Origin of the sequence: Faecalibacterium sp. An58 (assembly GCF_002161515.1) — a bacterium.
Lineage (GTDB): Bacteria > Bacillota > Clostridia > Oscillospirales > Ruminococcaceae > Faecalibacterium > Faecalibacterium avium.
On record NZ_NFHX01000003.1, the window covers coordinates 1 to 114,409 of the forward strand.

Annotated in this window: 102 protein-coding genes, 7 tRNA genes and 1 riboswitch (1 of these 110 cut by a window edge); of the genes, 56 read left to right on the forward strand and 53 right to left on the reverse strand. The window is 63.3% G+C overall.

Going from position 1 to position 114,409, the window contains the following annotated elements; translation table 11 throughout:
• The first annotated feature begins 81 nt into the window (after nt 1-81).
• Complete coding sequence (locus B5G12_RS03640) at nt 82-1,710, forward strand: recombinase family protein (RefSeq protein ID WP_087323886.1); 1,629 nt, start codon at nt 82-84, stop codon at nt 1,708-1,710.
• 40 nt (nt 1,711-1,750) lie between these two features.
• On the opposite strand, the gene B5G12_RS03645 is transcribed toward B5G12_RS03640, so the two are convergent.
• From B5G12_RS03645 to B5G12_RS03660, 4 genes are all read right to left on the reverse strand, one after another.
• A tRNA-Ala gene (locus B5G12_RS03645) sits at nt 1,751-1,826 on the reverse strand.
• Between the two features lie 286 nt (nt 1,827-2,112).
• Nucleotides 2,113-2,685, reverse strand: coding sequence for an energy-coupled thiamine transporter ThiT (thiT, locus tag B5G12_RS03650; RefSeq protein ID WP_087323888.1), 573 nt, complete (start codon nt 2,683-2,685; stop codon nt 2,113-2,115).
• Nucleotides 2,686-2,767: 82 nt separating this feature from the next.
• A riboswitch (TPP riboswitch) is annotated at nt 2,768-2,869 on the reverse strand.
• Nucleotides 2,870-2,963: 94 nt separating this feature from the next.
• Nucleotides 2,964-4,052 carry a sugar kinase gene (locus tag B5G12_RS03655; protein WP_087323890.1) on the reverse strand — a complete coding sequence of 363 codons (1,089 nt, stop codon included), beginning with the start codon at nt 4,050-4,052 and terminating at the stop codon, nt 2,964-2,966.
• 216 nt (nt 4,053-4,268) lie between these two features.
• Nucleotides 4,269-5,183: a radical SAM protein gene (locus B5G12_RS03660; RefSeq protein WP_087323892.1), complete on the reverse strand. Its 915-nt coding sequence runs from the start codon at nt 5,181-5,183 to the stop codon at nt 4,269-4,271.
• A gap of 126 nt (nt 5,184-5,309) precedes the next feature.
• Between B5G12_RS03660 and B5G12_RS03665 the strand changes: the two genes are divergently transcribed.
• The 9 genes from B5G12_RS03665 to B5G12_RS03705 all read left to right on the forward strand — a co-directional run bounded on the left by B5G12_RS03665 (nt 5,310) and on the right by B5G12_RS03705 (nt 17,651).
• Nucleotides 5,310-7,316 carry a fructose-1,6-bisphosphatase gene (locus B5G12_RS03665; protein WP_087323894.1) on the forward strand — a complete coding sequence of 669 codons (2,007 nt, stop codon included), beginning with the start codon at nt 5,310-5,312 and terminating at the stop codon, nt 7,314-7,316.
• Between the two features lie 282 nt (nt 7,317-7,598).
• Nucleotides 7,599-8,885, forward strand: coding sequence for a UDP-N-acetylglucosamine 1-carboxyvinyltransferase (gene murA / locus B5G12_RS03670; protein ID WP_164474867.1), 1,287 nt, complete (start codon nt 7,599-7,601; stop codon nt 8,883-8,885).
• A gap of 78 nt (nt 8,886-8,963) precedes the next feature.
• Nucleotides 8,964-9,761, forward strand: a complete 798-nt coding sequence (locus B5G12_RS03675; RefSeq protein WP_087230879.1) for an MBL fold metallo-hydrolase — start codon at nt 8,964-8,966, stop codon at nt 9,759-9,761.
• A 376-nt stretch (nt 9,762-10,137) separates the two neighbouring features.
• Nucleotides 10,138-12,798: an alanine--tRNA ligase gene (gene alaS / locus B5G12_RS03680; RefSeq protein ID WP_087323896.1), complete on the forward strand. Its 2,661-nt coding sequence runs from the start codon at nt 10,138-10,140 to the stop codon at nt 12,796-12,798.
• A 70-nt stretch (nt 12,799-12,868) separates the two neighbouring features.
• On the forward strand, nt 12,869-13,210 hold the full coding sequence (locus B5G12_RS03685; RefSeq protein WP_087323898.1) for a histidine triad nucleotide-binding protein: 342 nt from the start codon (nt 12,869-12,871) through the stop codon (nt 13,208-13,210).
• A gap of 33 nt (nt 13,211-13,243) precedes the next feature.
• On the forward strand, nt 13,244-13,783 hold the full coding sequence (locus B5G12_RS03690; RefSeq protein ID WP_087230867.1) for a phosphoribosyltransferase family protein: 540 nt from the start codon (nt 13,244-13,246) through the stop codon (nt 13,781-13,783).
• 76 nt (nt 13,784-13,859) lie between these two features.
• Nucleotides 13,860-15,989: a ComEC/Rec2 family competence protein gene (locus B5G12_RS03695; protein WP_087323901.1), complete on the forward strand. Its 2,130-nt coding sequence runs from the start codon at nt 13,860-13,862 to the stop codon at nt 15,987-15,989.
• A gap of 25 nt (nt 15,990-16,014) precedes the next feature.
• Nucleotides 16,015-17,040 carry a DNA polymerase III subunit delta gene (gene holA, locus B5G12_RS03700; protein ID WP_087323903.1) on the forward strand — a complete coding sequence of 342 codons (1,026 nt, stop codon included), beginning with the start codon at nt 16,015-16,017 and terminating at the stop codon, nt 17,038-17,040.
• Entirely contained in the window at nt 17,037-17,651 is a 615-nt protein-coding gene (locus B5G12_RS03705) for a ribonuclease M5 (RefSeq protein WP_143406944.1), read from the forward strand. The genes holA and B5G12_RS03705 overlap by 4 nt, the downstream gene beginning before the upstream one ends.
• A gap of 76 nt (nt 17,652-17,727) precedes the next feature.
• Here the strand turns inward: B5G12_RS03705 and B5G12_RS03710 are convergent, their stop codons facing one another.
• Complete coding sequence (locus B5G12_RS03710; protein ID WP_087230858.1) at nt 17,728-18,105, reverse strand: PH domain-containing protein; 378 nt, start codon at nt 18,103-18,105, stop codon at nt 17,728-17,730.
• Nucleotides 18,106-18,127: 22 nt separating this feature from the next.
• The gene (locus tag B5G12_RS03715; protein WP_087323905.1) at nt 18,128-18,607 is read right to left on the reverse strand and encodes an HAD domain-containing protein; all 480 of its coding nucleotides are present in this window, start codon (nt 18,605-18,607) and stop codon (nt 18,128-18,130) included.
• A gap of 58 nt (nt 18,608-18,665) precedes the next feature.
• Here B5G12_RS03715 and B5G12_RS03720 point away from each other — a divergent pair.
• A tRNA-Pro gene (locus tag B5G12_RS03720) sits at nt 18,666-18,741 on the forward strand.
• A gap of 69 nt (nt 18,742-18,810) precedes the next feature.
• Here the strand turns inward: B5G12_RS03720 and B5G12_RS03725 are convergent.
• On the reverse strand, nt 18,811-19,515 hold the full coding sequence (locus B5G12_RS03725) for a transglycosylase domain-containing protein (RefSeq protein ID WP_087323907.1): 705 nt from the start codon (nt 19,513-19,515) through the stop codon (nt 18,811-18,813).
• 182 nt (nt 19,516-19,697) lie between these two features.
• Between B5G12_RS03725 and B5G12_RS03730 the strand changes: the two genes are divergently transcribed.
• Nucleotides 19,698-20,405: a response regulator transcription factor gene (locus B5G12_RS03730; protein ID WP_087230850.1), complete on the forward strand. Its 708-nt coding sequence runs from the start codon at nt 19,698-19,700 to the stop codon at nt 20,403-20,405.
• Complete coding sequence (locus tag B5G12_RS03735; protein WP_087323909.1) at nt 20,402-21,766, forward strand: sensor histidine kinase; 1,365 nt, start codon at nt 20,402-20,404, stop codon at nt 21,764-21,766. The genes B5G12_RS03730 and B5G12_RS03735 overlap by 4 nt, the downstream gene beginning before the upstream one ends.
• Nucleotides 21,767-21,821: 55 nt before the next feature.
• On the opposite strand, the gene B5G12_RS03740 is transcribed toward B5G12_RS03735, so the two are convergent.
• Both B5G12_RS03740 and B5G12_RS03745 read right to left on the reverse strand, forming a co-directional pair.
• On the reverse strand, nt 21,822-23,666 hold the full coding sequence (locus B5G12_RS03740) for an ABC transporter ATP-binding protein (protein WP_087323911.1): 1,845 nt from the start codon (nt 23,664-23,666) through the stop codon (nt 21,822-21,824).
• Nucleotides 23,641-25,395 (reverse strand): ABC transporter ATP-binding protein, encoded by a 1,755-nt coding sequence (locus B5G12_RS03745; RefSeq protein ID WP_087323913.1) that lies wholly within the window; start codon nt 25,393-25,395, stop codon nt 23,641-23,643. The genes B5G12_RS03740 and B5G12_RS03745 overlap by 26 nt, the downstream gene beginning before the upstream one ends.
• Before the next feature lie 283 nt (nt 25,396-25,678).
• On the opposite strand from B5G12_RS03745, the gene B5G12_RS03750 reads away from it, so the two are divergent.
• The 4 genes from B5G12_RS03750 (at nt 25,679) to B5G12_RS03765 (ending at nt 29,518) form a co-directional block, all read left to right on the forward strand.
• Entirely contained in the window at nt 25,679-26,641 is a 963-nt protein-coding gene (locus B5G12_RS03750) for a C40 family peptidase (protein ID WP_242955916.1), read from the forward strand.
• 164 nt (nt 26,642-26,805) lie between these two features.
• A complete protein-coding gene (locus B5G12_RS03755) occupies nt 26,806-27,795 on the forward strand; it encodes a dipeptidase (RefSeq protein WP_087323915.1) in 990 nt (329 codons plus the stop codon).
• A gap of 34 nt (nt 27,796-27,829) precedes the next feature.
• On the forward strand, nt 27,830-28,711 hold the full coding sequence (locus B5G12_RS03760; RefSeq protein WP_087230835.1) for a serine hydrolase: 882 nt from the start codon (nt 27,830-27,832) through the stop codon (nt 28,709-28,711).
• 21 nt (nt 28,712-28,732) lie between these two features.
• Nucleotides 28,733-29,518 (forward strand): sulfite exporter TauE/SafE family protein, encoded by a 786-nt coding sequence (locus tag B5G12_RS03765; protein WP_242955917.1) that lies wholly within the window; start codon nt 28,733-28,735, stop codon nt 29,516-29,518.
• A 56-nt stretch (nt 29,519-29,574) separates the two neighbouring features.
• On the opposite strand, the gene B5G12_RS03770 is transcribed toward B5G12_RS03765, so the two are convergent.
• Nucleotides 29,575-30,429, reverse strand: coding sequence for a DegV family protein (locus B5G12_RS03770; protein ID WP_087323919.1), 855 nt, complete (start codon nt 30,427-30,429; stop codon nt 29,575-29,577).
• 178 nt (nt 30,430-30,607) lie between these two features.
• Between B5G12_RS03770 and B5G12_RS03775 the strand changes: the two genes are divergently transcribed.
• From B5G12_RS03775 to B5G12_RS03790, 4 genes are all read left to right on the forward strand, one after another.
• The gene (locus tag B5G12_RS03775) at nt 30,608-31,105 is read left to right on the forward strand and encodes a nucleoside deaminase (protein WP_087323921.1); all 498 of its coding nucleotides are present in this window, start codon (nt 30,608-30,610) and stop codon (nt 31,103-31,105) included.
• A 204-nt stretch (nt 31,106-31,309) separates the two neighbouring features.
• Nucleotides 31,310-32,218: an elongation factor P 5-aminopentanone reductase gene (gene ymfI, locus B5G12_RS03780; protein WP_242955918.1), complete on the forward strand. Its 909-nt coding sequence runs from the start codon at nt 31,310-31,312 to the stop codon at nt 32,216-32,218.
• A 45-nt stretch (nt 32,219-32,263) separates the two neighbouring features.
• Nucleotides 32,264-33,658, forward strand: coding sequence for a sigma-70 family RNA polymerase sigma factor (locus B5G12_RS03785; RefSeq protein WP_087323923.1), 1,395 nt, complete (start codon nt 32,264-32,266; stop codon nt 33,656-33,658).
• Nucleotides 33,659-33,736: 78 nt separating this feature from the next.
• Nucleotides 33,737-33,807 (forward strand) — tRNA-Gln (locus B5G12_RS03790).
• Between the two features lie 221 nt (nt 33,808-34,028).
• Here the strand turns inward: B5G12_RS03790 and ilvD are convergent.
• The 4 genes from ilvD to ilvB form a co-directional block, all read right to left on the reverse strand.
• Complete coding sequence (gene ilvD, locus B5G12_RS03795) at nt 34,029-35,687, reverse strand: dihydroxy-acid dehydratase (RefSeq protein WP_087323925.1); 1,659 nt, start codon at nt 35,685-35,687, stop codon at nt 34,029-34,031.
• A 151-nt stretch (nt 35,688-35,838) separates the two neighbouring features.
• Nucleotides 35,839-36,858, reverse strand: a complete 1,020-nt coding sequence (ilvC, locus tag B5G12_RS03800; RefSeq protein WP_087230816.1) for a ketol-acid reductoisomerase — start codon at nt 36,856-36,858, stop codon at nt 35,839-35,841.
• A gap of 92 nt (nt 36,859-36,950) precedes the next feature.
• Complete coding sequence (ilvN, locus tag B5G12_RS03805; protein WP_087323927.1) at nt 36,951-37,526, reverse strand: acetolactate synthase small subunit; 576 nt, start codon at nt 37,524-37,526, stop codon at nt 36,951-36,953.
• A gap of 13 nt (nt 37,527-37,539) precedes the next feature.
• Entirely contained in the window at nt 37,540-39,204 is a 1,665-nt protein-coding gene (gene ilvB / locus B5G12_RS03810; protein WP_087323929.1) for a biosynthetic-type acetolactate synthase large subunit, read from the reverse strand.
• Nucleotides 39,205-39,772: 568 nt separating this feature from the next.
• On the opposite strand from ilvB, the gene B5G12_RS03815 reads away from it, so the two are divergent.
• The 6 genes from B5G12_RS03815 to B5G12_RS03840 all read left to right on the forward strand — a co-directional run bounded on the left by B5G12_RS03815 (nt 39,773) and on the right by B5G12_RS03840 (nt 47,616).
• A complete protein-coding gene (locus B5G12_RS03815; protein ID WP_087323931.1) occupies nt 39,773-40,990 on the forward strand; it encodes an ATP-binding protein in 1,218 nt (405 codons plus the stop codon).
• Nucleotides 40,991-41,350: 360 nt separating this feature from the next.
• A complete protein-coding gene (locus tag B5G12_RS03820) occupies nt 41,351-41,797 on the forward strand; it encodes a MarR family winged helix-turn-helix transcriptional regulator (RefSeq protein ID WP_158099675.1) in 447 nt (148 codons plus the stop codon).
• 66 nt (nt 41,798-41,863) lie between these two features.
• Nucleotides 41,864-43,642, forward strand: a complete 1,779-nt coding sequence (locus B5G12_RS03825; protein ID WP_522731425.1) for an ABC transporter ATP-binding protein — start codon at nt 41,864-41,866, stop codon at nt 43,640-43,642.
• On the forward strand, nt 43,632-45,548 hold the full coding sequence (locus tag B5G12_RS03830) for an ABC transporter ATP-binding protein (RefSeq protein WP_087323936.1): 1,917 nt from the start codon (nt 43,632-43,634) through the stop codon (nt 45,546-45,548). Before B5G12_RS03825 ends, B5G12_RS03830 begins: the two co-directional genes overlap by 11 nt.
• Before the next feature lie 303 nt (nt 45,549-45,851).
• Nucleotides 45,852-47,357, forward strand: coding sequence for a leucine-rich repeat domain-containing protein (locus B5G12_RS03835; protein WP_087323938.1), 1,506 nt, complete (start codon nt 45,852-45,854; stop codon nt 47,355-47,357).
• A gap of 13 nt (nt 47,358-47,370) precedes the next feature.
• Nucleotides 47,371-47,616, forward strand: a complete 246-nt coding sequence (locus B5G12_RS03840; protein ID WP_087323940.1) for a hypothetical protein — start codon at nt 47,371-47,373, stop codon at nt 47,614-47,616.
• A gap of 49 nt (nt 47,617-47,665) precedes the next feature.
• On the opposite strand, the gene B5G12_RS03845 is transcribed toward B5G12_RS03840, so the two are convergent.
• The 9 genes from B5G12_RS03845 to aroF all read right to left on the reverse strand — a co-directional run bounded on the left by B5G12_RS03845 (nt 47,666) and on the right by aroF (nt 55,439).
• Nucleotides 47,666-48,511 (reverse strand): DMT family transporter, encoded by an 846-nt coding sequence (locus tag B5G12_RS03845; RefSeq protein ID WP_158098341.1) that lies wholly within the window; start codon nt 48,509-48,511, stop codon nt 47,666-47,668.
• Nucleotides 48,508-49,149, reverse strand: a complete 642-nt coding sequence (locus tag B5G12_RS03850) for a CatA-like O-acetyltransferase, family 2 (protein WP_087323944.1) — start codon at nt 49,147-49,149, stop codon at nt 48,508-48,510. Before B5G12_RS03850 ends, B5G12_RS03845 begins: the two co-directional genes overlap by 4 nt.
• An 11-nt stretch (nt 49,150-49,160) precedes the next feature.
• Nucleotides 49,161-49,967 (reverse strand): alpha/beta fold hydrolase, encoded by an 807-nt coding sequence (locus B5G12_RS03855; RefSeq protein ID WP_087323946.1) that lies wholly within the window; start codon nt 49,965-49,967, stop codon nt 49,161-49,163.
• Between the two features lie 187 nt (nt 49,968-50,154).
• Nucleotides 50,155-50,709 (reverse strand): hypothetical protein, encoded by a 555-nt coding sequence (locus B5G12_RS03860; RefSeq protein WP_087323948.1) that lies wholly within the window; start codon nt 50,707-50,709, stop codon nt 50,155-50,157.
• Complete coding sequence (locus B5G12_RS03865) at nt 50,706-51,785, reverse strand: sensor histidine kinase (RefSeq protein WP_087323950.1); 1,080 nt, start codon at nt 51,783-51,785, stop codon at nt 50,706-50,708. The genes B5G12_RS03860 and B5G12_RS03865 overlap by 4 nt, the downstream gene beginning before the upstream one ends.
• Nucleotides 51,782-52,453 carry a response regulator transcription factor gene (locus tag B5G12_RS03870; RefSeq protein ID WP_087323952.1) on the reverse strand — a complete coding sequence of 224 codons (672 nt, stop codon included), beginning with the start codon at nt 52,451-52,453 and terminating at the stop codon, nt 51,782-51,784. Before B5G12_RS03870 ends, B5G12_RS03865 begins: the two co-directional genes overlap by 4 nt.
• 154 nt (nt 52,454-52,607) lie before the next feature.
• Complete coding sequence (locus B5G12_RS03875; protein ID WP_087323954.1) at nt 52,608-53,708, reverse strand: FAD:protein FMN transferase; 1,101 nt, start codon at nt 53,706-53,708, stop codon at nt 52,608-52,610.
• A complete protein-coding gene (locus tag B5G12_RS03880) occupies nt 53,705-54,109 on the reverse strand; it encodes a DUF3783 domain-containing protein (protein WP_087230780.1) in 405 nt (134 codons plus the stop codon). The genes B5G12_RS03875 and B5G12_RS03880 overlap by 4 nt, the downstream gene beginning before the upstream one ends.
• Nucleotides 54,110-54,425: 316 nt before the next feature.
• A complete protein-coding gene (gene aroF / locus B5G12_RS03885; protein ID WP_087230777.1) occupies nt 54,426-55,439 on the reverse strand; it encodes a 3-deoxy-7-phosphoheptulonate synthase in 1,014 nt (337 codons plus the stop codon).
• Between the two features lie 205 nt (nt 55,440-55,644).
• Here aroF and ybaK point away from each other — a divergent pair, with 205 nt between their 5' ends.
• From ybaK to B5G12_RS04005, 25 genes are all read left to right on the forward strand, one after another.
• Entirely contained in the window at nt 55,645-56,130 is a 486-nt protein-coding gene (gene ybaK, locus B5G12_RS03890; protein WP_087230774.1) for a Cys-tRNA(Pro) deacylase, read from the forward strand.
• A 277-nt stretch (nt 56,131-56,407) separates the two neighbouring features.
• On the forward strand, nt 56,408-56,539 hold the full coding sequence (locus B5G12_RS15070; RefSeq protein WP_275532637.1) for a hypothetical protein: 132 nt from the start codon (nt 56,408-56,410) through the stop codon (nt 56,537-56,539).
• A gap of 89 nt (nt 56,540-56,628) precedes the next feature.
• Entirely contained in the window at nt 56,629-57,129 is a 501-nt protein-coding gene (gene purE, locus B5G12_RS03895; protein WP_087323956.1) for a 5-(carboxyamino)imidazole ribonucleotide mutase, read from the forward strand.
• Nucleotides 57,130-57,164: 35 nt separating this feature from the next.
• A complete protein-coding gene (purF, locus tag B5G12_RS03900; protein WP_087230768.1) occupies nt 57,165-58,637 on the forward strand; it encodes an amidophosphoribosyltransferase in 1,473 nt (490 codons plus the stop codon).
• A 3-nt stretch (nt 58,638-58,640) separates the two neighbouring features.
• The gene (purM, locus tag B5G12_RS03905) at nt 58,641-59,687 is read left to right on the forward strand and encodes a phosphoribosylformylglycinamidine cyclo-ligase (RefSeq protein ID WP_087230765.1); all 1,047 of its coding nucleotides are present in this window, start codon (nt 58,641-58,643) and stop codon (nt 59,685-59,687) included.
• Nucleotides 59,681-60,277: a phosphoribosylglycinamide formyltransferase gene (gene purN / locus B5G12_RS03910; protein WP_087323957.1), complete on the forward strand. Its 597-nt coding sequence runs from the start codon at nt 59,681-59,683 to the stop codon at nt 60,275-60,277. The genes purM and purN overlap by 7 nt, the downstream gene beginning before the upstream one ends.
• A 19-nt stretch (nt 60,278-60,296) precedes the next feature.
• Nucleotides 60,297-61,070 (forward strand): IMP cyclohydrolase, encoded by a 774-nt coding sequence (locus B5G12_RS03915; RefSeq protein WP_087323959.1) that lies wholly within the window; start codon nt 60,297-60,299, stop codon nt 61,068-61,070.
• Nucleotides 61,071-61,119: 49 nt separating this feature from the next.
• Nucleotides 61,120-62,301: a phosphoribosylaminoimidazolecarboxamide formyltransferase gene (locus B5G12_RS03920; protein ID WP_087324086.1), complete on the forward strand. Its 1,182-nt coding sequence runs from the start codon at nt 61,120-61,122 to the stop codon at nt 62,299-62,301.
• Between the two features lie 21 nt (nt 62,302-62,322).
• On the forward strand, nt 62,323-63,618 hold the full coding sequence (gene purD, locus B5G12_RS03925; protein WP_087323961.1) for a phosphoribosylamine--glycine ligase: 1,296 nt from the start codon (nt 62,323-62,325) through the stop codon (nt 63,616-63,618).
• A gap of 70 nt (nt 63,619-63,688) precedes the next feature.
• Complete coding sequence (locus B5G12_RS03930; protein WP_087323963.1) at nt 63,689-67,381, forward strand: phosphoribosylformylglycinamidine synthase; 3,693 nt, start codon at nt 63,689-63,691, stop codon at nt 67,379-67,381.
• A 27-nt stretch (nt 67,382-67,408) separates the two neighbouring features.
• Nucleotides 67,409-68,854, forward strand: coding sequence for an adenylosuccinate lyase (gene purB / locus B5G12_RS03935; RefSeq protein ID WP_087323966.1), 1,446 nt, complete (start codon nt 67,409-67,411; stop codon nt 68,852-68,854).
• Nucleotides 68,855-69,164: 310 nt separating this feature from the next.
• Nucleotides 69,165-69,374 carry a helix-turn-helix domain-containing protein gene (locus B5G12_RS03940; RefSeq protein WP_087230740.1) on the forward strand — a complete coding sequence of 70 codons (210 nt, stop codon included), beginning with the start codon at nt 69,165-69,167 and terminating at the stop codon, nt 69,372-69,374.
• 57 nt (nt 69,375-69,431) lie between these two features.
• On the forward strand, nt 69,432-70,136 hold the full coding sequence (locus tag B5G12_RS03945; RefSeq protein ID WP_087230737.1) for a pseudouridine synthase: 705 nt from the start codon (nt 69,432-69,434) through the stop codon (nt 70,134-70,136).
• A gap of 264 nt (nt 70,137-70,400) precedes the next feature.
• On the forward strand, nt 70,401-71,486 hold the full coding sequence (locus B5G12_RS03950; protein WP_087230734.1) for a PucR family transcriptional regulator: 1,086 nt from the start codon (nt 70,401-70,403) through the stop codon (nt 71,484-71,486).
• 137 nt (nt 71,487-71,623) lie between these two features.
• Nucleotides 71,624-72,316, forward strand: coding sequence for a cell division ATP-binding protein FtsE (gene ftsE, locus B5G12_RS03955; RefSeq protein ID WP_087230731.1), 693 nt, complete (start codon nt 71,624-71,626; stop codon nt 72,314-72,316).
• Nucleotides 72,313-73,218, forward strand: a complete 906-nt coding sequence (locus B5G12_RS03960; protein WP_087230729.1) for a cell division protein FtsX — start codon at nt 72,313-72,315, stop codon at nt 73,216-73,218. The genes ftsE and B5G12_RS03960 overlap by 4 nt, the downstream gene beginning before the upstream one ends.
• A gap of 31 nt (nt 73,219-73,249) precedes the next feature.
• On the forward strand, nt 73,250-74,515 hold the full coding sequence (locus tag B5G12_RS03965; protein WP_242955919.1) for a M23 family metallopeptidase: 1,266 nt from the start codon (nt 73,250-73,252) through the stop codon (nt 74,513-74,515).
• Nucleotides 74,516-74,672: 157 nt separating this feature from the next.
• A complete protein-coding gene (locus B5G12_RS03970) occupies nt 74,673-76,046 on the forward strand; it encodes a S41 family peptidase (RefSeq protein WP_087323968.1) in 1,374 nt (457 codons plus the stop codon).
• 83 nt (nt 76,047-76,129) lie between these two features.
• Nucleotides 76,130-76,987 carry a 16S rRNA (adenine(1518)-N(6)/adenine(1519)-N(6))-dimethyltransferase RsmA gene (gene rsmA, locus B5G12_RS03975; protein WP_087323970.1) on the forward strand — a complete coding sequence of 286 codons (858 nt, stop codon included), beginning with the start codon at nt 76,130-76,132 and terminating at the stop codon, nt 76,985-76,987.
• Nucleotides 76,988-77,041: 54 nt separating this feature from the next.
• Nucleotides 77,042-77,116, forward strand: a tRNA-Thr gene (locus B5G12_RS03980).
• A 178-nt stretch (nt 77,117-77,294) separates the two neighbouring features.
• Complete coding sequence (locus tag B5G12_RS03985; RefSeq protein ID WP_087323972.1) at nt 77,295-78,701, forward strand: S41 family peptidase; 1,407 nt, start codon at nt 77,295-77,297, stop codon at nt 78,699-78,701.
• A gap of 16 nt (nt 78,702-78,717) precedes the next feature.
• The gene (locus B5G12_RS03990) at nt 78,718-79,860 is read left to right on the forward strand and encodes a Gfo/Idh/MocA family protein (RefSeq protein ID WP_087323974.1); all 1,143 of its coding nucleotides are present in this window, start codon (nt 78,718-78,720) and stop codon (nt 79,858-79,860) included.
• A 581-nt stretch (nt 79,861-80,441) separates the two neighbouring features.
• Nucleotides 80,442-80,930: an RNA polymerase sigma factor gene (locus B5G12_RS03995; protein ID WP_087323976.1), complete on the forward strand. Its 489-nt coding sequence runs from the start codon at nt 80,442-80,444 to the stop codon at nt 80,928-80,930.
• Entirely contained in the window at nt 80,917-81,969 is a 1,053-nt protein-coding gene (locus tag B5G12_RS04000) for a DUF4349 domain-containing protein (protein ID WP_087230711.1), read from the forward strand. The genes B5G12_RS03995 and B5G12_RS04000 overlap by 14 nt, the downstream gene beginning before the upstream one ends.
• Before the next feature lie 127 nt (nt 81,970-82,096).
• Nucleotides 82,097-82,173: transfer RNA gene (locus tag B5G12_RS04005), tRNA-Met, on the forward strand.
• A gap of 110 nt (nt 82,174-82,283) precedes the next feature.
• Here the strand turns inward: B5G12_RS04005 and B5G12_RS04010 are convergent.
• From B5G12_RS04010 to B5G12_RS04065, 12 genes are all read right to left on the reverse strand, one after another.
• Nucleotides 82,284-82,799 (reverse strand): transporter, encoded by a 516-nt coding sequence (locus B5G12_RS04010; protein WP_144064092.1) that lies wholly within the window; start codon nt 82,797-82,799, stop codon nt 82,284-82,286.
• A gap of 158 nt (nt 82,800-82,957) precedes the next feature.
• Nucleotides 82,958-83,644 (reverse strand): PAQR family membrane homeostasis protein TrhA, encoded by a 687-nt coding sequence (trhA, locus tag B5G12_RS04015; protein ID WP_087323978.1) that lies wholly within the window; start codon nt 83,642-83,644, stop codon nt 82,958-82,960.
• Between the two features lie 254 nt (nt 83,645-83,898).
• Nucleotides 83,899-85,560, reverse strand: a complete 1,662-nt coding sequence (locus B5G12_RS04020; protein ID WP_204245655.1) for a formate--tetrahydrofolate ligase — start codon at nt 85,558-85,560, stop codon at nt 83,899-83,901.
• A 284-nt stretch (nt 85,561-85,844) separates the two neighbouring features.
• A complete protein-coding gene (locus B5G12_RS04025; RefSeq protein ID WP_087323982.1) occupies nt 85,845-86,822 on the reverse strand; it encodes a PstS family phosphate ABC transporter substrate-binding protein in 978 nt (325 codons plus the stop codon).
• A 19-nt stretch (nt 86,823-86,841) separates the two neighbouring features.
• Entirely contained in the window at nt 86,842-88,380 is a 1,539-nt protein-coding gene (locus B5G12_RS04030; protein ID WP_087323984.1) for a DUF5046 domain-containing protein, read from the reverse strand.
• Nucleotides 88,381-88,507: 127 nt separating this feature from the next.
• Complete coding sequence (gene atpC, locus B5G12_RS04035; RefSeq protein ID WP_087323986.1) at nt 88,508-88,936, reverse strand: ATP synthase F1 subunit epsilon; 429 nt, start codon at nt 88,934-88,936, stop codon at nt 88,508-88,510.
• Complete coding sequence (atpD, locus tag B5G12_RS04040; RefSeq protein WP_087230693.1) at nt 88,936-90,339, reverse strand: F0F1 ATP synthase subunit beta; 1,404 nt, start codon at nt 90,337-90,339, stop codon at nt 88,936-88,938. The genes atpC and atpD overlap by 1 nt, the downstream gene beginning before the upstream one ends.
• Before the next feature lie 5 nt (nt 90,340-90,344).
• Nucleotides 90,345-91,259: an ATP synthase F1 subunit gamma gene (gene atpG / locus B5G12_RS04045; protein ID WP_087323988.1), complete on the reverse strand. Its 915-nt coding sequence runs from the start codon at nt 91,257-91,259 to the stop codon at nt 90,345-90,347.
• 3 nt (nt 91,260-91,262) lie between these two features.
• Nucleotides 91,263-93,026, reverse strand: a complete 1,764-nt coding sequence (gene atpA, locus B5G12_RS04050) for a F0F1 ATP synthase subunit alpha (RefSeq protein WP_087323990.1) — start codon at nt 93,024-93,026, stop codon at nt 91,263-91,265.
• Nucleotides 93,004-93,513: a F0F1 ATP synthase subunit B gene (locus tag B5G12_RS04055; protein ID WP_087230684.1), complete on the reverse strand. Its 510-nt coding sequence runs from the start codon at nt 93,511-93,513 to the stop codon at nt 93,004-93,006. Before B5G12_RS04055 ends, atpA begins: the two co-directional genes overlap by 23 nt.
• Nucleotides 93,514-93,529: 16 nt before the next feature.
• A complete protein-coding gene (gene atpE, locus B5G12_RS15205) occupies nt 93,530-93,907 on the reverse strand; it encodes an ATP synthase F0 subunit C (RefSeq protein ID WP_342394999.1) in 378 nt (125 codons plus the stop codon).
• Nucleotides 93,908-93,941: 34 nt separating this feature from the next.
• The gene (locus tag B5G12_RS04065; RefSeq protein WP_087230681.1) at nt 93,942-94,781 is read right to left on the reverse strand and encodes a F0F1 ATP synthase subunit A; all 840 of its coding nucleotides are present in this window, start codon (nt 94,779-94,781) and stop codon (nt 93,942-93,944) included.
• A 166-nt stretch (nt 94,782-94,947) separates the two neighbouring features.
• On the opposite strand from B5G12_RS04065, the gene B5G12_RS04070 reads away from it, so the two are divergent.
• Nucleotides 94,948-95,838, forward strand: a complete 891-nt coding sequence (locus B5G12_RS04070) for a LysR family transcriptional regulator (protein WP_087323992.1) — start codon at nt 94,948-94,950, stop codon at nt 95,836-95,838.
• Between the two features lie 52 nt (nt 95,839-95,890).
• Here B5G12_RS04070 and B5G12_RS04075 read toward each other — a convergent pair whose 3' ends face one another.
• The 4 genes from B5G12_RS04075 to pepT all read right to left on the reverse strand — a co-directional run bounded on the left by B5G12_RS04075 (nt 95,891) and on the right by pepT (nt 99,430).
• Nucleotides 95,891-96,322: an aspartate carbamoyltransferase regulatory subunit gene (locus B5G12_RS04075; protein ID WP_087230675.1), complete on the reverse strand. Its 432-nt coding sequence runs from the start codon at nt 96,320-96,322 to the stop codon at nt 95,891-95,893.
• A 2-nt stretch (nt 96,323-96,324) separates the two neighbouring features.
• Nucleotides 96,325-97,266 carry an aspartate carbamoyltransferase gene (gene pyrB / locus B5G12_RS04080; RefSeq protein ID WP_087230672.1) on the reverse strand — a complete coding sequence of 314 codons (942 nt, stop codon included), beginning with the start codon at nt 97,264-97,266 and terminating at the stop codon, nt 96,325-96,327.
• 14 nt (nt 97,267-97,280) lie between these two features.
• Nucleotides 97,281-98,036, reverse strand: coding sequence for a GntR family transcriptional regulator (locus B5G12_RS04085; RefSeq protein ID WP_087230667.1), 756 nt, complete (start codon nt 98,034-98,036; stop codon nt 97,281-97,283).
• A gap of 170 nt (nt 98,037-98,206) precedes the next feature.
• A complete protein-coding gene (pepT, locus tag B5G12_RS04090) occupies nt 98,207-99,430 on the reverse strand; it encodes a peptidase T (RefSeq protein WP_087323993.1) in 1,224 nt (407 codons plus the stop codon).
• Nucleotides 99,431-99,634: 204 nt separating this feature from the next.
• On the opposite strand from pepT, the gene B5G12_RS04095 reads away from it, so the two are divergent.
• On the forward strand, nt 99,635-100,624 hold the full coding sequence (locus B5G12_RS04095) for a D-isomer specific 2-hydroxyacid dehydrogenase family protein (protein WP_242955921.1): 990 nt from the start codon (nt 99,635-99,637) through the stop codon (nt 100,622-100,624).
• A gap of 109 nt (nt 100,625-100,733) precedes the next feature.
• Here B5G12_RS04095 and B5G12_RS04100 read toward each other — a convergent pair whose 3' ends face one another.
• Both B5G12_RS04100 and B5G12_RS04105 read right to left on the reverse strand, forming a co-directional pair.
• Nucleotides 100,734-101,396, reverse strand: coding sequence for a metallophosphoesterase family protein (locus tag B5G12_RS04100; protein ID WP_087323996.1), 663 nt, complete (start codon nt 101,394-101,396; stop codon nt 100,734-100,736).
• Between the two features lie 72 nt (nt 101,397-101,468).
• On the reverse strand, nt 101,469-103,445 hold the full coding sequence (locus B5G12_RS04105) for a BMP family ABC transporter substrate-binding protein (RefSeq protein WP_242955922.1): 1,977 nt from the start codon (nt 103,443-103,445) through the stop codon (nt 101,469-101,471).
• 223 nt (nt 103,446-103,668) lie between these two features.
• On the opposite strand from B5G12_RS04105, the gene B5G12_RS04110 reads away from it, so the two are divergent.
• Nucleotides 103,669-104,232: a DUF1643 domain-containing protein gene (locus B5G12_RS04110; RefSeq protein ID WP_087323998.1), complete on the forward strand. Its 564-nt coding sequence runs from the start codon at nt 103,669-103,671 to the stop codon at nt 104,230-104,232.
• A gap of 12 nt (nt 104,233-104,244) precedes the next feature.
• On the forward strand, nt 104,245-104,772 hold the full coding sequence (locus B5G12_RS04115; protein WP_242955923.1) for a phosphatase PAP2 family protein: 528 nt from the start codon (nt 104,245-104,247) through the stop codon (nt 104,770-104,772).
• A 70-nt stretch (nt 104,773-104,842) separates the two neighbouring features.
• On the opposite strand, the gene B5G12_RS04120 is transcribed toward B5G12_RS04115, so the two are convergent.
• The 12 genes from B5G12_RS04120 to B5G12_RS04175 all read right to left on the reverse strand — a co-directional run.
• Nucleotides 104,843-105,232 (reverse strand): metal-dependent transcriptional regulator, encoded by a 390-nt coding sequence (locus tag B5G12_RS04120; RefSeq protein WP_087230651.1) that lies wholly within the window; start codon nt 105,230-105,232, stop codon nt 104,843-104,845.
• A gap of 88 nt (nt 105,233-105,320) precedes the next feature.
• Nucleotides 105,321-105,503 (reverse strand): FeoB-associated Cys-rich membrane protein, encoded by a 183-nt coding sequence (locus B5G12_RS04125; protein WP_242955924.1) that lies wholly within the window; start codon nt 105,501-105,503, stop codon nt 105,321-105,323.
• Nucleotides 105,504-105,597: 94 nt separating this feature from the next.
• On the reverse strand, nt 105,598-107,781 hold the full coding sequence (feoB, locus tag B5G12_RS04130) for a ferrous iron transport protein B (RefSeq protein ID WP_087324000.1): 2,184 nt from the start codon (nt 107,779-107,781) through the stop codon (nt 105,598-105,600).
• Between the two features lie 33 nt (nt 107,782-107,814).
• Nucleotides 107,815-108,036: a FeoA family protein gene (locus B5G12_RS04135; protein ID WP_087230643.1), complete on the reverse strand. Its 222-nt coding sequence runs from the start codon at nt 108,034-108,036 to the stop codon at nt 107,815-107,817.
• 86 nt (nt 108,037-108,122) lie between these two features.
• Nucleotides 108,123-108,335 (reverse strand): FeoA family protein, encoded by a 213-nt coding sequence (locus B5G12_RS04140; protein WP_087230641.1) that lies wholly within the window; start codon nt 108,333-108,335, stop codon nt 108,123-108,125.
• Nucleotides 108,336-108,589: 254 nt separating this feature from the next.
• Complete coding sequence (locus tag B5G12_RS04145; protein WP_087324002.1) at nt 108,590-109,174, reverse strand: DUF3793 family protein; 585 nt, start codon at nt 109,172-109,174, stop codon at nt 108,590-108,592.
• Between the two features lie 262 nt (nt 109,175-109,436).
• Nucleotides 109,437-109,513: transfer RNA gene (locus B5G12_RS04150), tRNA-His, on the reverse strand.
• 8 nt (nt 109,514-109,521) lie between these two features.
• A tRNA-Arg gene (locus tag B5G12_RS04155) sits at nt 109,522-109,595 on the reverse strand.
• Nucleotides 109,596-109,840: 245 nt separating this feature from the next.
• Nucleotides 109,841-110,938: an SGNH/GDSL hydrolase family protein gene (locus B5G12_RS04160; protein WP_158099676.1), complete on the reverse strand. Its 1,098-nt coding sequence runs from the start codon at nt 110,936-110,938 to the stop codon at nt 109,841-109,843.
• Nucleotides 110,939-111,172: 234 nt separating this feature from the next.
• A complete protein-coding gene (locus B5G12_RS04165) occupies nt 111,173-112,903 on the reverse strand; it encodes a class I adenylate-forming enzyme family protein (RefSeq protein ID WP_087324006.1) in 1,731 nt (576 codons plus the stop codon).
• 301 nt (nt 112,904-113,204) lie between these two features.
• Complete coding sequence (locus B5G12_RS04170; RefSeq protein WP_087230629.1) at nt 113,205-114,140, reverse strand: ATP-binding cassette domain-containing protein; 936 nt, start codon at nt 114,138-114,140, stop codon at nt 113,205-113,207.
• A gap of 3 nt (nt 114,141-114,143) precedes the next feature.
• On the reverse strand, nt 114,144-114,409 hold the 3' portion of the coding sequence (locus B5G12_RS04175; protein ID WP_087324008.1) for an ABC transporter ATP-binding protein. It continues 781 nt past the right edge of the window; only the last 266 of its 1,047 coding nucleotides appear in the window; its start codon lies beyond the right edge, outside the window — the gene reads right to left on this strand; its stop codon occupies nt 114,144-114,146.

Here is a 114,409-nt window from a genome sequence, read left to right on the forward strand (position 1 = left end):
CCGCGCACCTTGAGATTTGAATAGACAGCGTTGAGAATTGTGCTTTCTCTACCTGCTGGATTCTGGAAAGGATGAACGGATATGAAAAACCGAGTTTGCACATTGTATCGCGTTTCCACTGACAAACAGGTGGACCACAACGACAAGAACCAGGCCGACATCCCCATGCAGCGGAAAGCCTGCCACGCCTTCTGTGACAAAATGGGCTGGACCATTGTCCATGAGGAGCAGGAGGAAGGCGTTTCCGGGCATAAGATCCGGGCAGAAAACCGGGACAAATTGCAAATTATCAAGGGGCTGGCCAGACAGAAAAAGTTCGACATCCTGCTGGTGTTCATGTTCGACCGCATCGGGCGCATCGCCGACGAGACCCCCTTTGTGGTGGAATGGTTCGTCAAGCAGGGCATCGAAGTGTGGAGCACCCAGGAAGGGCAGCAGCGTTTTGACAGTCACACCGACAAGCTCACCAACTACATCCGTTTCTGGCAGGCCGATGGGGAGAGCGAAAAGACTTCCATCCGCACCAGGACCGCTCTGGGACAGCTCGTTGAGGCGGGCGGGTTCAAGGGCGGGCTTGCCCCCTATGGCTATGATCTGGTCAAAAGCGGGCGCTTCAACAAGCGCAAACACGAGCTTTACGACTTGGTGGTCAATGAGAGCGAGGCCGCCGTGGTGCGGACCATCTTTGAAAAGTACGTCCACGAGGGCTACGGCGCGCAGCGGATCGCCACTTACCTGAACCGGCAGGGCTACCGAGCCAGAACAGGGAAGATGTGGCACCACGCCACCATCCGCGGCATCGTCTGCAATCTGACCTATACGGGCGTCCTGCGGTGCGGCGAGAGCCGCTCCCAGGAACTGCCCCATCTGCAGATCATTGAACCGGAGCTGTTCGAGGCGGCCCAGCGCATCCGCGCCGCCCGTGCTGGCAGCGCCGTGCAGGAACGCCATGTCCCCATGAACACAAGGGGAAAGTCCCTTCTGTCTGGGAACGTGTACTGTGGCCACTGCGGCGCACGGCTGGCCCTGACCACCAACGGGAAGTCGTATCCCTGCAAGGAAGACCCACACCGGGTGGTCAAGCGGGTGCGGTACATCTGCTATGGCAAGACCCGCAAGCAGACCGACTGCAACGGTCAGACCGGTTATACCGCTCACATCCTGGACGGCATTATCGACAAGCTGGTGCGCCGCATCTTTGAGCGGATGAAGGCTATCCCCAAGAGCGACATCGTCAATCTTCGCTATCAGGAAAAGATGGAGGAACGGAAATGCCTGCTCCAGAGCGTCCGGGCTGACTATACAAAAGCAGCCCATGAACTGGATATGTTGAAAGTAGAGGTGATCAAAGCCCTGCGCGGAGAGAGTTCCTTCCCCAAAAATCTGCTGGGCGCAATGGTGACAGAGGCTGAAACCAAGTGCCGGGAACTGCAGGAGAGCATGGAGGCGGCACAGACTGCCTACGATGAAGGAAAAAACGTACTGGCCAGCCTGAACGCTCAATACGACGAGATCATCTCGTGGTCGGAGCTGTACGACACCGCCAGCATCGAGGCGAAAAAGATGATCGTCAGCTCTCTCATCCGCAGGGTAGACGTTTACCGCGGCTACAAGCTGCACATCGAATTTACCATCGACTTTGAGCAGTTCTGCCGGGGCCTGGATTTTGAAGCGGTTGCAGAGCAAACAAAAAGACCTGCCTTGCAATAAGGCAGGTCGTATATCTAAGAATACCCAGGGCACCTGATTTTGGTGGAGATAAGCGGGATCGAACCGCTGACCTCTTGAATGCCATTCAAGCGCTCTCCCAGCTGAGCTATACCCCCATGTTAGGGTGCTCTGGGTATTTCTTATTCGATTGTAAAGCGTGTTGCTCACCTGAGCAACATTTTGGAAAGTGAAGAACCCGAGGGGTATGTAACCATTTCAACCGGGCTCCCAGCTGAGCTATACCCCCAGATGTTCCGTTTTGTGGGCCGCCGCGGTGGTGTTTGACCGGCGACGTCAGTTATTATAGCAAAGGGCGGGGAGAATGTCAAGCCTGTTTTTGACTTTTTCTGCAAAAAAGCCGCCGGGCGTTGAAGCCTGGCGGCAATGCGTTGTTTTCTGCGCTCAGCCTTTGCGCTCCTGCGGCGCGAACAGCTGGGGCGCGGCCTTGTAGATCAGCAGGGCGCCTGCCATGGTCAGCAGGGTCTCAGGGAGCATGTAGCTGGCGTTGTAGCCCAGGCTGTAAGTCCAGGCGGCCAGGCCCTCGTTCAGGTTGCCCCACACCAGCACGCCGGACAAGAAGCTGCAGATGAACCGCAAAAAGCCCACCGCAAAGGTTCCCACCGCGATACCAACGGCGCGGTTCCTGAAGGGGCGGGCAAACAGATCGGCCAGGCCCAGCGCCATAAAAGCCAGCACATAGTCCAGCAGCACCTCGCCCAGGAAATACAGGAAGCTGGGCACCGGCGGTGCATAGAAGCCCAGCAGCATCTGCAGCAGGCTGTTTACAAAGCCGGTGAACAGGCCCCACTTGGCTCCATGCCGGAAGGACACCAGCACGAAGGGCAGCATGCTCAGGAAGGTGACGCTGCCGCCGTTGGGCAGTTCATAGATCTTGAAGTTGGACAGTACGGTGCCCGCTGCGATCATCAGGGCGCATTCCACAAGGATGCGGGTCTTGGAGTAAGTTTTGGTCATGGGAAAGATCCCTCCTCAAAAATAGTACACAAAAACAAAATGCGCCCGCTGGCATTCAGCAGGCGCACGGGGTGTTCACAAAACGGACGTTCCGCAAACTTACCTACGCCGGCATTACCCGGATCAGGTTAAAGGGTGCTCCGCCTGTGCGGATCTCAGCCTTTCGGCGCCCCTGTTTTCATGTCCGTCTTTCAGTATAAGCGCAGCAGGGCAAATGTCAAGACTTTTGGGATACAAAAAGCCCCCGGCTACCAGCCGGGGGCGGGATAAGTACGAGGTCAGCGCTTGATGTCGTAGTTCATGTTCATCAGGTTGCGGATGGTCCCCACATCGTCGGTGATGTTGGCGTCGCCATGGATGGTGTGCTTGATGGCGCTGCTGGCCACCGCAAAGTTGATGATGTCCATGGCCTTGTAGTGGTGCAGCATGGCGTAGATCAGGCCGCTGGCGAAGGCGTCGCCGCCGCCCACCCGGTCCAGGATGTTGAAGGTGAACAGCTTGCTCTCAAAGGTATGGCCGTCCAGCCACATGAAAGCCTTCAGGCTGTTCTCGCTGCCGCTGTGGGCGTAGCGCACATGGCGGGCGATGCACTTGATGTTGGGATAGCGCTCAATGAAACGCTGGAAGATCTCGTCCTGCTGCTCGTAGCTGGGCTGGAGGGGTACGCCGTCCTTCCAGTCGCCCTTGCTGTGATCGTTCTCGTCCTTCCACAGATGGTAGGGCTCGATGCCCAGCAGTACGTCCACATAGGGCAGGCACTCGGTGCAGAAGTCCCGGGCGTCCTCCCAGCTCCACAGGCTGCTGCGGAAGTTGCCGTCAAAGCTGACGGTCAGGCCCTTCTGTTTGGCCACTTTCAGCAGGTCCATGGTCAGGGTACGGCAGTTGGGGGCCAGGGCCGGGGTGATGCCGCTCAGATGCAGCCAGTCAAAGCCGTCCAGCAAAGCATCCAGGTCCACCCGGGAAAAATCGTACTCGGTGATGGCGCTGTGCTTGCGGTCATAGGTGACCTTGGAGGCCCGGATGCCGTAGCCCGTCTCCAGATAATAGGTGCCCAGACGGTGGGTGGGCACATCCTCGGGGGTGGCCAGGATCATGGGAGTGCAGTGCACGTCGTTGGAGCGCAGCATACGCACGGCGCTCTTGCCCAGGCTGTTGTTGGGCACTACGCTGAAAAAGGTGCTGTCCACCCCGAGGTTGGCCAGAGCCAGGGCGATGTTGGCTTCGCTGCCGCCATAGCTGGCCTCAAAGCTGGAGGTCATACGGATCTTTTCGTAGTTGGGCGGGGTCAGCCGCAGCATGATCTCGCCGCAGGTGATGAACTTGGGGGCGGTGGTATCTTTGCTCAGCAGGGGGTTATAGTGTTCCATAAGGTTCCTCCTTCAGTTTCCCATGGGAGTGGATGCAGCCAAACTGCCGCATTGTAATTGTTGTATCCATTATATTTCTTTTTGGAACGGATTTCAAGCAGTCTTGCTGAAACAAAGGAGAAAAATATACCAAATTTTCGTCAAATTTGCTGTGCATCTGGATGAAAACGCGCACTTCCGGCGCAGCTGCGCGGGTTTGGAGAGAGGGGCAGAAGTTCACACGCCGGTCAGATCGAAGGCGGGGGTATATTCTTCCCGGGCGCTGCTTTTCTGCTGCATAAAGCCGCTGGTCAGGCCCTTGTCCACCGCATCGTTGACCACCCGGCGGTATTCGTAGGTGGTGATCCGCCGGCCGATGCCGTGTTCTGCCGCCTTGTAAAAGGGGGTGTACTGGCTCATGATGCTGGGCACCAGGCACCCGGGGTCGGCGTCGTTCCAGGCGGCCATCTGGTCCAGCACCCGGAAGCTGTCGTCGATGTGGCCGGGCAGGGCCAGATGCCGCAGGATCACCCCGCGGCGCAGCATCCCGTCGGGGCCGTAGACCGGGCGGCCCGTCTGGGCCATCATGGCCTCGATGGCCTGCTTTGCCACCGCAAAGTAGTCGGGGGCGGCGCTCATCTCAGCCGAGAGGGCGGGAGAGACGTATTTCAGGTCGGCCAGCCAGATGTCGATGAAGCCCTGCCAGCGCCGGATGCTGTCCGGCGTCTCGTAGCCGCCGGTGTTGCAGACGATGGGCAGGTCCAGCCCGGCGTCCCGGGCCAGGGTCAGGGCGGCGATGATCCAGGGCTGCCACTGCCCCGGGGTAACCAGATTGATGTTGTGGGCCCCCTGGGCCTGCAGGTCCAGAAAGATCTGGGCCAGCCGCTCCACCGTGACCTCCTTGCCAAAACACTGGGCGCTGATGGGGTAGTTCTGGCAGTAGCAGCACTGGAGGGCACACCCCGAGAAAAAGACGGTGCCGCTGCCCCGGGTGCCGCTGATGCAGGGCTCTTCCCAGAAATGCAGGGCGGCCCGGGCCACCTTGAGGGCGCCCCCCGCGCCGCAATAGCCGGTGCGCCCGGCGGCCCGGTCAGCGCCGCAGCGCCGGGGGCAGAGGGAGCAGCGGCTGGGGATGACGAATGATGTAGACATATTGCATAAAGTCCCTTCCAAAAGATTTACCGGTGTGTTTCGCAAACAGTATACCATTTTTTGCCCCCGCCGTGTTATACTGATACAGAAAAAACTTGTATACCGCTGCACAGGGAGGGACAAGCGATGCAGACTGAACACGAGGAGATCCGCCGCAACCTGAAATATCTGCGGCTGCTGGCCCGGGATTACCCGTCCCAGGCGGCTGCGGCCAGCGAGATCATCAGCACCCAGGCCCTGCTCAAGCTGCCCAAGGGCACCGAACATTTCATGAGCGACCTGCATGGGGAGAACGAAGCCTTTGTCCACATCCTCAACTCGGCTTCGGGGGTGATCCGGGAGAAGGTGGACCAGGTGCTGGGCCAGGGAGTGCCCCCCGAGACCCGGGCCGAGCTGGCCACCCTGATCTACTACCCGGCCGAAAAGCTGCCTCAGCTCAAGGCAAAACAGCCCACCGAGGCCGCGCTGGAGGACTGGTACAGCCAGACGCTGTTCCGCCTCATCGACATCTGCCGGCTGGTGTCCTCCAAGCACACCCGCAACTATGTGCGCTCCTGCCTGCCGTCCAGCTGCGGCTACATTCTGGACGAGCTGCTCCACGCCCACTTCGAGGACCACGACAAGGACCTCTACTATGGCCAGATCGTGGGCAGTATCATTGAGAACGGGCGGGCCGAGCGGTTCATCACCCGGCTGTGTGAACTGATCAAGCGGCTGGCGGTGGATAAGCTGCACATCGTGGGGGACCTGTTCGACCGGGGGCCCCGCCCCGACATCATTCTGGACCTGCTGCTGCGCCATCACAGCGTGGACATCCAGTGGGGCAACCACGATGTGGTGTGGATGGGCGCGGCGGCCGGCAGCCCCATCTGCTGCGCCACCGTTCTCAAGACCACCCTTGCTTACCACAACCACGGCATGATCGAGGACAGCTATGGCATCAATCTGCGGCATTTGCAGCGGATGGCCGACCAGTATTACGGCCGGGACGATCTGACCATCTGGATGCCCCACACCGACGCCGCCCGCGGCCCCTACACCGAGGGGATGCTCTACCGCTGCGCCGTCATGCACAAGGCCATTTCCATCATCCTGTTCAAGTTGGAGTGCGCGGTCATCGACCGCAACCCCGATTTCCAGATGCAGGGGCGGGACTTCCTGCGCCGGATCCACTGGGACAGGGGGACGGTGGACATCGGCGGCCGGGAGTACCCGCTGCGGGACACCAGTTTCCCCACGGTGGACCCCGCCGACCCCGCCGCCCTGAACGAGGACGAGCAGATGGTGGTGGAGCGGCTGGTGGCCTCCTTCCGGCAGAGCGCCCGGCTCCAGCAGCACGTCCGGTTCCTCTACGCCAAGGGCAGCGTCTACCACATCGAAAACGGCAACCTGCTCTATCACGGGGCGGTGCCCATGACCGCGGCGGGAGACTTTGCCGCCGAGCGGTTTGAAGGGCGGCTGTATGCGGGCCGTGCCCTGATGGATTACTGCGACCAGCGGGCGCGGCTGGGCTATTATGCCCCCGAGGACAGCCCGGCCCGGCGCAGCGGCCAGGACTTTTTGTGGTATCTGTGGTGCGGCAAGCTGTCCCCACTGTTTGGGCGCAGCGCCATGACCACCTTTGAGCGGCTGTATGTGGCCGACCCCGCCGCCCACGTGGAGGTGAAGGACCCCTACTATACCTGGTACAACGAGGAGTCGGTCTGCCGGCGCATCCTGGCGGAGTTCGGGCTGCCGGGCTCCTGCCATATCATCAACGGCCATGTGCCGGTCCAGGAGAAAAACGGTGAGAGCCCCATCAAGGGGGGCGGACGGCTGATCGTCATCGACGGCGGGTTCTGCCGGGCCTACCACGACAAGACTGGCATCGCGGGATATACCCTGACCTACTCCAGCCGGGATATGTCCCTGCGCACCCATCAGCCCTTTATCAGCGCAGAAAAGGCCATCACCGAGAATATCGACATCGTTTCGCGGGAAAATATCCTGGAGCAGGAAAACCGCCGGGTCCTGGTGGAGGACGTGGATGAAGGGGAGGTCCTGCGGGAAAAAGTGCACGACCTCAAGCAGCTGGTGGCCGCCTACCAGCTGGGCTGGATCAAGGAGACCGCCATCGAGGACCGGGTGTGGTGAGCCGCAGCGGCCGGGGCGGTGTTGTACATTCTGTGAAAAAGGGAGAAAAAAGCAGAATGAATATGGAGAATCTGGGCAAAACAGAAAATAAGGGCAAACCCACGGCCTGAAACTTTGCTTTTTTCGGAGAGTTGTGTATAATAAGGTGAGCCGCAATGGGGCGGCCTCTGTTTGCCGTCCCCAAAATGCGCCTGCCTGTGTGCAAAAACTGCGGGGCGGGCCGGAGGGAAAGCGGCGTGGGACGTTTATGCAATCTGCGGACCCATGAAGGAGATCATTACTTTGGAGAAGTTTGTTATTACAGGCGGCAAGCCTTTGCAGGGCGAAGTCACCATATCGGGCGCCAAAAATGCGGCAGTGGGCATCCTGCCTGCCACCATCCTGGCCGGCGGCGTCTGTGTGATCGAGAATCTGCCCAATATCAGCGACGTGTCGGTGAGTCTGAACATCCTCAGCGCTCTGGGCGCTCAGGTGCGCATGCTGCGCAAGAACACCTATGAGATCGACACCACCCATCTGATGGGTACCAATGTGCCGGACGATCTGTCCCGCCAGATGCGGGCCAGCTATTACTTTTTGGGGGCGCTGCTGTCCCGCTTCGGCAAGGCCCAGGTGGCCATGCCCGGCGGATGCAACCTGGGTCCCCGTCCCATCGACCAGCACCTCAAGGCGTTCAGCGCCCTGGGCGCCCAGGACAGCGTGGATTACGGCATGATCACGGTCCGGGCCAGGGAGAAACTGCGGGGCGCCCGCATCTTCTTTGACAAGGTCAGCGTGGGCGCCACCATGAACGCCATGCTCTCCGCCGTCATGGCCGAGGGCCAGACCGTGCTGGAGAACTGCGCCAAGGAACCCCATGTGGTGGACCTGGCCAACTTCCTGAATATGTGCGGCGCCGATGTGCGGGGCGCAGGCACCGACGTCATCAAGGTGCGGGGGGTCACTCAGATGCATGGGTGCACCTACAGCATCATCCCCGACCAGATCGAGGCCGGCAGCTATATGGTGGCCGCCGTGGCCACCGGCGGGGACGTGCTGATCAAGAACGTCACCCCCAAACACCTGGAGCCCATCACCGCCAAGCTGCGCCGCTGCGGCGCCGAGGTGGAGGAGTTTGACGACTCGGTGCACGTCTGCCGCACCGGGCCCATCCTGCCCACCAAGATCAACACCATGCCCCACCCGGGCTTCCCCACCGATATGCAGCCCCTGATGGGGGTGCTCCTGAGCGTGGCCAAGGGGACCAGCACCATCACCGAGGGCATCTGGGACAACCGTTTCCGCTATGTGGACGAGCTGCGCAAGATGGGGGCCAACATCCAGGTGGACGGCCAGGTGGCGGTCATCGAAGGGGTGGACCACCTGATCCCCGCGCCCCTGCGGGCCAGTGACCTGCGGGCCGGCGCGGCCATGGTGGTGGCGGCCCTGATGGCCGACGGCACCAGCGAGATCGAGGAGATCAGCCACATCGAGCGGGGTTACGAGAACATCGTGGAGAAGCTCCAGGGCCTGGGGGCCGATATCCGCAAGGTGGAGCGGGTGCCCGCCGCGCTGGAGCAGGCGCTCTGATCGGATCGATGTACGACAGCGGGAGCTGCATCCCAGGGGTGCGGCTCCTTTCCTGTGGGGCGGGGAGGGCCCCTTTGGATGGCAGAATTTATCTCGCTTTATTCCGGATCGTCGGGCAACTGCAGCGTGGTGCGCTGCAAGGATGCCTATCTGCTGGTGGATATGGGCAAAGGGGTGCGGGTGACCACCGGGGCCCTGCGGGAGCTGGGTCTGGACGCCGCCGGCTGCGGGGGCATCCTGGTCACCCATGAGCACAGCGACCACATCAAGGGCCTGGCGACCTTCCTCAAGCGGCATCCTTTGCCGGTGTATGGGGCCGAGGCTACCCTGCAGGCGCTGGAGGCCTCGGGGACCGTCCCGGCGGCCTGCCCTCTGCGGGTGATGGACGAAAAAGCCGGGGAGGAGACCGATGTAGCCGGGTTTGGCGTGCGTGCCTTTGCCACCAGCCACGATGTGCCCTGCGTGGGCTACCGCATCTGTACCCCCGACGGCAAAGTGATGACCATTGCCACCGACCTGGGTACCCTGACCCAGCCGGTGCACCAGGCCCTGGCCGGGTGCGACCTGGTGGCGCTGGAGAGCAACTACGATCCCTATATGCTGCGCAACGGGCCGTATCCGTATTATCTGCGGGCCCGCATCGAGAGCCCCCGGGGCCACCTCTCCAACGACGAGTGCAGCGAGAAGCTGCTGGAGCTGGTGCAGGGCGGGTGTGAGAAATTTGCCCTGTGCCACCTGTCCCAGGAGAACAACACGCCGGCCCTGGCGCTGCAAACCGTCTTTACCACCCTGGGGGCGGGGAGCGTGGTGCCCGGCAAAGACTGTGTGGTGCAGGCCCAGCGCCGCAGCGAGATCAGCCCCGCGCTGGAATTTTGAGCGAAACGGTTGACAAAAGCCGCGTACATGCTATAATTTAATCGGTGCGGCCCGGCGGGCCGCAGCCGGAATCAAAAAAGGTTACTTGGCTATGACAGGGCCAGGGGTGCGGCGCAGCCGCGCAGAGAGAGGGCTTTCCAGCTGCAAGGCCCTCCGGTCTGACCACACCCCATGCCACCCTCGAGCTCCCGGTGAGATAAGCCGGGCGCGGCGCAGCGTTATTGCGGCAAAAAGAGGCGGCAGGGCCACAGCCCGCCGCAAATTGGGTGGTACCACGGAGCAGTTACACGGCAGCCTTCGTCCCTGGTCGGGGCGGGGGCTGTTTTTGTTTCCGCTCCGCTGCCGTGTCATATCTAGAACAAGGAGAGAATCGTATATGCAATGGACCGGTTTGAATGAACTGCGTGAGAAGTACCTCAGCTTTTTTGAGGGCAAGGGCCACCTGCGCCTGGGCAGCTTCCCCCTGGTGCCCAAGGATGACCCCAGCCTGCTTTTGATCAACAGCGGCATGGCCCCCATGAAGAAATGGTTCCTGGGCCAGGAGGAGCCGCCCCGCCACCGGGTGACCACCTGCCAGAAGTGCATCCGCACCCCCGACATCGAGCGGGTGGGCATCACCGCCCGCCATGGCACCTTCTTTGAGATGCTGGGCAACTTCTCGTTCCAGGACTACTTCAAGGATGAGGTGATCCCCTGGGCCTGGGAGTTTTTGACCAGCGACGAGTGGATGGCCATTCCCAAGGACAAGCTGTATATCTCGGTCTACCTGGACGACGACGAGGCCTATGACATCTGGACCCAGAAGGTGGGCATCGCCCCCGACCACATGGTGCGGATGGGCAAGGAGGACAACTTCTGGGAGCACGGCTCCGGTCCCTGCGGCCCCTGCTCCGAGATCTACTTCGACCGCGGCCCCGAGTACGGCTGCGGCAAGCCCACCTGCGGCCCCGGCTGCGACTGCGACCGCTATATGGAGATCTGGAACCTGGTGTTCAGCCAGTTCGATTCGGACGGCAAGGGCCACTATGAGCGTCTGCCCAAGCCCAACATCGACACCGGCATGGGCCTGGAGCGTCTGGCCTGCGTGATGCAGGGGGTGGGCAACCTGTTTGAGGTGGACACCGTCCAGAGCGTGCTGCACCATGTGGAGCACATTGCCGGCAAGACCTATAAGCAGAACGAAAAGACCGACGTGTCCATCCGCGTCATCACCGACCATATCCGCAGCTGCACCTTTATGGTGTCGGACGGCATCCTGCCCTCCAATGAGGGACGGGGCTATGTGCTGCGCCGTCTGCTGCGCCGGGCCGCCCGCCATGGCCGCCTGCTGGGCATCCAGGGCCCCTTCCTGGTGGACCTGGTGGAGACGGTGATCCAGTCCAGTGAGAGCGCCTATCCCGAGCTGCGGGAGCACGCCGCCTACATCAAGAAGGTGGTGGGCACCGAGGAGGCCAACTTTGCCCGCACCATCGATGCCGGCATGAACATCCTCACCGGCCTGATCGACGCCATGGAAAAGGCCCATCAGCACATCCTCAGCGGCCTGGACGCTTTCAAGCTGAACGATACCTTCGGCTTCCCCCTGGACCTGACCCGGGAGATCGCCGCCGAGCAGGGCATCCAGGTGGACGAGGACGGCTTCCACGCCGAGATGACCAAGCAGAAAGAGCGCGCCCGCGCCGAGCGCCTCAAGAAGAATATTTCGGGCTGGAGCGCCGACCTGTTCGGTGAGCTGACCGCAGCCCCTACCGTCTTTACCGGCTACGACACCCTGACCGATACCGGCGTGGTGGTGGCCCTGTCCGATGAGGAGACCCTCACCGACGGCATTTCCACCGATGACCAGGCCAAGGAAGGGGTGCTGGTGGTGCTGGACAAGACCCCCTTCTACGCCGAGATGGGCGGCCAGGTGGCCGACCACGGCGTGCTGTCCGGCGACAACTGCGCGCTGCGGGTGCTGGATGTGAAAAAGACTCCCAAGGGGTACTTCGTCCACACCTGCGTGCTGGAGAACGGCTATGTGCGGGTGGGCGACACCCTGACCGCTCAGGTGGACAAGGAATACCGCTGGGCCATTGCCCGCAACCACACCGCCACCCACCTGATGCAGGCTGCCCTGCGGGAGGTGCTGGGCGACCATGTGCACCAGGCCGGTTCCTATCAGGACGCCCATGTCACCCGGTTCGACTTTACCCACTTCAGCGCAGTGACCCCCGAGGAGCTGGCCCGGGTGGAAAAGATCGTCAACGATAAGATCTACGACTCCATGCAGGTGGATGTCCGCAGCATGGCTCTGGACGAGGCCAAGAAGATGGGCGCCATGGCCCTGTTTGGCGAGAAGTACGGCGAGATCGTCCGGGTGGTGGACGTCTGCGGCTGGTCCACCGAGTTCTGCGGCGGCACCCATGTGCAGAATACCGCCCAGATCGGCGGCTTCAAGATCATCAGCGAGTCCTCGGTGGCGGCAGGCATCCGCCGCATCGAGGCCGTCACCGGCAAAAACCTGCTGATGCGCGCCAACGCGAATGAGATGGTGCTGCGCAGCACCGCCGCCGCCCTCAAGGCCAACAACGTGGCCGACGTGGTGGCCCGCGCCGAGGCCGTGATGGCGGAGAACAAGGCCATGCACCGGGAACTGGACAACATGAAGGCCCAGGTGGCCGCCTCCAGGGTGCAGAGCCTGTTCGAGGCTGCCGAGGAAGTGGGCGGCGTCAAGATCGTCACCGCCTACTTTGCAGGCACCACCGGCGACACCCTGCGCGGGATGTGCGACACCCTGCGCGAAAAGGCCGTCAAGCCGGTGGTGGCCGTGCTGGTGGGCAGCGACGGCGCCAAGATCTCGATGGCGGTGGCTGTCAACAAGCTGGCGCAGGAGAAGGGTCTCAAGGCGGGCAGCCTGGTCAAGGAGCTGTCTGCCATCGCCGGGGGCAAGGGCGGCGGCAAGCCTGATTTTGCCATGGCTGGCCTGAAGGACCCCAACAAGATCGACGAGGCCCTCCACGCCGCCGCAGGCGTTGTGGCCCAGCAGATGAACTGATGGCCCGACCGCGGCCTGCCGGGCCGCGCTGACCGATAAAAAGAACCATACGAAAGGAGCTGTCCCATCTATGGAAGATTGCCTGTTCTGTAAGATCGCCGCGGGGGAAGTGCCCTCCAACAAGCTGTACGAGGACGACCAGCTGCTGGCCTTTTACGACATCGACCCCCAGGCGCCGGTGCACTTTCTGGTCATCCCCAAAAAGCACATCCCGTCGGCTGCTGCCCTGACCGAGGAGGACGGGGCCCTGCTGGGCCACATCTTCGCCACCATCGCCCGGCTGTGCGACAGCCTGGGCTGCGATGGGGGCTACCGCATCGTGTCCAATGTGGGGGAGGATGCAGGCCAGAGCGTCAAGCACCTGCATTTCCACGTCATGGCAAAACGCCAGATGGGCTGGCCTGCGGGCTGAGCGCGCAGGCTGCAACAAGTAAGGAGAGATATCATGGCAGAAACCTATACCCTGAAGGTCGCGGGCCTGACCCGTGAGCTGACCATCTGCAAGGTGAACGACCACATGGACATTGCGGCTTTCATCATGCTGGGGGACACCGAGCTGACGGTGGCCGCCGCTGCGGAGCTGCTGAAAAAGTGCCCCGAATTTGATATCCTGCTCACCGCCGAGGCCAAGGGCATCCCCCTGGCCCACGAGATGAGCCGGCAGAGCGGCAAGCCCTATGTCTGTGCCCGCAAGAATGTCAAATTGTATATGAAGGACCCGGTGGTGGTGGAGGATCAGTCCATCACCACGGCCGGCAAGCAGAAGCTGGTCATCGACCGCAAAGAGTTGGATGAGATGAACGGCAAGCGGGTGCTGGTGGTGGACGACGTGATCTCCACCGGCGGCAGCCTGAAAGCCCTGGATGCGCTGGCCGAGCAGACCCACTGCGAGATCGTGGGCCAGGCCGCCGTTCTGGCGGAAGGGGACGCAGCCAAGCGCCAGGACATCATCTTCCTGGAGCCGCTGCCCCTGTTCTTCCACTGATGGGGTCAGGCGGCCGGTCTGCGCCCTGTTCCTGGGAGCGCTGGGGGCGCAGCTGACAGCTGCCTTTGAGCCGCAGGTGGTTTGGCCGCTTGCGGCTCTTTTTGCCATCTTTTGCGCCGCGCTGCTGGCTTTGGGCCGCCAGGCCCGGGGCTATGGCCTGTGGCTTCTGGCCGGGGCGGTGCTGGGGGCGGCGTTCAGCTGGCAGACAGCGGCCCGCTTTGCGGTGTGGACCGAACGGTACGACGGAGAATTGGTGGACCTGACCGCCTGCGTGGAGGATCTGCGCCCCGGCTACACCCAGGATACGGTGCGGGCCAGGCTGCGGGTACAGACGGCAAACGGCGAGGCGGCGGATTTCTGCTGCTGGTGCGACGATCTGCCCTTGTGCCAGGCCGGGGACCGGATCACGGGGCGGTTTTTGCTGGAGGCGCCGTCCATGGACAGCCGGGCGGACCGCTATGCCGATGGGGCGGCGTTCGACGCCTACTACAAGCGGCGGTTCGAGACGGCCGGCCCGGCGCCCGGATTCCGGGCCTGGTCGGCGCGGCTGCAGACCCGCCTCAGCGACGCCCTCTGCCGGGAGCTGGAGGGGGACGAGGCCGGAGCCCTGGCGGCCATGATCGTAGGGGACCGCACCCGCATCAGCCAGGAGCTGAACGATGACTACCGGGCGGCAGGCCTGAGCCATGTGCTGGTGGTCAGCGGAATGCACGTCACCCTGCTGTGCGGCTTTTTGAAGCCGGGTCTGCTGGAGAAGCGCCGCTGGCTGGACCGGGGCCAGAAGCTGGCCATCTTCCTGCCGGGACGGAGCGGCTCCCGCGTCTACCGCCGCCTGGGTCTGTGTCTGGCCCGGGAGGAGCAGGCGGCGCCCCGGCCCGCGGTGGGCGGCTGGCACGCCGGGATCCTGTGGCGGCAGCGGCTGGCGGCCCTGTGGCCGGTATGTCTGGCCGTGCTGCTGTGCGGGATCACCGGGTTTACGCCGTCGGTGCTGCGTGCGGTGGCGGCGGTGGTCATCGGCGCGCTGGGCGTATGGCTGCTGGCCCCCTCCGACCCGCTGACCAGCCTGGCTGCGGCCGGGCTGGTCATGAGCGCTTTCAACAGCTATGCGGTGTGCGATGTGGGCTTTCAGCTGTCCTTTGCGGCGGTGGCGGGCACCCTGGCCGGGGCCGCCCTGGCCAGGGATATCCTGCCGCCCCAAGATCCCCTGCCGTATGGGAACGGGGCTGCGGCCTTTCTGGGACGGCTGGGACGGAGCTTCTGGGAGGCGGGGTGCATCTCGGTGTGCGCGTCGGCAGCCACCTTCCCGGTGCTGGTGCTGCGGGGCCTCAGTGCAAGCCCCTATGCCCTGGTGTCGGGGGTGCTGATCCTGTGGCTGGTGGAGCCGCTGATGGTGCTGGGCATCGCGGCGGCTTTGCTGGGCCTGTGGGCCGGGCTGCAGCCCCTGTACCACCTGTGCGCTTGGGGCGCCGGGGTCCTGGTGCGCATCCTGAACGGCTGGGCCCGGATGGCAGCTGCCTGGCCCCGGGCCGAGCTCTCCTTTGATACCCACTATGCGGCGGTGGTCTGCCTGGTGCTGATGGGATTGTGCCTGCTGGCCCGCCGCTGGAAGATAAGGCCTGTCCACTGTCTGTACGCCGTGGTGCTGGTAGGGGCTGTAAGTCTGAGCGCCAGCTCCTGGCTGAGCCAGGGCGTGGTGGAGGTGGTCGCGGTGGGCAGCGGGCCTTCGGCGGTTCTGGTACAGGACGGCCGGGCGGTGGTGCTCTATCAGGGCGGACAGGCCGCCGTGGAGCAGGCCCTGGAGCGCCGGGGGATCCGTCAGGCCGACTGGCTGGTGGACCTGCGCACCCAGCCGGGCTACCGCGACCGCCCCGACGCGGCCCGCACCGTCACGGTGCAGGGGCTGGGCGAGAGCTGGGAGCTGAGAGATTACCGCATTGCCTGCGGGGACATCCAGGTGGAGATGGTCCATCTGAAGACAGGCAACGCCGCCCGGGTGACGGTGGGCCCCTGGCAGATCGGCGCGGCCACCCAGGGGGTCTGGCTTGGCCGGCCCCAGCCGGTGGACTGGCTGCTGGCAGGACGGACGGAAAGCGCCGCCTTTGAGGCACAGGGCGTGCTGGCTGCTTCTGCCTATGACTGGATGGAGCAGCCGCCTGCCCGCATCCTGCGGCTGCGTCCGGAGGGCGGCGCAAAGGCGATCCCATGATACACACAGACAGGAGGCGAAGCGGATGCCCACAGAGAGCAAACTGGCGGACTTGGCCCGGCAGGGCTGTCCGGTGTTCTATTTTTATTCCAGCGAGGGATATCTGGTGCGCCAGGCGGTGCGCCTGGCCTGCCGGGTGCTGGCCGACGGGGAGGAAGTGACGGTGCTGGACGGAGCCGCCCCCCAGGTGGAACAGCTGATCATGGCGGCGGGGACCATTTCCTTTTTTGGGACCCGGCGGGTGGTATGCCTGCCGGAACTGGATCCCGGGGCCTACGGCGAAAAAGATCTGGAAGCCTTTATGGATACGGTGGCCAGCCTGGAAAACGCTGTGCTGGTGCTGGGCAGCGTCTTTGAGGCCGACCGCACCGGCAAGCCCAAGCCGGGCAAACGGGCCCAGCGCCTGGTGGCCCAGTGCAAAAAACTGGGCTATGCGGAGGAGATGGCCCGTCCCGGGCCCACCGAGCTGCGCCAGATGGCGGCCGAACGGGCCCAGGCCCAGGGCGCCCAGCTGACAGGGCCCGCCCTGACCGCTCTGCTGGAGCGCTGCGGCGAGGACCCCTATCTGCTGGAGAACGAGGTGGACAAGCTGGCGGCCCTGTCGGGCTACCAGACCATCACCCCGGCCATGGTGGCGGAGGCGGGGGTGGTCAGCCTGGAGGCGGACGTCTTTGAGATGGTGCGGATGGTCACCGGCAAAAATGCGGCCGCCGCCTGCAAAAAGCTGCATATCCTGCTGCGGCTGGGCCAGGAGCCCATCGCCATCACCGCGGCCATGATCGGCAGCTATGTGGATCTGTACCGGGTCAAACTGGGGCAGCAGAACAAAAAGAATTACAGCGCCGTGTTCAAGGACTTTGGCTACAAGGGCAGCGACTACCGTCTGAAAAAGTCGGCCCAGACGGCAGCGGGCTACACCCTGCCCCAGCTGAAAGCCTGCCTTCAGGTGCTGCTGGAACTGGACCAGGCCCTCAAGAGCCAGCCGGTCAGTCCGCAGGTGCTGCTGGAGACGGCCCTGTGCCGCCTGGCCCTGGCGGGAGGCAGCCAGTGAGCGGCCGGCTGCACACCAGCCGGGTGCTGGTGGTGGAGGGCAAATACGACGCGGCCCGCCTGGCCCGTCTGACCGACGCCATGATCCTTCTGACCGGGGGGTTTGCCATCTTCTCGGATAAAAAGCGCCAGAGGCTGCTCAAAGAGCTGGCCAGAAAAAACGGCCTGATCCTTTTGACCGACTCGGACCGGGCGGGGTTCCAGATCCGCACCTACATCACCAATCTGGTGGGCGCGAAATATGTGGCCCAGGCCTATATCCCGGCCATGCCCGGCAAGGAGCGCCGCAAGGCTGCCCCTGGCAAGGAGGGCCTGCTGGGGGTGGAAGGGGTGCCCGACGAGGTGGTGCTGTGCAGCCTGCGCCAGGCGCTGGGCCCCGAAGGGGAGGACGGCCAGGAGGCCCCCGCCCCCCAGGGCCGGGCGATCACCTACGGGGATCTGTACGACTGGGGGCTGTCGGGCACGGCAGGAGCCGTCCAGCGGAAATACCGCCTGCTGGAGGCCCTGGGCCTGCCGCCCCGCCTGTCCAAAAAAGAGATGCTGGAGGTGTTCAACCGCCTGTACACCTTCGAACAGCTGGACGGCCTGCTGGCCCAGCTGGAACTGCTGTAAGACAAAAACGAAAGCCAGGGACGACCTCAGAAGGGGCCTGTCCCTGGCTGTTTGTGTAGCGTAGTCCCGGATGCGCTCAGGCTTCCAGTCCCGTCTCGATGGCCTGACAGAGGGCTGCCAGATCGCTGCCTGCCAGCAGCTCGAAACGGACCGTGCCCAACCCGGAATACCACAGCTGCAGCTCGGCGTCCAGATCACCGATGCCGGCGGTCTCGATGGCAAAGGCCTGCACCCGCTTGTAAGGCAGGATGGTGTAGGCTTTTTTCATCCCGGTGACGCCCTGGATGTTGATGGCGATGACACGCCGGTCGGTGAAGATCACCCCGTCCCGTACGCTCTGGAATTCCTGGATGATCTGCTCGCCGGGGCAGAGCAGGGGGCTCACCAGACGCGCCAGCTTGGAATCACTGACCGGGCGCAGCTTGAGGAAAGACGGATTTTCAAAGTCGATCATGGTTGATACCTCCTTGGATGGATCAAAAATTTTGTCCCAGCAGGGCCAGAGCCTGGCGGCAGTCCCGGCGGCGCAGCCCATAACGGCTGTCCACCAGCACCAGATGCGGCCGCAGCTGAGGCGCAGCGGTAAACTCGTCGGCCCGGTCGTCCAGGATGGCATAGGGCCCGGCAGGGGCATCCGCCAGCCAGGCGGCGATCTCCTCGCCTTTGGACAGGCCCAGCACAGGAGCCATCCCGTCCAGCGGCGCGCCGTGGGCGGCCAGGATAGAAGAAAGATTTTGCAGGATGCGGCGGACCAGAGGATCCTCGCTGTCAAAGCCGTACCGCCAGGAAGAGGACAGCACCACCCGCGCCCCGGCGCGCCGTACCAGCCTGCCCAGCCGGTGCAGGGCAAGGGGGTCCAGGGACGGACGGTCTATGGGACGGCGCAGCAGCCAGTCCAGCCGGGTGCTGCGCGGGGTGCACAACACCCCGTCGATATCGAGAAAAAGCACGGGCATAAATGCCGCCTCCCAGTTGACGAAACAGGTCAAACGCGTTATACTAAGAAGGATGTTCCGGGGTGTTGCGCAGTTGGTAGCGCGCCTGCTTTGGGAGCAGGAGGCCGCGAGTTCGAGTCTCGCCACTCCGACCAGGAACCGCTGCCGGTGAGGCCCGAGGGGCCGGCCGGCAGTTTTTTGATGTGCGGGGACAGAGATCTGCACTACGAAGGGACGATGGCGTCCGCCTGGGCCTGGGTGAGATAGCCGTTGCGGACCATCTGCCGCAGTACGTACTGCTGGCGCTGGGCGGCCAGGTCGGGCCGGGCGGTGAGCGAGTACACCGAAGGAGCGTTGGGAATGCCCGCCAGAAGTGTGGACTGATAGGGGGTCAGGGCGGCGGGCGGCTGGCCGAAATACCCCTGTGCGGCATCGTGGATGCCATAGTATCCGTCCCCGAAATAGATGGTGTTGACATACAGTTCCAGGATGTCGTCCTTGGAATAGCTGTCCTCCAGTGCGAAGGCCATAAAGACCTCCGCCGCCTTGCGGACGAACTGTTTTTCCTGGGTGAAAAACAGGTTTTTGGCCACCTGCTGGGTGATGGTGCTGCCTCCCTGGTCCAGGGTGCCGGTGGAGAGGTCATGCACCGCAGCCCGCACGATGGCGATGGGGTCGATGCCCGCGTGCTGATAGAATCGGCGGTCCTCCACGGCCACCACCGCGTCCAGATACAGCTGGGGCAGCTGATCCAGGGGGGTATAGCCCGGCTGGGCCCGGATGCCGGCCACCCGGTCCTGCAGGCTCTGCTGGGCCAGGGCCGCCCGGTACATCCGGTAGCCTCCGGCGCCCACCAGGCAGCACACGGCCACCGCCGCGGCCAGTACGAGCAGCAGCAGCCGGGTGAACAGTTTGCGGATGATCCTCATGGCGGTACCTCACAGGAAAATCAGGATGGACACAGCCTGCGTCGGGCTGTGTTTTTTCTATCTTAACACGACGCCGGCCTTCTGTCGAGGGGGGACAGATTAAGTTTTGCTTGAGAATGCCCCGGCGGGCTGTGCCTTGGGCGGCGGCTGTGGTACAATAGGGCAAAAGGGGAGGTGCCCATATGAACAAAGATAAGACCATCCTGATCGTGGATGACGAGGCCGAGCTGCGCCAGATGGTGCAGGGGATCTTTGCCCGGGCGGGCTATGGTCAGGTGCTGACGGCGGGTACAGGGGCCGAAGCCCTGGCACTGTGCCGCCAGGCCATGCCGGACCTGGTGATCCTGGATGTGATGCTGCCCGATATCGATGGCTTTGCGGTACTGCGCGCCCTGCGGCAGGACAGCCGGGTGCCGGTTTTGATGCTGACCGCCCGGGGCGAGGCCGAGGACAAATTCGCGGGCTTTGAGGCGGGAGCGGACGATTACCTGGCCAAGCCCTTCCTTCCGCGGGAACTGCTGTTCCGCGCCCAGGCCATCCTGCGGCGCACCTGCCCGGACACCGGGGGCCGGGTGCAGCTGGCGGCGGCCAGCGTGGATCTGGGCACCGCCACCGCCCGCCGGGGCCAGGACAGCTATCCCCTCACCGCCAAGGAACTGCTGCTGTTCCGCAAGCTGTACGAGAATGCCGGCCGCATCGTCACCACCGGGGCCCTGTGCGAAGCCGTGTGCGGGCCGGTATGGCAGGGCTATGAGAGCACCCTGGCCACCCATATCCGCCACCTGCGGGAAAAGATCGAGTCGAACCCCTCCAGGCCGGTGTCCATTGTGACGGTGAAGGGGCTGGGCTACCGGCTGGATCTGCCCGACCCCAAGGGGACGGCGCGATGAACGGGGTGGAGCGGTTTTTCCGCCGGTATGTGTTTTCCACGCTGGGGCTGCTGGCACTGCTGTTCGCGGCCAATGTGGCGGTGCTGGCGGGGCTTTTGCTGGTGGGGGAGATGACCGTGCCCACCGCCTTTTCCATCTCCGCTTTCTGCGACAACCTGACCGGGAGCGGCGGGGACTGGAAGGTGAATGTGGTGGGCCAGCAGATGCTGGATGAGCGGGAGGCCTGGGCCATGGTGCTGGACCCTGTCGGCCAGGTGGCCTGGAAATACCGGCTGCCCCAGGAGCTGGACCACCCCTATACCGCAGGGGATATCGCCCGCTTCAGCCGGTCGTATCTGGAGGACTGGCCGGTGACGGTATGGGCCCAGGAGGACGGCAGCCTGGTGGTGGTGGGCAGTCCCAAAGGGTCGATGGTCAAATACTATGTCTCGCTGGACCGGGATTATATGGACCTGCTGACCGTGCTGGCCAGCGCCATCTTTTACACAAACCTTCTGCTGGTGGTGGGACTGTTCATCCGCAGCACCCGCCGGGTGGAAAAGGCCATGGGGCCCATCCTGAACGCCATCCGGGGCCTGGCCGACGGCAAGCCCCAGACCCTGAAGGAAGTGGGGGAGCTGGCCGAGATCAGCGCCAGCCTGAACCGCGCCGCATCCTACATCGCCCAGAAGGACAACACCCGCGCCGAGTGGATCCGGGGGATCTCCCACGACATCCGGACCCCGCTGTCGGTGATCCTGGGGTATGCCAGCCAGCTGGAGGAGGACCCGGCCCTGCCCGAAGCGGCCCGCAGCCAGGCCGGTGTGATCCGCCGCCAGGGCGAAAAACTGACCAGTCTGGTGGCCGACCTGAATCTGACCACCAAGCTGGAATACGCCCTGCGGCCGGTGGAGCGCAAGCCCCTGGACCCGGTGGAGCTGGCCCGCCAGGCGGTGAGCGAAGTGCTGAACAGCGGCCTGCCCGACCGCTATGTCCTGGAATTTGCCGAGACGGACCCGGACTGCCGGATGACGGTGGCGGGGGACGGGGCCCTGCTGGAACGGATGCTGTTCAATCTGGTGCGCAACTGCATCGACCACAACCCCGAGGGCTGCCGCATCGCCGTGTCGGTGACGCCGGACGCGGGGGGCGGCTGCTGCTTCACCGTAACGGACGACGGGGTGGGGGTCAGCCCCCAGCGGCTGGCCAGCCTGAACCGGGGCGCGCCGGTGGCCAGCACCCAGGCGGCAGTCCCCGGCGGGGCGGAGCATGGGCTGGGCCTGCGGATCGTGCGCCAGATCGTCCAGGCCCACAGGGCCAGGCTGCACTTCGCCCAGACCCAGCCCCACGGCCTGACCGTGACGGTGCACCTGCCCGCGTGAAAAAAACAGACAAAAAGACCCTGCCTGGGTGTACAGGCAGGGTCTTTTGCATCTTTCAGCTCAGCTCGAACATACCGTTGTAGAGCTGATAGTATTCGCCCTTCTGGGCCAGCAAGTCGTCGTGGTCGCCGCGCTCCACGATCCGGCCGTGCTCCAGCACCATGATGGCGTTGGCGTTGCGGACGGTGGACAGACGGTGGGCGATGACGAACACGGTGCGGCCCTCCATCAGCCGGTCCATCCCTTTTTCGATCAGGGACTCGGTGCGGGTGTCGATGGAGCTGGTGGCTTCATCCAGGATCAGCACCGGCGGATCGGCCACGGCCGCCCGGGCAATGGCCAAAAGCTGCCGCTGCCCCTGGGAGAGGCTTGCGCCGTCTGAGGTGATGCGGGTGTCGTAGCCCTGGGGCAGGCGGCGGATGAAGCTGTCGGCGTTGGCGATTTTGGCGGCGGCGACGATCTCCTCCCGGGTGGCGTCCAGCTTGCCGAAGCGGATGTTGTCGGCAATGGTACCGGTGAACAGATGGGTGTCCTGCAGCACGATGCCCAGGGAGCGGCGGAGGGAATCCTTTTGGATGTCCCGCACATCGATGCCGTCGTAGGTGACGCTTCCCGCGTCGATGTCGTAAAAGCGGTTGATCAGGTTGGTGATGGTGGTCTTGCCGGCGCCGGTGGAGCCCACAAAGGCGATCTTCTGACCAGGCTTGGCATACAGGCTGATGTGCTGCAAAATGGGGTGGCCGGGCTGATAGCTGAAGGTCACGTCATGGAACCGCACATCCCCCCGCAGGGGCACCAGCTGCCCGTCCGGCTTCTGCCAGGCCCAGCGTCCGGTCTTGTGGGCGCAGGCGGTCAGGACGCCGTCCTTTTCCTCCGCGTTCACCAGGCGGATCTTACCGTCGTCCGTCTCGGAGGGCAGGTGCATGGCCTCAAAGATGCGCTCGGCGCCGGCCATGGCAGCCAGCAGGAAGTTGCTCTGCTGGGTGAACTGGTTGATGGGCATGGCCGCCTGCCGCACAAAGACCAGGTAACTGGACAGGCTGCCGATATCGGTCATGCCGGCCAGGGCCATCAGGCCCCCCACCACCGCCACGATGGCGTAGTTGATATAGGAGATGCTGACCACGGCGGGCACCATGGTGGCGGCATAGCTCTGGGCGCCGGTGCCTGCTTTGCGCAGCGCCTCGTTCCGCACTTCGAACTGGCGCAGGTTCTCGGGCTCGTGGTTGAAGACCTTGATCACCTTTTGGCCGCTGACCATCTCCTCGATGTAGCCGTTCACGTCCCCCAGCGCCTTCTGCTGGGTGGTGTAGTAGGCGGTGCTGCGCCTGGCGCTGTAACGGATGTAGAGGAACATGGCCGCATAGCCCACCACCACGATGAGGGACAGGCGCCAGTTGAGCACGAACAGCAGCACCAGGGTGCCGGTCATCTGGATGAAGCTCTGGATGGTCATGGCAAAGCTGTTGTTCAGCGCGTCGGCCACCGTGTCCACATCGTTGGTGAAATAGCTCATGATATCGCCGTGGAGCTGGGTGTCAAAAAAACGCAGCGGCAGGGACTGGATGTGGGCGAACAGGTCCCGGCGGATGTCGTACAGCACCTTCTGGGCCGCGTAGACCATGGTCTGGGTGTAGCCGAAGGCGGCCAGGGCCCCGATGCCGCAGATGACGGCGGTGGCCATGACCCCCCGGGCCAGGGCGTCCACGTCCCCGGCGCCCACGCTGTTGACCACCGGGCGGATCATATAGGTGCCCAGCAGGTTGCCCAGCGCGCTGACGGTGACCAGCACCGCCACCGCCAGGAAGAGGAATTTATGCCGCCCCATATAGGACAGCAGGGTCTTGAGGGTGGCCCAAAAATCCTTGGGCTTTTTACCGGTGATCTGCCGTGCCGGCATCGGGGCTGCCTCCTTTCATCTGCGAGTGATAGATCTCCTGGTAGATGGGGTCGCCGGCCAGCAGCTGCTGGTGGGTGCCCACCGCATGGATGCGCCCGTCCTCCAGCACCACGATCTTGTCGGTGGCCATCACCGAGGTGACCCGCTGTGCAATGATGATCTTGGTGACCCCCTCCAGGGCGCCGAGGGCCTTGCGGATCTTCGCCTCGGTGGCGGTGTCCACCGCGCTGACCGAATCGTCGAAGATCAGGACCCTGGGCTTTTTCAGCAGGGTGCGGGCGATGCACAGGCGCTGCTTCTGCCCGCCCGAGACATTGACGCCTCCCTGGCCGAGGTCGGCGTCCAGGCCGCCCGGCATCCGCTGCACGAACTCATCGGCGCAGGCCGCCCGGCAGGCATCCCACAGGGCGTCGTCGCCGGCGCCGGGGTCGCCCCAGAGAAGGTTGTCCCGCACCGTGCCCGAGAACAGGACGTTCTTTTGCAGCACGATCCCCACGGCGTCCCGCAGGGCCGTCAGGTCGTAGTCCCGCACGTCCCGGCCGCCCACCAGCACCCGGCCTTCGGTGGCATCGTACAGCCGGGGGATCAGCTGGACCAGGGTGGATTTGGCGCTGCCGGTGCCGCCCAGGATGCCCACGGTCTGCCCCGGGGCAATGTCCAGGTCGATGTCCGCCAGGGCGTATTCCGCCGCGTCGGGATGGTATTTGAAGGAGACGTGCTCGAACCGGACCCCGCCGTCGGGGATGTCGGTGACGGGGTGTTTGGGGCTGGTCAGCTCGACCGGCTCGTCCAGCACCTGCGCCACCCGGCGGGCGCTGGCCAGCGAGCGGGTCATCAGCAGAAAGACGTTGGAGATCATCATCAGGGAGTTCATCACCTGCAGCACATAGCTGAGGAAGCTGGTCAGCCGGCCCACCGTCAGGCTGCCGTGCAGGATCATGTTCCCCCCGAACCAGAGGATCAGCACCATGGCGGCGTACATGGTCAGCTGGAAGGCGGGCAGGTTGAGCACCGCGGTGCGGAAGGTGGAAAGGCTGGTGTCCATCAGCTCGGTGTTGACCTGGCGGAACTTCTCCTCCTCATACTCCCCCCGCACGAAGGCTTTGACAGCCCGGATGGCGGTGAGGCACTCCTGCACCACGTTGTTCAGATGGTCCATCGACTGCTGCAGCCGGGTGTACATGGGGGCGATGCGCCGCACCACAAAGAACAGCACCACCCCCAGCACCGGCCCGCAGACAAAGAACACCACCGCCAGCCGGGGGCTCATCATAAAGGACAGGACGATGCCCAGCACCAGCATGGAAGGGCCCCGCACCAGAGGGCGGAAGCCGCCGTTGATGGCGTTCTGCAGCACGGTGACGTCGGTGGTCATCCGGGTGATGAGGGAAGAAGTCTCAAAGTGGTCCAGGTTGCCAAAGGCGTACTGCTGCACCTTGGCGTACTCGGCCCCGCGGATCCGTGCGCCGAACCCGTAGGAGGCCCGGGCGGCATACCGCGCATACAAAAGCCCGGTGACCAGGGCTAGGAGCGCGCACAGGGACATTTCCACTCCGATGCGCAGGATGCAGCCCACGTCCCCCCGGGCCACGCCCTGGTCGATGATGTCGCTCATCAGCACCGGGATCACCAGCTCAAAGCTGGTCTCGATCACCACCAGCAGCATCCCCAGGGCCATGTCCCGGCGGTAGGGACCCATATAGCCAAACAGACGTTTCAAATCGTTCATAGCATACCTTCTTCCCGCGTATTCGCCCGGCAGACCGGGCTTGGTCCCTTTATTATAGCGCGGCGGTAGGGTTTGTCAATATCCGGCCGCGCCGCCGGTCACCGCCGCAGATCGGCGTTCCAGTCGAAGATGATGCCGGTGGCGGCTTTATACCATTGTACCAGATGGGACGGCAGGATTCCAGCACCCGCGATTTTTTGTCGAATGACCGGGGGTGTCTTATTGCAATTTTCGGTATGGAATGCTACAATGAAGGCCTGAACAAAGAAAGGGGGCTATCCTTGTGCAATATGCTGTGTTTGACCGCCCGGCGGTGACCATTTACGACCTGCCCCAGCCCACCATGCCGGGGCAGGACGGCCAGACCGTCTCGGCCATCGGGGACCAGGGCCTCTACGGCCAGAGCTGTCAGGTGCTGGAGGACGCGGGGGAGATGGTGCGGGTGCGCACCTTCTATGGGTATCCGGGCTATGCGGCCCGGGACAGCCTGCGCTTTTTGACCCGGGAGCAGATGCAGGCCTATCTGGCGGCCCCCGCCGTGATGGCGGCCCGCACCGCCGACCTGCTCAGCTGTCCCCAGGTGGCGGGCATCCCACTGCTGACAGTGGAGCGGGGCGCCCGGCTGCGGCTGGCCCCCTGTGCCGAAAAGCCCGACGGCTGGACCCGGGTGCTTCTGGCCGACGGCCGCGCCGCCTGGGTGTGGGACAGGTCTTTGGAGCCTCTGTGCTGGGAGGAGGACGCGGTCTTTACCCAGCGGGAGGGCCTGCCCTTTGACGATGCCCTGGCCCAGGCTCTGGGCGTGGAGCCGGGGCAGCTGGTGCGCCGCGCTCTGGACCGGTGGCACGGGGGAGACCCCGGGGCTTTCCGCCGGGCGCTGTGCGAGACGGCCCGAAAGTACCTGGGAGCGCAGTACCGCTGGGGCGGCCGGGCCGGCAGCGGCCTGGACTGTTCGGGCCTGGTCAGCAGCGTCTATATGCAGAACGGGGTGCTGATCTACCGCAACGCCCAGATCAAGCCGGGCTGGCCCATGCGCTCCATCCCACGGGAAAAGATGCGCCCGGGGGACGCCCTTTATTTCCCGGGGCATATCGCCCTGTACCTGGGGGAAGGGCTGTACATCCATTCCACCGGGGCGGCGGCCAGCGGCGGCGTGGTGTACAACAGCCTGGACCCGGCCAGCGGCATCTACCGCGCCGACCTGGACCAGAAGCTGACCGCCGTGGGCACGGTACTAGGGTGTATCTGAAAACGCCCCCACGCTGTTCTATTCTGCCAAAAAGCTCCATCTGCCGCGTTGCATTCCATGGAGAAGCGCAGCGCTCATGCGCCTTGCAGCTGGCGCTTTTTGGCGAATCTCTCAGCATGTTTGACTTCTCGGATGCACCCTGGAGGACGGAAAGGAAGAACGGTATGAAAGTTTGGGATCTGCACTGCGACACCCTCAGCGAGTTGCGCCATGCCCGGCAGGCGGGCCGGCCCCTCAGCTTTGCCCGCAATGGACTGCACATCGACCTGGCCAAGCTGGAGGCGGGGGACTATATGCTGCAATGCTTTGCGGCTTTTGTGAATCTGGGGGCAGAGGATGACCCCCTGGTGACCGCCCTGGAGGAGATCGACATCTTCAAGGAGTTGATGGCGGCCTACCCGGACCGCATCGCGCCGGTGTACACCGCCGCCGACATCCGCCGCAACGCCGACGCCGGCAGGATCAGCGCCATGCTGACGGTGGAGGAGGGGGGCTGCTGCAAGGGCAGCCTGGGGGTGCTGCGCCGCCTGTACGAACTGGGGGTGCGCATGATGACCCTCACTTGGAACTACGACAACCAGCTGGCAGCCTCCAATGTCAAGGAGAAGGGCCCCTTCCTGTGGCCCTGTCCCCCGGACAACCTGCATGGCCTGACCGGGACGGGCCTGGCTTTTCTGGCAGAGATGGAGCGGCTGCACATGATCGTGGATGTCAGCCACCTGTCGGACAAGGGATTCTGGGACGTCGTGCAGCACAGCACCCGCCCCTTTGCGGCCAGTCACTCCAATTGCCGCGCCCTGGCTCCCCACTGCCGCAACCTCACCGACGAGATGATCCGGGCCATGGCCCGGCGGGGCTGCATCGCGGGGCTGAACTACTGCACCGCCTTCCTGGACGACCAGCCCGACCCGGCTGCCTGCCGCAGCACGGCGGCCCTGATCGCAAAGCACGCGGCCCACTTCCGACAGGTGGGCGGAGCGGAGATGATCGCCCTGGGCAGCGATTTTGACGGCATCGGCGGCCCTTTGGAGATGGACGACTGCTCCAAACTGCCCGTGCTGGCGGATGCGCTGCGGGCAGAGGGCTTCTCGGAGGACCAGGTGGAGGGGATCTTCTGGCGCAACGCCCGGCGATTCTTTGAGGAAAACCTATGATACACGCAGGACAAAAACGAGGTATAACAACAATATGGATAAAAATATGACCCTGGAAAAGCGGATCGCCGCCGAACTGTACTCATACCGCGGGCAGATGAGCGTCTACCTGGACGACCTGCGGGGGCACACGGTGGAGATCGGGGCGGACGAGCCCTTTGAAACGGCATCCACCATCAAGGCCTACATCCTGGCGGCCCTGTATCTGCAGGCCAGCCGGGGCCAGGCCAGCCTGGAGGACCGGATCACCTACCAGCCCCAGCACTTTGTGGATGGCTCGGGGATGCTGCGGGCCCTGGGGGTGGGGGCGGCCCTCAAGGTGAAGGATGCCGCCACCCTGATGATCATTTGCTCGGACAACATCGCCACCAATATGATCATCGATTACCTGGGCCTGGACCAGATCAACCGCTGCATCCGGGAGCTGGGCTTTGCGCACACCGTGCTGCACAACACCCTCCACTTTGACCGGTACAGCCAGCTGGGCACCACCACGCCCCGGGATTACGGCAGCCTGTTCGCGCAGGTGGCCCGGGGCAGCCTGGTCAGTCCCCAGGCCAGCCGGGAGATGCTGACCATTTTCCGGGCCCAGCACTACAACACCATGCTGACGGCCGATTTCCCGCCCTACTACCTGGACTGCGAGGAGACCGGCGACCCGGAACTGATCTGGGTGGCCAGCAAGAGCGGCAGCATGAACGCCTGCCGCAACGACGGCGGCATCGTACACACCCCCTATGGGGAATACGTCATCGTGCTGATGAACAAGAACTTTGAGGACATCATCGAGTACAACGCCCATCCGGCCATGGTGTATGGGGCCAGGGTCAGCCGTATGGTGCTGGACCAGGTGCTGGCCTGTGAGGGCAGCCTGTGGCTGACCGGTCCGTCGGATGGAGCGGAGCGCCGGTTTTGAAATACAACGCAGAGGGAGATTATGATGGGTGATATTACGGTAAGCAGCCCGATGCTGCTCTTTTTGATCTGTATGACCGGTTTTGCCGGGGTGGTGGACTCGGCGGCGGGAGGCGGCGGACTGATCAGCCTGCCGGCCTACCTGTTTGCGGGGCTGCCGGTGCACTATACCTATGGGACCAACAAATTCAGCGCCGCCTGCGGCACCACCTTTGCCACGGCCAAATTTTTCCGGGGCGGCGCGGTGGACCTGCAGGTGGGCCTGCTGGCGGCGGCGGGCAGCTTTGTAGGCAGCGCCGCGGGCAGTCATCTGGCCGTGTGGCTCAGCGACGGCGTGCTGCGCCTGATGATGCTGTGCATCCTGCCGGTGGCGGCGGTGGTCATCCTGACCCAGTGGAAGCGCCCCGACCGCGACTGCGGCGACTGCCCGCTGACCCGGGCCAGGATAGCCCAGGCCCTGGCCATCGGCGTGGGCATCGGATGCTACGACGGTCTGTTTGGCCCGGGCACCGGCACCTTTGCCATCATTGCGTTCAGCACCCTTATGGGGTACGATATGCGCCGGGCCAGCGGCAACGCCAAACTTCTCAACCTGGCCAGCAACTATGCCAGCCTGGTGACCTATCTGGCCTCGGGCCTGGTGGTGTTCCACATCGCCATCCCCTGCGCCATCAGCGGCATCGTGGGCAACCTGATCGGCAGCCGTCTGGCTCTGCGGGGCGGCGCCAAGGTGATCCGCCCCATGATGCTGGTGGTGCTGGTGCTGCTGCTGGGCCGCCTGACCGCCCAGGCTGCGGGCCTGGCCTGAATCCAATCAAAAAGGCCAGTCGTAGCAAGTACGGCTGGCCCTGTGTTTTATCGTGGTTACAACGTGAGATCCGGGTCGAAGAAGGACACCGCAAAGGCCCCCGGCCCCGCGTGGGTGCCGATGACGCAGCCGATCTGGCCCAGATGGGGCTGGGGCAGATGCAGGTTGTGGGTCAGATAGGTCTGGATGGGCTCCACCTCCCGGGGGTTCTCGGTGTAGAAGGCGGCCGTCTCGAACCGGGGATTGACCCCACCCATCCCCTCTACCTTTTTAAAGAGGGCCACATAGGCTCCGGGCAGGCCCCGGGCGCTGCCGATCAGCTTGACCTTGCCTTCCGCCACGGCGATCAGAGGTTTGACCCCCAGCATCCCGCCGGCAAAGGCCACGCCCGCCGGCAGGCGGCCGCCTTTGCGCAGGTAGTTCAGGTCGTCGATGACGGCGGCCAGATGGACGTGCTTTTTGGCCTGCTCGATGGCAGCCACGATCTGGGCGGCCGGTTTGCCCTCGTCCCGCAGACGGACGGCCAGCCGCACCAGCAAAGCCTGGGCCAGGGTGGCGGTGGTGCTGTCGATCACGAATACGTTGTCACAGCCGGCCATCTCGGCCCCGAGCCGGGCCGACTGACAGGTGCCGGACAGCTTCTCGGAGATCAGGATGGCCACCACCTGGTCCCCCTCGGCGGCCGCCTGGGCAAAGGCGTGCTCAAACAGGGCCGGGCTGGGCTGGCTGGTGGTGGGCAGCTTCTTGCAGCGGCTCAAGGCCTGGTAGTATTCGTCGGGGGTCATGTCGATGCTGTCCCGGATGACAGACCCGTCCTCAAAGGTGACGTTCAGGGGAATGACAATGATGCCCAGCTTCTCCGCCTCGGCGGGTGTGAAGTCGGCTGCGGAATCGGTCAGGATGCGTACCATACGTTTCTTTTACCTCCCTAACGGGCAGGGGATGCCCGGCCCTCTCTCTCCCTGCGCCGCAACAGGTGCAGGCTGTGTATAGTATACCGGCCATCCGCCGGAAAGTCAATTCTTTGAACAAAATGGTCATGCCGCGTTTTGCGGCGCATATGCGAACATTTTAAAAGGAGGACCCTGCATGACAGATCATGAGCTGATGGGCGCGGCCCTGGCCGAGGCGGAGAAGGCCGCCGCCCTGGGAGAAGTGCCGGTGGGTGCGGTGGTGGCCCGCCGGGGCGAGATCGTAGCCGCTGCCCACAACACGCGGGAGACCGAGCGCAACGCGGTCCACCATGCCGAGCTGCTGGCCATCGACCGGGCCTGCAAGGCTTTGGGGGGCTGGCGGCTGTGGGAATGCGAGCTGTTCGTCACCCTGGAGCCCTGTCCCATGTGCGCGGGCGCCATTCTCAACAGCCGCATCCGGCGGGTGGTATACGGCGCCGCCGACCCCAAAGCCGGGTGCTGCGGTTCGGTGACCGACCTGTTTGCCCTGCCTTTCAACCACCATCCGGCGGTGGAAGGAGGGCTGCGGGCAGAGGAGGCTTCGGCTTTGCTGGCAGAGTTCTTTGTGCGCCTGCGGGCCCAGCGCGGCACGCGGAAAAAATGGCGCCCCAAAGATCCCGAGACAAAAGAATGACAATTTTTTTACACCCTCTTTCTTTTTTCGCGCCGATGGTGTATAATATACGATGGTATTTTGCCGAATGTTCCCGCTTTTATGCTCAAAAATGCCGCAGGGCCGGCGATTCCGGCGGATGCAGTTCAGGCGGCGCGGCAGCGGGCACAGGGGCAGGCCCTGTGAAGCATCGGCAGCCGATTTATCAAGCAGGAGAAAAAGCCCATGCGCGAAGATGATTTTGAGCTGACTTTTGATCTGGACCCCCCCGCGGAGGACCATGAGCCTTCCGCTGCGGCCTCTGCAGATCCGGCCCCTGCCGCAGAGGCGCCCAAGACAGAGCCGGCAGCAGAGCCTGTGCCCCAGGTCCGCCCGGAACAGGCGCCGTCTGCTGCGGCAGCCCGGCACACGCCGGGCCGGGGCGTGCTGGTATCGGGCGGGGACCGGGGCATCGGCGCCGCTGCGGCCCGCGCCTTTTATCAGGCGGGGTATCGGGTGGCGGTGCTCTACCACACCAACGCCCAGGCGGCGGCGGACCTGGAGGCAAGCCTGCCCGGCTGTGTCGCGCTGCAATGCGATGTGGCCAGCCGCCCTGCCTGTGAGGCGGCCTTTGCCGCGGCGGAGGCGATGCTGGGCCATGTGGACATCCTGGTCTGCAATGCCGGCATTGCCCAGCAAAAGCTGTTCACCGACATCACCCCGGAGGAATGGCAGCATATGCTGGACGTCAACCTGACCGGCGCGTTCCATCTGTGCCAGCTGGCCCTGCCCGGCATGATCCGCCGCAAATGGGGACGGATCCTGACGGTGAGCAGTATGTGGGGCCAGACCGGCGGCAGCTGCGAGGTGCACTATTCCGCCGCCAAGGCTGGCCTGATCGGCCTGACCAAGGCCCTGGCGCGGGAAGAAGGCCCCAGCGGCATCACCGTCAACTGCGTGGCCCCCGGGGTCATCGACACCGATATGATGGCCGCCTTTACCCCGGCAGACCGTCAGGCATTGGCGGAGGAGACCCCGGTGGGGCGTCTGGGCAGCCCCCAGGAGGTGGCCCGGGCCCTGCTTTTCCTGGCAGGGGAAGAAGCCGGGTACATCACGGGGCAGGTGTTTGGGGTGAACGGCGGTCTGGTGATATGATCCGCCGTCCCCCGCTGGCCTGTTGAGGAAAAAGGAGAGATTATTATGGGCATGACCTTAAAAGAGATGCTGCGCAAGGGCGCAAGCGATGGCACCGTCAACGCCGACGAAGTGCGCGCACTGGCCCAGGAGTGCGGTCTGGATACCGAAAGCCTGTACACCATTCTGGAAGAACGGGGCATCAAGATCCAGGAGAACGAGGCCGCGCTGGATGTGGACAGCATCCTGGCCGAGGTGGAGAGCGCCGAGAACAGCGCCAACGAGACCGACTACGATGAACCGGAGGACGACCACATCGAGGAGAACCCTGCCGATCTGAAGGCCGCCATGGATGAGCTGCTGGACGACCCCGTCAAGAATTACCTGAAGCAGATCGGCCAGATCCCCCTGCTGTCGGCGGAGCAGGAGGTGGAGCTGAGCCGCCGCATCCACGCGGGCGCCGAGGCGGCCCGCATCCTGCAGGCCGACCGCCGCAAGTACAACCGCCCCGATTACATCAAAAAGAATACCGCCCGCTTCTCCTTTGAGGAGGACGAAAATTCCCCCGACTATGAGGAGCCGGAGGATGCAGAGGACACGGAGGACCGCCGGGACAAGGAAAGCCCCGAGGATGCCGCTGAGGACGCCGCCGAGGAAAAGGAAGCCATGGAGGCTGTGGAGGACGGCCCTCTGAGCGATGAAAAGCGGGAGGAGCTGCTGAAGGCCCGGCAGGACGGTCTGAACGCCCGCCGCAGCCTCAGTGAGGCCAACCTGCGCCTGGTCGTGTCCATCGCCAAAAAACATGTGGGCCACAATCTGGCTTTCCTGGACCTCATTCAGGAGGGGAACATCGGCCTGATCAAGGCGGCCGAAAAGTTCGACTGCGCCCGCGGTTTCCGCTTTTCCACCTATGCCACCTGGTGGATCCGGCAGGCCATCACCCGCGCCATCGCGGACCAGGCCCGCACCATCCGCATCCCGGTCCATATGGTGGAGACCATCAACCGGATGCGCCAGGCCACCAGCCAGCTGGTCTACCAGAACGGCCATGAGCCCACCGCCGAGGAACTGGCCAAGGCCATGGATATGACGGTGGAGCGGGTGCGGGAGATCCAGCGGATGGCCCAGGAGCCCGCCAGCCTGGAAAGCCCTGTGGGCGAGGAAGAAGATTCCTCTCTGGGAGACTTTGTGGCCGACGAGAACGCCGAGGCCCCCGGCAAGGCCGCAGACCGCGCCATGGTGGCCCAGCAGATCAACCTGGCCCTCAAGAGCCTGACCCCCCGGGAAGAAAAGGTGATCCGGCTGCGCTTCGGCCTGGACGACGGCCGTCCCCGCACCCTGGAAGAAGTGGGCCGGGACTTTGGCGTCACCCGCGAGCGTGTACGCCAGATCGAGGCCAAGGCCATCCGCAAGCTGCACAGCCGCAAATGCCTGACCTTGCTCAACGGCTTGATCGAGTAATGGTTGCATCCGGCAGCCGTTTGTGGTATACTGAATGACGATGCACGGCGTGTCCGCCCGGGCCCGCCGTGCTTGCAATGCGCCATCGCCAAGCGGTAAGGCAGGGGACTTTGACTCCCCCATCGCAGGTTCGACTCCTGCTGGCGCAACTTGATAAGACCCCGCATGGATGCTTGAAAAACCAAGTGTCCATGCGGGGTTTTTGTTTTTGCGGCCTGTTTGCAGGCGATTCGAAAAAGTCCGCAAAAACGCCCCTGTGTCACACCGTCAAGGTGCAGCACAGGGGCGTTTGTTGGATCTCTTGCTTTGGTCTGCGCGGCCCGTTTGGGGTCGAACGGATCTCCGGGCAGCGGATGGATCTTGCGCCGGCTTACTTCAGCACTGCGCCGAAATTGGCGCTGGTGACCATGCGGGCATAGCGGCTCAGCCAGCCCGACTGGACGTTGGGCTGGGGCGCTGTATAGCGCTCCTTGCGGGCGGCCAGCTCCTCCTCCGACACTTCCAGTGTGATCTTGGCGTTGGGGATGTCGATGGTGATGGTGTCGCCCTCCTCGATCAGGCCGATGGGGCCGCCGGCGGCAGCCTCAGGGCTGACATGGCCGATGGCGGCGCCGCGGCTCGCGCCCGAGAAACGCCCGTCGGTGATCAGGGCCACGGTGGTGTCCAGCTTCATGCCGGCCAGGGCCGAGGTGGGGTTGAGCATCTCCCGCATCCCGGGGCCGCCGCGGGGGCCTTCGTACCGGATGACCACCACGTCCCCGGGCACGATCTTGCCGGCGTAGATGGCGGTGATGGCCTCCTCCTCGCTGTTGAATACACGGGCCGGGCCGCTGTGGGTCTGCATCTCGGGCGCCACGGCGCTGCGCTTGACCACACAGCCGTCGGGGGCGATGTTGCCCCACAGGATCTGCAGGCCGCCGGTCGGGCTGTAAGGATCGTCGATGGGCCGGATGGCCTTCTCGTCCAGGATGTGGGCGCCGGCGATGTTCTCACCCAGGGTCTTGCCGGTGACGGTGGGGACGTCCAGATCCAGCAGGCCCTTCTTGGCCAGCTCGGCCTGTACCGCCGGGATGCCGCCTGCCGCGTACAGATCCGGCATATGGGTGGGGCCGGCGGGAGCCAGGTGGCAGAGGTTGGGGGTGCGGGCCGAGATCTCGTTGAACATGGCCAGGTCGATGGGGACGCCCGCCTCATGGGCGATGGCCAGCAGGTGCAGCACCGTGTTGGTGGAGCAGCCCAGGGCCATATCGCAGGTCAGTGCGTTGCGCAGGGAGCGCTCGTTGATGATCTGGCGTGCAGTGACCCCCTTGCGAACCAGGTCCATCACGGCCATGCCCGCGTGCTTGGCCAGCTGCAGCCGCTTGGAGTAGACGGCGGGGATGGTGCCGTTGCCGGGCAGGGCGATGCCCACCGCCTCGCACAGGCAGTTCATGCTGTTGGCGGTGTACATGCCCGAGCAGCTGCCGCAGCTGGGGCAGCAGTTGCAGGTGCAGTCCTCCAGCTGGGCGTCGGTGATCATCCCGGCCTTGTAGGCGCCTACCGCCTCGAACATCTTGCTCAGGCTGACTTCCTCGCCGCCATAGGTGCCGGCCAGCATGGGCCCGCCCGAACATACCACGGCGGGTACATCCAGCCGGCAGGCCGCCATCACCATGCCGGGCACGATCTTGTCGCAGTTGGGCACCAGCACCAGGCCGTCCAGCTGGTGGGCCTGGCACATGGTCTCGACGCTGTCGCAGATCAGTTCCCGGCTGGGCAGGCTGTATTTCATGCCCACATGGCCCATGGCGATGCCGTCGCACACCCCGATGGCGGGCATCAGGATGGGGGTGCCCCCCGCCATCTGGACCCCGGCCTTGACCGCGTCGGCGATCTTGTCCAGGTTCATATGGCCGGGCACGATCTCGCTGTAAGCCGAGATGACGCCGATCAGGGGACGGTCCAGTTCCTCGGGGGTGTAGCCCAGGGCATAGAACAGGCTGCGGTTGGGGGCGCGCTCCGAGCCCTTTTTCACATTGTCGCTTCTCATGGGGGTGGTCTCCTTCCTTGGACATACAAAACCGGCCCCGGCACAGGGGTGCTCCGAACCGTTTCCGGCGCCTGGCCGCCGCCTGCATCCGGGCAGGGGCGCGCAGAGCGGGGATTCAGATGCACCCCGGGCCGCCGGGGCCGGCGTGTGGTTATTTCTTCAGCCAGCTCATCATGCTGCGCAGCTCAGCGCCCACCTTCTCGATGGGGTGCTCGGCCTGCATCCGGCGCTGTGCCAGGAAGTGGACCTTGCGGCCGCCCTTGTCGCTCATCTCGGTGAGGAACTCGGAAGCAAAGGTGCCGTCCTGGATCTCGGACAGGATCTTCTTCATCTCCTTGCGGGTCTCCTCGGTGATCAGCCGCTTGCCGGTGCGGTAGTCGCCGTACTCGGCGGTGTTGGAGATGGAGTAGCGCATCTTGGAGAAGCCGCCCTCGTTGATCAGGTCAACGATCAGCTTCATCTCATGGCAGGTCTCAAAGTAGGCCATCTCGGGGGCGTAGCCGGCCTCCACCAGGGTGTCGAAGCCGGCGTGGATCAGCTCGCAGACGCCGCCGCACAGCACGGCCTGCTCGCCGAACAGGTCGGTCTCGGTCTCCTCGCGGAAGGTGGTCTCCAGGATGCCGGCGCGGCCCGCACCGATGCCGGAAGCGTAAGCCAGGGCGATCTCCTTGGCCTTGCCGGTGTAGTCCTGCTCCACGCAGATCAGGCTGGGGCAGCCCTCACCCTCGGTGTACAGACGGCGGACGATGTGGCCGGGGCCCTTGGGGGCGATCATGATGACGTCCACATTCTTGGGGGCGGTGATGGTCTTGAAGTGGATGTTGAAGCCGTGTGCAAAAGCCAGGGCCTTGCCCTCGGTCATATAGGGGGCCACCTGCTTGTTGTAGATGTCGGCGCACAGCTCATCGGGCACCAGCATCATCACCACGTCGCCGGCCTGGGCGGCCTGCTCCACTTCCATCACCTTGAAGTTGGGATGGGAAGCGGCGAACTCCTCGGCCTTGACCCAGTGGCTCGAACCCTTGCGCAGGCCCACCACCACGTTCACGCCGCTCTCGGCCAGGTTCTCCGAATGGGCATGGCCCTGGCTGCCAAAGCCGATGACGGCCACCGTCTTGCCGTCCAGGATGCCCAGGTTGCAGTCGCTGTCGTAATACTTCTTGATCGCCATAATCGTTCTCCTTTTGCTGTTTTCCGTTTCAGAACAGATGAAATCCAGTCAAATTCTATCTCCGGTCCCCTCGCGAGGAGCGAAAAAACACGTTATTTGGGGCAGCTGCCCACCACGCCCGGCAGGGGGAACTGGGTGGCCCGCACCTCCTGCGGCGGCTTTTGCATGTGCTGATGCATCCCGCCCCGCTCCAGGGCGGTGACGCCGGTGCGGCACTGCTCCAGGATGGTATAGCCTTCGAACATACGCAGGAAGGCATCGATCTTCTCGGGCTTGCCGGTCAGCTCAAAGATCATGCTGTCAGGGGACAGATCGATGATCTTTGCCTTGTAGATGCTGGCGATCTCCCGCAGCTCGGCCCGGTTGGCCACGGTGGCCGCCACTTTCAGCAGCAGCAGCTCCCGCTGCAGGGCCTTCTTCTCGTCCAGCACAAAGACCTGGCGGGTCACTTCCAGCCGCTCGGTCTGCAAAAGCAGCTGGTCCAGCCGCCGCTCATCGCTGTAAACGGTGATGGTGATGCGGCTGACGGTGGGATCGTTGGTGGCCGACACGGTCAGGCTCTCGATGTTGAAGCCCCGGCGGCAGAAAAGGCTGGACACCCGGGCCAGGACGCCGGTCTGGTTGTCCACCAGCAGGCTGACCACCTGACGCTGTTCCGTACGTTCCATGCTGGTTACCTCCTTATTCCATCATGATGTCGTTGATATCCCCGCCGCCCGGGATCATGGGCAGGACCTTCTCGTCCTTGCCGATCATGCACTCGATCCAGGTGGGGCCGTCGTTCTGCAAAGCCTGGGCAAAAGCCTGCTGGAACTGGGCCAGGTTCTCGCAATGGTAGCCCTTGAGGCCAAAGCCCTCGGCCAGCTTGACAAAGTTGGTCTTGCGGTGGGGGTCGGTCTGGGAATAGCGGCTGCCGTAGAAAGCGGTCTGCCACTGGCGCACCATGCCCAGGACCTGGTTGTTGAAGATGACCGTGATGATGGGCAGGTTGTAGCTGACGGCGGTGCAGGCTTCGTTCAGGTTCATGTGGAACGAGCCGTCGCCGGTGAGCATCACCACCCGCTGGTCCCGCCCGAGGGCCATCTGTGCGCCGATGGCGGCGCCGTAGCCAAAGCCCATGGTGCCAAGGCCGCCGCTGGTGATAAAGCCCCGGCTCCTGGCGTGGTGCAGGTACTGGGCCGCCCACATCTGATGCTGGCCCACGTCGGTGACGTAGACGGTGTCGGGGCCGCACTGGCTGCAGATCTCCCCGATCACCTGGTGGGGCATCAGGCGGCTGGCGTCGGATACGGGATGGTAGTCGTGGGACTGCCAGTTCTGGATCTGGGCCATCCACTCGGGATGCTGGGCCGGCTCGATCATAGGCAGCATGGCCTGCAGGATGTAGGTCGCGTCGCCTACCACCGACAGATCCACCTCCACGTTTTTGTTGACCTCGCTGGGGTCGATGTCGATCTGGATGATGGTGGCCTTTTGGGCAAAAGTGCTGGGCTTGAGGGCCACCCGGTCCGAAAAGCGGGTGCCGATGGCCACCACCACGTCCGCCTCGCTGACGGCCCGGTTGGCGGTGTAGCAGCCGTGCATCCCAATCATGCCGATGTTCAGCGGGTCGCCGTAGGGCACCACGCCCGCGCCCATCAGAGTGTAGGTGGCGGGGATGCCCGCCTTGTGGATCAGGTCCCGCAGGGGCTGGCAGCTGGCCGCGCTGCGCACGCCGCCTCCAAAATAGACCAGGGGGCGCTGGGCGCCGTTGATGATCTCGGCCGCCCAGGACACTTCCTGCTCGTCAAAGGTGGTGACGGTGCGGATGGGCTCGGGCTGCCGGTGGGTGAACTCGCACTTGTTGGAGGTGACATCCTTGGGAATATCCACCAGGACCGGGCCCTTGCGCCCGCTCTGGGCGATCCGGAAGGCCGCACGCATGGTGTCGGCCAGGTCCTCCACCCGGCGGACGGTGAAATTGTGCTTGGTGATGGGCATGGTGATGCCCTCGATATACGCTTCCTGGAAGCTGTCCCGGCCCAGCAGGTCGGTGGATACGTTGCCGGTAAAGGCCACCATGGGCACGCTGTCCATATAAGCGGTGGCGATGCCGGTGACAAGGTTGGTGGCGCCCGGGCCGCTGGTGGCCAGCACCACGCCGGTGCGGCCGGTGGCGCGGGCGTAGCCGTCCGCTGCGTGGGACGCGCCCTGCTCATGGGCCGTCAGCACATGCTGGATCCGGTCGGCGTTCTTGTACAGCTCATCGTACAAGTTGAGGACCGCGCCGCCAGGGTAGCCAAAAATGGTGTCAACGCCCTGCTCACAGAGGACTTCGACAAAAATCTGAGAACCGTTCAGCAGCATTGTTCATCTCTCCTGTTTCCCTATACTTACTCCTGCGGACCGAAGCAGGCGGGCTCCGGCAATAAAGAAAAGCCCTCGCCCCCCGTCTGTTGACCAAGAGACAAAGACCTTGCAAAAAGCTCTCTGCGGTACCACTCTCGTTGACGCGGCTTTGGCCGCGCCCTCTCACGGGCCATGCAGCTGGTGCCTGGCCCCGCACGCTAACGGGTGCATCCGGCGCTGCTTACCGGGCGATGCCTTTGGGCAGCGCTGCTCCGGGAGGACTTTGCGCCCGGCCCGCCCGCCGCCTTGCATCCACCGGCGGCTCTCTGGAGAGCGGGGACCTGTGCGCTACTTGTTCCCATCTGCGCAGTTGATTCTCTGTATTGAACTTTACTATACTAAAAAAACAGGGGGTTGTCAATCGATATATTTTTCGCCTCGCTTCACCCAAAAGATGAAAAAAATTCACTTTTTGACCCTCTGCGCCCCCTTGCCCCTTGCACGCGGAGGGCCCGCGCACTATACTAAAATAGTATGGGCGGCTGGATCGCCCGTCGAATCTACCGGAAATGAGGGGGATCTTTCCATGAAGATACAACAGATCTGTGCGCGTCTGGCGGGGCTGGCGGTGTTCCGCAGCCTGCTGGAGGACCCTGTGGTGGCGGCCTACGGCCGTCTGGCCAAAGCGCTGGCCCAGGGGGCCGGCCTGCAGGCGGTCTGCCAGGCGGCAGGGGAGATGGAAGCGCTGCTGTTTGCGCAGGACACCGACGACCTGAGCGAGTACATCCTGGCCGCCGTGCTGGAGTGTGAGAATATCTGCGCCCGGCAGGCGGCCCGGGGCGCCCTGGCCCCCGGGCTGAAGAAAGCCCTGGAAGGGGAGCTGGACTTTTTGGAGCAGCTGTCCGCTTTGAGCCTGGACGGCCTGCTGGAGGCCGCCGGCCTGGAGGACAGCCGGCGGGAGGAGCTGGCCTTCCTGCCCCGGTGGGAGGCCCATCCCACCGGCCTGGCCGCCGCGTACACCGACCGCCTGGGCCAGATGGGCCGGCGGGGCTATGGGATGTTTGCCCGCCACCATGTCTTTATGCTGGGCGACGAGGGCAAGCTGGCGCCGGTGCGCCACCCCGACCCCCAGCGCCTGGAGGATCTGCCCGGCTACGAGCGGGAACGGGAGAAGATCATCGCCAACACCAAGGCCCTGCTGGCCGGGCTGCCCGCCAACAATGTACTCTTGTATGGGGACGCGGGCACCGGCAAGTCCAGCGCGGTGAAGGCCATCGCCAACGAGTACGCCTCCCAGGGGCTGCGGCTGGTGGAAGTGAAAAAGAACCAGCTGTACCTGCTGCCCGACCTGATGGACAAGCTGGCGGCCAACCCCCTCAAGTTCATCCTGTTCATCGACGACCTGAGCTTTGCTTCCAACGACGACAACTTTGCCGCCCTCAAGGCGATCCTGGAGGGGAGCGCGGGGGGCCGTGCGGCTAACCTCGCGGTGTATGCCACCTCCAACCGGCGGCATCTGGTCAAGGAGACCCTGTCCGACCGCACCGGCGATGACCTGCACGAAGCGGATACCCGCCAGGAACTGCTGAGCCTGTCGGCCCGGTTTGGGCTGATCGTCACCTTCCAGCGCCCGGACAAGGCCCTTTACAGCCAGATCCTGCTGCAGCTGGCCAAACAGTACCAGATCCCCATGCCCTCCGATCTGCTGATCACCCGGGGCGAGGCCTTCGCCATCCGGGCCGGGGGACGCAGCCCCCGGGCCGCCCGCCAGTTCATCGAGCAGTGCCGGGCCGGCATGGTCTGATCGTTTGCCGCGGCTTTGCGTTTGGGACCGGTTCCGACTGTACGCATCGGACGTACAGCCGGGACTTTTTTTGACCCCGGGCCACGGCTCCCGGCCGTGCGGAGGAAACGGGGAACGATTGCACAAGTTTGAACGTTTTTGTTTGTACAATAAGGCGAAAAAACGCACGAAGGATGGATTTGTCACTTTGCACAATTTTTAACGTTCACTTTTATGCAATAAATTGGACAAGAAACTGTGCAAGAAATGTGAAAAATAGGGCTTTCCGCCTTGACAATTCAAGGGAAAACCTGTAATCTATTGTTCGTACACGAACAAAAACGCCGGGCCATGCCTGGCGCGCAAGGGGGGTGGGATAGGTTGGAAAAGGATTGCGGCGCATGGATCAATCTGTTGTCCCGCAAGGTAAAACGCCGTCTGAACGCCACTTTGCAGGGGGTGGACATCACCTTCATCCAGAGCCAGGTGATCTTCTACATCCTGAACCACTGGCAGGAGGCGCCGGTTTTCCAGCGTGACATCGAACAGGTTTTCAGTCTGAGCCGTTCCACCGCCACCGGCATTCTGCAGCAGCTGGAAGAAAAGGGGCTGCTGCGGCGGGAGAGCGTGGAGAGCGACGCGCGGCTGAAAAGCCTTGTGCCCACCGACCGGGCCGCCCAGCTGGATGCGGAGGTGCGGGCCTGCCTGCGCCAGACCGAGGAGGTGCTGACCCGGGGATTGTCCGGCGGGCAGGTACAGCTGTTCAAGGAGACGCTGGCCGCCATGGCGCAGAACCTGGATGACGCCGAAGCGGAAAACGCCCGCTGACGGCGCCCTCTGCGCCCCCAACAAGTTCGCGCAAGAACAAACATTGTAAGGAGGAATACACGAGGAATGAATCATATCGTCAAGACCTTGTCCCACAGCATCCGTGAGTACAAGAAGACCTCGATCCTGACCCCTCTGCTGGTGACGGTGGAAGTGGTGATGGAATGTGCGATCCCCTTTGTGATCGCCAATCTGGTCAACCAGATGCAGGCCGGCTGTACGATGGACGTCATCGTGCGGTATGGCATCCAGCTGCTGGCAATGGCGATCATCTCGCTGGTGTTCGGCGCTGCCGCCGGCGCCACCTGTGCCAATGCATCGGCCGGCTTTGCCCGCAACCTGCGCAAGGATATGTTCTACCATATCCAGGATTATTCGTTTGAGAACATCGACAAGTTCTCGGTCTCCAGCCTGGTCACCCGTCTGACCACCGACATCAGCAACGTCCAGCTGGCCTACATGATGATCATCCGCGTGGCGGTGCGCTGCCCCCTGATGCTGGTCTTTTCCTTTGTCATGGGCTTTGTGATGGGCGGCCGTCTGGCCATGATCTTCCTGGTCACCATCCCGCTGCTGCTGATCGGCCTGCTGCTGGTCATCCGTGCGGCCACCCCTTTGTTCCGGCAGGTGTTCCGCAAGTACGACGCCCTGAACGATTCGGTGCAGGAGAACGTCCAGGCCATGCGGGTGGTCAAGAGCTACGTCCGTGAGGACTACGAGAAAAAGAAGTTTGCCGCCGCCGCCGAGAACGTCCAGCGGGACTTCACCAAGGCCGAGCGGATCATGGCCCTGAACGGCCCCATGATGCAGTTCTGCATCTACACCGGCATGGTGTTCGTCATGTCCTATGGCTCCTACACCGTCATCACCACCCAGGGCCTGGCTTTGAACGTGGGCCAGATGTCCTCCATGCTGACCTACAGCTTCCAGATCCTGATGAGCCTGATGATGCTGAGCATGGTCTTTACCATGATCACCATGTCCCAGGAGTCTGCCGAGCGTATCGTCCAGGTGCTGACCGAGGAGAGCACCCTCACCAGCCCCGCCGATGCTCTGACCGAGGTCAAGGACGGCTCGGTGGATTTCGACCACGTCAGCTTCAAGTATTCCAAGACCGCCGAGCGCAGCGCCCTGTCGGACATCGACCTGCACATCCAGTCGGGCGAGGTCATCGGCATCCTGGGCGGCACCGGTTCGTCCAAGTCCAGTCTGGTGCAGCTGATCCCCCGCCTGTACGACGCCACCGAAGGCAGCGTCAAGGTGGGCGGCGTGGATGTGCGCCGGTACGATCTGGAGACCCTGCGCAACCAGGTGGCGGTGGTGCTGCAAAAGAACGTCCTGTTCTCGGGCACCATCAAGGACAACCTGCGCTGGGGCAACCCCGGCGCCACCGACGAGCAGATGCTGGAAGCCTGCCGCCTGGCCCAGGCCGACGAGTTCATCCAGCAGTTCCCCGACAAGTATGACACCTGGATCGAGCAGGGCGGCACCAACGTCTCGGGCGGCCAGAAACAGCGCCTGTGCATTGCCCGCGCCCTGCTGAAGAAGCCCAAGATCCTGATCCTGGACGACTCCACCAGCGCCGTGGACACCCGCACCGACGCCTTGATCCGCAAGGGCTTCCGGGAGTTCATCCCCGAGACCACCAAGATCATCATTGCCCAGCGTGTGTCCAGCGTGCAGGACGCCGACCGCATCATTATGATGGAGGGCGGCCGCATCGTGGACGTGGGCAACCATCAGGAGCTGATGGAGAGGAACCAGGTCTACCGCGACCTGTACACCACCCAGAACCGCTCCAGCATCGGCCAGACCCAGAACGGAGGTGACAAGGATGCCGAATAACACCACCAGCACCCAGCGGGGCCGGCGCGCTCCCAAGGGGGTCATGCCCCGGCTGATCCGCACCATCTTTTCCTTCTATCCGGTGCTTCTGCCCATCACCATCTGCTGCATCCTGGTCAACGCCATCGTCAGCTCGATGCCGTCGGTCTTTATGCAGAACGTGATCTCCATCGTGGAGGAAGTATACCGCGCAGGGGACTGGGCCAGCGTGTCCGGGCGCATTTTCCGCCTGGTGATCATCCTGGTCACCCTGTACGTCATCAGCCTGGCGGCCGGCGCGGCCTTCAACCAGATGATGGCCATCATCACCCAGGGCACCCTGGCCAAGCTGCGGGAGAAGATGTTCGCCCATATGCAGGATCTGCCCATCCGCTACTTCGACACCCACAACCACGGCGATATCATGAGCTTCTACACCAATGATATCGACACCCTGCGCCAGCTCATCAGCCAGAGCCTGCCCCAGCTGATGATCTCCGCCATCACCCTGCTGAGCGTCTTCTGCATCATGATCTATTACAGCATCTGGCTGGCGCTGGCGGTGCTGTGCGGCGTCATCGTCATGTTCTTTACGGCGCGGTACGTCAGCAGCCACTCCTCCAGCTACTTCCTGCAGCAGCAGGTCACCCTGGCCAAGGCAGAGGGATTCATGGAGGAAATGATGACCGGCCAGAAGGTCATCAAGGTGTTCTGCCACGAGGAAGGCGCCAAGGCCGATTTCGACAAGGTGAACGACGCCCTGTTCGAGAACAGCGAAAAAGCCAACCGCTACGCCAACATCCTGATGCCCCTGCTGGGCAACATGGGCAACGTCACCTATGTTCTGGTGGCCCTGGTGGGCGGCAGCCTGCTGCTGAACGGCGCGCCCAACCTGAGCCTGTCCGGCATGGCCCTGAACATCAGCATCGTGGTGCCCTTCCTGAACATGACCAAGCAGTTTGCGGGCGCCATCGGCCAGGTGTCCAACCAGGTTAACATGGTGGTCATGGGCCTGGCCGGCGCCCACCGCATCTTTGCCCTGCTGGATGAGGAGCCCGAGGTGGACGAGGGGTACGTCACCCTGGTCAACGCCCGCGAGAAAGAGGACGGCACGCTGGAGGAATACCCCGAGCGCACCAACGTCTGGGCCTGGAAGCACCCCCACCACGACGGCACCATCACCTACACCCGCCTGCGGGGCGATGTGCGGTTCTATGACGTGGATTTCGGCTATGTGCCCGAAAAGACCGTCCTGCACGACATCTCCCTGTATGCAAAGCCGGGCCAGAAGGTGGCCTTCGTTGGCTCCACCGGCGCCGGCAAGACCACCATCACCAACCTGATCAACCGTTTCTACGACATCCAAGACGGCAAGATCCGCTACGACGGCATCAACATCCGCAAGATCAAGAAGGCGGATCTGCGCCATTCGCTGGGCATCGTGCTGCAGGATACCAACCTGTTCACCGGCACCGTCATGGAGAACATCCGCTACGGCAACCTGGAAGCCCATGACGAGGAGTGCATCGCTGCGGCCCGTCTGGCCGGCGCCGATGATTTCATCCGCCGCCTGCCCGACGGCTACAACACCATGCTGACCGGCAACGGCGCCAACCTCAGCCAGGGCCAGCGGCAGCTGCTGGCCATCGCCCGCGCCGCCGTGGCCGACCCCCCGGTGATGATCATGGATGAGGCCACCAGCTCCATCGACACCCATACCGAGGCCATCGTGCAGCGCGGCATGGACGCCCTGATGACCGGCCGCACCACCTTTGTCATCGCCCACCGTCTGTCCACCGTCCAGAACGCGGATGCCATCATGGTGCTGGACCATGGCCGCATCATCGAGCGCGGCACCCACGATCAGCTGATCGCCCAGCACGGCACCTACTATCAGCTGTACACCGGCGCACTGGAACTGGATTGATCCGCCCGCTGGGCATCGGATACACCTTCAAATCTTTCAAAAAGCCCGCCGCACAACTGTGCGGCGGGCTTTTTGCGCCTGTCTGTCCGGAAATGTACCCGGTGCAAAAGCAAACAGACCGGTTTGGAAAAGTATACCTTTCCAAACCGGTCTGAGCGTCCATTCTTTGTGAAAAATTATATCACAAAATCGTACCTCCCGCAATCGAAAACCTGCTGCACACCATCCAAAAATACCAGTCCGGAATTGTATACCCTTCCAAACCTCCGGCTGAAATTCGAATTTGAATATGGAGGTAAACGTATGAACGTCAAAAAATGTGCGGCCCTGCTGCTTTCAGCTGTTTTTGCGGTGCTGGCGCTGGCGGGCTGCGGCAGGGACGATTATTCCACGCTGGCGGCCAAAACTGTTAATGAAGCTCAAGGCCAGCAAGTATCAGTTTATTTTGATACTGACCAGAAATTCACCGATGCTCTATGGGATGCGCTGGAGGAAAAAATACAGGTTTCTGATGTACAGCAGGCTATGGCGCAAAACAGCAGTATACAGGAACTGCTAAAAAGCCGCTATTCTCTGACTGTATATGCAGCCAACGGTAAACTGAAACCGGAGGATGCGGCAAACCAAATTGCGCAGGAAATCCTTAAAATCCTCTCTGGAAAACAGAAGGACGGTTTCATCAGCATGGTCAAAGCGGACAACAACTATTACTATGTTGCTGTGCTGACCTATCGCACCGGTGGTTCCAATAGTGGAAGCAACAATAACACTGAAGACAATGAAAAACCTACGATTCCTGAAGAACCCGATTCAAAGCCTGAAGAACCCCAATGGGTTACATGGAATGCTCAAACTGGTACTCTTACATTTAAAGCTGGAGCAGCTAAAGCTATAGGTAATACGACATTGTATACCAGCGAATTTTACACTAATAAAGTTAAAAACGCGCTAATTGAATATGGAGATCTCGAAGAAGGTGCGCCATTTTCCTATTCTGATGTCATACATTTGATTACTGAAGAAGGCTGCGGATTTAAAACAATAGCTGATAATAATAATTTTAAGGATAACACAAAATTAAAAACCATCGAATTAAATGACATTCGGACCATAAATAGTTCTGCCTTTGAAGGTTGTACTAGCTTGTGTATAGAATTGAACCGAACCACTCTTCCAGATGTTCAGTTGATAGGGTATAATGCGTTTAAAAATACTGGCATTACAGCTATTGATCTCCCTAATTTTAACCCTCAACCGAATCATAGTCGAGATTATGCATTTTCAAATTGCAAGTCGTTGGTCAGTGTTAATTTGCCTGACGCCACTTCAATCGGAATAAGCGTATTTGAAGGCTGCACATCTCTAAAAAATGTCACATTGCCTGAAGTGACAGAAATTGATCCGGATGCATTTAAAAATACTGCTATCGAAAAAATTGCATTACCGTCAGCTACGGTGTTAAATGGCAGCGTATTTGAGAACTGTACGAAATTAACATCTGTGGAGTTGCCAAAAATAGAACATATTAACAACAATTATTGCTTTGATAATTGCACTAATTTAACACATCTTAGGTTAGGTGATACATTGCAAACAATAGATTACGCTTTTATTTTCGGCAGCAGATACCCATCAGATCTACACATATATTATGGAAATTCTAATGAGGCATTTGGAACCGCTGTTCAAAATGGAGACGTGGAGATCAAAGGAGATAAAGTAGAAAATCCCCGATTTCATTTTTATTTTGAAGAATCCCTCGGAAGAGAAGCCAACTATTTACCTTATAGTGCATGGCCTGTCAATTGAGCTGCGTTCATTTATGAATCAATACTTATCGTTACTGGACTACCTGGCCCTGCGGGCAGGCTGCACATACTTGAGCGACCTGCACCGGCCGGGGCCGGGCCAGCGGGCACGGCTGCGCCGGGCGCTGGCTGAACTTGCGCCCGACTGCGCGCCCCAGCGGGAATGGGATGACGCGGTGGCCTACCTCACCGGCGGGCCGACCGCGCCCAGCCCTGAAGCTGCCCAAGCCGCCCTGCTGGACTGGCTGGCCCAGCCATAAAAGAAAACGCCCCCGGCTCTCCTGCAAAGAGGGCCGGGGGCGCTGTTTGTTACCCTGCGGGCTGGCGCTTTTTCAGGATGTTGTACCCCACCACGCCGCAGATGACGATGGCGGCCCCCGCCAGGGCAAAGGGGCCGACCCGCTCGCCATAAAAGGCGGCCACCAGCAGGGGATTGAGCACCGGCTCGATGCCGGATACCAGGCTGGCCGTCACCGGCGGGGTGGTGCGCAGGCCGATGGTCAGCAGGATATAGGCCACCGCCACCTGGAACACCCCCAGCACCACCAGGCTGACCAGGGCCGTCTGGGTGAACTGCGTTTCCTGCAGCAGGAAGGGCAGGCCGGTCACCGCCGACAGTACATCCCCCCAGAATACCGCCGAGATGGCGTCGGCATCGGGGAAGTCGTTGAGCAGGAACACCCCACCATAGGCCGCCCCCGAGAGGATGGCCAGCAGGTTGCCCAGAGCGCCTCCCGCCTCCAGGCTGTCCACAAAAAAGAACAGCACCCCGCCAAAGACCACGGCGCAGGCGGCGAGGTCCAGTTTTTGGGGCTTTTTGTGCCAGAACAGCGCCGAAAACACGATCACAAAGATGGGCGCGGTGAACTGCAATACGATGGTGTTGGCGGCGGTGGTCAGCTTGTTGGCCACCGAATACAGGGCGTTGGTGCCAAAGATGCACAGCGACCCCAGCAGGATCCAGCGGTTGAACCGGGGCGGGTGCCGTATGACCGCCAGATACCCCCCGATGACCACCAGGGCGATGGCGGTTCGGCCCCCGTTGATGGCCATGCCGTTCCAGGGGATCACCTTGATGCACAGCCCGCCGATGCTGTACAGCAGAGCGGCCAGAAAAACGCACAGGGTGCCGGTGCGGGCGTTGGGCTTGTTCATAGGGCGGGGCCTCCTTTCCGGCCGGGGTGGAGCATGGCCCATTGCAGGCGGCTGAGAAACTGCGCAGCCTGCTGGCCATCCATCTGGACATGATGAAACTGGAACGAGATGGGCAGCTTTGCCCCCAGCAGCCCCCGGCGGCACTTTCCCCACAGTAAAAACGGGTTGTTGTACATCCCTGCGTAGATATTGACGGCGCTGTCCAGCGCAAACCCGGGCAGCGCGGAGGTGCCGATGACCATGTAGTCCTTCCCCAAAGCGTAGTCCCGGCCGGTGTCCCGCACCCGGCGCGTCAGGGTCAGATAGTCCCGGTTGAACCGGGCCAGGTTCCCGGAAAAGGGGACGTCGCAGGTAGCGATCCCCCCGGCCCGGGTGGCCACCACCACATTGACCGCCAGCTTGTCATAGCGCAGCAGCTTGCCGTCCACCGGCAGCAGGTAGAATTCCGGGGTCTGGCTGGCGGCCTGACCGATGCACCAGCACAGCAGCATATTGAACTTGAAGCCCCGCCGGGCCAGACGGAGCAGCCTGCCCGCATCGAAGGTGCCCGTCAGGGTGACCATGGGCATGGGCGCGCCCATCCACGCCGCAAAGGCGGCGGCCCGGCTGGTCCGGCCGGGATCGATCTCTTGTGCCATCGTTTCTCCTTTCACAGCCTGCGTACAAAGGCGTCGATTTGCTGATTGACAAAGGCGGGGTTGTCGGTGTTGGAGTTATGGCCCGCATGGGGGACCCACACCAGAGGCAGGCCGGTGGTTTTGGCCCAGGCCCGGTTGTACCGCCGCGTGCTGGCGGCCTGGTCGCGGCTGCCGCAGAGCAGCAGCGCCGGGCAGTCGATGGGGTAGGGCAGGTCCGAGGCGATGGCGTCTGCCAGCATCCGGAAGCCGTGCCCGGCCAGGGCGGCGTACTCGCTGTGGGTATAGCCGTCCATCATATGGCGCATCAGGGCCTGGCCGTAAATGCTCCGGGCGCAGCCGCTGGCCCCCGCCTGGCGCAGCGCCTGCCAGGGGTACAGGCGGTAGACCGGTTCGCACCGGCGCAGCATCCAGAGCTCGGCGGCCGTGGTATACCGCCGCCCCAGCGGGGCCGAGTCGATGGAGATGAACCCCGCCGCCTGCCCCGGAAACTGCTGCAAAAAGCTCTGGGCCACATACCCGCCCATGGACTGTCCCACCAGGCAGAACCAGCTCACCCCTTCCTGCTCCAAAATGGCGTGCAGCCACCGGGCTTTGTCGGCCAGACCGAAAGTGAGGGCAAAGGGCCGGGATGCCCCATGGCCGGGCGGGTCCCAGGCCAGCAACCGCCACCGCCCCCGGAACGCTTCGATCTGCCGGTCGAACAGTCGGTGGTCGGCGGTCAGACCGGGCAACAGTACCAGGGTCATGGGGCCCGGCGCACAGGCATCGGTCCAGTAATGGATGGAGCCCTGGGTGGTGTGATGGATCTTTTCCTGCATAGCGCTGCCCTCCCGCACGTTTTGCCTGATTATAGCAGGTTTTGCCGGTGTCTGCAAGGCCGCAGGGTTGCGGCCGGGAGCGGTTAATGGTTCGATGCAAGGATACAAGGGGGAGATTTGGGTTTTGCTTGGGCCGTGTTAGAAAAATATAAAAACGCCGCAGAAAACTGCGGCGCCGGGGGCAGGGTCAGTACAGCAGGCGGCTGCCCTTTTCGCATACTTCGTGGATCTCGTCGTATTTCTGCTCCATCAGGGGGGCGATGCGGGCGCTCTCCCGGCGCAGGACGGCCTGGTAGAGGAAATAGGGCCCGATCCAGCCTGCAAAGCCGGGGATGGCCAGCAGGATGCACAGCCAGACGATGGGCGGCTGCGCCACGGCGGCAAAGGTGGAACCCGCCATAAAGGCGGTGCCTGCCAGGGCCAGGCCCCAGGCAGCTGCGGCGGGCCGGCTGCGGCGGGCTTTTTCCAGCGAGGCCAGTTCCCCGATGCAGCTGTCAAAATGGCGCTGCAGGCGGGTCAATTCGGGGCGGTTGGCAATGGTGCGCTCCCGCCGGAACGCCAGGGTGACCCAGGGCTGCCGCTGGCGGCCTTTGGCAGAAAAGCTGCTGGCCATCGCCGGCGCGGGCTTGTTGGGGTCGGGCTGCCAGCCAAAACAGGGGTAGCTGTCCATGCACAGGGAGGCATGGGATTCGGGAACGGTGATCTCGCGGTACTCATAGCCGGTGTAGGAAGTTTGATTCATAAGGCTGTGTCCTCGCTTTGCATAGCAGATGTACCCAGAGGCAGCTGCACCGTGAAGGCCGAGCCGCGCCCCTCGGAGCTGTCCACGGTGATCCGGCCGCCGGTCCGTTCCAGCACCCGGCGGACCAGCGCCAGCCCAAGGCCGTTGCCCGCAGAGGCATGGGATGGGTCCGCCTGGTAGAATTTGTCAAAGATGTGTTTTTGCGCCTGGGGGGAAATGCCGCAGCCGGTGTCGGCCACCGTCACGACGGCCCAGCCGTCCCGGCAGGACTGGGTCAGGGTCACCCGGCCGCCCGGCGGGGTGAACTTGAATGCGTTGGACAAGAGGTTGTTCCACACCAGTTCCAGCAGGCTGGCGTCGGCCTGGATGACCGTGCGGTCCTCCAGACTGGCGTCGAACTCGATCTGCTTTTCCTCCCAGACCGGTTCAAAGGCCAGGGCGCAGTCGCTCAGCTGGCGGCACAGGTCATAGGGGACCGGCTGGGGCTTCAGCTGCTGGCTTTCCAGCTTGTTCAGCTTGAGGATGTTGGTGACCAGCGCCGACAGCCGCCGGGTGCTGCCGAGGATGGCCGCCGTGCAGGCGCGCTGCTCTTTGGGGGAGAGGCCGGGCTGCTCCAGCAGCTGGGCGTAGTTCTGGATGGCAGCCAGGGGCGTCTTGAATTCGTGGGAGACGTTGGCGATGAAATCGGTGCGCATGGTCTCCAGGCTGCCCAGTTCGGCCACCATCTGGTTGAAATCCAGGATCATACGGTCCAGGTAATCGTACCGGTCGGCGGTATGAATGGGAGGGATATAGACCGAGAAATCCCCCTGCGCCACCTGCCCGGCGGCCCGGGCCAGCTCCTTCATGGGGCGGTCGTAGGTCTGGATCATCTTTTTGCGGGTGAAAAAGGTCAGGCCGGCTGCCACCGCTGCCCAGTAGAGGATGGGCAGGCTGATCTGGACAAGATCGTTCCAGTCCTCCTCGTTGGCGAGGGTGACCAGCCCGGTGTGGACCCCCGACATCAAAAACAGGACCACAAGGTAGAGGAAGAACAGGGACAAGGGGAAAAGGGAATCCATCCGGCTGCGTTTCATAGGATCACCGCCTTATAGCCCAGGCCCCGCACCGTCTTGATCTCAAAGCTGCCGCAGCAGGCGAATTTGTCCCGCAGTTTGACGATGTAGACATCCACAGCCCGCAGGCCGGTGTCGCTCTCCACGCCCCAGAACTCGTCCATCAGCTGGGAGCGGGAAAAGGCGTGGTTGGGGTAACTGAGCAGCTTGTAAAGAATGTTGAACTCCCGGGTGGTCACGGGGATCTCCCGGCCGTCTACGGCGGCGGTCAGGGCGTCGGCGTCCAGCACCAGGCTGCCCACCGTCAGCCGGCGGCTGGCCTCGATGCGGGCCCGCCGCAGCAGCGCGCGCACCCGCATCAGCAGCTCGCTCAGGTCCACCGGTTTGACCATATAGTCGTCGATGCCGATGTCGAACCCCTTCTGCTTGGAGGACAGATCATCCCGGGCCGAGATGAACAGGATGGGGATGGTCTTGTTCAGGGTGCGCACCGTTTTGGCAAAGTGGAAGCCGTCGGTGCCCGGCATCATGATGTCGGAGATGATCAGGTCATACAGCTGGCTGTACATGGCGTCGTAGGCGGCCTGGGCGCTCAGGCAGCCCTTGGCCTGGTAGCCGCTGTTGTTCAGATAGGTGCAGACCGCCTGGGTCAGCTTGGGGTCATCGTCTACAACAAGGATATGGATCATGGCAAAAGCCCTCCTGGCTGGCGTGGTTTTGCCCCTACCATACCACAGGATTGTTTGGGTTTTGTTAAGATGGGGCCAAAAGGGGATAAAAAGCGAAAACAGCCCCTGCTCTCTCGCACGGAGAAAGCCGGGGGCTGCGGGATACCGGGTATCGTTATTCCGTTTCGATCTGGTACTGGGCAAAGCCGCTGGAGGTGACCACCTGGCCGTCCTTGGTACACCAGAGGGCCTCTACCCCGTCCAGGCTCTCGATCAGGGCCATGCCTTCTTCCAGGGGCATACAAAAGACGCCGGTGGACAGGCAGTCGGCCAGGCCCGAGTCGGAGCAGAGGATGGTGACGGCGGTGAAATAGTCGGCGGGCCAGAGGGTGTCGGGGTCGATGATGTGGTGGTAGCGCACCCCGTCCACCGTGTAGTAGCGCTGGTAGTCGCCGCTGGTCACCACCGCCCGGTCATCCGAGTCCACCACCGCGATCAGGGAAGTCTGGCTGTTGTAGATCAGCTGGTCGCTCCAGGGGCTGGCGATGCCGCTCTCCCAGGGCTGGCCCTTGGGCTTGGAGCCGATGGAGCGCAGGTTGCCGCCCACGCTCACCGACGCGCTGATCAGGCCCCGGGCCTGGGCCGCCCGGCAGACCTGCTCCACCGCATAGCCTTTGCCCACGCTGCCCACGTCCAGCCGCATCTCGGGGTCGGCCAGATAGACGGTGCCGGCCTCGTGGTCGATGACGATGTCGTTGATGTCGCAGTGCTGGGCGGCGGCCTCCAGCTCGGCCTGGGTGGGCAGGGCGTTGTCCTCGTCGGAGGGGTCGGCTTCGGCGGCCTCCCGGTAATCGTGCCAGATGGCCAGCACGCTGCCCATGGCGATGTTCAGCTTGCCGCCGGTGGTGTCGTACAGCCGGATGGCTTCATCCAGCATATCGATGATCCGCTGGTCCACCTTGACCGGGGCCACACCCGCGTTGTCGTTGATGGTCTTGATGTTGTTGATGCCGTCGTAGTCGTTGTAGATGTCATAGAGCTGGTGGTAGGCGACCAGGTCCTGATGGAGGGCGTCCATCTGCTCGTCGAACTCGGCCTGGGAATCGCAGTAGGCGATCACCTGAGTCATGGTGTCAAAGACATCGAAATAGTAGGCGGTAAAGCGCTGGGCGTTGTCGCTGACGGTGGTTTTGGGCTGGCTGGAGCAGCCGGCCAGCAGGCCCAGGCACAGCCCCAGGCAGGCCAGGGCGGCCAGCAGTCGTTTGGCTCGTCTCATCCCCGGCTCACCTGGCCTTTCTCTGCGGCCAGCTGGCCCAGCAGGTCGGCAAAAACCCACTGGCGGTTGGCGGGGGTGACCAGCGCCCGCAGGGGGATCTGGGCCTTGGCGTTGTCCAGCAGATCCAGCAGGGTGGCGGCATCCCTGGGGCGGAAGTTGGCCAGAACGATGGCGGGCGGGTAGGCGCCGGGGGCCAGGCTGAGGGTGCGGGCTGCGGCCAGGGGCACTTCACCCAGCAGCTGGGCCACGGTCTGGCCTGCGCTGGCGGGCGGCACCAGCTGCACCTTCATCCCGAAGGCGTCCGCCATCCCGTCCAGGATGCCCCGGTCGCCGGGAGCAAGGTTCCAGGCCAGGACCATGGGCACGCCGGCGTTCTGGTTGCGGGCAATATGAGCTTTCATGGGATATACCTCTTTCATGGTGTGTGTAAATCGTTCAGAGTATACCACAAACCGTCCGGAAAGAAAACAGCGCAGCCACAAAAAAGCCCCGTCCAGCCGACATGTGCGGATGGACGGGGCACATACAGGGAAATTTGGCGCTGAGAGTGTGCGAGCCGCTTTGCGGCGAGTGCGCGGTTCAGCGCTAAATTTTGTCCCCAGGGGGATACCAGGGGGAAGGAATTTCTGCCGCGCGGCTGCGCGCAGAAATGGGTTCCCCCTGGAGCGTGTCGTTTTTCGACACGCTAAAGCCCCGGCGGGGCCGGGGCAGGGAGGATCAATTCCACATTTTGCCGAAAAATTCCACTTCACGCTTCAAAAAGTCCGTCAGCTCGTCAAACTGGTCGGGGGTCAGGCTCTGGGCGCCGTCGCACTTGGCTTTGGCGGGGTCGTTGTGCACCTCGATCATCAGGCCGTCAGCCCCCGCCGCGACGGCGGCCTTGGCCAGCTGGGGCACCATCCAGGCCTGGCCGCAGGCATGGCTGGGGTCCACGACCACCGGCAGATGGGTCATCTTGTGCAGCATCACCACAGCGGCCAGGTCCAGGGTGTTGCGCATACTGGTCTCAAAAGTCCGGATGCCGCGCTCGCAGAGGATCACATTCTCATTGCCCTCCGCCATGATGTATTCGGCGCTCATCACCAGCTCCTCCAGAGTGTTGGCCAGCCCCCGCTTGAGCAGCACCGGCTTTTTCTGGCGGCCCACCGCTTTCAGCAGCTCAAAGTTCTGCATATTGCGGGCGCCGATCTGGATCAGGTCCACGTTTTCAAACAGGGGCAGGTGTTCGGTATTCATGATCTCGGTGACGATGGGGCTGCCGGTGGCCCGGCGGGCCAGCTTGAGCAGGTCCAGCCCTTCGCTGCGCATCCCCTGGAACGAGTAGGGGGAGGTGCGGGGCTTGAAGGCGCCGCCCCGCAGCAGGCTGGCCCCGGCGGCTTTGACCCGCTGGGCACAGTAGGTGATCTGCTCCTCGCTCTCGATGCTGCACGGCCCGGCGATCATCGCAAAATGCCCCCCGCCGATCTTGACCCCCTGCACGTCCACCACCGTGTCGTCGGGGTGGAATTTGCGGTTGGCCTTTTTGTAGGGCTCGGATACCCGGCGCACCGTCTCCACGACGGGGTTGGCCAGCACCCAGCTTTCGGCAATGGCTTTGGTGTCCCCGATCAGGCCCAGGATATGGGTGTCCCGGCCTTTGGAATCGTTGATCTCGAAGCCCATGCCCATGAGTTCGTGGCAGAATTCGCGCACCTGCGCTTCGGGTGCGTCCTGTTTGAGAATGATGATCATAGCGGCTCTCCCTTTCCGCCCCGGAGCGGCGTCCGGCGGCGCCTCTGCTTTGCTTCAGTGTAATGAATCGGTGGGACTACTATAACACTTCAGGAGCGTGAAGTCAAGGGGCAAAGAAAAATTTTTGCCGCAGGGCCCCTGCGGGTGTTCTTTGGGCGGAATTTGTGGTATTATAAATATATATAGGAGAGAAGGAGAGATCAGGATGGCAAAAGAAGCCAAGACCAACGCCATGCGGATGCTGGAAAAGGAGAAGGTGGCCTACACCGCCCGGGAATACCCCCATGAGGAGGGGGTGGCGGTGGACGGGGCCACCGTGGCCCGCAGCCTGGGGCTGGACCCGGCCTGTGTGTTCAAGACCCTGGTGACCCAGGGGGCCAGCCGCGGCTATTTTGTGTTCGTCATCCCGGTGGAAGCCGAGCTGGATCTGAAAGCCGCCGCCCGCAGTGTGGGGGAAAAGAGCGTAGCCATGATCCATGTGGCCGACATCAACAAGGTGACGGGCTATGTACGGGGCGGGTGCAGCCCGGTGGGGATGAAGAAGCAGTATCCCACCGTATTTGACCAGAGCGCTTTGCAGCAGGAGAAGATCTATGTCTCGGCAGGGCGGATCGGGCTGCAGGTATGCTGCGCGCCGGCCGACCTGATCCGGGCGGCTAAAGCCGGCACCGCCCCCCTGACCCGCCAGTGAGGCCGGCTTTATTGACGGCAGTTTGTGGAAAAAACGCGGCGCGTGGCGCAAAAGGCCGAAAGGCGGGGAAAGTCGTACTACCACGGGGATATGTGGGGAAAATTGCACAAAACTTTCCCGGCGGGCTTTGGGCAGGTAAAACACAAGGGAGAATTTGTGTAAAATCTCTTTGCAAAGCCGGTTTTTTGCCGTACACTGTAAACGTGAGCGGGGTGCTGTGCGCCCTGCGGGAAAAGAAGAAGGCAGGCGCCCCAGGGCGCCCGGAGGCGGACGGAGCATGGGCTTTGACAACAAGAGCTTGGCTGGGACGCAGCTGCCGGATGGACGGCTGGTTTGTCTCAATGGTTTCGGCTGGCGGCTGTCGTTTGCTTCCGCCGGGCTTTGCCGTACCGTCATGTTTGCAGAATAAGGCCGTGGTGTAGCCGCATCACAGCCTTTTTTGTTTTGCCGGGGCTTCGGCCCGCTTTTCACAGGATTTAGGATGGAGGACAAAAGAGTATGATTCGTAAAGTTGCCGTTATCATGGGTTCGGACAGTGACTGGCCGGTGGTCAAGGGGGCCTGCGCCCAGCTGAAGGATCTGGGCATCCCCTTTGAGGCCCATATCCTTTCGGCCCACCGCACCCCGGCCCAGGCTGCCGCCTTTGCCAAGGGGGCCAAAGAGGCGGGCTTTGGTGTGATCCTGTGCGCCGCCGGCATGGCGGCCCACCTGGCCGGGGCCTTTGCGGCCAATACCACCCTGCCGGTGATCGGCATCCCCATGAAGGGGGGCGCCATGGACGGCCTGGACGCTCTGCTTGCCACCGTCCAGATGCCCAGCGGCATCCCGGTGGCCACCGTGGCTTTGAACGGCGCCAAGAACGCCGCCTGGCTGGCCGCCCAGATCCTGGCTCTGTCCGACAAGCAGCTGGCCGCGCGGCTGGAGGCTGAGCGGGTCAAGATGGGCGATGAGATCGCCGCCAAGGAAGCCAGGCTCCAGCAGGAGATCGCCGCTCTGTAAAAGGAAAAGCTACACAGCACAACGAAGGAGATAGAATGTCTGATTTTGCCTATCCGCTCCATGAGGAATGCGGCGTTTTTGGAATTTACGACAAGGCCGGCACCGAGGACGTGGCGGTGGCGGTGTACGCGGCGCTGTATGCGCTGCAGCACCGGGGCCAGGAGAGCTGCGGCATGGCCGTCAACGAGGACGGCGTCATCACCGGCCACCGGGACCTGGGCCTGGTCAACGAGGTGTTCACCTCCCAGGTGATGGCCAGCCTCCGCAAGCCCGAGGCCCATATGGCCACCGGCCATGTGCGCTACGCCACTGCCGGCAGCCGGGTGCGGGCCAATGCCCAGCCCATGATCGTCCGCCACGGCCGGGGCACCATGGCCCTGTGCCACAACGGCAACCTGACCAACGCGGTGCAGCTGCGCAACGCCCTGGAGAACGACGGCGCCATCTTCCATGGGTCCTCGGACACCGAGGTGATCTGCTATCTGCTCACCCGCAACCGCCTCAAGCACGGCAGCATCGAGCAGGCGGTGGCCGCCACCATGGATTCCCTGGAGGGGGCTTACAGCCTGGTCATCATGTCCTCCACCAAGCTGATCGCCGTGCGGGACCCCCGGGGCTACCGGCCTCTGTGCATCGGCACCCTGCCGGGGGGCGGCTATGTGTTTGCCAGCGAGAGCTGCGCTCTGGATGCGGTGGGGGCCACCCTGCTGCGGGACGTGGAGCCGGGCGAGATCGTCGTGGCCGACGCCCGGGGCCTGCGCAGCATCCGGGACCGCTGCAACAGCAAGCCCAGCCAGATGTGTGTGTTTGAGTATATCTACTTTGCCCGGCCCGACAGCATCATCGAGGGCTGCTCGGTGCACGAGGCGCGGATGCAGGCGGGCCGCTTCCTGGCCCAGGAGCACCCGGTGGAAGCGGATGTGGTGATCGGCGTGCCCGACTCGGGCCTGGATGCGGCCATCGGCTATGCCGAGGCCAGCGGCATCCCCTACGGCATCGGCTTTGTCAAAAACAAGTATATCGGCCGCACCTTCATCCAGGGCAGCCAGAAGCAGCGCGAAAACAGCGTGCGCATCAAGCTGAACGCCATTGCCAGCACCGTCCGTGACAAGCGCGTGGTGCTGATCGATGATTCCATCGTCCGGGGCACCACCTCGGCCCGCATCATCAAGCTGCTGCGGGACGCCGGGGCCAAAGAGGTCCATTTCCGGGTGTCCGCCCCGCCCTTCAAGTATCCCTGCTATTTCGGCACCGATATCCCCGACCAGAAACTGCTGGTGGCCACCGGCCGCACGGTGGAACAGATCAACGAGATCATCGGCGCCGACACTTTGGGGTATCTGTCGGAGGAACATGTGGTGCAGCTGGCGCCCAAGGCGGGCTGCGGCTTCTGCACCGCCTGCTTCACCGGCCGGTACGCCGTCAAGCCCGAGGTGGTGCTCTCCACCGACATCCACGACCGTCCCCTGCGCCAGCGGCCCAAGGGGGAGAAAAAGTTAGGAGAATGAACCATGGAAAAGAGCTATTCGGAAAGCTATAAGGCAGCCGGTGTGGACATCACCGCGGGCTACCGCTCGGTGGAGCTGATGAAGCAGTATGTCAGCCGCACCATGAACCAGCACTGCATCGGCGGCCTGGGCGGCTTTGGCGGCCTGTTCGAGCTGGACTGCACCGGCATCGACCACCCGGTGCTGATCTCGGGCACCGACGGCGTGGGCACCAAGCTGCGCATCGCCATGCTGCTGGACAAGCACGACACGGTGGGCATCGACTGCGTGGCCATGTGCGTCAACGACGTCATCTGCGCCGGCGCCAAGCCCCTGGTTTTTCTGGACTACATCGCCTGCGGCAAGAACGTGCCCGAAAAGATCGCTGACCTGGTCAAGGGCGTGGCCGAGGGCTGCGTCCAGGCGGGCGCTGCCCTGGTGGGCGGCGAGACGGCCGAGATGCCCGGCTTTTATCCCGAGGACGAGTACGACCTGGCGGGCTTCACCGTGGGCGTGGTGGATAAGAGCAAGATCCTGGACAACAATACCATGCAGCCGGGGGATGTGATCCTGGCGCTGCCCTCCTCGGGCGTGCACTCCAACGGCTTCTCCCTGGTGCGCAAGGTGTTCGACCTGGAGGGCCACCCCGAGGTGCTGCAGGAAAAGCCCGCCGAACTGGAGGGCCGCACCCTGGGCGAGGCCCTGCTGGCCCCCACAAAGATCTATGTCAAGCCGGTGCTGGCCCTGCTGGAGCAGGTGCAGGTGAGAGGCATCTCCCACATCACCGGCGGCGGCTTCTATGAGAATATCCCCCGCAGCCTGAAGAAGGGCTGCTGCGCCCGCATCGCCAGGAGCGACGTGCGTACCCCGGCCCTGTTCGGCCTGCTGCAGAAAGCGGGGAACATCCCCGAGCGGGATATGTTCAATACCTTCAACATGGGCGTGGGCATGGTGCTGACCGTTCCCGCCGCACAGGCGGACAAGGCCCTGGAGATCCTGCACGCCAACGGTGAGCCGGGCGCTTACCGTCTGGGCGTCATCGCAGAGGGCGAGGGGGTCGAACTGTGCTGAAGATCGCGGTGCTGGTCTCGGGCGGCGGGACCAACTTGCAGGCTTTGCTGGACAGCGAGGCCCGGGGGGAGAACCCCCATGGCAAGATCACCCTGGTGGTGGCCTCCAAGCCGGGGGTCTACGCCCTGGAACGGGCGGCCAAGGCCGGGGTGGAAAGCTGCGTAGTCAGCCGCAAGGACTACGCTTCCCCGGACTCGTTCGACGAGGCCCTGCTGGAGGTGCTCCGGGGCCACGGCATCGACCTGGTGGTGCTGGCCGGCTTTTTGTCGGTGCTGGGCCCCAGGGTGGTGCAGGCCTATCCCCGCCGTATCCTGAACGTTCACCCGGCGCTCATCCCTGCCTTCTGCGGGCCGGGGATGTATGGGCTGCGGCCTCATCAGGCCGCCTTGGCCCGGGGCTGCAAGGTGACCGGCGCCACCGTCCACTTTGTCAACGAGGAGTGCGACGGCGGGCCCATCCTGCTGCAAAAGGCCGTGGATATCCTGCCCGGCGACACCCCCGAGACGCTGCAGAAGCGGGTGATGGAGCAGGCCGAGTGGAAGCTGCTGCCCAAAGCCGTGGCCATGGTGTGCAGCGGCGAGATCGTCTGATGACAGGAGGAAAACTGCTATGGAAAAGATCGACCTGAACGCTTACCTGGCCGGCAACGAGTATCCCGGCCGGGGCATTGCGGTGGCCAAGGCCCCCGACGGGCGCCAGATGTTCATCGGCTACTTCATCATGGGGCGCAGCGCCAACAGCCGCAACCGGGTCTTTGACCCCCTGCCCGAGCGGGGCGGCATCTGCACGATGGCTGCCGACCCGGCCAAGCTGGAGGACCCCAGCCTCATCATTTACAACCCCGTGCTGACTTTGGGTACCACCCACATCGTCACCAACGGCGACCAGACCGATACCATCTACGACGGGCTGTGCCGCGGGCTGAGCTTTGCGGACGCCCTGCGCACCCGCACCTTTGAGCCGGACGGCCCCAACTGGACCCCCCGCATCTCGGCGGTGGTGTACGCGGACGGCAGCTACCAGATGAGCATCCTCAAGTCGGCCGACGGCAACGGGGACAGCGTCCAGCGCTATTTCTTCGATTATCCCCAGCCGGTGGCAGGGGAGGGGCACTTCATCAGCACCTACAAGTGCAACGGCGACCCCATCCCCAGCTTTGAAGGGGAGCCTCTGCGCTTTGCCTGCCCCCGCACGGTGGGGGATTTCGCCCGGGGCCTGTGGAGCAGCCTGAACGAGGACAACAAAGTCAGCCTGTTCGCCCGCGTGATCGACCTGGAGAGCGGCGAGAGCGGGGACATGATCTACAACAAGTACGACGCCGTGGACAGTTCGCTGGACGACCCCGAGGAGCCGCCCCTGCTGCCCGAGGAGATGGAAGGATGACCCAGGGGCCATGCCCCTGGTTGGAATGAAGATTTGGGAGGAAAACGCCATGAATGAACTTGCCCTGAAATACGGCTGCAACCCCAACCAGAAGCCCAGCCGCATCTATATGGAGAACGGCGAGGACCTGCCCGTCACCGTGCTGAACGGCCGTCCGGGCTATATCAACTTTTTGGACGCCCTCAACTCGATTCAGCTGGTGTTCGAGCTGAAGAAGGCCCTGGGCATGCCGGCGGCTGCCTCGTTCAAGCACGTTTCCCCGGCGGGCGCGGCCATCGGCCTGCCCCTGACCGATGTGGAGTGCCGGATGTACCATGTGGACCCCGCCATGGAGCTGTCTGCCCTGGCCTGCGCCTATGCCCGGGCCCGGGGCGCCGACCGGATGTCCTCCTTTGGGGACTGGATCGCCCTCAGCGACGTGTGCGACGTGCCCACCGCCCGCCTGATCCAGCACGAGGTGTCGGACGGCATCATCGCCCCCGGCTATGAGCCGGAGGCCCTGGCCATCCTGGCCGGCAAGAAGAAGGGCAACTACAACGTGGTGGCCATCGACCCCGCCTACCGCCCCAACCCCATCGAGCACAAGCAGGTCTACGGCATCACCTTTGAGCAGGGCCGCAACGAGCTGGAGATCAACGCCGACACCATGCTGAACAACTTCGTCACCGAGAACAAGACGGTGACCGAGGAGCAGAAGCGGGATCTGATCATCAGCCTGATCACCCTCAAATACACCCAGTCCAACAGCGTGTGCTATGTTTCAAGCGGCCAGACCATCGGCGTGGGCGCCGGCCAGCAGAGCCGCATCCACTGCACCCGCCTGGCGGGCCAGAAGGCGGACAACTGGCAGCTGCGCCATATGGACAAGGTGCTCGACCTGCCCTTCCGGGAGGACGTCTCCAAGCCCAACCGCGACAACGCCATCGACGTCTACATCGGGGACACCCCCGAGGATGTGATCGGGGATGATGTGTGGGCCGAGACCTTTACCCGCCAGCCCGAACCCCTGACCGCCGAGGAGAAGAAAGAGTACCTCAGCCATGTCACCGGGGTGTGCCTGGGTTCGGACGCTTTCTTCCCCTTTGGGGACAACATCGAGCGGGCCCGCCGCAGCGGCGTCACCGCCATCGTGCAGCCCGGCGGCTCCATCCGTGACCAGCAGGTGATCGACACCTGCAACAAGTACGGCATCGCCATGGCGTTCTGCGGTGTGCGGCTGTTCCATCACTGATCCGGGAAAGGGGAAACTGCAATGAAGATTCTGGTTGTGGGCGGCGGCGGCCGCGAACACGCCATCATCCGGGCCCTGAAAAAGAGCCCCGCCTGCGGGGAGATCTGGTGCGCGCCCGGCAACGGCGGCATCGGCTACGACGCCAAATGCAAGGACATCAAGGCCACCGACGTGGAGGCCATGGTGGCTTTTGCAAAGCAGGAAGCCTTCGACTATGTGGTGGTGGCCCAGGATGATCCTCTGGCGCTGGGGATGGTGGACGCCCTGGCGGAAGTGGGCATCCCCGCGTTCGGCCCCGACCGGGCAGCCGCCCGGATCGAGGCGTCCAAGGTCTTTGCCAAGGACCTGATGAAGAAATACGGCATCCCCACCGCCGGTTATGAGACCTTTGACGACCCGGCTGCGGCGCTGGACTTTATCCGTGCCCGGGACCGCTGGCCCGTGGTCATCAAGGCAGACGGCCTGGCCCTGGGCAAGGGCGTGCTGATCTGTGAGGATGTCCGGCAGGCCGAGGAAGGGATCAAGGAGATCATGCTGGACAAGAAGTTCGGCGCTTCGGGCAACCATGTGGTGGTGGAGGAGTTCCTCACCGGGCCCGAGGTCAGCGTCCTCAGCTTCACCGACGGCAAGGTGGTCAAGCCCATGGTGTCCTCCATGGACCATAAGCGCGCCAACGACGGGGATACCGGCCTGAACACCGGCGGCATGGGTACGGTGGCCCCCAACCCCTACTATACCCCCGACGTGGCCCGGCGCTGCATGGAGGAGATCTTCCTGCCCACCATCCGGGCCATGCAGGCCGAGGGCTGCCCCTTCAAGGGCTGCCTGTACTTTGGCCTGATGATCACCCCCGACGGCCCCAAGGTGATCGAATACAACTGCCGCTTCGGGGACCCCGAGGCCCAGGTGGTCCTGCCCCTGCTGGACAGCGACCTGCTGACCGTCATGACCGCCTGCACCGGCGGCACCCTGGAGGACACCGAGGTCAGGTTCCGGGACGGCGCTGCGGCCTGCGTCATTTTGGCGTCGGGCGGCTACCCCGTCCGTTATGAGAAGGGCAAAGAGATCACCGGCCTGACCGAGGGCCAGCTGCCCGGCGCGGAGGATGTCACCGTATACCACGCCGGCACCGCCGTCCAGGACGGCAGGCTGGTCACCGCAGGAGGGCGGGTACTGGGCGTCACGGCCGTCGCCGACAGCCTGCCTGCGGCATTGGAGCGGGCCTACCAGGCGGCGGACCGGATCCGGTTCGACAAGATGCACCGCCGCAGCGATATCGGCCGGCGGGCTTTGCAGGCGCTGAACGTGCAGGAATGAGCGTTCCCGAGCGCAAGGGTAAATGAAAAGAAAGCCTGATCCTACCAGATCGAAATGAGGAGATGAGCCTATGGTATACAGGATCTATGTGGAAAAGAAGCCGGGCTTCGACGGCGAGGCCCGCCAGCTGCAGAACGAGCTGACCAGCCTGCTGGGCATCGGCAGCCTGACGGGGCTGCGACTGCTCAACCGCTATGACGTGGAAGGCATTTCGGAGCAGTTGTTCCGCCAGTGCGTGGACACGGTGTTCAGCGAGCCGCCGGTGGACAGCGTCTGCACCGAGCTGCCGGTCCATCCGGGCACGGCCTTTGCGGTGGAATACCTGCCCGGCCAGTTCGACCAGCGCGCCGACTCCGCCGCAGAGTGCATCCAGCTGATCAGCCAGGGAGAGCGGCCTCTGGTCCGCTCGGCCCGGGTCTATCTGCTGGACGGCGATCTGACCGGCGCCCAGGTGGAGGAGATCAAGAAGTATGTCATCAACCCGGTGGAGGCCCGTGAGGCATCCCTGGAGACCCGTGACACGCTGCAGATGACCTATGCGGTGCCCCAGGCGGTGGCTACCCTGACCGGCTTCGGCCAGCTGGACGAAGCGGGGCTGAAGGACTTTATCCGGGACAACGGCCTGGCTATGGACTTCGGGGACATCAAGTTCTGCCAGGATTACTTCCGCAGTGAGCAGCGGGACCCCACCATCACCGAGATCAAGATGATCGACACCTATTGGTCGGACCACTGCCGCCACACCACCTTTGGCACCATCCTGGACGATGTCCGGATCGATGACGCCATAGTGCAGGAAGCTTTCGACCGCTACATGGCCCTGCGTCAGCAGACCGGCCGGGATGCAAAGCCCCGCTGCCTGATGGACGTGGCCACCATCGGAGCCAAGGCCCTCAAGCAGCAGGGCATCCTCAAGAACGTGGACGAGAGCGACGAGATCAACGCCTGCACTGTCAAGATCAAATGCGATGTGGACGGCGAGGACCAGGACTGGCTGTTCCTGTTCAAGAACGAGACCCATAACCACCCCACCGAGATCGAACCCTTCGGCGGCGCGGCCACCTGCATCGGCGGCGCCATCCGGGACCCCCTGTCCGGCCGCAGCTATGTCTACCAGGCCATGCGGGTCACCGGCGCGGGCGACCCCCTGGTGCCGGTCAGCCAGACGTTGCCCGGCAAGCTGCCCCAGCGCAAGCTGGTCACCACCGCAGCGGCGGGCTATTCCTCCTATGGCAACCAGATCGGCCTGGCCACCGGCCAGGTGGATGAGATCTACCACCCCGGCTATGTGGCCAAGCGGATGGAGATCGGCGCGGTGGTGGGCGCCACCCCCGCCAGCCATGTGCGGCGCGAGTGCCCCGCCCCCGGGGATGTGATCGTGCTGCTGGGCGGCCGCACCGGCCGCGACGGCATCGGCGGCGCCACCGGTTCCTCCAAGGCGCACAACCACGAGAGCCTGGAGAGCTGCGGCGCCGAGGTCCAGAAGGGCAACGCCCCCATCGAGCGCAAACTGCAGCGGCTGTTCCGCCGGGAGGACGCCTGCCGGATGATCAAGCGCTGCAACGACTTTGGCGCGGGCGGCGTGTCGGTGGCCATCGGCGAACTGGCCGACGGCCTCTACATCGACCTGAACAAGGTCACCAAGAAGTATGAGGGCCTGGACGGCACCGAGCTGGCCATCAGCGAGAGCCAGGAGCGGATGGCCGTGGCCCTGGCGCCCCAGGACGTGGACCGCTTCATCGCCCTGGCCGCCGAGGAGAACCTGGAGGCCACCCCTGTGGCCACCGTCACCGAGGAAAAGCGTCTGAAGATGGTGTGGAACGGCGCCACCATCGTGGATATCAGCCGCGACTTCCTCAACTCCAACGGCGCGGAAAAGCACCAGAACGTCCACATCCAGAAGGGCACGGTCTGGCAGCCCCAGTGGGCCGGCAGCACCTTTGGCCAGCAGATGGAGAGCATGGTGGGCGACCTGAACATCTGCAGCAAGAAGGGCCTGAGCGAGCGGTTCGACTCCACCATCGGGGCGGCCACCGTCCTGATGCCCTTTGGCGGCAGCCAACAGCTGACCCCCCAGATGGCCATGGCGGCCAAGCTGCCGGTGGACGGCGAGACCACCACCTGCTCGGGCATGGCCTGGGGCTACAACCCCTATCTGACCAGCGCCGACCCCTACAAGGGAGCCATGCTGGCGGTGGTGGAGAGCGTCACCAAGCTGGTGGCGGCAGGCTTCCACTACCAGGACGCCTACCTGACCTTCCAGGAATACTTTGAGCGTCTGGGCGACAAGCCCGAGCGCTGGGGCAAGCCCCTGGCCGCCCTGCTGGGCGCTCTGGATGCCCAGATGGGCCTTGGCATTGGCGCCATCGGCGGCAAGGACAGTATGTCCGGCTCCTTTGAGGAACTGGACGTGCCGCCCACCCTGGTGTCCTTTGCCACCGCCATCGGCAAGACCCACCGGGTGGTGTCCACCGAGTTCAAGAAGGGCCACAGCTCGGTGGTGCTGCTCCGTCCCTTCTACAAAGAGGACGGCGTCACCCCCAACTTTGAGTCCCTCAAATCCAACTACTACATCGCCAGCCAGATGATGGAGGAGGGCATCGTCCTGTCCGCCTCGTCGGTGGGTTACGGCGGCATCGCAGAGGCTCTGTTCAAGATGGGCCTGGGCAACCATGTGGGCTTCCGGATGATCGCGGATATGTCTCCCGAGGAGATGTTCGAGCCCGCTTACGGCTCTCTGGTGCTGGAGATCGCCACCGGCGCGCCCGCCGGCAAGCTGCTGGGCGTCACCACCCGGGAGTACCAGTTCACCGCCTGCGGCGAGACGCTGGACAGCGCCGCCCTGCAGGAGATCTGGGAGTCCAAGCTGGAGCCGGTCTACCCCTACCGCAAGGCAGGCCCCACGGTGGAGGCCATCTCGGGCAGCGTCCGCGCGCCCGCGGCCCCCAAGGTGGGTGTGGCAAAACCCAAAGTCATCATTCCGGTCTTCCCCGGCACCAACTGCGAGTATGACACCGCCAAGGCTTTCCGCGCTGCGGGGGCCGAGCCGGAGATCCTGGTGATCCGCAATCTGACCCCGGCCGACGTCACCGCCAGCTGCGAGGCCCTGGTCAGGGCCATCGACCAGTCCCAGATCGTCATGCTGCCCGGCGGCTTCTCGGGCGGCGACGAGCCGGACGGCAGCGCTAAGTTCATCGCGTCCTTCTTCCGTTCGCCCGCCGTCACCGAGGCGGTGCGCCGGCTGCTGTTCCAGCGGGACGGCCTGATGCTGGGCATCTGCAACGGCTTCCAGGCTCTGATCAAGCTGGGCCTGGTGCCCTACGGGGACATCCAGCCCATCGGCCCCGACGATCCCACCCTGACCTTCAACACCATCGGCCGCCACCAGAGCATGCTGGTGCGCACCCGTGTGGCTTCCACCGGCAGCCCCTGGCTCAGCCGCTGCGTTCTGGGCGAGGAACACCTGGTGCCCATCAGCCACGGCGAGGGCCGCTTTGTGGCCCCCAAGGCCGTGCTGGACCAGCTGGTGGCCAACGGCCAGGTGGCTACGCAGTACATCGACGCCGACGGCCGGCCCACCATGGACCTGCGCTACAATCCCAACGGCTCGATGCTGGCCATCGAGGGCATCACCAGCCCCGACGGCCGCATCCTGGGCAAGATGGGTCACTCGGAGCGCCGGGGCGACCGCCTGTACGAGAATGTGTCGGGCGACAAATTCCAGCCTATTTTCGAGGGCGGCGTGGATTATTTCCGCATCTGATGCCCCGCGCTGAAAGGAGAAACACCAATGTCCCAGCATGACCGCTATATCAGCCCCTTTTCCACCCGGTACGCCTCGGACGAGATGCAGTACATCTTCTCGGACGACAACAAGTTCCGCACCTGGCGCCGCCTGTGGGTGGCCCTGGCCCGGGCCGAGATGAACCAGGGGCTGGACAACATCACCCCCGAGATGGTGGCCGAACTGGAGGCCCATGTGGACGACATCAATTACGATGTGGCTGCCGCCCGTGAAAAACAGGTGCGCCACGATGTGATGAGCCACGTCTACGCCTACGGCCAGCAGTGCCCCCATGCGGCGGGCATCATCCACCTGGGCGCCACCAGCTGCTATGTGGGCGACAACACCGACATCATCGTCATGCGCCAGGGCCTGGAGCTGGTGCGCAAAAAACTGATCGGCGTGCTGGCCAAGCTGGCCCGCTTTGCCCGGACCTACAAGGATATGCCCTGCATGGCCTACACCCACGGCCAGCCCGCCCAGCCCACCACCGTGGGCAAGCGCGCTACCCTGTGGGCCAACGAGCTGGTGATGGACCTGGGCGAGATCGACCACCGCCTAGCCGTGCTGCAGCTGCGCGGGGTCAAGGGCACCACCGGCACCCAGGCCAGCTTTATGGAGCTGTTCAAGGGGGATGCGGAGAAGATCCGCGCCGTGGATGCCTCCATCGCGCAGGAGATGGGCTTTGACCCCAAGGCCGTCATCCCGGTGTCGGGCCAGACCTACAGCCGCAAGGTGGATGCCTTCATCCTCAACGCCCTGGCCGGCATCGCCCAGAGCTGCATGAAGTTTGCCACCGACCTGCGCCTGCTGGCCAACTTCAAGGAGATGGAGGAGCCCTTTGAGAAGAACCAGATCGGCTCTTCCGCCATGCCTTACAAGCGCAACCCCATGCGGTGCGAGCGGATCTGCGCCCTGGCCCGCTATCTGATGGCGGATGTGCTCAACCCCAGCTTCACCGCAGGCACCCAGTGGTTCGAGCGCACCCTCGACGACAGCGCCAACAAGCGCATCGCCATGGCGGAGGGCTTCCTGGCCGCCGACGCGATCCTGAACATCATGCTCAATGTCACCGACGGGCTGGTGGTCTATCCCAAGGTGATCCGCAGCCGCCTGATGGCAGAGCTGCCCTTCATGGCCAGCGAGAACATCATGATGCAGGCCGTGGAAAAGGGCGGCAACCGCCAGGAGCTGCACGAGCGGCTGCGCCAGCACGCCATCGCCGCCGGCAAGCAGGTCAAGGAGGAGGGTCTGCCCAACGATATGGTGGACCGCATCGCCGCTGATCCCGCCTTTGGTCTGACCAGGGAGGAGATCCAGGCGGGTCTGGTGCCCGAGAATTTTGTGGGCCGCGCCCCCCAGCAGGTGGAGGAGTTCCTCGCAGAGGTGCTCCAGCCCATCTTTGACGCAAACCCCGACGCCCTGGCCCAGCACGCGGACCTGAGCGTCTGAGCCCTGCATAAAACAGATCGACCAAAAAGCCCCCGGGACGGCATGACGGAATGGCCGGCCCGGGGGCTTTTGCGCTGTATGCAGTTAAAACACCTGTGTCAGAAGCCAATGGGCGCAGTAGAGATAAAAGACCCAGTAAATGCGCAGCGCTTCCAGTAGGACAGGGATCATGGCAGCACCTCCCCAAAAGGCTGAAAAAGGCGAAAGAGGATGGACAAGACTTATTTTAGTACAAATATTTACTAAAGTCAATAGTAAAGATCTTTACTGACCTATACTTTGTCTAACCTAAAAAAAGGGGAGGCAGGGTATGGAGTATGTCAAGCGGATCCGGGACTTGCGGGAGGACCGGGACAAGACCCAGCAGGAGATCGCCCAGGTGCTGGGCACCTCGCAGACCATGTATGCCCGCTATGAGCGCGGGGCCAATGAGTTGCCCATCCGGCATCTGATCGCCCTGTGCCGGTATTATGGGGTCAGTTCGGACTATATCCTGGGGTTAAAGGATACAATGAATTGATTCCCAAAGGCGGCAAAATATGCTATACTATACAAAAAATGAAAGAGAGGGGTTTCTATGCGACTGGATAAATACCTTGCAGAGGCGGCCCAGTGCACCCGCAGCGAGAGCCGGGAGCTGATCCGCAAAGGGCGGGTGAGCGTCAACGGCGCGGTCTGCCGCAGGCCCGAACAGCAGGTCAGCGAGATGGACTCCATTGCGCTGGACGGCAAGAGCCGGCCCCGGCAGGCGTTCGTGTACATCATGCTGAATAAGCCCGCAGGGGTGGTCAGCGCCTCGGCTGACAAGCGGGACACCACCGTGGTGGATCTGGTGCACAGCGCCTATCCGAGACGCGAGCTGTTTCCGGCGGGCCGGCTGGACAAGACCAGCACCGGTTTTGTCCTCATCACCGACGACGGGGCTTTTGCCCATGACATCCTGGCCCCCAGGCACCATGTGCCCAAGACCTACCGGGTGACCATCGACACCCCCCTGACCCGGGAGATGGCGGAGGGCTTTGCCCGGGGAGTGGTGCTGGCCGACAGGGTGCAGCTGGCTCCGGCCGAAGTTTCCCCCCTGACGGCGGACGGCAGGACGGTGCGGGTGGTGCTGCACCAGGGCGTCTACCACCAGATCAAGCGGATGTTCGGGGTGTATGGGGCCGGGGTGGACCAGCTGCACCGGGAGGCCATCGGCAGCGTCTGGCTGGACCAGGACCTGGCCCCCGGCCAGTGGCGGGAGCTGACCGAGGCCGAAGTGGCCGCCATCGCGGGCCGGTGAGGGGGCCGGCTTTCACCAGACTTTCAAACAAGCATCACATTTTACCGCTAAAATAGAGGTCAGAACCACGGTTTCAAGTGGTTTTTGGCCGAAAAAATGCCCTGGGAGATAATTTCACCAAGAGAATGCAATCTTTTTTGGTGAAATATGTTGCAAAAGTAAATTCTTTTGTGTAAAATATAGATTGTAGTGCGGCGAAATTGTGGAAATATGCCAATCCGATCTTCCACCGCCGGCACAATCGAGGAAAAGGGGTATGCGTTTATGGCCAACAGAGTATTTCAGAGCGTGATCTACCAGATGAAGGACGCGATCGACCGTGTGGTAGGTGTGGTGGATGAGACTGGCGCCGTGATCGCCTGCTCGGAGCTGAATCTGATCGGCGAAGTGCAGGAGGACTTTGTGGCCGAGCGTATGTCTGGCAAGGACAGCTTTGCCCGGGGCGGCTACAGCTACCAGCAGTTCTCCAGCGCAAAGCACAATGACTACGCCGTCTTTGTGGAGGGCGCGGACGAGGTGGCGAGCCAGTTTGCGGCGGTGCTGGCGATCAGCTTGCAGAGCATCAAGCAGTATCACGACGAAAAGTTCGACAAAGCCAACTTCATCAAGAATGTAGTGCTGGACAACATCCTGCCCGGGGACATCTATGCCAAGGCCCGGGAGCTGCACTTTGCCACCGATGTGTCCCGGGTGGTGTTCATCGTCCGGGTGGTGTCGGGCGGGGACATCTCGGCTTATGACGTGGTCAGCAGCCTGTTCCCGGATAAGCAGAAGGACTTCGTGTTCAACATCAGCGAGACCGACACCGTGCTGGTCAAGGAGATCCGCAAGGGCATCGACCGCGTGGATATGGAAAAGCTGGCCGCCAGCATCGTGGACACCCTGTCCGGGGAACACTATATCAAGGCAGTGGTGGGCATCGGCACCCCCATCTCCAATGTCAAGGACCTGGCCACCAGCTTCAAGGAAGCCCAGATCGCCATGGAGGTCAGCAAGGTGTTCGACACCGAAAAGCAGATCATCCGCTACGACAACCTTGGCATCGCCCGCCTGATCTATCAGCTGCCCACCACCGTCTGCGAGATGTTCCTCAAAGAGGTGTTCAAGCAGGGCAGCATCGAGAGCCTGGACCAGGAGACCCTGTTCACCATCCAGCGCTTCTTTGAAAACAACCTGAATGTGTCCGAGACCAGCCGCGGCCTGTTCGTGCACCGCAATACCCTGGTCTACCGGCTGGAGAAGATCAAAAAGCTCACCGGGCTGGACCTGCGGGAATTCGACGACGCCATCGTGTTCAAGGTGGCGCTGATGGTCAAAAAGTACCTGTCCAACAACCCCGCCAAATATTGATGCAAGCACCCCGGCGCTCCGCGCGTCGGTGCGGACCGGCCAGCGTGCCACCGCGCGGCCGGTCTTTCCTTTGCCTGCGGGCATAAAACGCGGAAATTTATACATAACGGAGACGTACAGACATGCCAGATGTACCGATGGTAAAATTTGAACACGTATCCATGGAATATAAAAAGGGCGGCCGGCTGGCTCTGGAGGACATCGACTTCCAGGCGGACCCCGGTGAGTTCGTCTTTCTGCTGGGGCACTCGGGCGCGGGCAAATCCACCCTGCTCAAGCTGATCTTGCGGGAGATTGTCCCCACCGAGGGCAAGGTCTTTGTCAACGGCAACGACGTGGCGGCTTTGCGCCGGCACAAGATCCCCTTTATCCGCCGCCAGATGGGGATCATCTTTCAGGACTTCCGGCTGATCCCCAGCATGACGGTGTATGAGAACGTGGCCTTTGCCATGCACGTGACCAACATCTCCAAAAAGGAGATCGAACAGCGGGTGCCCTATATGCTGGAGCTGGTCCACCTGGAGGACAAGGCCAACAGCTACCCCGACTACCTGTCGGGCGGCGAGCAGCAGCGGGTGGCGGTGGCCCGGGCACTGGTACACGCACCCAAGCTGGTCATTGCGGATGAGCCCACCGGCAACATCGACCCCGAGCTGAGCCTGGAGATGATGGAGCTGCTGGAGCGGGTCAGCCGCGAGGGCAACATCACGGTGCTGGTGGTCACCCACGAGCATGAGCTGGTGCACCGGTTCCATCAGCGGGTGGTCACGCTGAACCATGGCAGGATCGTTTCGGATGTGCCCGCCGTCCAAGAGGGGGTGCTGGTATGAAACTTTCGACCTTTGGTTTCCTGACCGGGCGCGGCCTGCGCAACCTGGGCACCCACTGGGCCATGACCATTGCGTGCGTGGCGTCCCTGGCGGTCTGTATGAGCCTGAATACCCTGGCCAGTCTGGTAGAGGTCAATGTGGACAGCATGATCGGCTATCTGGGCCGGCAGAACGAGACGGTGGTCTTTCTGGACCCCGCCTGCGACGACGCCACCGCCCAGGCGGTGGGCCAGCAGATCTCTGCCATCAACGGGGTGAGCAACGTCAGCTATATGTCCAAGCAGGATGTGCTGGACACCTATGAGAGCTACATGGAGGAGTATGCCTCCCTGTGGGACGAATTTGAAAACGACAATCCCTTTAAAGCGAACTACCGGGTCACCGTTTCGGACCTGGGGCAGCTGAGCAGCATCAGCAGCCAGATGGAAAAGATCCCCGGGGTGGTCAAGGTGACGGCCCCGGTGGAGATGGGCAGCATCTTTGTGGAGATCCAGCAGGGCGTCACCCGGATGGGCCGCGCCTTTGTGCTGGTTCTGATGGTGGTCAGCGTCATCACGGTGGGCAGTACCATACGCCTGAGCGTCTTTGCCCGCCGCCGCGAGATCGAGATCATGAAGTATGTGGGCGCCACCAACTGGCTGGTGACCCTGCCTTTCCTGGTGGAGGGCCTGGCGATGGGCCTGATCGCGGGCGCCATCTCCTCGGGCGGTGTCCTGGCCCTGTATGCCTACCTGGTAGGGGCGGCCGACGGGCTGAGCGGCGTATGGGATGTGCTGGTGGGGACCTCGCTGGTGCCCCTGGACGCTGTGTGGTCCACTGTGCTCAGCAGCAGCCTGCTGGGCGGCGGCCTGGTGGGCGGCCTGGGCAGCCTGTTCTCCATCCGCAAGCATCTGAACGTGTGATCCAAAACGCTTGAACAAAGGGGGTCTTTCGGTGAAGAGGGCAAAACACGCCAAGAAGTCCCGGCTGGGCGCACGGCTGCGTCGAACGGTCAGCCTGCTGACCGCATCGCTGTGCCTGATGGCCGCCATCGGCAGCGTACCGCCGGCGGTGTCGGCTGCCAGTGTCTCTGACCTGCAAAAGCAGCTGGAGGAGATCCAGTCCAGCATGGCCCAGCACCGGCAGGAGCTGGCCAACGCCAAAAAACGGGAGAACGCCGCCGCTGCGCTGGAGGAGGATCTGCGCCAGCAGGTCCAGGTGATCCAGAGCCAGATCTCTGTGCTGGCCGGGGAGATCGCCCAGGTGCAGAACGCCATCGGTCAGAAGCAGCAGCAGATCACGGCCAAGCAGGCCGAGATCGACCAGAAAGAACTGGACATCGAAAACCAGTGGGACGACTTCAAGACCTTTATGGGCGCCATGCAGGAACTGCGGGAAGGCGGCAGCGTGGCGATGCTGTCGGCGGTCACCGACCTGTACCAGCTGCTCACCTTCAATGAGATGATGCAGGATATCTCGGTCAAGGAGACCCAGATGCTGGACGAGCTGGAAGCCGCCAAACAGGAACTGGAAAACGATTACCAGCAGCTGGCCAGCGAAAAGGCTTCCCTGGAGACCCAGAAGGCCAATCTGGACGCCAAAAACTACCAGATGAAGGCCAAGCAGAGCGAGCTGACCGCCAGCATCTCCCAGGCGCAGCTGACCCAGGAGGAGGCGGAGGCCGCCCAAAAGGCTGCCCAGGAGGCCATCGAGTCGGATGAGATGGACTACGAGGCCGTCCAGGGACAGATCCAGGCCATCATCTCCGCGGCAGCGTCCAAGCAGAGCGAACTGAGCTTCACCGGCTTTATCTGCCCGCTGCGCAGTTACAGCCGCATCTCCTCGGAGTACGGCTACCGCACCAACCCCGTCACCGGGGTGTACAAGCTGCACGGCGGCATCGACTTTGCGGCGCCGGGCGGCACGCCCATCTATGCGGCCGCCAGCGGCTATGTATCGGTGGCCGGCTGGAGCACCGGCGGCTACGGAAACTATGTGGTGATCTACCACGGTACCATGGGGGACGGCAAGGCCTACTCCACCCTGTACGGCCATATGAGCCGCATCGCCGCAAAACAGGGCACCTATGTCAACCAGGGCGATGTGATCGGGTATGTAGGCTCCACCGGCAACTCCACCGGCAACCACCTCCACCTGGAGGTGTGGCAGGGCAAGACCAACGCCGGCCGCGTCAACCCCCGCAGCTATGTCCCCATCTGAATTTTGAACAGCAAATAGAGAGAGGCGGAAAGAATCCATGAGAACCGATAAGCACAAGCGTTTTCAGCGCGCAGCCTGCATCGTGCTAGCAGTCCTGCTGGCTTTGTCCCTGCTGGGCAGCACCCTGCTGATGCTGCTGGGCTGATAGGAGGCACCGATGAACAAAAAGATATCGGTCGGGATGATGCTGACCATTGTGATCCTGGCGATGACCGTGACATTCTCGGTCACCATGCTGCTGGCCATGCGGCTGTTTGACAGCACCGTCAGCAGCGTCAAGGAAAAGGAGAGCATGTACAACAAGATCTCCGAGCTGGACCGCTATGTCCGCAGCAACGACTACTACACCATCGACGAGACCCGGCTGTACGACACTATTTCGTCGGGCTACCTGCTGGGCACCGGGGACCGGTATGCCCGCTACTATACCGCCGAGGCCTATGCCGAGCTGCTGGATATCCAGAACGGCGTCCTGATGGGCATTGGCGTCGAGGTGGCCCAGGACCAGACCGGCTATGCCAAGGTGCTGAAGGTCTATGACGGCAGCCCTGCCCAGGAGGCCGGGGTGGAGAAGGGCAACTACATCACCACCATCGACGGCGCCGACGTGCGCACCATGAGCAGCGCCGACGCCATCCAGGCCCGGCTGCGGGGCGAGGCGGGCACCACCGTCAACCTGGTCTGGCTCAACAGCGAGTCGGCGGAGCAGACGGTGGATCTGACCCGTTCCAGCTACATCACCACCACCATCGACTACCAGCTGACGGCGGGGGACGTGGGCTATATCAAGATCCGCCAGTTTGACGCCACCACCCTCAGCGAGCTGGATTACGCCATCCGCACCCTGCGCAACGCAGGCGCAGCCAGCCTGCTGTTCGATCTGCGCGACAACGCCGGCGGTCTGCTGGACGTGGCTTTGAACTGCATCGACCTGGTGTGCCCCGAAGGGGTGATGGCCTGGGCGGAAAGCCGGGACGGCACCCGGGAAGCCCTTGGCAGCAGCAACGGGGACAGTGTGGTGGATCTGCCCATGGTCTGCCTGGTCAACGGCAATACCGCCAGCGCGGCCGAACTGTTTGCCAGCTGCCTGCGGGATATGAGCGGCGCCCGGCTGGTGGGCACGACCACCTTTGGCAAGGGCACCATCCAGAGCAGCCCCCAGCGCCTGAGCGATGGCAGCGCCGTGGTGGTCACGGTGGCCCAGCTGATCCCCTCCAGCGGCGAGACTTTTGACAGCGTGGGTCTGACGGTGGACGTGGAGCGTGACCTGACCAGCGACGAGCAGGCCGCTTACTACGATTACACTTTGGAAACCGACCCGCAGATCCTCCGCGCAGTAAATACGGCTCAGACCATGAGCGGCAGCGCCACCGTGGGCGGCGTGAATGCCGCCTCCAGCGGGGCCGCCGGCAGTGAGGCTGCCAGCAGCGAGACCGCTTCCAGTGAAACTGCCAGCAGTGAAGCCGCCTCCAGCGAAGCTGCCTCCGGTGAAGCCGCCAGCAGCGAGGCTGCTTCCAGTGAGGCCGGCTGACCCGGTCCCGAGTCCGTATGTGACACCCCAAGACCCCCGGCCCTGCCGGAGGTCTTTTTGCAGCCAACAGAAAGGATTTGTATATGGAGCTGACCGACCTTGGCACCATCCGCACCCTGTGCGAAAAATACGACTTTGCCCTCTCCAAGGGCTTTGGACAGAACTTCATCGTCAACCCGGGGGTCCCCCCCAAGATCGTGGACGCCGCAGGCATCGACCGCCGCTACGGGGTGCTGGAGATCGGCCCCGGCATCGGCGTTTTGACCAGGGAGATCGCCAGCCGGGCGGGCAAGGTGGTGGCGGTGGAGGTGGACAAACGCCTGCCTCCGGTATTGCAGGAGACCCTGGCCGGCCTGGACAACGTGCAGGTGGTGCTGCAGGACGTCCTCAAGACGGACCTGCGCGCTTTGATGGCCCGGGAATTTGAGGGGATGCCGGTGGTGGTGTGCGCCAACCTGCCCTATTACATCACCAGTCCCATCATCATGAAGCTGCTGGAGGAAAAACTGCCGGTGGAAAACATCACCGTCATGGTGCAGAAGGAAGCCGCCGAGCGCCTGGCCGCCCAGCCCGGCACCCGGGCCAGCGGCGCCGTCAGCTGCGCTGTGCGGTATTTTGCCCAGCCCCGGGTGATGTTCACGGTGCAGGCGGGCAGCTTTTACCCGGCGCCCAAGGTCACCAGCGCGGTGGTCCGGCTGGATATCCGCCCCACCCCTGCGGTGCAGGTGCCGGATGAGGGCGCTTACTTTGCCCTGGTGCGGGCCGCCTTTGGCCAGCGCCGCAAGACTGCCGCCAATGCCATTGCGGCAGGGCTGGGCCTGTCCCGCCAGCAGGTGGCCCAGGCGCTCCAGGATGCCGGGCTGGACCCGCGGGTGCGCCCCGAACAGCTGACGCTGGAGGATTTTGCAGCCGTGGACGCCGCCCTGCGGGCAGGCCGATAAATTCTTCTTGCCAAAACGCCGCCGAAGTGGTATACTATCTGGGTAATAGCTTCTGCTAGTGTGGCGCAATGGCAGCGCAACTGATTTGTAATCAGTGGGTTGCAGGTTCAACTCCTGTCACTAGCTCCAGAGAAGGCCTCGCAACGATCGGGTTGCGGGGCCTTTTCCTATAACAGGAAAGCCTTGTCGGTTTGAAGGCAAAACCGCCTGTTCACTGCATCTCGCTTGTCAGTGGGCCAGCCGCCGTGCTATACTGGGATCGTACCGGTTTCTTGCCGGCACCTACGTCAAAAAGGAGGAATGCAATGTGAACGGATTCATAAAAAGCTGTGCCCTGGTCCTGGCGGCCTGCCTGCTGGCGGGCTGCGCTTCGGCCCCGGATCTGCCGCCCCAGCCCACCATGGACGAGCTGCTGGCCGAGACCAACGCCGCCCATCAGGCGGTGACCAAGCCGCAGGTGGATGCGAGCCAATATAGGACACGTCCGGCGCCGGATGAGGAAACGGTGGACTACTTTACCGGCGGCGAGCAGACGGCCTTTGACCCGGACGCCGTGGTGACTGCCGCCCAGGCCGCGGAGGATATGGAATACCTGTTCGACGCGTTCCGTACCCTGTACGGCCCTTACGATTTTTTCGGCGGGGACGAGACATTCGGCCGGCATAAGGCGGAACTGCAGGCCCGGCTGGAGGAAAAAGAGAGCTGGACCGCCGCCGAAGTGCAAGACCTTCTGCTGGAAGGGCTGCGATTTTTTGAGGATGGGCATTTTGCGGTCAACGGCCAGAGACCAAACCCGTGGAAAGTCCCTTTCTTTTTCCGCGAGTCGGCTTTTTACCGGATGGAGGACGGCTACATCCGTGAGGATGGCAAGCGGGTGGCGTCGGTGGATGGGTACGAGGATCTGGACGAGCTGTTCAAACGTTCCATCTCACCGGAAGGGGAGATCGTCTACTATCCTATCCTGCTCGAAGAGGACGGGCTCCAGGCCGGCGACGTGACCTTGACCATCCACTATGCCGATGGCAGCGCCCAGACCCTGACCGCCGAGCCGTTCGAGCGGTACAATACGCAGATCGAAGGGGATGCCATTACCGAATACCACAAGGACGGAGAGATCCCGGTATTTACGATCGATTCCTGTTACGATGGCGCTATGGACGAGATCGCAGCGGGCGCCATCATGGTTGCGAGATATCCGGTAGGGATCGTGGATCTGCGGGCCAATCTGGGCGGCTCGGATAGCGTAGGGAACACATGGCTGCGTCAGTATACCTATACGGATACAGAACGTCCCATGTACAGGAACCAATATTTGATGAATGTCTTTTCCGGTGGGAGCGGGGCCGAGGACGGCTGGATCGAAAACGACCGTGTACTGATCGTCCTGACCAGCAAAAATATTGCGTCGGCGGCAGAGACGTTTGTGGATATGGCGCACAATGTGGAAAATGTCCTTTTCATCGGAGAAAATACCTGGGGAGCGCAGGTGACGTCGGCTGCCTATCATGTCCAACTGCCCAACAGCGGGTGTGTTGTGACGATGGGGCACGGATTGTTTGAAGTGCCCCAGGACTGGGATTATTACGAGGAATTGCGCGGCTATCAGCCCGACCTCTGGGTCCCTGCCGGGGAGGCGGAGGAGCTGGCCGTCAAGCTGATGGAAAACCTGGGCGCGGTGCAGACCGAAGGCGAAGCAGCCAGCCCGGCCGCATAAGAAGGAGGCGTTTGCCATGAAAGGATCGATCCGTACGGCTGTCATCGGCATGGGGAATATGGGCAGCCAGTATGCGGCTCTGCTGGCGGCGGGGCAGGTGCCCGGTATGGAACTGGCGGCTGTCACCCGGGTGCGGCCCGAGATGCTGGCCGCCCGGGGGCTGGTGCTGCCGGCGGGGCTGCCGGTCTATCCGACTGCGGACGCCCTGTTTGCGGCGGTGGACCGGGGAGAGCTGGCCCTGGACGCGGTGATCATCGCGACCCCGCACCGCCTGCACGAGCAGCAGGCAGTGGACGCCATGCAGCGGCGGCTGGCCGTGCTCTGCGACAAACCCGCCGGCATCGCCAGCGCGGCGGCCCGCCGGATGGAGCAGGCCCGCCCCGCAGGGCTGGTGTGCGGGTATGTGTTCCAGCAGCGCACGTTCCCCACCTACCGGATGATCCGCCAGCTGGTGCGCAGCGGCGAGCTGGGCAAGCTCAAGCGGGTCAGCTGGACGGTGACCGACTGGTACCGCTCCAACGCTTACTACGCAGGCAGCGGCTGGCGCGGCAGCTGGGAAAAGGATGGGGGCGGCACTCTGCTCAACCAGTGCCCCCACAACCTGGATATGCTCCAGTGGATCTGCGGTATGCCCGCCCGCACCCGTGCGTTCTGCCACAACGGCAAGTACCATCCCATCCCGGTGGAGGATGAGGCCACCGCCTATCTGGAGTGGCCGGGCGGGGCCACCGGCGTCTTTGTGGCATCCACCGGGGAAGCCCCGGGGGTCAACCGGCTGGAGATCGCCCTGGACGACGGCCTGATCCTCTGCCAGCCCGACGGGGTCAGGATCGCCCGGCTGGACAAGCCCGAGATGGAATACCGCACCGCTCCAGGCACCGGCTTTGAGAAGCCCGCCGCCCACTGGGAAGACCGGCCCATGGAGAAAGAGCCCGAGGCCTACCGGGTGGTGCTGGCGGATTTTGCGCGGGCAGTGGCGGCCGGCCGCCCTGAGGATCTGCTGGCCCCCTGGGAGGAGGGCCGCAAGAGCCTGCTGCTGTCCAACGCCATCTACCTGTCCTCCTGGACGGGGCAGACGGTGGAGATCCCGGCGCCCGGCAGCGCAGAGGAGAGCACCTTTGAGCGTGCTTTTGAAGAAAACTGGCGGCGGCAGTTTTAAACCGCCCATCCGCGCCCGGCAGGCTCTGCTGCCGGGTTCAGCGTGTCGCAAAAGCGCCACGCTCCAGGGGGAACCCATTTCTGCCCGCAGCCGCGGGACAGAAATTCCTTCCCCCTGGTGGTTGCGGTTCCCTGCTTTTGCTGCGCCCGTCGCAGCGGGCTTGCAAAAAGCAGACCGCTGCCCCTGCTCCGCTTCGGCTGTTTCGTCCGCAGGACGCGCCTCAGCTTCGCAGTCCCTGGGGACAAAATTTAGCGCTGAACCGCGCACTCGGCCTTACGGCCTCGCACACTCTCAGCGCCAAATTTCCCTGTATGTGTCTCGTCCATCCGCACATGTCGGCTGGACGAGACTTTTTTGATAGCCTGCCGGGTTTTTTTGTGCGGGCTTCCAGTTCTTTTCAGCCGCCCGGGCCGGAATAGGGCTTTTGTTTTGGCGCCGGGCATGGTACAATAGGACTGCATCAAAGTAAAAGGCAGCCAATGGCTGTTAAGATAAAAAGACCGGCAGCCCGGATGCAATTTTTGCCAATGGCGAAACGTATCTCAGGTGAAAGGGCCTGCAATGCCGGCAAAGGAGCAACTATGTGGCGTATCAGTCAGGAAGAAGTATTCCGCCTTGCGGTGGAAAAATACAGCGATACGGTGTATCGCGCTGCGGTGCATCATTGCAGCAGCAGCGCCGATGCCGAGGACGTGGTCCAGGACGTCTTTGAAAAGCTGCTGAGATATCGCGGCGGCTTTTCCAGTGAGGAACATCTCAAGGCGTGGCTGCTGCGAGTGGCCATCAACCGCTGCCACGACCTGACCCGGGCGTCCAGCCAGAAGGATGTGCCCCTGGATGAGACCATGCCGGCCCCCGCGGCCGCCGACGGCAGTGTGCTGGAGGCGGTGCGCGCCCTGCCCGAACAATACCGCAACGCCATTTATCTGCACTATTACGAAGGGTACACGGCGGCGGAGATCGGACGGATGCTGGGCGCGCCCACCAACACGGTGCTGAGCTGGCTGCATCGGGCGCGGGCCCTTCTACATACCATGCTGGAGGAGGAGATCGAGGATGAAATGGTTTGAATACAAAATGGAGGTAGACCAGCTGCACGCTTCGGATGAGCTGAAAGCCCGTCTGCTTGCCATGCAGCCCAAACCCCAGCCCCAGAGCACTTCCCATACCCCCGTATCCCAAGACACAAAGACCAAAGGCAGGGCGGTCCGCTTTCCCCATTGGAAGCGGTGGGCCGCCGGGATCGCGGCCTGTGCGGCAGTGGCCGTGGTGGGCCTGCAGGCCCTTGGCCCCGCAGGCAGCGGCATCGATACCATGAGCCTCCGGTCTGGCGGCGCGGCGTCCAGTACGGCCCTGGCCAGCGCGCCCCAGATGGCTACTTATGGCCTGGACATGGCCAACGGTGACCTTGCGGCCCGCAGTGCCGCCGGCACCGAGAGCGCCCTGGCCGGGGACAAGATCATCTACACCGCAGACCTGACCCTGGAGACCAAAGACTACGAAGGGGCCCGCGCCAGTCTGGAGCAGGCCCTGGCCGACGCCGGCGGCTGGATGGAGAGCAGCAGCGAATCCAACTACACCGGCGAAGCCCGCACCCTGTCCATGACGCTGCGGGTGCCCGAAGCCAACTACGAGAGCTTTCTGGAGGCGGCGGGCCAGACCGGCAGCCTGGTGAACAAGTACCAGCGGGCTGACGATGTCACAGCCCAGTACACCGACGTGGCCGGCCGGATCGCCAACCTGGAAGGCCAGCGGGACCGCCTGCGGGAGCTGCAGGCCAGCGCCGCCACTCTGTCCGATCTGCTGGACATCGAAGCCCAGCTGTCCGACGTGGAGTATCAGCTGGAGAGCTGGCAGGGCCAGCTGGACTGGTACGACGACCAGATCGCCAGCTGCACCGTCACTGTCACCCTGCAGGAGGTGGAGACATACACCCCCACCGGCGGTTCCTTCCTGGAGCGGCTGGGCACAGCCTTTGCCGAAGGCTGGCAGAACTTCATCCATGGGGCGTCCGCAGTCCTGGTGCTGCTGGCGGGCCTGTGGCCTGTGGTGCTGCTGGTGGCGGCTGTCGTGGCTGTGGTGGTGATCGTGCGCCGCCGCCGCAGATGACCTTCTGGCGACTCTGCCAAAAAATTTCTCCGAAATCTATTGACATTTCCCCCGCCCTGTGCTATTATAATGGAGCACCAAGCGATACGGCTTCCAAACAAAGCCGAAGGGTGCAGATCAAAGATAGCGCGGGGTGGAGCAGTCCGGTAGCTCGTCGGGCTCATAACCCGAAGGTCGTTGGTTCAAATCCAGCCCCCGCAACCACCAATATGACCGGTTGTATCCAGCCGGTCATATTTCTTTTTGTGCCAAAAACACCTGCCGATGTGGAAAAGCATCGGCAGGTGTTTTGCGTTGAAACGGCGCCGGGATGGTCAGGGGACAGGGGCGTCATCCGGGGCCTTGGTGTCCGGTGCGGCGGGAACGGAAGGGCGGATCACTTCACTGCCCGGCCGGCTGGAGCCAAAGGAGGGCACGAACAGAAATTTCCGGATCACGAAGATCAGCCCGATGGAAAATACGCCCAGCAGGTTGTCCATGGTGGAGCCATGGCCCAGGATCATATTGCGGGCGATGGCGTACAGCAGCACCTCCAGGGCGCTGCCGGGGCTGTGCTTGGACAGCATTTTGATGAACTCGATGCCGATGACCAGGTTGAAGGCGTGTCCCAGGAAGGTCTGGAAGGCGTCGGTGCTGCCGCTGCTCCACAGGGACAGCATCTCCCGGGCTACCGGCACCGCGCTGATGAGCAGGCCCAGCAGCACCAGCACCGAGATGACCACCTCCAGCAGGCTGGCAAGCTCGGCGACCTGTTCTCGCAGGATGTATTTCAGACGTTCTTCGGTGCGACGCAGGCGGCTGCGCGCCGGGCGGGAAACATTTTCCTTCATGGTGCAACATCCTTTCTGTGGAAAAATGGGCTGGACACAAAAGCGGGTGCGCTGTATGTACATTTTAATAATACCATGGTCCGGGCTGGGATACAAGAGCGGATACCAAACAAAAAGCCGCCGCAGCCTGTGGAGGCCGCAGCGGCAGAAGCGGGCGTTCAGCCCAGCATATAGACGTACATGACGATATAGTGGCACAAGCTGCCCGCCATCACGAACAGATGGAAGATCTCGTGCATCCCGAAGTTGGGGTGGCGCCGCTCAAAGCCGGGGTGCTTGCAGGCGTAGATGACGCCGCCCGCCGTGTAAAGCAGGCCGCCGGCCAGCAGCCATCCAAAGCAGGCAGGGGACAGGCAGCTGAGCAGCTGGGGCAGCGCAAAGATGCAGGCCCAGCCCATGGCGATATACAGCACCGAGGAGATCCACTTGGGGCAGTGCACCAGCAGGAACATGAAGCATACCCCCAAAATGGTGCAGCCCCAGATGACGGCCAGCAGCAGCTCGCCCACAAAGGTGGGCAGAGCCAGCAGGCAGACCGGGGTGTAGCTGCCTGCGATCAGCACAAAGATCATCATGTGGTCGATCTTTTTCAGCAGAGGCTCGTGGGCGCTGCCGGGCGCCACGGTGTGATAGGCGGTGCTGGCCGCATACAACGCGATGAGGCTGGCGGCATAGACCGCCATGGCGAACACCGCCAGGGGCCGGCCGGTCTGGCAGGCTTTGATGAGCAGGGGCACACTGGCGCCCCCAAAGCCGATGGCTGCAATAAAGTGGGTGATGGCGCTGGCCGGGTCCTTGATATAGAGGAGGTGGCGGCGGCGGGGACAGGCGGCAGAGGTACTCATAATGGAATCATCCTTTCGGTTCTCTCCCGGATTTGCCGGACAGGAAAGGTTGTTGTAAGCGTTTTATAAGTTTTTGAAAAACTTGATACAAGGTAATATACATCACAATGGAGCTGGTGTCAAGAGGAGAAAAGGAGGAAATTGTGCGAAATTCCCCTGCCGGAGGGAATCCGCTGGAAAACTACGTCTAACTTACAGCAAGGCCCCCGTCCCAAAGGACGGGGGCCTTTTTATGGTAAAGAAGGAGGAAAAACTCAGAACAGGCCGGTGATCCTGCCGTCGTCGGTGACGTCGATGTTGACGGCGGCGGGGACTTTGGGCAGGCCGGGCATGGTCATGATGCTGCCGCAGATCACCACCACAAAACCCGCACCGGCGGCCAGGCGCACCTCCCGGACGTTCAGGCGGAAGCCGGTGGGAGCGGCCTTGAGGTTGGCGTTGTCGCTGAAGCTGTACTGGGTCTTGGCGATGCAGACGGGCAGGCTGCCATAGCCCATGGCGGTCAGCTCATCCAGGGTCTTGGCGGCGGCGGGGGTGTAGTCCACCCCGTCGGCACGGTAGATCTTGGAGGCCACCGCGCCGATCTTATCCCGCAGGGAAGCCTCCAGGGGATAGGTGAAGTGGATGGGACGGTCCTCCATGCTGTCCAGCACCGCCTGGGCCAGGGCCTTGCCGCCCTCGCCGCCCTTGGCAAAGACTTCGCTCAGGACGCATTTGACGCCCAGGCCGGCGCAGTAATCCGCCACGATGGCCTGCTCCTCGGCGGTGTCGGTGGGGAAGGCGTTGACCGCCACCACCACAGGCAGGCCGAAATTGTCCTTCATGTTCTCGATGTGGCGGCCCAGGTTGACCAGGCCGGCCCGGACGGCGTCGGGGTCGGGCTGATTCAGCTGGGCCTTGGCTACGCCGCCGTGGCTCTTGAGTGCCCGGACGGTGGCCACCAGCACGCAGGCCGAGGGAGCGATGCCCGCAGCCCGGCACTTGATATCCAGAAACTTTTCGGCGCCCAGGTCGGCGCCAAAACCCGCCTCGGTGACCACATAGTCGGCCAGGGCCAGGCTGAGCCGGGTGGCCATGACGCTGTTGCAGCCGTGGGCGATGTTGGCGAAGGGCCCGCCGTGGATGATGGCGGGGTTGTGCTCCAGCGTCTGCACCAGGTTGGGGTCGATGGCGTCCTTCAGCAGGGCGGCCATGGCCCCCGCTGCGCCGATCTGCCCCGCGGTGACCGGCTGGCCGTCGTAGGTGTAGGCGCAGACGATCCGGCTCAGGCGCTCTTTCAGGTCGTGCAGGCTGGAGGCCAGGCAGAAAATGGCCATCACTTCGCTGGCCACCGTGATGTCAAAGCCGTCCTCCCGGGGAGTGCCGTTGGCCTTGCCCCCCAGGCCGTCCACGATGAACCGCAGCTGGCGGTCGTTCATGTCCATGCAGCGCTTCCAGGTGATGCGCCGGGGATCGATGTGCAGGGGGTTGCCCTGTTGGATGCTGTTGTCGATCATGGCGGCCAGCAGGTTGTTGGCGGTGCCGATGGCGTGGATGTCCCCGGTGAAGTGGAGGTTGATGTCCTCCATGGGCACCACCTGGGCATAGCCGCCCCCGGCGGCGCCGCCCTTGATGCCAAACACGGGACCCAGCGAAGGCTCCCGCAGGCAGAGCATGGTCTTTTTGCCCAGGGCGCACAGGGCGTCGGCCAGGCCCACGCTGGTGGTGGTCTTGCCCTCGCCGGCGGGTGTGGGGCTGATGGCGGTGACCAGGATCAGCTTGCCCTGCTTGCCGGGCTTTTCGGCCAGGTGATGGTCGATCTTGGCCTTGTAGCGGCCGTAGGGGATGACGTTGTCCTCCTCCAGGCCAAGCTGAGCGGCGATCTGGGTGATGGGGCGCAGAACGGCCTCCTGGGCGATCTCGATGTCGGACTTCATCTTGCATTCTCCTTTGCTGGCAAAACAAAAAGGCAGCGCTGCGCGGCTCATGCCGCGCAAGGCTGCCCAGACGGTCGGCTTTGATCTGCCCTGCCCGCATGTGGTTGCGCTCCACAAAGAAGGGCCGCGGCCCTTCATCTTCCGTCAGCGCGGCAGGGTTTCCTTGCCTGCTAAGAATAACATAGACAGGCGGGTATTGTCAAGGCAAACCGGCAGGATTTCTTGGGCATGTTTCCAAAGCCCTCTGGCGGCTCGAGTCAAAAGGGCGGATGTACCTTGCCGCTTCAGGCCGGTACATAGCCGGCTTTCCGGATGCAGGCCGCCCCCGCCGAGGTGGACAGCCAGTCATACAGCTGGCGTTCGGGGCTGTCGGCAGCTGCCGAAGCGCGGATGACCGCATAAAAGTCGTTGCACAGAGGGTAGCTCTGGTCGGCGATGGTCTGGGCCGAGGGCTCCACCCCTTCCACGGCCAGCAGCCGCAGCCCCGGCTGGCTGTACATCTGGTCGATGTAATAGTAAACCGAAAAGCCGATGGCGTTGGCGCTGTTGTTGTACTCGGCCACCCGGTCCACCAGTTCGCCCATGGCGGCGGGGGCCAGCTCGGTGGGGGCTTCCATCAGTTCGCCGTCCCCGATCAGCAGCTTTTTGAACAGGGTCTGGCTGCCGCTGTCCTCGCCCCGCTGGAAAGCGACGATGGGGCTGTCCGCCCCGCCCAGCTCCTTCCAGTTGGTGACGCGGCCCGCGTAGATGTCCCGCAGCTGGTCCAGCGTCAGGCCCTGGACAGGGTTATCCTGGTTGACGATAAAGACCAGGGCGTCCCGGCCCACGGCCTTCTGTTCCAGGGGGATGCCGGCCTGTTCCATCTCGTCTTTGACATAGTCGGGCGCCTCATAGACCAGCAGCATCTGCACATAGATGGAGTCGTAGACGGCCAGGTTCTCCCAGGCATAGGCGGTGGTGCTGACCGTGACGGCGCTTTGGGCCTCGGCCAAATCGATGCCGGTAGTGTCGGCCATCATCTGGGCCATCAGGGGGATGCAGGCGGTGCTGCCGTCCAGCCCGGGGAACTCCTCCGGTGTCAAAAAGGGGTCGGGCTCCACCTGGCTGGAAGCCGCACTGGAGGCGGGCGCTTCGCTGGAGGCGGGTGCCTCGCTGGAAGAAGAAACGGGGCTGCCCCCACACCCTGCCAGCAGGGCGGCGGCCCCGGTCAGGCCCAGGGCGGCCAGAAAACTGCGTCGGGAAAGGATGGGTCGATCGGTCATGGCATATACCTCCTTGTGTTCACCAGGCGGCAGGGTCTTCGTCCCCTACGGCGTCAAAGATGCTTTCATGATAGAGCCACTGGCCCTCGGCGTCCATAAAGCCCTGCTCAAAGCCGCGCCGGGCCATAAAGCAGCCCTCGGGCAGGCTTGCGACACTGCCGCTGACCACGCTGGCCAGGCCTTTCAGGACCGGCTGGCCGGTGTGGTCGAGGACGTCGTACAGCCAGCTGCCGCCGATGCCCTGCCGCAGCGCGGCGTAAAGGGGGCCGTCGGGGCCGGTGGCCAGGTAATAGACAGAGGAATACTCATATCCCAGTCCGCTGGGGGCATAGGAACCCGCCTGCAGGCCGTTCTCGTTCCAGATCTGCATTTCCACCAGGTTGTAGTCGCTGTCATGGCCCAGCAGCAGGGCATAGCCGCTGTCCAGCGAGGCCAGGGTCAGGGTGGAGCCCGGCTGGGCCTTCACCGCGAAGGACGTTTGGCTGCCGTCGGGGCCGTAGAGCAGCAGGGTCCCGTCGGCCAGCAGAAAGCCCATCCCGTCCTCCTCGATGACATAGGACCCGAAATCCTGCAAAGGGTGGGTGACGCCGTCCGGCATGACCAGCAAAGGCGCGTTGGATGTCTCGTCGTAGCCCAGCAGGGTGAGGCCCCCGGGCTGATAGAGCAGGCAGGAGGAGCCATAGTCGGCCAGAGGGGTGGGGTCATCCACCGAGCGGACGTAATAGCGGCCGTCCCCCGCCTCGCAGCAGACATAGCCGTCCCCGCAGAAGCTCCGGTAGCCCTCGATCACCGCGCCGTCTGCGGGGCGGTAGAGGTGGATGCTGCTCTGGCCGAAGGGGTGGACGCAGAGCCACCCGTCCGACCCTTCGTAGCCGGGCTCATAGACCGAGCAGTTCTCAAACACCTGCAGCTGGGAACCATCGGGCCCCAGCAGGATGGCGTTGGTGGGGGTGTAGCCGTCCGCTTCCTGGGCACTGCCGGGTACATTGACGACGGTATAGCCACCGTATACCATATAGCAGCTGACCGTTCCCGCGGGCAGGGGCAGCTCGGCGCCGTCCGACAGGCGGATCAGCTTGGGGCCGCCGCTGTCCGAACCGATGCCGCTGCCGTCGTAGAGGGTGCCGGGAGAGAGGGCCAGCAGCTGCCGGGAGATGGAGGCGGCGTAGTTCCCCGGCCCGGACCACAGCAGATCCCCCTCCGTGTCATAGACCTCGGTGCGCCGGGTGCCGTCGGGATCGTTGGTGGCCAGCAGCCAGCCGGCCTGGGCGCCGGTGTCCACATCGTACAAGAGGCTGATGGACTCGGCGGGGGTGGCGCGGTAGATCACCCGATCGCCCTGCAGCAAGGTGCCGCCTCCATAATTTTCAAAGGCGCCCAGAAAGCGCAGCACCCCATCGTCCAGGCGGCTGTCTGCCGCAGGGGCGGGATCGGGGGTCTGGCTGCTGCTGCCGCCGCTGGAAGAAGGGGCGGGCTGGACGGTGGGAGCGCACCCCGCCAGCATGGCCCCTGCCAGCGCCAGACAGGCTGCCGGAACGAAAAACCTTGCATATCTCATGCGGATCACCTCTCTTGGATCATCGACAAGGGAACTTTCTATCTTGAATACGGTCCTTGCAGGCAAAAGATTGCAGCAAAAGCAAAAAATCCCCCGTCCCTTGCAAAGGACGGGGGAAGAAAAGCAGTCAGCGGCGGTTCTCAAAGTCGCTGTGCACCCGCAGCCGGCTCATGGCGCGGGCCAGGTTGTACTGAGCCACCTTGTATTCCTGAATGCTGCGCTTTTGCAGCAGGGCCTCTTTGGCCGCGTCGGCGGCTCGGCGGGCCCGGTTGGCGTCGATCTCCTCGGGGTGCTCGGCGGTATCCACCAGCACCAGCACGTCGTTGTTCTCCACCTTGACCAGGCCCGAGGAAACGGCGGCGATCTGCTCCTGGCCGGCCTGGTCGCCGTCGGCAGGGCGGTAGCGCAGTTCCCCGGGGGAAACGGCCGAGATCATGTTGGCGTGCCGGGCCTGGATGCCAAAGGAGCCGTCGGGGCAGGGAACGACCAGATTGTCGCACTCGCCTTCAAAGAACAGGTCATCCGAGGCCAGCACACGCAGATGAAAGGTGTTCATCACAGCTCACCTGCCTCGATCTTGGCGGCTTTTCTGGGCACTTCCTCGATGGTGCCCACGTTGAAGAAGGCAGCCTCGGGGTACTGGTCCATCTGGCCGTCCACAATGGCGGCAAAGCCCTTGACCGTCTCGCTCAGGGGAACGTAGACGCCGGGGATGCCGGTGAACTTTTCGGCCACATGGGTGGGCTGGGACAGGAAGCGCTGCACCTTGCGGGCGCGGCTGACGATCTTCTGGTCCTCCTCGCTCAGCTCATCCATGCCCAGGATGGCGATGATGTCCTGCAATTCGCGGTACTTTTGCAGGATCTCCTGCACCTTGCGGGCCACCCGGTAGTGCTCCTCGCCCACGATGTCGGGCTCCAGGATGCGGGAGGTGGACTCCAGAGGGTCCACGGCGGGGTAGATGCCCTGCTCCACGATCTTGCGGCTCAGAACGGTGGTGGCGTCCAGATGGGTGAAGGTGGTGGCGGTGGCGGGGTCGGTCAGGTCGTCGGCGGGCACGTAGACGGCCTGCACCGAGGTGACCGAGCCGTCCTTGGTGGAGGTGATCCGCTCCTGCAGCTCGCCCATTTCGTTGGCCAGGGTGGGCTGATAGCCCACGGCGGAGGGCATCCGGCCCATCAGGGTGGATACCTCGCTGCCGGCCTGGACAAAGCGGAAGATGTTGTCGATGAACAGCAGCACATCCTTGTGCTCCTCATCTCGGAAGTGCTCGGCCATGGTCAGGCCCGACAAAGCCACCCGCATACGGACGCCGGGGGATTCGTTCATCTGGCCAAAGACCAGGGCGGTCTTGTCGGCGATGCCGCTCTCGTTCATTTCGCGCCACAGGTCGTTGCCCTCGCGGCTGCGCTCGCCCACGCCGGTGAAGATGGAATAGCCGTTGTGGCTGGTGGCGATGTTGTAGATCAGCTCCTGGATCAGCACCGTCTTGCCTACGCCGGCGCCGCCGAACAGGCCGATCTTGCCGCCTTTGGCGTAGGGCTCCAGCAGGTCGATGACCTTGATGCCGGTCTCCAGGATCTCAACGGCGGGGTTCTGCTCCTCAAAGGGAGGGGGCTTGCGGTAGATGCTCTTGACGGGCACATCGGCCGGTACGGGCTGGCCCCCGTCGATGGGCTGGCCCAGCACGTTGAACATACGGCCCAGCACGGCCTCGCCCACCGGCACCTGGATGGTGTGGCCGGGGGCCTGCACCTCCATGCCGCGGGCCAGGCCCTCGCTGGCGGCCAGCATGACGCAGCGGACGGTGTGGTCGTTCAAATGCTGCGAGACTTCCATCACGTGCTGGCTGCCGCCGACGGTGACGGTCAGCGCCTCGCGGATATGGGGCAGGGGCGGCGTGCCGAAGGCAACGTCCACCACAGGGCCCGAGACCTGTACGATTTTACCTGTATTCAAGTGGGTCACACATCCTTTCGTGCATTGCGGGCCGCTTCGCGCTTATGCCGCTGGGCCTTGGCGCCGGCCGACACCTCGGTGATCTCCAGGGTGATGGCCGACTGCCGCACCCGGTTGTACTGCAGCGACAGCTCGTCCAGCAGCCGCTGCGCGTTCTCGTTGGCCGAGTCCATGGCGGTCATGCGGGCGTTCTGCTCACTGCAGAAGCTGTCGATCAGGGCGCTGTAAATAAAGCCCGAGATATAGCTTTCGATCATGTTGTCCAGCACGGTGGCCATATCGGGCATGAACTCAAAGCTGTCCGAGGCGTGATCCTCGTCGGTGGAAGCAAAGTGGGCCCGGTGGAAAGGCAGCAGGCGGGTGCTCTGGGCTGCCGAGGACAGGCTGTTGGCCATATCGGTGTAGACGATATAGATCTTTTTCCACAGGCCCTTGTTGTAGCCGTCCAGCAGGATGGCGCTGATCTCCCGGGCGCGCTGCAGGGTGGGGTTCTGGGCCGTGTAGAGAAAACTCTGCTCGATGGGGATCTGGTGCTGGTTGAAGTAGTGCCGCCCGTATTCGCCCACCACGAACAGCTTGGTGCCCGGGTGGTCGGCCAGGATATGCATGGTCTCCTTGACGGCGTTCTGGTTGTAGGAGCCGGCCAGGCCCTTGTCCGCCGTGATGACCAGGCAGGCATAGGGCCCGCCCTTGATGTCGTCCTCATGGGGCGGGTAGAAGTACCGGTTCTGGATGTCGCTGGAGGTGCGGAAGATCCGCTTGATCTCGGCCCGGAGCGCCTCAAAATAGGGGCGGGTATGGGCCAGGTCCTCCCGGGCGCGGCGCAGCTTGGTGGAGGAGATCAGGTACATGGCGTTGGTGATCTTCTGGGTCTGGCGAACGCTCTCGATCCGGTCTTTGATCTCTTTGGTGCTTGCCATGGCTTACTGCCCCTTCTTCTGATAACCGGCCACAAAGGTGCGGGCCAGGTCGATGATCTGCTGGCGGTCGTCGTCGCTCAGCAGGCCGGTGGAGTCGATCCGCTGGCACAGGGCGGGGTCCTGCTGGCCGAACCAGGCCAGCATCTCCTGCTGGCAGGCGTTGATCTGCTCGGCGGGGATGTCCTGGAGCACATGGGCCAGGGCCGCCACCAGGGTGATGACCTGCTCGTGCTGGGTCAGGGGATGGTACTGCTTTTGGCGCAGCAGGCGCATCAGGCCCTGGCCGTAGGTCAGCTGGCGCTTGGTGGTCTCGTCCAGATCGCTGGAGAACTGGGTGAACACTTCCATCTCGCGGTACTGGGCCAGGTCCAGGCGCATGGCGCCGGCGGCCTTTTTCATGGCCTTGGTCTGGGCGTCGCCGCCCACACGGGACACCGACAGGCCCACGTTGACCGCGGGACGCTGGCCGGCAAAGAACAGGCTGCTCTCCAAAAACAGCTGGCCGTCGGTGATGGAGATGACGTTGGTGGGGATATAGGCCGACACGTCGCCGGCCTGGGTCTCGATGATGGGCAGGGCGGTCATGCTGCCGCCGCCCTTCTCGTCGGACAGGTGGGCCGACCGCTCCAGCAGGCGGCTGTGCAGATAGAACACGTCGCCGGGATAGGCTTCACGGCCGGGGCTGCGCTCCAGCAGCAGGGACAGGGCGCGGTAAGCGATGGCGTGCTTGGACAGATCGTCGTAGACGATCAGCACGTCCCGGCCCTGATGCATGAAGTATTCGCCCAGGCTGCACCCCGCGTAGGGGGCGATATATTGCAGGGAAGCCGAGTCGCTGGCCGAGGCGCTGACGATGATGCAGTAGTCCATGGCGCCCCGCTTGCGCAGGTTCTCGGCCAGCAGGGCCACCGAGCTTGCCTTCTGACCGATGGCCACATAGATGCAGACGACGTTTTTGCCCTTCTGGTTCAGGATGGTGTCCAGGGCCACGGCAGTCTTGCCGGTCTGGCGGTCGCCGATGATCAGCTCACGCTGGCCCCGGCCGATGGGGAACAAAGCGTCGATGGCCAGCAGGCCGGTCTCCATGGGCTGGTTGACCGGCTGGCGGTCGATGATGCCGGGAGCGGGCCGCTCCACGGGGTAGAAGGCGTCGGCCTGGATGGGGTCGCCGCCGTCGATGGGGCTGCCCAGGGCATCCACCACCCGGCCCAGGAAGCCTTCGCCCACCGGGACGCCGGCCACCTTGCCGGTGCGGATGACGGGGTCGCCGGCCTCGATGTCGCTGCTGTCGCCGAACAGCACGCAGCACAGCTCGTGGGGGCGCAGTTCCTGTACCATGCCCCGGATGCCGTTGGCAAACAGCAGCACTTCGCCGTAGACGGCGTCCTCCAGGCCGCTGATGGTGGCGATCTCATCCCCCACCGTCAGCACGGTGCCGATCTCCTCGGGTTTGACGTTGGGCCGCCAGTCCTCGATGGTCTGGCGCATCAGGGGCAGGATGTCCTCCTGCCGCTCGTCCAGCGCATCGATGCGGCTGCGCAGCTGGGCCATGCGGCCCTTGAGGCTCCAGTCGTAGATATCGGAGCCCACCTCCAGGCGGAAACCGCCCTTCAGGCGCATATCCCGCTTCCACTCCAGCGTCAGGGGGCGGTCGGGGTAGGTGCGGGCCAGAAAGTCCGCAAACCGCTGGCGCTGCGCCTCGCTGGGCGCGTCGGCGCTGTAAAGGAGGGCGGCAGTGGCTTCATCAGGCTTTTTCATGTTGCTCATTGCGTTTCCCTTCCTCTGCCAGGTTCAAAAATTCGTCAAAGGCGTCCCGGCTGGAGCCCAGCGCCAGCTTTTCGGCGGCGGCCATGGCCAGCTCCTTCAGCTCTTTCTGGCTGTCAGCCACGGCCTTGGCGCGGATGCTCTCGGCGCTCTTGCGGGCGCCGGCGATGATCTGGTCGGCCTGCTGCTGGGCGCGGTCCAGCTGCTGCTGGGCGGCGGCCTGGGCGATCTTCTGGCTTTCGGCGCGGCGCTCCCGCAGCTCGTCCTCCACCTTGTCCAGCTGGGCCTGGTGGCTGGCGGCCAGCTTTTCGGCCTCGGCCAGCTTGTCGGCGGCAGCCTGGTCCATCTCGGCGTAGTGGGCTTCGCGCTGGTCCATGAACTTCTTCACCGGGGCATACAGGATGAAATACAGCCCGCCTGCCAGGATGACAAAGTTGAGCATATGCAGAAGGATCTGCTGGATATCGATGTTAAGAGGGAGACCACTCATAATGACACCTCCCGCCTTACAGAACGAAGATGATCAGGATGTCCACCAGCAGGGCATAGATGATGGCGGTCTCGATAAAGACCAGGGTCAGCATCATGGTGGTGCGGATCTTGCCGTCGGCCTCGGGCTGGCGTGCGATGCTCTCGGTGGCCTTGGCGCCCAGCAGGCCCATGCCGATGGCGCCGCCGGCGGCGGCCAGGCCCACGGCCACAGCCGAAGCGATGGCCTTGCCGGTGGTGGAATCGCCGGCCTCGGTCTCAGCCTGGGCGGACTGGGTGGCGGCGGGCTCGGCGGAAGCGGGCTCGTCAGCAAAAGCGGGGGCGGCCATGGTCACCACCATGGCCAGCATGACCAACAGGACGGAAAGGACTTTTTTGATGTTCAGGGTCTTCATGATCGTATTTACCTCCTAGATCAGCGGCAAAACCTCAAGCCGCAACTGCCTTCTTGTCTTTCTTTTTTTCTTGCTTGGGATGGACGGGCTCGGACACCTCGCCGTAGTACAGGGCCACCAGCATGGTCAGCACGTAGCTCTGGATCAGTGCGTGCAGCAGGGTGAACATGACGCCTACGATCACCGGCAGCACAAAGCTGAGGGTGATATAATAGTAGACCAGTTCGGTCACCAGCAGGCCGGACAGCAGAGCGCCGAACAGACGGAAGCTCATGGAGATGGGCAGGGAGAACTCCTTGAGCGTGCGGCCCACGCCGCGCAGGCCCACAGCCGACACGCCGCCCGACAGGATGAACAGATAGGACAGCACGCCCATGGCGATGGCGCCGTTGATATCCGACAGGGGAGCGGGCAGGGCGATGGAGCGGCCCGCCGTGGTGACGGCCTGCAGGCCGAACATCTCGAACAGGGTGCTGACAAAGATATAGGTGCCCGCGCCAAAGATATAGGGGCCCAGCACCTTGTTGTGGTGCGGGCTGTTGGACTGCGCCATCCCGCTGAAGGTGCCCACCCACAGCTCGATCAGCATTTGCAGCCTGCCCGGTACATTCTGGAAGCGGGGCACCGCAAAGATGCGCAGGCAGGCGGCCAGCACCAGCAGCAGGGCCGTCACCACATAGGCCGAGATCAGGCCCGGGTTTACATTCCTTATCCCAAACAGGCTCACCTGGCCGCTCTCATGGAGCACCGCGTCCCGCATGACTTCCTGCACGGTCTCGGTTTCCCCACCGGACCCGCCGGTCAGGACACACGCAGCCGCCAGCACCACGATCAGGACGAGCCACAGGATAAGTTTCCGCTTATTCTGCTTCATGGTTTTGGAAAGACTCCTTTCTACACTGTATGGTCAAATTGCAATTTTGGGTCGAGCGTATTATACTATTGACAGTCGGAATTGTAAAATATCTTGTTAATATGCTAGCAATATATTTTTTGTATGGCAAAGCGCGCATAAATCCTGAGATAAAGGAAAAGTTTCTATGACCATCAACTATGATTATTACCGGATCTTCTATGCGGTAGCCCAATGCCGCAGTTTTACCCGGGCAGCGGAGGTGCTGAAGAACAATCAGCCCAACATCACCCGCTGCATGAAGAACCTGGAGCAGGAGCTGGGCTGCAAGCTGTTCCACCGCTCCAACAAGGGCATCACCCTGACGCCCGAGGGCCAGCGGCTGTACCGGCGGGTGGCGGCGGCCATGGAGGAGATCCGTCTGGGGGAGGAGGAGCTGCGCCAGGACGGCAGCCTGGAGAGCGGCTCTTTGTCCATCAGTGCCAGCGAGGCGGCCCTGCATATGATCCTGCTGGACAAGCTGTCGGTGTTCCGCACCCGCTACCCCGGGGTGCATCTGCGGATCACCAATGAGACCACCCCCCAGGCCATCGAGCGGCTGAAGCAGGGCCAGAGCGATTTTGCGGTGATCACCGCCCCCCTGCTGACCGCCCGCGGCCTGCGCCAGACCGAGCTGGTGCGCTTCCGGGAGGTGGCGGTGTGCGGGCCGGCGTTCAGCGACCTGGCCACCCGGCGGTGCAGCCTGAGCCAGCTGGCCCGGTATCCCCTGGCGTGCATCGGCCAGGACAGCAGTACCTACGATTTTTACCAGCAGTTCTTCACCTCCAACGGGCTGTCCTTCCGGGTGGATATCGAGGTGGCGACCATGGACCAGATCCTGCCGGTGGTGGAGCATGGGCTGGGGGTGGGCTTTTACCCCGAGCAGCTGGTGGCGCCCCGCATCGCCCGGGGCGAGCTGTTCTGCATCCCGCTGGACCAGCCTGTCCCCGAGCGGGCCATCACACTGGTGGAGGACACCGCCCGCCCCCGCTCCACCGCCATGAAGGCCATCCGGGAGCTGATCTGCGGGAAAGGATGACAACAAACAGACCCCCACGGTCCGTTGCGGGACAGCGGGGGTTTTGTCTGGATTATTTGACCTGCAATTCCTGCTCACAGTAGATGCAGCGGTACTTGCCGCCGGCGCCCAGCTCAAAGATCTGGTCGCACTCCTCCTCGATGGTGGAGATGCAGCGGGGGTTGCGGCAGCAGACGATGTTCACCAGCCGGCGGGGCGGATGGGGCTTTTCCTTTTTGACGGCCTTGCCGTCCTGAATGGTGGTGACGGTGATGTTGGGGTCGAGGTAGGCCAGCACGTCCAGGTTGAGCCAGGAAGCGTCCCCCTCCACCTTGATGATGTCTTTGCGGCCCGAAGGAGCCTTGTGGCTGCGGGCGTTCTGGATCAGCGCCACGCTGGCAGTGCGGTTCCCCTTGATGCCCAGCAGGTCCATCAGGCCCACGGCGGTGCCTGCCTTGATGTGGTCGATGACGATGCCGTTCTGGATCTCGTCGATGTTCAGCATATTCATACACCCTCCTTTTGGGCTTTGGGGTCGGGCAGGCCCAGCAGCGTCATGATGAGGGCCATGCGGACGTAGACGCCGTTCTGCACCTGCTCAAAGTAGGCGGCCCGGGGGTCATCGTCCACATCCAGGGCGATCTCGTTCACACGGGGCAGGGGATGCAGCACGGCCATGTCGGGCTTGGCCAGGGCCATCTTCTCCTTGGTGAGGATGTAGCTGTTTTTCAGCCGGATGTAATCCTCCTCGTTGAAAAAGCGTTCTTTCTGCACCCGGGTCATATACAGGATGTCCAGCCCGGGCATGGATTCCTCCAGGCTGCGGGTCTCGGCATAGGGGATATCGCTGCCCTCCAGCACATCGGTGATGATGTAGTCGGGCACCCGCAGCTCCTGGGGACTGATCAGCACAAAGCGCACCCCTTCGTACCGCACCATGGTCTTGATGAGGGAGTGGACGGTCCGGCCGAACTTCAGATCGCCGCACAGGCCGATGGTCAGCCCGCTCAGGGTCCCCTTGCGGCTGCGAATGGTCATCAGGTCGGTCAGGGTCTGGGTGGGGTGCTGGTGGCCGCCGTCGCCGGCATTGATCACCGGGATGCGGGAGTAGCGGCTGGCCCGCAAAGGCGCGCCCTCTTTGGGATGGCGCATGGCCGCGATATCCGCATAGCAGGACACCACCCGGATGGTGTCAGCCACGCTCTCGCCCTTGGTGGCGCTGGATACGTTCTCACTGGGGAAGCCCAGCACGCGCCCGCCCAGATTGAGCATGGCGGCCTCAAAGGACAGCCGGGTGCGGGTGGAAGGCTCGTAAAACAGGGTGGCCAGCTTTTTGCGGGCGGCCACGTCCTGGTAGGCCGCAGGGTCCTCGCGGATGCGGCAGGCCAGGTCCAGCAGGGCGTCGGTCTCCTCCCGGGTAAAGTCAAGCGGGTCGATCAGATGGCGCATGGGCAGTTGCCTCCTTACAGTAGCTTGCGCAGGATGGAAAAATCAAAAAAGTTGGTGTAGTAGCTCAGCGCCCGCAGCACGGGCCTGCACAGCCGGGTATAACACACCTCGTCCAGCAGCAGCATGGCCTCCCCGGGGGCCAGGCGCATGGCCGAGCGGATGGTCTCATCCCCGCAGCTGGCCTTGATGTGGGCCACCGTGGAGGAGACCTGCTGGCCGCAGATGTGGTCCAGCACCTCAAAAATGGAGCCGCTCAGATCCAGCCGGGTGTAATCCAGGCCGCCCAGCAGCGCCCGGGGCAGATAGTTGACCGAGTAGATCACCGGGGTGGAATCGGCCAGCACCCGCTTGCGGATGCAGATTACCTCGGCGCCCGGCTCCAGCCCCAGGCTGCGGGCCACTTCCTCGCTGGCGCGCTGGGGCTGCACCTGGATGCCGTCTGCATGGGGATAGCTGCCAAAGGAGCGGATCAGGGGATAGTATTCCAGTTTCTGGTCCAGGCGGCTGCGCAGGGACAGCACGGCCCGGTTGACCACCGTGCCGATGCCCCGCACCCGCTCTACATAGCCCGAGCGCTCCATGGTATTGAGGGCGTCCCGGATGACGGTCCGGCTCACCCCCATCTGGGCGGCCAGATCCAGCTCGGCAGGCAGCCGGTCGGCGCCGGCGTACCGGCCGGTGCGCAGTTCTTCCAGCAGCTGGGCGACCACCCGGTCGCTGATGATGGTGCCGCCCAGGCGCCCCGAAGTGTCAGGGGTAGGTTCTTTCATCGCAATGCCTCCCTTTTCCCGCCGCAGGGCGGCGGACGGCGCCGGGCCCCGGCAGGCCCCGCACCTAAAACGTTTGAGGACAGTATACCATATTCTGACAAGTTTTAAAACCGGTTGAGGGCGGGAAAAGAGACAAAGTATGATTTTTCACAGAGTGGGCCGCAAAGTGCTCAGCGTTCCTGGGCGTACAGGCCGATGATGTTCAGCACCACTTCGGTGGCCTTGTCCATCCGCTCGACGGTGGTGCACTCCAGCACGCCGTGGAAGTTAAAGCCGCCGGTGCCCAGGTTGGGGCAGGGCAGGCCCTTCCAGCTCAGGACGGCTCCGTCGGTGCCGCCCCGCACAGGGATCTCCTCCGGCTCCAGCCCGGCCATGTGGATGGCGGTGCGGGCCGTCTCCACCAGATGGAAATGGGGCTTGATCTTTTCCAGCATATTGCGGTAGCCGTCCTTGAGCTCCACCGTGACGGTGCCGGGGCCGTAACGGCCGTTCAGCCATGCGGCGATCTGGAGCAGCTCATCCTTTTTGTACTCCAGACGGGCGGCGTCGTGATCCCGCAGGATATAGCCGAGCTTGGCCTGGTTCACGTCCCCGTACATCTGGCACAGGTGGTAGAAGCCCTGGCGGCCCTCGGTGGTCTCGGGGCGGGCCATCATGGGCAGGGCCAGATGGAACTCCATGGCCACATTGGAAGCATTGATCATGGTATCCTTGGCGCTGCCGGTGTGAACCGACAGGCCCCGGACGGTGACGGTGGCCGAAGCGGCGTTGAAGTTCTCGTACTCGATGCCGCCCACGTCGCCGCCGTCCACCGTGTAGGCAAAGTCGGCTCCGAACCGCTCCAGGTCGAACAGGCTGGCCCCCTCGCCGATCTCCTCGTCGGGGGTGAAGGCGATGCACAGTTTGCCGTGGGGCAGGCCCTGGGTGATGACGGCCTCGGCGGCGGTGAGGATCTCGGCGATGCCGGCCTTGTCATCCGCGCCCAACAGGGTGGTGCCGTCGGTGGTGATGAGGGTCTCGCCCTTCATGGAGGCCAGGAAGGGGAAAGCTTCCACTTTCATGACGGCGCCGGTGCCGGGCAGGGTGACATCCTTGCCGTCGTAGTTCTGATGGAGGATGGGGCGGACGTTCTCGCCGCTGGCGTCGGGGGCGGTGTCCATATGGGCGATGAGGCCCAGGGCCGGCCGGCCTTCACAGCCGGGGGTGGCGGGGATGGTGCCATAGACGTAGCAGTGCTCGTCCACGGCGGCGTCCTCGATCCCCATGCCCTTCATCTCCTCCACCAGCAGCCGGGCCAGATCGAACTGGCGGCCGGTGGAAGGATGGGTGCCCGACTCGGGGTCGGAGGTGGTGTAAACTTTCGCGTATTGCAGCAGGCGTTCGTAAGCGCGCATGACAAGGCTCCTTTCCTGGGGGTGAAATTCTCTGCCTTTTAGGATACTCTATTTTGCCTCCATTTACAAGAGCCGGCGGATATCGTCCGAATTCACCTTGCAGGTGAGAAAGATTCACCCCAAAAGCCTGCCGCGCCGGGGCCAAAACGTGCTATCATAAAGGCAGCCGTATCCCAAACATTGCAATGAGGAAGGTGGATCACCATGAAGATCTTCTTTTATGCCCTCCGCCCTTTTGACGAGCTGGCCTGCGCCCAAAAGCTCAGCGCCGAGACCGGCATCGCATTTGACGGCTGCGAGGATTATCCTACCTATGAGAACGCCGCCCTGGCCGCAGGCTGCGACGCCGTATCCATGACACCCTGCGACATGGGCGCGGCCATGGTGGAGCGGTTCCACCAGCTGGGGGTCAAGTACATCTGCTGCCGCTCGATCGGCTACGAGCACGTGGACCGGGAGATGGCCCGCCAGCTGGGGATGAAGGTATCCAACGTGGACTACCCGCCCCGGGGCGTGGCCAACTTTGCCATCATGCTGATGCTGATGAGCCTGCGGCGGGTGGGGCACATCCTCAAGCGGGGAGAGGTGCAGGACTACGGCCTGAAAGGCAAGATCGGCCGGGATCTGTCGGGCTGCACGGTGGGCGTCATCGGCACCGGGCACATTGGCCGCACGGTGCTGCAGCACCTGTCCGGCTTCGGGTGCCGCCTGCTGGCCTATGACCTCTACCCCAGCGAGGAGGGGGCCAGATACGCCGAGTATGTGGACCTGGACACCCTGTTTGCCCAGTGCGACGTCATCACCCTCCACACCAACGCCAACGCCGGCAACCATCACCTGATCGACGCCAACGCCCTGGCCAGGATGAAGGACGGGGTGGTGATCGTCAACACCGCCCGGGGCAGCCTGATCGACAGCGACGCTCTCATCGCTGCTTTGGAGCAGGGCAAGGTGGGGGCCGCCGCCCTGGATGTGCTGGAAAACGAGAACGGCCTGTACTACTATGACCGCTCGGGAGATCCCATCCCCAACACCGAGCTGGCTTTGCTGCGCAGTTTCCCCAACGTGCTCCTGACCTGCCACACCGCTTTCTACACCGACGAGGATGTGGAGAGCATGGTGCGGGGCGTTTTTGAGAGCGCCGCCGCCTTTGCCAGGGGAGAGCCGACCCGCCACGATGTCAGCCTGGCGTAAAACCTCATCCAAACAGGCCCTGTCCGGATGCGATGTGTCCGGGCGGGGCCTGTTTTTCGGCACACGAAAACCCCCGCAGCCAAAGCCGCGGGGGTCCCAAGGCGGGTCGTTATTTGGAGATGGACGCAATAACGGAGCGGAAGAAGAACACTTTCCGTGTATCCAGAGGCTCGGGGTCGGGCACCTCAAAGAGATAGCGCTCGGTGGCGTTGATGACGGTGGTCTCGCCCCGCTGGCACACCCGGGGAAGCTTGTAGTTGTAGTACAAATGGATGTGCCCATGGACGAACCACCTGGGCTTCAGCTCATCCAACAGGTTGTTGAAGCAGGCAAAACCCTGGTGGGGCAGATCGTCGCCGTCGTTCAGGCCCCGGGCGGGGGCGTGGGTCAGCAGCACGTCGATGCCCCCCATCCGGCGCACCTTGGGCCGCAGCCGTGCGATGCGCCGGCGCATGGCGCGCTCGGTGTACTGGTAGGGGCTCTCGCGGTTGTAGCGGATCGAGCCGCCCAGGCCCATGACCCGCAGGCCCTTCCAGTTGTAGACCCCGTCGTCCACGCAGATGCAGCCGCCCGGCTCATGCTGGGCGTAATCGTTGTCGTGGTTGCCGTGGACGTAGAGGATGGGCGCGGCGGTGAAGTTGGTCAGATATTCCAGGTAGGCGCGGGGCAGGTCCCCGCAGGACAAGATCAGGTCTACGCCATCCAGCCGCTCCCGGCATTGGGATGACCACAGCGCCTTTGAGGCTACATCCGAAATTGCGAGTATCTTCACGTTCCCTCATGCTCCGTTCTGTTTGAATTTCCTTTTACCTTTTTACCATTTGCCGTTTTGCCGCAGCGGGGGTCACTGCTTTGCCTTGGGGGCGGCCAGCGCTTCGGGCTGGCCCTTGATGACGTCCAGGCCGCAGATGTCGGCCAGGGCGCGGGTCTTGACGTCCAGCTGGTCGTAGCCGGGCAGCTCGCCCTCCACGCAGGCGTCCAGCCAATCCATCAGCATCAGCTCCTTGGGGGTGTAGACCACCTTCTGGGGCGAGTGCATCTGATGGTCCTGGGCATAGACCTTGGTGGGGAAGATGGTCAGCAGGCCGCTGTGCAGCTGGGTTTCCATCAGGCCCAGCAGCTGCAGGGAGCCGCCGGGCAGCCCGTCGCTGTAACGGATGCTGACGGCGCCGCTCTTCATGCCCCACCAGTAGTTGATGGCCTTGCCGGTGTCGGCGTTGTCCCAGCTGCCGTTGAGGATGGAGCGGATGATCTCCACATAGAACACGTCCCAGCGCCAGTCGGGCAGGCCCAGGGGCCGGATGACCCCGTCGGGCAGCCGCTGGCACAGGCCGTAATCCCGGTGGGAGTCGGGAGCTTCACGGCTGTCCCGCGCGTAAAAGAGGGTCACGTCGGGGCGGTCCGAAAAGTCCAGGGGATGGGCCGGGTCGGGCAGGCAGGCCCAGCGCAGCGCCACCCGGCCGGAGGGCCGCACCGAGCGCAGGCCCTGGGCATAGGCATTGATGGCGGCGGGGGTGCCGTAGACGGGGTTGGCGGCCACATAGCCCACCGTGTCGGTGGGGGAGAGGATGCCCGCCAGCATTCCCAGGATATAGGTGGCCTCATAGGTGCGGGGGTAATAGGTGCGCACCAGGGGGTGCGGGGCGTTGAGCGAGCAGTTCAGGAACTTGGTCTTGGGGTGCTGGGCCGCCACCTTGAGGCAGGCGGTGTGCATCCGGACGCTGGTGGTGAATACCACGTCGGCGCCGTCGTGGGCCACTTCCTCCAGCACCTGCTCGGCGTCCACCTGGGGGTCCACGTTCTCCCGGGAGGACAGGATCACCCGGTCGGTGAAGGTGTTGGCCAGGGCGTCCCGGCCCTTTTCATGGGCGCGCACCCAGGCGCTGGTGGCCTTGTTGTACTCGTGCAGAAAGACCACGCGCAGCTCGCTGGGGCGGGGGTTGAACAGATTCAGCTTGCCCTTGGTCAGGCTGGTCAGGCTGGTGAGGGGCGAGGCGGTGTCGGGGTGGGGCTCCAGCACCACTTCCACCGCCTGGTCTTTGGTCAGGACGGTGATCTCGTCCCAGATGCGGGCCAGGTTTTCCTTGATCTGGGCGGGGGTGGCGTCGCAGGCGTCCGAGTAGCGGTAGACCGACAGGTACACCAGCAGCGCATCGCCCACCGTCAGGGGCAGCTGTGCGCCTCCCAGAGCCCGGAACTGCTTGCGGAACTTGGTGTGCAGGGCATTGAAGTTCAGCCGGTCGTCATCGGTCCACTCCTCCCCCGACGCCTTGCATACCAGCTTTTGCAGCTTGGCGTAGCTGCCCGGCCGCGAAAACTGGACGATGTTCACCCGGCTCAGCTTGTAAAAATCCAGAAACTCGTAATAGATACGGTTCTCCAGGCTGTTGTTGCGGGCGGGGATGAGCCGGACGACGGTGCCGGGGATGCTGGCCGAGTCGAAGTGCTTGAGCACCGACACCCGCTTGTTGCCCTCCTCGATATAGAACTGGTTCAAAAACTCATAGGCGGTGACCGGGTTGCGGATGCCCTCCTCCAGATGGGCCTCACAGAGGTTGGACCACTTGGTGGCAAACTCGGTGTCCACGTCCAGCAAGGGCATGAAGTTGGGGGCAAAAGCGGTGTGGCGGCCGCTGGTCTTGGTGCCCACGATGCTCTCGCTGGGCATATTCACCAGGCCCAGAGGCTCGGTGGCCACAATGTCCACGTTGACAAGGATGTCGTCCAACACCGGCAGGTAAGGGTTCTGGCCCCGGGCCACATGGGCGCGGTAGTCTTTCTGACCTGCCTTGAGGGCTGCTTTATATTCTTCCATCGACATAATGTAAAAGGCTCCTTTCTTTGCAAAAAAGCCGGATCTCACACACACAAAGGCGGGGGCAGCCCGCCCTATCCTACAGTATACCACAGATTTTGCATTTTGTCTCCCTTTTGGCCCCGAGGGGCAGATGAATACAAGGCCCGGCGGCGGGATTTCGCCATTTGGGTGTTGCGCCGCAAGCCGATTTCAGGTAGGATAGAAGAAAAACGAAAGGGATACATCCATGGAAACAAAAAACCTACCCGCGCTCGAGGCGGGGGAATACGCCGGGGGCCTGTGGTATTATGAGCCCCATGTCTATATGCCCTACCGGTATGTGCTGGGGCGGCCGGGACACAGGCCGCTGGTGTGCATCGGCATCAACCCCAGCACCGCACAGCCCGGCGCACTGGACCCCACGGTCAAGAGCGTGGAGCGGCTGGCGGCCTCCAACGGCTTTGACAGCTGGATCATGTTCAATGTCTACCCCCAGCGGGCCACCGATCCCAACGATATGGACCTTGTGCCCGACCGGGCTCTGTGCGATGAGAACCTGCGGTGGCTGGCGGCGGTGCTGGCCCAAACGCAGCCCACCATGTGGGCGGCCTGGGGCACCCTGATCGAAAAGCGGGCCTATCTGCCGGGCCTGATGCGGGAGATGGTGGCGCTGACCCGGGAAAAAGATATCCCCTGGGTCACCATCGGCAAACGGAGCAAAAAGGGCCACCCTCACCACCCGCTCTATCTGCGCAAGGACGCGGTGCCCGAGCCCTTCGATGTGGAGGGGTATCTGGACAGCTGCTTTTGAGGGGGCGGCAGGATGATGCAAAGCAGCCGGCTGGGGATGTCCCCGGCCCAGTACCAAAAGATACGGGCCTGGTTTGAGGCGCGCCCGGCGGCGCTGCGTGCCCTGCGGGCCCTGGACCGGGGCCTGCCCTGGGTGACGGCGGCCTCCTACGGGGTGCTGCTGGCCGTGCTGGGGATGCGGTGGGCCGCCACGGATCAGGATATGCAGCAGCTGGCCCGCGCAGTCCTGGTGCCGGCGGCAGCTTTCCTGGGCTGCGGCTGGCTGCGCCGGGTTTTGGACTGCCCCCGGCCCTACCAGCAGCCCGGCTTTGAGGCTCTGGTGCCCAAAAAGACCCGGGGGCGGTCCTTTCCCTCCCGGCACGCCGTCAGCGGCGCGGTGATCGCCATGGCCTGGCTGCCGGTGTGTCCCCTCTGGGCCGCGGTTTTGGCGGCGGTGGATGCGGCCATCTGTGCCGAGCGGGTGGTGGCAGGGGTGCACACGGCAGGGGACGTGCTGGCCGGCGCGGCCCTTGGCTTTGCCGTGGGGTGTCTGTGCCTGTGAGGCCGCCCGGAAGATCCAAATGCAAAACGGCCCTGCTTCCGTTTGGGAGGCAGGGCCGTTTTTTGCTGGTTCAGCCGGTGAGGGCATCGTCGGGGCCGAACAGGCGCTCGTATTCACCGGTAAAGAGACGTTCGGGCAGGGCGGCAGCCAGGGCCAGGGCGGCCCGGTGCTTTTCGTCCGCAGTCAGTTCCAGGGCCAGGGGAGGGAAATGCTCCAGCACGCAGTCCAGCTGCTGCTGCACCCGCCGGGCCACAAAGATGCCCCGGTCGGTCAGATAGATCTTGCCATAGTGGGCCTTGACGATCATCCCGCGGTCCATCAGCTGGCCCAGGGCCCGGGCCACCGAGGGCCGTGTGACTCCCAGCCGCTCGGCAATGGTGCGGGAACTGACGTCCCGCTGGGTGTGGGCGGTCTGGTAGATGGCCAGCAGATAGCGCAGGTGGGCGGCGGAAAGCTCCATAAAAAGAACAGCTCCTTTCGGCACAATGGAAGCCAAAAAGCGGGCGCGGCCCCCGGAAAAGGCGGCACACACCCGCTTGCAGATCTGCTCAGTGGCAGCCGCCGCAGCCATGGCAGCTGCCGCCGGAGCCGCAGTGACTGCATCCGCTGCAGCCGCTGCACTTGCCCGACCGCAGGTCGCGGACGGTGGCGCGCACCGACAGCCCCACCAGTGCGAACACGATGGAACCCACCACGATGGTGGACAGATTGGCGGCTAGAAACTCCAGCATAACGGCAAACCTCCTTGCAGGGTGCAGGGGGATCCGGAGAGCACGCCGGCGTTTTGGGCCGGCGCGCTCCGGCACAGATCCCGGATGGGAAAAATCAGGCGTTGGCGGCGGCCTTGCGGTTCAGGCGCACGCCGTCTTTGGACTCGTAGGGGTTCTTGCGCAGCAGCAGGTACAGCAGAGCGGCCAGCAGCACCACCGCCACGACGGTGAAGGGATTGAAGGCGACCTCGCCGGTGATCAGTCCGCCCAGCTGGTAGACGATGAGGGAGACCACATAGGCGAACACGCACATATAGCCGATGGCAAAGGCGGTCCAGCGGGGGTTGTTCATCTCGCGCTTGATGGCGCCCATGGCGGCAAAGCAGGGGGCGCACAGCAGGTTGAAGATCATAAAGCTGTAAGCGGACAGGGCGGTGTAATCGGCGGCGATGTTGGCCCAGATCTCCTCGCCCTCCTCGGACACTTCGGCCAGGCCGTACAGCACGCCCAGGGTGGCCACCACGTTCTCCTTGGCGATCAGGCCGGTGACGGCTGCGGTGGTGGCGCGCCAGGTGCCAAAGCCCAGAGGCGCAAAGATGGGAGCGGCCACGCCGGCGATGGCGGCCAGCAGGGACGTATTGGTGTCCTCCACCATTCCGAAGCCGCCGTCGGTGAAGCCGAAGCCCTGCAGGAACCACAGCACCACGGTGGAGGCCAGGATAACGGTACCGGCCCGCTTGATGTAGGACCAGCCGCGCTCCCAGGTGGCGCGCAGCACGTTGCCCCAGGCGGGCACATGGTAGGCGGGCAGCTCCATGACGAAGGGCGCCGGGTCACCGGCAAAGGCCCTGGTCTTTTTCAGGATGATGCCGCTGACCACCACGGCGGCGATGCCGATGAAATAGGCGCTGGTGGCCACCAGACTGCTGCCCCCGAAGATGGCGCCGGCCAGCAGGCCGATGATGGGCATTTTGGCGCTGCAGGGGATGAAGCAGGTGGTCATGATGGTCAATTTGCGGTCCCGGTCCTGCTCAATGGTGCGGCTGGCCATGACGCCGGGAACACCGCACCCCGAGGCCACCAGCAGGGGGATGAAGCTCTTGCCCGACAGGCCGAAGCGGCGGAAGATGCGGTCCATCACAAAGGCGATACGGGCCATGTAGCCGATATCCTCCAGGATGGCCAGCAGGAAGCTCAGCACCAGGATCTGGGGCACAAAGCCCAGGGCTGCGCCCACGCCGGCCACAATGCCGTCGTTGATCAGGCCCACCAGCCAGTCGGCGCAGCCGATGGACAGGAGGAAGCCCTCCACGGCGGGGGGCACGATCTCGGTGAACAGTACGTCGTTGACCCAGTCGGTGCCCATGGTGCCGAAGGAAATGGGGGTGCCGCCCATGGCGATGGTATAGATGACCAGCATCACCACCGCAAAGATGGGCAGGGCCGCCACCCGGTTGGTGACGATGCGGTCGATGCGGTCCGAAACGGTCAGGTTGTCCTTGCGGGCCTTGCGGGTATAGGCCTTCTGGATGACGGTGTGGATGAAGGTATAGCGCTGGTTGGTGACGATGCTCTCGGCGTCGTCGTCCAGCTCCTGCTCCACGGCGGCCACAGCCTGCTCCACCTGGGCGGCGGTGGCGCTGTCCAGGTGCAGCTCGGCCATCACCTTTTCGTCCCGCTCAAACAGCTTGACGGCGTACCAGCGGACAAAGCGGCTTTCCACCTTGCCCTGCACCAGGCCCTCGATGGTCTCGATGGCCTTTTCCACGCTGCCGGTAAAGACCTTGGGCAGATCGGCGGGCTTGCCGCTGCGGGCGGCGGCCACGGCGGCATCGGCGGCGGCCTTGCAGCCCTCGCCCTTCAGGGCGCTCATCTCCACGGCCTTGCAGCCCATGGCGGCGCCCAGCCGGCCCAGGTCGATCTTGTCCCCGTTCTTGCGCACCAGGTCCATCATGTTGACGGCCACCACCACCGGGATGCCCAGCTCGATCAGCTGGGAGGTCAGGTAGAGGTTCCGCTCGATGTTGGTGCCGTCCACGATGTTCAGGATGGCGTCGGGCTTTTCGCTGACCAGGTAGTTGCGGGAGACCACTTCCTCCAGGGTATAGGGGGACAGCGAGTAGATGCCGGGCAGGTCCTGGATGACCACATCCTTGCTGTCCTTCAGCTTGCCGTCCTTCTTTTCCACCGTGACGCCGGGCCAGTTGCCCACGTATTGGTTGGCGCCGGTCAGGCTGTTGAACAGGGTGGTCTTGCCGCAGTTCGGGTTGCCTGCCAGTGCGATCTTGATTTCTGCCATGTACAGCTTCTCCTTTCTGTGCGCAATGCGCGATCAGTTGACCTCCACCATTTCCGCGTCGGCCTTGCGCACGCTCAGCTCATAGCCGCGTACGTTCAGCTCCATGGGATCGCCCAGCGGCGCGACCTTGCGCACATAGATCTGGACGCCCTTGGTGATGCCCATATCCATGATGCGGCGTTTGACCGGGCCGGCGCCGTTCAGGCGGGCGACGGTGACAGTCTCGCCGACCTTCGCGTCTTTCAGCGTTTTCATAGTTTGTTCCTCCTACTGCATCAAATCGCAATATACAAAACCGTCAGGGCAAGGGGCCCCGGCCGTTTTACCAAAACAGGGGCGGATCAGAACAGGATCCGGTTGGCCATGCCGCCGTCCAGGGCGATGCGGCCGTCTTTGACCTGCAGGATCAGGCTGCCGCCGATCGACTGGACCACCGTTACATTGCTGTCCACCACAAAGCCGAGTTCGGCCAGATGCTGGCGCACTTCGTCCCGGCCGGTGATCCGCCGGATGGTGACAGTCTGTCCCGGCCTTGCCATTGTCAGAGGCATCATATCGATACAGCTTCCTTTCATCGGCGCGCCGCCGCAGGCAGGGGACGGCGCGGTTCGTTCATACAAACTTCACAGTAGGTAGTTTACTCTTACTAACTTCGAAAGTCAATCGCTTTGACCAAAATTTGGTAAGTTTGTAAAAACTAACAATTTTCCTCCCCGGCCGGAACCGACTTTTTGGCGCTTTTGGCGCCTGAAACGGATGCACCAAAACAAAGGCGGGGATGGAACTTGGCTCCGCCCGAACGCAAAGCTCAGGCCGCCACGGCCAGACGCAGGATGGGGGTGCCGCTGTGGAACAGCCGCAGATAGACGGCGGTGCACTTGTTCAGCTGGGCAAACAGGCGGCGGGCTGCGTCGGGGTCGCCGTAGGCTTTCCAGCAGCCGCAGCAGGTGAAGTTCTGCCCGCGGTTGCGGATAAAGCCCACCACATCCTCCAGCGGGTAGCCCAGAAAGACCCCGATCTCGTGGGGGAAATCGCCGTCGCAGGCCAGCCGTCCCGCCAGCTGGGCCAGCAGCGGCTGGCAGGCATCGCCGGCCGCCTGCAAGGGCAGGGCGTAGCCTTCCTGCTGCAAAAACTGGCGCACCTCGGGCCGTCCCAGCACCGATTCCAGCCGGGCGGGCCGGTACAGGTAGATCAGGAACCAATGCCGGATGGGGCATTCCTTCAAAACCAGCAGGCGGATGCCCCGGCCGTTCAGCTGGGCGTTCCAGCCGGCAACGGTGGCATAGAGGGCCTGCCGGTCCCGGCATTCATGGCGGAACAGGTTGGCGGCCTTCAGCCCCGCCAGAACGGGGGAGCACTGCTCGATCATCACGGTCTCGAAGTTTCTCTCCATAAGGTCATACCTCGCACAAGTCAGAATGGGTCCCTATCCAGTATGCCTGGTAATGGGCCGGGTATACAAAATGGTAAGTTGAAGCTAACCTTGCGGGCTGAAAAGAAGGCAGGAAAGTCTGCCTCAAAGGTTAGCTATTGCTAACGAGTGTATCTTACCACATCCGGACCGCCTGTGTCAAGCACAAGATGACGCAGAGAAGCGAACATGACCTTTCCGTCACGCAAAAAAAGCCTCCCTTGCGTAGGCAAGAGAGGCTTGGTGGGGTGCCCAGAGGGACTCGAACCCTCGATCTCCAGATCCACAATCTGGCGCGTTAACCGACTACGCTATGGGCACCACAGCAATGCGCCCGAAGGGACTCGAACCCCCGGCCCACTGCTTAGAAGGCAGTTGCTCTATCCAGCTGAGCTACGGGCGCACGTCCTGATCCCATTGGGGTGATATTGTTGGGACAGCCGTTCGGCACAGGCTGCGAGAGATATAATAGCATAATCGGGCCGGTCTGTCAAGAAAAAACCGGAAAAAAGTGCGGGATTTTTTTCGCCGCCCCGCCGCACCGAAAAAAGATGCGTTCCAGCGCGGACCGCAGCCAAAAAAAGCCCCGCCCGGGCAATGTGTGCACACGGGCGGGGAACAAGGATCGTGCAGCCAAAACGGGACCGCTCAGCGGTCGATGGCGTCGATGATCTGATTCGCGATGTACTTGTGGCCTGCGGTGGTGGGGTGGCCGTCGTTGGCGGTGCGGGTGCGGGGGATGCCCACATAGGTGCAGCCGGTGTCCTCGGCCAGCTGGCGGACAAAGCGGTTGTAGCGGTTGAAGAAATGGCTCCAGGTCCACAGCAGGGGGACGGGGTTGTAGCAGCCCAGCAGGAGGATCTGGGCGTCGGGATTGATGGCCCGGATGGCCTCGATGATCTGGGGCAGGTAGGTCTCCACGTTCTCGTAGGCCTGGTTGCACACCTTGGAGGCGCCGGTGGTGAGGGCGTAGAACAGGTCGCTGGTCTCCTTGAAGGTCAGCCGCATCCCGAACAGCTGCTGGGCCATATTGACAAAGGTATCAAAGTCCATATCCCGGTAGCCGCCCGACACGATGGTGTTGGCCAGCTGCTCCGACTTCCAGTTGGTGGCCTCGCCGATGGACACCACAAAGGGCACCATGGCGTCGTTCATGCCGATCTGGATGCTGATGACGTCGGCCTCGCGGATGTAATCGGGGAAGGAGGGATAGACATAATAGGTGCCGGCGGGCTGATTGAACTCGGACATCTGACCGTCCCGCACCATCTCCAGCAGGTCTTTGGTCATCAGGGCGGGCAGGCCCAGGTCAAGGGCGTGCTGCCGGTCCAGCCCAAGGCCCTGGGCTACATAGGATACATAGCAGCTCTCGGGGTAGCCGGTAAAGTTGGGGCTGATGTCGTAGAAGATCTCGGCGGGGGTGTAGGAGAAATCATTCAGGCCCACGCCGGCCGCGATGCTGTCCCCGAGGGCTACATAGGTGAAGGAGTGCTGGTCCTGGGGGCCTTCAGCCGCGTCCTCGGCGGGGGTCTCGGGGATCAGCGTGACCTGGTCCTGGGCAGGGTCCTGGGGGGCGGTCTGGCCGTCCGCAGGCGCCTGTTCGGTCACATAGATGGCGGTGGGACCGTCGGCGCCGCCGATGACGGTGACCCCACTGTCCGCGGGATCTTCCGCGAAAGCGCCCAAAGGCGTGCAGGACACCACCAGTGCTGCCGCCAGCAAAAAGCTGAGAATGCGTTTTTTCATGACAGACTCCTTCTTGTCCATCGGCCCGCAGAGGCCCGGCCCGTGCGGGACACCCGCTGAAATGCGGACAAAATATGGACAAATGACGTATTTTTGGATGGTTACATTTATCAATCATAAAAGCCCCGGGGGCAAATGTCAACCCTTTGGGGGCATTTTCCAGAATTTGGACAAAAAAACAAGCCGCTTTCTTTACAAAAGAAAGCGGCTTGCGGATGCAGGGGAAAAGGGGCTTTAGTAGTCCTGGGGCGTGACCTGGTTTTCCAGCTCGATGTAGTCCACCTTGCCCACGGGGGTCAGGGGGAGCTTGTCGATGAACTTGTAGCCCACCGGCAGGACGTATTCGGGCAGCTCGTCGGCGCACATGGCCCGCAGCTCCCGGACGATCTGGCGCTTTTTCTTCTGGCAGTTGGGATTGAGCACCACATAGGCCAGGGGCAGGCGGCCCTGCACATGATCCTTGTCGGTGCAGCCCACCACCGAGCAGCCCGAGACGGCGGGGTGGGTGCTGATGACGTTTTCGATCATGGAGGGGAAGATCTTGAAGCCGTCGTGGCGGATGATCATCCGCTTGATGCGGCTGTCCAAAAAGACGTAGCCGTCCTGGTCCATGTAGCCGATGTCGCCGCTGTGGATCCACACCCGGCCGTCGGCATGGCGGCGCATGATGATGGCGGTCTCGTCGGGCTTGTCGTAATAGCCCTGCATCATGCTGGGGCCCGAGATGCAGATCTCGCCCCGCTGCCCGATGGGCAATTCGGTCTCGGTGCCCGGCTCAAAGATGGAGACCATGGTGCCGGGCAAAGGCAGGCCCACGCTGCCGGGCTTGTTGCGGGTACCGGCGGCGGCGGTGGCGGCCGAGCAGACCTCGGTCATGCCATAGCCCTTGGCCAGGGCGTAGCGGGCCCCGTGGCTGGACAAAAAGTCGTTGACCGTCTTTTCGGCGCCCAGGGAGATGGCGTCCCCGCCGCAGCAGAAATTGAGCACGAAGGACAGGTCTTTCTTTTTCATATGAGGGTCGGCGGCCAGCACCTGGTAGTGGGCGGGCACGCCGAACATATGGGCGGGCTTATATTTGAGCACCAGCTTGCCCAGCTCGGCGGGGTCGAGGTTGGGGACGATGACCACTGTGATGCCCAGAGACAGGGGCAGATGGATGCCGCAGGCATAACCGTAGGCAATGAAGGGGGGCATGATGTTCAGCAGCTTCTGCTGGCGCTGGAACACCACCTCATAGGCGGCGAACTGCTGGGCCAGGGCGTTGAAGGCGGCGTCCCCCAGCTGTACGCCCTTGGGGCTGCCGGTGGTGCCGCCGGTGTGCACGATGACGGCGGTATGGTCGGGGTCGTAGGGCTCGCTGGCTGTGCTGGCCCCCTGGCCCGCCGCCATGAACTGCTTCCAGGTGATGACATTGGAGGCGTAGCGGTTGCGGTCGGGGTTGGCGGCGGTGTAGGCCAGCTTCATGGCGCCCTTGAGGGACTCGGCCGGGGAGAACACCAGCACCTTTTCCACGTGGGTGCGGCGGACGGCCTGGTGGCACTTGTCATAGAACAGGTTCATGCAGATCAGCATCCGGGAATCCACCTCCCGGATGTATTCGTTGATGCCTTCGGGGCTGTAGCGGGGGTCCACCAGATTGAGGGTGGCGCCCACCATGTCGCAGGCATAGAACAGGTAGATCAGCTCGGGGGTCATGACGCTGACGGCGGTCAGGATGTCGCCCTTGGCCACCCCGGCAGCCCGCAGGGCGGCAGCGGTCTTTTTGACGTTGACGAACAGGGTGGCGTAGGTGATGTGATTGTTGTAGTACATAAGGGCGCACTCGGCCAGATGGCCCTTGTTCTGGCGGCAGATGTAGTCAAAGGCCGAGCAGTTGGGTGCGGGCATATCCCGGCATTTGGGGTCGTAGGAGGCAAGCCAGGGCATTGCCTTGGACGCATAGACCGGCTCTTGGGTGACAGGCATAAAGTTCCTCTTTCTTCCGTTTTATTTTGCGGGGTTTGCGCAGGGCGGCGGGCAAAAGGCCGCCAGAGGGCGCGTCGTTCACATTATACGGTGTGCAGGCGGGGAAAGTCAATACAAACCGGCTGTCCCCTGGCTGCATACAGGGGTCAGTATAGCAGAAATATTTGACGAAATAGTGAACGCTGCCTTGTATTCACTTTGATTTTACACAAATCATCCGAAGGCAAAAAAATCCCGGACACACGGCAGATGGGTGTCCGGGACAGGCAGACGGAAAGAGGCGTCCGGCTGTGAAGCGATGTCACAGGGGACGGGCCGCCAGCCAGCGCTCCGCTTCGCCGGCGTTGCACAGCACCCAGTGGTTGGGCCGCAGTTGCTGCCAGGAGGGCGGATCGGCGTCGTAGTGATGGATGGAGGGGTCGTAGACCTCCAGTTTCTTTTGGCGCTCCAGCCGGGGGCTGGGCATGGGGATGGCGGACAGAAGGCTGCGGGTATAGGGGTGCAGGGGATGGGCCACCAGTTCTTCGGCGGCGGCCAATTCCACGATATCCCCCTTGTGGATGACGGCGATGCGGTCCGAGATATAGCGCATCACCGACAGATCGTGGGCGATGAACAGGTAGGTGATGCCCCGCTGCTGCTGCAAATGCCGCAGCAGGTTGAGCACCTGGGCCCGGATGGACATATCCAGCGCCGAAATGGGCTCGTCGGCAATGATGAATTCGGGTTCCACGATCAGGGCCCGGGCGATGCCGATGCGCTGGCGCTGCCCGCCCGAGAACTCATGGGGGAACCGGGAGGCAAATTCGGGCAGCAGGCCCACCTCCATCAGGACCTGGCGCACCTTTTCCTCTCGCTGGGCGGCGGTGAGGTCGGGGCGGACGTTCATCAGCCCTTCCCCCACGATGTAGCTGACCTTGGCCCGCTCGTTGAGGGAGGACTGGGGGTCCTGAAAGATCATCTGGATCTCCTTGATGACCTGGCGGTCCAGCTCCTTACGGATGTGCCCGTTGATCTGCTGGCCCTTGTAGAGGATCTGGCCGCCCGATGTGGGCAGGATGCGCATGATGGCCCGGCCGATGGTGGTCTTGCCCGAGCCGCTCTCGCCCACCAGGCCAAAGGTCTCGCCCTTGTAGATCTCAAAGTTGGCGTGGGACACGGCCTTATACTTTTTGCGCCCGGAGCCGTAGGTGACCTCCAGGTCCTTGACCTGGAGAAGGATCTCTGGCTGTGCCATGGTTCAGATCCCCTCCTCTCGCAGGCGGCGGACCACGGCCGGCGGCTCGATTTTGGGAGCGCGGGGGTCCAGCAGCCAGGTCTTGGCTCTGTGGGTGGGAGAGACCTCAAAATAGGGGGGCTGGCGGACGAAATCGATCTTGAGGGCCTGGGGGTTGCGGGGAGCGAAGGCGTCCCCCTGGATCTGCGCAAAGAGGTTGGGGGGCGTGCCCTGGATGCTGAACAGGTCCTCCCCCTTGACCCCCATCTGGGGCATACTGGAAAGCAGGG

Coding starts and splice junctions, on each gene's coding strand:
- B5G12_RS03640 (WP_087323886.1), top strand. CDS start 82: ATGAAAAACCGAGTTTGCACATTGTATCGCGTTTCCACTGACAAACAG.
- thiT (WP_087323888.1), bottom strand. CDS start 2,685: ATGACCAAAACTTACTCCAAGACCCGCATCCTTGTGGAATGCGCCCTG.
- B5G12_RS03655 (WP_087323890.1), bottom strand. CDS start 4,052: ATGGAACACTATAACCCCCTGCTGAGCAAAGATACCACCGCCCCCAAG.
- B5G12_RS03660 (WP_087323892.1), bottom strand. CDS start 5,183: ATGTCTACATCATTCGTCATCCCCAGCCGCTGCTCCCTCTGCCCCCGG.
- B5G12_RS03665 (WP_087323894.1), top strand. CDS start 5,310: ATGCAGACTGAACACGAGGAGATCCGCCGCAACCTGAAATATCTGCGG.
- B5G12_RS03675 (WP_087230879.1), top strand. CDS start 8,964: ATGGCAGAATTTATCTCGCTTTATTCCGGATCGTCGGGCAACTGCAGC.
- alaS (WP_087323896.1), top strand. CDS start 10,138: ATGCAATGGACCGGTTTGAATGAACTGCGTGAGAAGTACCTCAGCTTT.
- B5G12_RS03685 (WP_087323898.1), top strand. CDS start 12,869: ATGGAAGATTGCCTGTTCTGTAAGATCGCCGCGGGGGAAGTGCCCTCC.
- B5G12_RS03690 (WP_087230867.1), top strand. CDS start 13,244: ATGGCAGAAACCTATACCCTGAAGGTCGCGGGCCTGACCCGTGAGCTG.
- holA (WP_087323903.1), top strand. CDS start 16,015: ATGCCCACAGAGAGCAAACTGGCGGACTTGGCCCGGCAGGGCTGTCCG.
- B5G12_RS03710 (WP_087230858.1), bottom strand. CDS start 18,105: ATGATCGACTTTGAAAATCCGTCTTTCCTCAAGCTGCGCCCGGTCAGT.
- B5G12_RS03715 (WP_087323905.1), bottom strand. CDS start 18,607: ATGCCCGTGCTTTTTCTCGATATCGACGGGGTGTTGTGCACCCCGCGC.
- B5G12_RS03725 (WP_087323907.1), bottom strand. CDS start 19,515: ATGAGGATCATCCGCAAACTGTTCACCCGGCTGCTGCTGCTCGTACTG.
- B5G12_RS03730 (WP_087230850.1), top strand. CDS start 19,698: ATGAACAAAGATAAGACCATCCTGATCGTGGATGACGAGGCCGAGCTG.
- B5G12_RS03735 (WP_087323909.1), top strand. CDS start 20,402: ATGAACGGGGTGGAGCGGTTTTTCCGCCGGTATGTGTTTTCCACGCTG.
- B5G12_RS03740 (WP_087323911.1), bottom strand. CDS start 23,666: ATGCCGGCACGGCAGATCACCGGTAAAAAGCCCAAGGATTTTTGGGCC.
- B5G12_RS03745 (WP_087323913.1), bottom strand. CDS start 25,395: ATGAACGATTTGAAACGTCTGTTTGGCTATATGGGTCCCTACCGCCGG.
- B5G12_RS03755 (WP_087323915.1), top strand. CDS start 26,806: ATGAAAGTTTGGGATCTGCACTGCGACACCCTCAGCGAGTTGCGCCAT.
- B5G12_RS03760 (WP_087230835.1), top strand. CDS start 27,830: ATGGATAAAAATATGACCCTGGAAAAGCGGATCGCCGCCGAACTGTAC.
- B5G12_RS03765 (WP_242955917.1), top strand. CDS start 28,733: ATGATGGGTGATATTACGGTAAGCAGCCCGATGCTGCTCTTTTTGATC.
- B5G12_RS03770 (WP_087323919.1), bottom strand. CDS start 30,429: ATGGTACGCATCCTGACCGATTCCGCAGCCGACTTCACACCCGCCGAG.
- B5G12_RS03775 (WP_087323921.1), top strand. CDS start 30,608: ATGACAGATCATGAGCTGATGGGCGCGGCCCTGGCCGAGGCGGAGAAG.
- ymfI (WP_242955918.1), top strand. CDS start 31,310: ATGCGCGAAGATGATTTTGAGCTGACTTTTGATCTGGACCCCCCCGCG.
- B5G12_RS03785 (WP_087323923.1), top strand. CDS start 32,264: ATGGGCATGACCTTAAAAGAGATGCTGCGCAAGGGCGCAAGCGATGGC.
- ilvD (WP_087323925.1), bottom strand. CDS start 35,687: ATGAGAAGCGACAATGTGAAAAAGGGCTCGGAGCGCGCCCCCAACCGC.
- ilvC (WP_087230816.1), bottom strand. CDS start 36,858: ATGGCGATCAAGAAGTATTACGACAGCGACTGCAACCTGGGCATCCTG.
- ilvN (WP_087323927.1), bottom strand. CDS start 37,526: ATGGAACGTACGGAACAGCGTCAGGTGGTCAGCCTGCTGGTGGACAAC.
- ilvB (WP_087323929.1), bottom strand. CDS start 39,204: ATGCTGCTGAACGGTTCTCAGATTTTTGTCGAAGTCCTCTGTGAGCAG.
- B5G12_RS03815 (WP_087323931.1), top strand. CDS start 39,773: ATGAAGATACAACAGATCTGTGCGCGTCTGGCGGGGCTGGCGGTGTTC.
- B5G12_RS03825 (WP_522731425.1), top strand. CDS start 41,864: ATGAATCATATCGTCAAGACCTTGTCCCACAGCATCCGTGAGTACAAG.
- B5G12_RS03830 (WP_087323936.1), top strand. CDS start 43,632: ATGCCGAATAACACCACCAGCACCCAGCGGGGCCGGCGCGCTCCCAAG.
- B5G12_RS03835 (WP_087323938.1), top strand. CDS start 45,852: ATGAACGTCAAAAAATGTGCGGCCCTGCTGCTTTCAGCTGTTTTTGCG.
- B5G12_RS03840 (WP_087323940.1), top strand. CDS start 47,371: ATGAATCAATACTTATCGTTACTGGACTACCTGGCCCTGCGGGCAGGC.
- B5G12_RS03845 (WP_158098341.1), bottom strand. CDS start 48,511: ATGAACAAGCCCAACGCCCGCACCGGCACCCTGTGCGTTTTTCTGGCC.
- B5G12_RS03850 (WP_087323944.1), bottom strand. CDS start 49,149: ATGGCACAAGAGATCGATCCCGGCCGGACCAGCCGGGCCGCCGCCTTT.
- B5G12_RS03855 (WP_087323946.1), bottom strand. CDS start 49,967: ATGCAGGAAAAGATCCATCACACCACCCAGGGCTCCATCCATTACTGG.
- B5G12_RS03860 (WP_087323948.1), bottom strand. CDS start 50,709: ATGAATCAAACTTCCTACACCGGCTATGAGTACCGCGAGATCACCGTT.
- B5G12_RS03865 (WP_087323950.1), bottom strand. CDS start 51,785: ATGAAACGCAGCCGGATGGATTCCCTTTTCCCCTTGTCCCTGTTCTTC.
- B5G12_RS03870 (WP_087323952.1), bottom strand. CDS start 52,453: ATGATCCATATCCTTGTTGTAGACGATGACCCCAAGCTGACCCAGGCG.
- B5G12_RS03875 (WP_087323954.1), bottom strand. CDS start 53,708: ATGAGACGAGCCAAACGACTGCTGGCCGCCCTGGCCTGCCTGGGGCTG.
- B5G12_RS03880 (WP_087230780.1), bottom strand. CDS start 54,109: ATGAAAGCTCATATTGCCCGCAACCAGAACGCCGGCGTGCCCATGGTC.
- aroF (WP_087230777.1), bottom strand. CDS start 55,439: ATGATCATCATTCTCAAACAGGACGCACCCGAAGCGCAGGTGCGCGAA.
- ybaK (WP_087230774.1), top strand. CDS start 55,645: ATGGCAAAAGAAGCCAAGACCAACGCCATGCGGATGCTGGAAAAGGAG.
- B5G12_RS15070 (WP_275532637.1), top strand. CDS start 56,408: ATGGGCTTTGACAACAAGAGCTTGGCTGGGACGCAGCTGCCGGATGGA.
- purE (WP_087323956.1), top strand. CDS start 56,629: ATGATTCGTAAAGTTGCCGTTATCATGGGTTCGGACAGTGACTGGCCG.
- purF (WP_087230768.1), top strand. CDS start 57,165: ATGTCTGATTTTGCCTATCCGCTCCATGAGGAATGCGGCGTTTTTGGA.
- purM (WP_087230765.1), top strand. CDS start 58,641: ATGGAAAAGAGCTATTCGGAAAGCTATAAGGCAGCCGGTGTGGACATC.
- B5G12_RS03915 (WP_087323959.1), top strand. CDS start 60,297: ATGGAAAAGATCGACCTGAACGCTTACCTGGCCGGCAACGAGTATCCC.
- B5G12_RS03920 (WP_087324086.1), top strand. CDS start 61,120: ATGAATGAACTTGCCCTGAAATACGGCTGCAACCCCAACCAGAAGCCC.
- purD (WP_087323961.1), top strand. CDS start 62,323: ATGAAGATTCTGGTTGTGGGCGGCGGCGGCCGCGAACACGCCATCATC.
- B5G12_RS03930 (WP_087323963.1), top strand. CDS start 63,689: ATGGTATACAGGATCTATGTGGAAAAGAAGCCGGGCTTCGACGGCGAG.
- purB (WP_087323966.1), top strand. CDS start 67,409: ATGTCCCAGCATGACCGCTATATCAGCCCCTTTTCCACCCGGTACGCC.
- B5G12_RS03940 (WP_087230740.1), top strand. CDS start 69,165: ATGGAGTATGTCAAGCGGATCCGGGACTTGCGGGAGGACCGGGACAAG.
- B5G12_RS03945 (WP_087230737.1), top strand. CDS start 69,432: ATGCGACTGGATAAATACCTTGCAGAGGCGGCCCAGTGCACCCGCAGC.
- B5G12_RS03950 (WP_087230734.1), top strand. CDS start 70,401: ATGGCCAACAGAGTATTTCAGAGCGTGATCTACCAGATGAAGGACGCG.
- ftsE (WP_087230731.1), top strand. CDS start 71,624: ATGGTAAAATTTGAACACGTATCCATGGAATATAAAAAGGGCGGCCGG.
- B5G12_RS03960 (WP_087230729.1), top strand. CDS start 72,313: ATGAAACTTTCGACCTTTGGTTTCCTGACCGGGCGCGGCCTGCGCAAC.
- B5G12_RS03970 (WP_087323968.1), top strand. CDS start 74,673: ATGAACAAAAAGATATCGGTCGGGATGATGCTGACCATTGTGATCCTG.
- rsmA (WP_087323970.1), top strand. CDS start 76,130: ATGGAGCTGACCGACCTTGGCACCATCCGCACCCTGTGCGAAAAATAC.
- B5G12_RS03990 (WP_087323974.1), top strand. CDS start 78,718: ATGAAAGGATCGATCCGTACGGCTGTCATCGGCATGGGGAATATGGGC.
- B5G12_RS03995 (WP_087323976.1), top strand. CDS start 80,442: ATGTGGCGTATCAGTCAGGAAGAAGTATTCCGCCTTGCGGTGGAAAAA.
- B5G12_RS04000 (WP_087230711.1), top strand. CDS start 80,917: ATGAAATGGTTTGAATACAAAATGGAGGTAGACCAGCTGCACGCTTCG.
- B5G12_RS04010 (WP_144064092.1), bottom strand. CDS start 82,799: ATGAAGGAAAATGTTTCCCGCCCGGCGCGCAGCCGCCTGCGTCGCACC.
- trhA (WP_087323978.1), bottom strand. CDS start 83,644: ATGAGTACCTCTGCCGCCTGTCCCCGCCGCCGCCACCTCCTCTATATC.
- B5G12_RS04020 (WP_204245655.1), bottom strand. CDS start 85,560: ATGAAGTCCGACATCGAGATCGCCCAGGAGGCCGTTCTGCGCCCCATC.
- B5G12_RS04025 (WP_087323982.1), bottom strand. CDS start 86,822: ATGACCGATCGACCCATCCTTTCCCGACGCAGTTTTCTGGCCGCCCTG.
- B5G12_RS04030 (WP_087323984.1), bottom strand. CDS start 88,380: ATGAGATATGCAAGGTTTTTCGTTCCGGCAGCCTGTCTGGCGCTGGCA.
- atpC (WP_087323986.1), bottom strand. CDS start 88,936: ATGAACACCTTTCATCTGCGTGTGCTGGCCTCGGATGACCTGTTCTTT.
- atpG (WP_087323988.1), bottom strand. CDS start 91,259: ATGGCAAGCACCAAAGAGATCAAAGACCGGATCGAGAGCGTTCGCCAG.
- atpA (WP_087323990.1), bottom strand. CDS start 93,026: ATGAGCAACATGAAAAAGCCTGATGAAGCCACTGCCGCCCTCCTTTAC.
- B5G12_RS04055 (WP_087230684.1), bottom strand. CDS start 93,513: ATGAGTGGTCTCCCTCTTAACATCGATATCCAGCAGATCCTTCTGCAT.
- atpE (WP_342394999.1), bottom strand. CDS start 93,907: ATGAAGACCCTGAACATCAAAAAAGTCCTTTCCGTCCTGTTGGTCATG.
- B5G12_RS04065 (WP_087230681.1), bottom strand. CDS start 94,781: ATGAAGCAGAATAAGCGGAAACTTATCCTGTGGCTCGTCCTGATCGTG.
- B5G12_RS04070 (WP_087323992.1), top strand. CDS start 94,948: ATGACCATCAACTATGATTATTACCGGATCTTCTATGCGGTAGCCCAA.
- B5G12_RS04075 (WP_087230675.1), bottom strand. CDS start 96,322: ATGCTGAACATCGACGAGATCCAGAACGGCATCGTCATCGACCACATC.
- pyrB (WP_087230672.1), bottom strand. CDS start 97,266: ATGCGCCATCTGATCGACCCGCTTGACTTTACCCGGGAGGAGACCGAC.
- B5G12_RS04085 (WP_087230667.1), bottom strand. CDS start 98,036: ATGAAAGAACCTACCCCTGACACTTCGGGGCGCCTGGGCGGCACCATC.
- pepT (WP_087323993.1), bottom strand. CDS start 99,430: ATGCGCGCTTACGAACGCCTGCTGCAATACGCGAAAGTTTACACCACC.
- B5G12_RS04095 (WP_242955921.1), top strand. CDS start 99,635: ATGAAGATCTTCTTTTATGCCCTCCGCCCTTTTGACGAGCTGGCCTGC.
- B5G12_RS04105 (WP_242955922.1), bottom strand. CDS start 103,445: ATGTCGATGGAAGAATATAAAGCAGCCCTCAAGGCAGGTCAGAAAGAC.
- B5G12_RS04110 (WP_087323998.1), top strand. CDS start 103,669: ATGGAAACAAAAAACCTACCCGCGCTCGAGGCGGGGGAATACGCCGGG.
- B5G12_RS04115 (WP_242955923.1), top strand. CDS start 104,245: ATGATGCAAAGCAGCCGGCTGGGGATGTCCCCGGCCCAGTACCAAAAG.
- B5G12_RS04120 (WP_087230651.1), bottom strand. CDS start 105,232: ATGGAGCTTTCCGCCGCCCACCTGCGCTATCTGCTGGCCATCTACCAG.
- B5G12_RS04125 (WP_242955924.1), bottom strand. CDS start 105,503: ATGCTGGAGTTTCTAGCCGCCAATCTGTCCACCATCGTGGTGGGTTCC.
- feoB (WP_087324000.1), bottom strand. CDS start 107,781: ATGGCAGAAATCAAGATCGCACTGGCAGGCAACCCGAACTGCGGCAAG.
- B5G12_RS04135 (WP_087230643.1), bottom strand. CDS start 108,036: ATGAAAACGCTGAAAGACGCGAAGGTCGGCGAGACTGTCACCGTCGCC.
- B5G12_RS04140 (WP_087230641.1), bottom strand. CDS start 108,335: ATGATGCCTCTGACAATGGCAAGGCCGGGACAGACTGTCACCATCCGG.
- B5G12_RS04145 (WP_087324002.1), bottom strand. CDS start 109,174: ATGGAGAGAAACTTCGAGACCGTGATGATCGAGCAGTGCTCCCCCGTT.
- B5G12_RS04160 (WP_158099676.1), bottom strand. CDS start 110,938: ATGAAAAAACGCATTCTCAGCTTTTTGCTGGCGGCAGCACTGGTGGTG.
- B5G12_RS04165 (WP_087324006.1), bottom strand. CDS start 112,903: ATGCCTGTCACCCAAGAGCCGGTCTATGCGTCCAAGGCAATGCCCTGG.
- B5G12_RS04170 (WP_087230629.1), bottom strand. CDS start 114,140: ATGGCACAGCCAGAGATCCTTCTCCAGGTCAAGGACCTGGAGGTCACC.